The organism is Ruegeria sp. AM5 (assembly GCF_056540645.1).
In genome coordinates, this window is record NZ_JBQFXC010000011.1 from 1 (window position 1) to 87,800 (window position 87,800).

Genomic DNA, 87,800 nt, shown 5'->3' on the forward strand with positions numbered 1-87,800 from the left:
CCCAATCAAAAACCTCAGATGCCCCCAGTCTCTCCCGAGCGTCTCCGCAGCTTCCACCGCGTCCCAGCACCTCAGCAGCGCCGGTGAAGGGCGTTCTAAGTATATCGCCCAAAAGCCGCAAGTGGAAAAATCAAAAAAACGCAAAAAAACGCAAAAACAGTATTTTATCATACAAAAACAAATTGTTACGTAGAATATCCAGCCATTCAACCCGGATGTCGCGGACACAGACCATCGCAAATCAGCGCCATGGATATGTTATTCACACTGTTACCCACAGACTCGCCTACGAGTCAGGCTGAGTCGGCTTGCCTAAACCGGATCAGGAATGATGTGACCGGCAGGCGCATGACCAGAAGGCCCAGAATAATCGCCAGGTAGACCAATGGCTCGATCTGAAACCCCTTCGCCAGCATCACATAATGAAGCGCGCCCAGAATTGCTGCCGGGTAGACCAGACGATGCAATTTGCGCCAACGAGGCCCCAAACGGCGAACCGCCCAGTTGTTAGACGTGATTGCAAGCGGCAGTAACAATACAAAAGCAGCCATGCCCACCGTGATATAGGGCCGCTTGATAATGTCCGCCCAGATTTGGCTGGGAATCTGAACATCCAGAACCAGCCAGATCAACAGGTGCAATGCGACATAGGAAAATGTCAGTACACCTATCGCGCGGCGGAACTTCATCAGATTTAGGCCAGCGAAGCGACGCAAGGGTGAAATCGCGAGACCCAAAATCAGAAGCTGCAGCGCCAGTTCGCCAAACTCGTGCTCGAGCGCCTCGATCGGCTCGATCCCGAGACCACCGGTCATGCCCTGATAAAACAACCAGGGCGCAGGCAGCGCGCCCAGCAGATAAACAGCCCAATTGGGAAGCCGTCGCAAGAGGTCGTTGAGCCGCCGCATCATCTCAGTAGTTCTTCGCCAGATCCATGCCTTCGTAAAGGCTGGCGACCTCATCTTCATATCCGTTGAACATCAGCGTCGGGATTCGCTTGGCAAACAGACCTCCGCCGATTTGACGTTCCGAAGCCTGCGACCAGCGGGGGTGATCCACATTGGGGTTCACATTGCTGTAGAACCCATATTCCCTAGGACCTGCCATGTTCCAACTTGTCGGAGGCTGGGTATCCGTCAAGGTAATCCGCACGATCGATTTGATCGATTTGAAGCCGTATTTCCACGGTACCACCAATCGCAAAGGCGCGCCGTTCTGGTTCGGGATGTCCCTGCCGTAGATCCCAGTAGCCATAATGGTCAGCGGATGCATCGCCTCATCCAAACGCAGCCCTTCGCGATATGGCCAGTCTAGTACCGGATACGCCACACCCGGCATCTCATCGGGACGATAGGCGGTCTCAAACGCCACGTATTTCGCGCCGTCCTGAACGCCAGCCATGCCGAGTAGATCTGCCAGTTCAAACCCGTTCCAAGGTATCACCATCGACCAGGCCTCAACACAGCGGAACCGATAGATTCGCTCCTCAACAGTCATTTCAGACATGATGTCTTTGAAATCATATTCACCAGGGCGGTCGACCAGACCGTCGATGGTTACACTCCAGGGCTCGGTTACCAGTGTGTGTGCATATTTCGCCGGATCATCCTTGCGTGTCCCGAACTCATAATAATTGTTGTAGGAAGTAATCTCTTCCCAGGTATTCGGTTCAAGCGCCTCGGCCGCCGCTGGCCGCGCCAGGCTCGCCAGCCCGACACCCGCCAAACCGGCCATGACCTGTCGCCGGTTCAGAAACGCCGCCCTTGGGGTGACGTCCGCATGCGTCAGTTTGTTGGTCCAGCGATGCGCCATTTGGTTCTCCGTTATCCATTAACCTCGTAACTGAGGTAAGGTCTGATAGCACAGAGCCAAGGAAACAGGCGTCACGATTGAGCGAACAGATTGTAACGAAAATTAGGTACGCTTGGGCGCGAGGATAACGGTCACCCGATGTTCAAGCCGACAACACGGTTTATTTCGCACCCAAGATTGACCGCCTGATAGGTCGGAAAAGGCAGCCGGGCCGAAATTTCGATATCGCGCCGAACCCAGTCCTGCGCCTCTAACTGCTTGAGCGAGGACGACAATGCGCGATCAGTGATCACCCGAAGATCCGACCTGAGCCCTGAAAAGCGCCGCGGTTGGCGGGTCAACGCCAGAATAGGGACCGTCCAGCTACGACGCAGTAGCTTCAATTCGGTATCATGCGGCACCAAGGCCACGATTTCTGCCGCTACAGCCGCCGCCTGAACCCCGGCTTTGGTCAAACGGAATTCAGGGCGCAAAGGGTGGCCGTGGCCCGGGTTCCGTTCAAGCAAGCCAAGGCTGACCAGATGCTCAAGACTTGCCGCAAATGACGTCCGGCTTGCCCCGGTCGCGGCGAGCAATGGGGCCTGCCTGCCCGGAACCCCCTGGTGCAGCTGCGCAAGGATGTTCAGCGACCAGGCCCGGGAGGTAAGCTTGACAAGTAATTTTATGTCCATAAAATATATTTACTTTATTTTAGGACAAAAGGAAAGTTCCATGGCCCTCGTTTCCTTAGAAAACACCATCACTCTTGCCATTTCGGTCAAAGATCGCCACGCCAGCGCGCGCTGGTATAATGACAAGCTCGGGTTTGAGTTGATCCATCATATTGATGAGGCGGGTTGGAGCGAGATGCTCACCAAAACCGAAGGCGTCACCCTTGGTTTGGGCGAGCAGGCAGAACCAGCGCCCGGAAACACCGTTCCGGTCTTTGGTGTTGCTGATATCGCAAGCGCACGCGATGCTTTGGAAGGGGCCGGAGTTCGGTTTGACGGCGAAACCGAGACGATCGAGGGGATGGTCAGCACTGCCACATTTTACGACCCGGACGGCAACGCAATGATGCTGGCGCAGGATCTGACCGGGCAGGCCTGAACGCTCTTAGTCGCAATACAAGCCACCAATAAAAGACCCGCCTGGATGGCGGGTCTCTTCATTACCTGAGATTTAATGCACGACTGCATCATCCGGGCGCGGACGCTCGGACGTTCCCAGCCGGTCGCCGATGATCAAACCATCGGTTCCGGCGGTCACCGGAACGGTCTCACCATCCTTTATCTCACCGGCCAGCAGTGCTTCGGCCAACGGGTTCTGCAGGGCGCGTTGGATCACGCGTTTCAATGGGCGGGCACCGAAGACCGGATCATAGCCTTCGTTTGCCAGCCATTCCTTCGCGCCATCATCCAGTGCCAGCTCGATCTTGCGGGCGGCCAGACGTTTCTGCAGACGTGCCATCTGGATATCGACGATGCCATCCATACCGGCCCGCTTGAGCCGGTCAAAGATGATGGTCTCATCCAAACGGTTCAGGAATTCAGGCCGGAAATGAGCCCGGACCGCGTCCATGACATCCCGCCGCGCTTGCGCACTGTCAGCCCCTTCGGGCAACTGGCTGAGTGCCTGAGACCCAAGGTTCGACGTCAGGATGATCAGCGTCTGCTTGAAGTCGACGGTACGACCCTGACCATCGGTCAGGACGCCATCGTCCAGGACCTGCAGCAGCACGTTGAACACATCCGGGTGTGCCTTTTCGACCTCGTCAAACAGCACGACCTGATAGGGTCTGCGCCGCACGGCTTCGGTCAGCACACCACCTTCGTCATAGCCGACATAGCCCGGAGGGGCACCGATCAGACGGGCGACCGCATGTTTCTCCATGAACTCGGACATGTCGATGCGCACCATCGCGTTGTCGTCGTCGAACAGGAAGTTCGCCACGGCCTTGGTCAGCTCGGTCTTGCCCACGCCGGTCGGGCCGAGGAACAGGAACGAGCCCAATGGGCGGTTCTCGTCATTCAGACCGGCACGCGCACGGCGCACGGCGTTGGCAACGGCAGTGACCGCCGCATCCTGACCGATCACGCGGGAATGCAGATCGTCTTCCATCCGCAGCAGTTTCTCGCGCTCGCCTTCCAGCATTTTCGAGGTCGGGATACCGGTCCAGCGTTCGACCACCGACGCAATCTGTTCTGGGCGCACCGTTTCCTCGGCCATCATGGCGTTGCTTTCGGCGTTTTCGGCCTCGGTCAGCTTTTTCTCAAGCTCGGGGATGACGCCATAGGACAGCTCACCCGCTTTGGCGAGGTTGCCTTCGCGCTTGGCGATCTCCAGATCAGCGCGCGCCTTGTCGAGCTGTTCTTTCAGATCGCGCGCTCCGGCAAGCTTGTCACGTTCGGCCTGCCACTGGGCGGTCATCTCGGCGGATTTCTCCTGCAGATCGGCAAGGTCCTTTTGCAAGGTTTCTAGACGATCTTTTGATGCCGCATCATCCTCAAGCTTCAGCGCCTCTTCCTCGATCTGCATTTGCAGGATCTGACGATCCAGCTGATCGAGTTCCTCGGGCTTGGAATCCACCTCCATCCGCAAACGCGACGCCGCTTCATCTACAAGGTCGATGGCTTTGTCAGGCAGGAAGCGGTCAGTGATGTAGCGATGCGACAAGGTCGCCGCCGACACGAGCGCCGAGTCCGAGATGCGCACACCGTGGTGCAGCTCGTACTTTTCCTTGATACCGCGAAGGATGCTGATCGTGTCCTCAACTGTCGGCTCAGTGACCATCACCGGCTGGAACCGGCGGGCGAGGGCCGCGTCTTTCTCGACGTATTTGCGGTACTCATCCAGCGTCGTCGCGCCGATACAATGCAGCTCACCCCGGGCAAGCGCAGGCTTGATCAGGTTGGCGGCATCCATCGCACCGTCGGATTTACCTGCACCTACCAGCGTGTGCATCTCGTCGATGAACAGTATGATCTCACCGGCGGCTTCGGTCACTTCGGTCAGAACAGCCTTCAGTCGTTCTTCGAACTCACCGCGATATTTAGCACCGGCGATCAGCGCACCCATGTCGAGCGCGAGAAGCTTCTTGTCCTTCAATGATTCCGGCACATCACCATTGACGATGCGCAGGGCCATGCCCTCGGCAATCGCGGTCTTACCGACGCCGGGTTCACCAATCAGTACCGGATTGTTCTTGGTGCGGCGCGACAGAACCTGCATCGAACGGCGGATTTCCTCATCCCGCCCGATGATCGGGTCGATCTTGCCTTCGGCTGCAGCCTCGGTCAGGTCGCGCGCATATTTTTTAAGCGCGTCGTAGCCTTCTTCCGCCGATGCGGTGTCAGCAGTGCGGCCCTTGCGGATATCGTTGATCGCTTCGTTCAGTTTCTGGGCCGATACAGCACCGGCCTCCAAAGCCTCTTTGGCTTTGGATTTCACCATACACAGCGCCATCAGAACGCGTTCGACCGGCACAAAGCTGTCGCCCGCCTTGGTGGCGAGCTTCTCTGCCTCGTCCAAAACCTTGGCGGTCTGGCCGTCCATATAGATCTGGCTCGCGTCGCCGCTGACCTTCGGGATTTTGCCCATGGCCGCGTCCAACGCCTCAACCACGCGGTTCGGTGCGCCGCCAGCGCGTGTGATCAGGTTGCTGGCCAGCCCCTGATCATCGTCCATCAATGCTTTGAGTATGTGTGTGGGCTCCAGCCTTTGGTGCCCTTCGCGCAGCGCAATAGTCTGCGCCGCCTGCACGAATCCCCGTGCCCGCTCGGTGAACTTGTTCAAGTCCATAGTATTCTCCTTTTCTTAAGCACCCGTTTTAATGCGCCCGCTTGGCGGCACGCCTCGGTCTGGGCCTCACATTCAATTTGGGTAATATCGGCGTGTATTCAAGACTGTTTCGCATAATAACACAGCCCAAACTCTGCCATTGAAATATCATGTGAATTTGCCACAAACCAATGGTACTCAAACGGTTTTCAGGAACACCTAACGATGAGCCTGCTTCAAGACCTCTACCGCTGCACTACTGACCGGTGGTCTCCCATTATCGGCGACCCAAGTCCCATGGGATGGTTCACCGTTGCCGCCTATGGGATAACCGCCATTCTATGTTTCAGAGCCGCGCGAATACCTGGCAACCGCACAGTGCGGCTTTTCTGGCTGATACTGTCGTTCCTGTTGATCGCATTGATGATCAACAAGCAGCTCGACCTGCAATCGGCACTCACTGCTTCGGCCAGATGTCTGTCACAGATACAGGGCTGGTACGAAGATCGTCGATCCGTACAGATTGGGTTCATATTGGTTGTCATGTCCAGCGGCTTCTGGATCGCGCTTGTGAGCCTTTGGCTCCTGCGTAAGCATCTAGGACACATCGGCCTAGCTTTGATCGGGTTTATCGCCCTGATCTGTTTCGTGCTGATCCGCGCCGCCGGATTTCACAATTTCGACGCGCTGATTAATACGGAGTTCCTGTTCATTCGTATCAACTGGCTGCTGGAGCTATCAGGCATCAGTCTGATCGCCCTCAATGCTTATTGGGTGGCAAGACGCCGTCATCCGCGCGGAATCGAGTAGACGGAATAACCGCCAGTTTCTCCCATCAATTCAGCGTTATACATTTCGACCAAAGACTGCTCGGCACTGCTGCCTGTGGGGCATGAAACCAGATCAGCCGTATGATCGAGGAAGTTGCCGGTATAGGCTGTTTCCCCGGTCAATTGACACCAGTCGTCTTCCGATCGGTACCCACGCACTAACAGAAGATTGTCATTGGTTGGAGCCGGCGCGACACCGGTTTCGGGCGGATCGCTTTGAGGCGCGTCTTCGCATGCGGCCAACATCAGTGCCACGCCAAGTACTATTACCTTTTTCATCATTTCTATCCCTGTTCTGAACGTCGGCACTTTAGCACATTGCGCAAAATAGTGAGTGAACTGCGTCACCTCGGGCTTCACACATGGACAGATCGCCCTGAACCCGTTAGGACGCAAACGTTTGCCAAAAAGGAGCGCCCCATGTCCGATGACCGCCTTATCGTAGCCCTCGACGTCCCAAACGCCCTGCAGGGTCTAGCCATGGCCGAGCGGCTGGGCGACTCGGTTTCGTTCTATAAGATCGGGCTGGGTATGTTGACTGGCGGCGGTCTGGCATTGGCCAACGAGTTGAAACAGGATCACGGAAAGCGCATTTTCTTGGACATGAAGCTGTTCGATATCGGCAACACTGTAGAAAATGCAGTGCGTGGGTTGGCTCAGTTCGATCTGGACTTCTTGACGGTGCATGGTGATCCGCATGTCGTACGCGCCGCAAAGGAGGGCGCTGCAGGCAAGGACATGAAAATTCTGGCGGTAACCGTCCTGACATCACTGAACAGGGACGATCTGGATGCAAGCCTTCTGAAAGCGGGTGACGTGCAGGACCTCGTTGTAGAACGCGCGGCCAAGGCTTTCGAGGCCGGAGCTGATGGCGTCATCGCCAGCCCTCAGGAAGCCGCGCTAATCCGCGCCCTGCCCCAATCCGAAGGTCGTTTGATTGTAACCCCTGGGGTACGCCCTGCTGGCGCAGCTTTGGGCGACCAAAAGCGGGTCGCAACCCCGGCCAGTGCAATCGGCGATGGGGCCGATCATATCGTCGTGGGTCGCCCGATTTATCAGGCGGATGATCCCAAAGCCGCCGCACAAGCAGTTTTGAGCGAGTTAAATTCATTGACTCACCATTAGGCGAAAAGCCAAAAATTGCGGAAGGAACGGTGCTCAAGCAATTGACGTTAGGTCAATTTTTCGCGCCACCGCGCCAAATCGTCCCTGTGCCCGAAAACACACATGAAAAACGTGAGTTTTATGGCGTTCGGCTTGTGGCTATCGAAAAACGCCATTTTCGGCGATTCTACACGCAAGACACTCCCCAACGGGCCATCTCTTCTTCCTGAGGCTCGTTACCTCCCCCCGCAGGCGCGGGGGGTTTTCTTTCGAAGTCCCGTTCAAAGCTGCGCCGTTTCCGACAAATAATCCCGAAGGCGATCTGCAAAATTTGGAATGGCCAACGGATTCGACAGATAATCCTGCGGACAAATCAGCCTCCACCCCTGCCCTTCGTCCCCAAAACGGATCAGACCAACATCTTCCGGCGGGCGCAGGGCGACGTAGAACCAGCTTTGACCATATTGCCGTGACCAGACAAGATCGGTTGCGCACAGGCGCAGCCCAACCTCTTCATCTGTTTCACGCAACGCGCATTCGATCGGTGTTTCGCCTGACTTTTTCCCGCCGCCTGGAAAATCGAGATGACCTGGAAACGGAATATCTGATCGATCATCTCTTAGAATGACCAGCAGCTTGCGCCCCAGAAACAACGCTATTTTTGCGCCGGCGAAGTCCATCGGTACTCTTTTTATCCTTATCCATTCGCGATACTTATTAACCTATCGAATGTCTTGATCAATCCGCCGCTGGCCGGAAAGAAACTACATCATGCCCGCCATCTGTCGCGACTGCCTGAAGGAAATTAAGCAAGGGCCGCGCTGCCCAACTTGCAGTAGCCCGAGGGTCAAATCGCACCTAGAGCTGTTTGACCTGACGATCGCGCATATGGATTGCGATGCTTTTTATGCTTCGGTCGAAAAGCGCGACAATCCCGAACTTGCCGACAAGCCTGTGATCATTGGCGGCGGCAAGCGCGGGGTGGTATCAACTGCATGTTACGTGGCCCGCGTTCGCGGGGTACGTTCAGCAATGCCAATGTTCAAGGCGCTTCAACTATGCCCCGAAGCGGTGGTGATCAAACCGCGCATGTCGGTCTATGCCAGCGTCTCGCGCGAGATACGCACCATGATGGACGAGTTGACACCTGATGTTGAACCACTGTCGCTGGATGAGGCGTTCATGGACCTATCCGGCACCGAGCGGCTGCATGGTGCACCGCCAGCGGTCATGCTTGCGCGTCTGGTCAAGAGGATGAAAGATGAGCTGGGCCTGACGGGATCGATTGGCTTGAGCCATAACAAGTTTCTGGCCAAGGTGGCCTCGGATCTCGACAAGCCTCGGGGTTTTTCAGTGATCGGCAAGGCCGAGACGGCTGATTTCCTGCATGACCGGCCGGTGCGATTAATCTGGGGAATTGGTCCGGCGGCGCAGGAATCTCTGGATCGCGCAGGGATTCGCACATTTGCTGATCTTCTGCGCTGGGATCAGGAGGCGCTGACCGCGCGGTTCGGATCAATGGGCTACCGTCTGTGGCATCTGGCGCGAGGGCAGGACAAACGGCGCGTATCGGCCCATGAGCCGATGAAGTCGATCAGTAATGAGACCACTTTTTTCGAGGATACCGCCAGTCTTGAAATTCTGGACGGGCATCTGTGGCGTATGTCTGAAAAGGTAGCCGACCGGGCCAAAGCCAAGGGATTGGCTGGGCGAGTGGTGACGCTGAAGCTGAAACAGGCCAACCACAAGATCATCACCCGGCGGATATCACTACGCGATGCGACTCAGATAGCGGATCGGATTTATCGCACCGCTCGTGGGCTATTTGATCAGGTTGGCGATCAGGGTCCCTATCGCCTTTTGGGATGCGGCCTGTCTGACCTGTGTTCAGAGGATCAGGCCGATATCTCGGGCGACCTTCTGGATCCCGGTGCAGAACGCCGATCACAGGCCGAACGTGCGACGGACGAAATCCGGCGCCGTTTCGGCAGTGATGCAATCGTAAAAGGTCGTGCGCTGCGCTAGGTCTATTCGGCGGCAAGTGACATTGGATCGGACCCGATACTGGTGATCTGCGCGGTGACCTGCCGCAACACATCACGCAACGCCTCAAAGTTGCCGTTCGGCTGGATCGTTTCCTCGTTCATATAAAGTGACCGATCGATCTCGATTTGAACCGCATGCTGATGGCGGGCAGGTCGACCATAGGTCTGGGTGACGTAGGCCCCAGCAAAAGGCGTGTTGCGCGCCACATTCAGACCCGCGTCGGCAAAAGCGGCCTCGATCTGATCAACGATCACACCTGAAGCGGCCGCACCGAACCGATCGCCCAAAACGATTTCCGGTCGGGCCCGGCGCGAGCCGCCGGCCAGCGCCACCGCCTCGTGCGGCATCGAGTGGCAATCGATCAGAATGGCCTGCCCAAACATCTGATGCGATTCCGCCAGCAGAGATTTCAGACGAGTATGGTATGGACGCCAATAGGTATCGATCCGCAGGCGCGCCTCATCCATAGTCAGCTTGCCGCTGTAGATCGCCCTGCCGTTGGCGACCACGCGGGGAATCACCCCGAGGCCCGAGGTAACCCGCGGATTATGTCCGTGATGACGCGCACCCTGTATCAAAGCGGGGTCCAATTCATCCGAATTGCGATTCAGGTCCAGATAGGCGCGCGGCATGGCCGCGGCGAGCAGCGGTGCACCGAATTCAGCGACTGAGGAAAAAAGCTGATCGACATACGCATCCTCGGAGGACCGAATCATATTGCGGTTCAAAACAGACCGCTTCAACAAAGACTCGGGATAGGTCCGACCGCTATGGGGCGAGGCAAATACCACGCAGGACGTACGCGTTGCGGGCATATCCAGAATATAGGCTGCATTGGTGGCGGCGTCGGGCATGGGCTCTCCGTTGTTCGCACTCAACATAGACCGTAAAATAGTTCTGCCAAACCCCTTGATCCCCCCAACGACTCCTTTTATAGACCCCGCTACCGGCGCGGGGTTCCGCGCCCCATTTCGTTATGGGGCAGGTCACGCAACGGTTTCATGGGCGGTTAGCTCAGCGGTAGAGCACTTCGTTGACATCGAAGGGGTCACAAGTTCGATCCTTGTACCGCCCACCATGAATTCATTGCTCTGGTCTTTCCGGGGCACCCGATTAACCCAGGCGCTGGCCACGTCTTTGATGAAGGCGCCGCAGATTGGAGACAGACCCATGAAGGTCAAGAACTCGCTCCGCTCGCTCAAGAACCGGCACCGTGATTGCCGGGTTGTGCGTCGCAAAGGCCGCGTCTACGTGATCAACAAGACGCAGCGCAAGTTCAAAGCTCGCCAGGGCTAAGGGCTACACGAACTTAATTCAAAAACCGCGCTTTCGAGCGCGGTTTTTTTATGCCCTGCTTCTAGCGCCCTTTCGTGTCGGCGGAAGTGCCGGAAATCGCTCCGAAAGTCCGGTTCTGAGATTTAGTATTGTTATGAGACGGTCTCGTGCTACGCTTCCCCTGTTTTTTATGACGGGAGGTCGGGTTGGCCAACGATGATCTGGATACGCTATTAGGAACAACCCTGACCGAGATGGTGGCCGATATAGGCCGAAGCGTGGCCCAAGCCGCCGAACAGCTTAGCCTGGATCAGTTGAACGCGCTGAAGAACTATCCTCAGGAACTGCGCGAGATGGGCATTCCGCCAGTCTTTTACCACATGCAGGATGTCGATGTAGAATTGAAGGTCGTCATGGAGATGACCAGCACCACAGAAGAAGGCAAACGCGGGATCATTGGCGCGTTTCTGTGTGGGCCAAAACTGACGCAAACAGATACGCTCGATGCGAGCAGCGCGTCGACCATGCGGATGCGGTTCGCGCCGGGACCGGTGGATGAAGGTGGTTCCGGTGGAGGGGTCGATGGCGACTAAAAAGGACAAGACCCCCAAAAAACATCCTATAGATGTGCGCATCACCGAACTGCCCGAGGCGTTCACCACACTGCTTCAGTCATTGGAAAACCGCCTGACCGCGCTGGAGGCGCGCGAGGTCGTGTTGCTGGAGACTATCCAAGACCTGCAAGACCAGATCGACGATCTGGAAGAAGGAGGCAGTGGCATGCTGATGGGCTCGGGTTCTCCGGTGGTGAACCCAATGGCCGGAGGCCAGAGCGGAATAGAGGTTGAAGACAAAGATACGCAGATCGTGGATGCGCAGGTTTTTTCGCAGGCCCTGGGCGAACAGATCCTTGCAGGATCCGACGGCAGCGACGATTTCACCATCGACAATGTCCAGGTCGAAGCCTTTGTTGGGCTTGGTCGGGATGGCGACAAAGCCCAGTTCGCTACAAACGCGAAGAAACAGGCGGTCAGCCAGAACGCAGCGAAGGTCTCGTTCTCGGTCAAAAGACGGTCCGCAACGAAGATTATTGATAGAGACTGAATTCACAAAGGAGATTGGAAATGAGTATCGGGCAGGAACTGCTAAACGTCCCTTTCGCGGAAATGGTTCAGAAACTGGCGATTTCCGTGGCAGAGTCGCAAACTGAATTGGATAGACATTCGACTGATATCGCCAAATACATGGCGGATCAGAAGATCCAGCTTCCCGACCTATCCAACCCCGATGGTCCCCCAAAGGAATTCAGCCTCGTGTCGATGGGTTTCCTGCCCGCGTTCTATGCGGTGCAAGAGGCCGAGATCGAGGTAAAGATGGCGATCTCGATGACCAAACAGACCGAGAAATCAGGCAGCGCATCGGTCAAAGGTGGCTGGGGACCCGTGGCGGCGCAGGTCAACGCAAGTTATTCCTCGCGCTATGCCTATAATCAGGAAGGCGCAAGCAGGCTATCAATCAAACTGGCCCCAGCCGATCCGCCGGTCATGCTGCAGAAATACATGGAAGCAGTAACACAGGCGATGCTGACCAAAGAACCGGTGCTCAGCGACGATCCGGACCCCGAGCCGGCACCGTCACCCGTCCCACCGCAACCCGAAAGAAAACAAAGTAGGCGGCGTCAATCCTGAAGGGGCCGTCCGGCAAGGTAAGTTCAGCGACGTTTTGACCAACTAATTTTGTCGGATTTCCTTGCATCCCACCGAGAATCGTTTAATTGACCAAATCAGTCGGGTTAATTCCCGTCACGATTTTCAATGTTGGGACAAATGATGCTGAAATCCTCTACCTGCTTTGCCGCCACCCTGACGGCCCTGATCGCCACCTCTGCCGCAGCCGAGGGCGAGCTGAACCTGTATTCCTCGCGCCACTACGACACCGACGAACGCCTGTATTCCGACTTCGAAGAGGCCACCGGCATCACCATCAACCGCATCGAAGGCAAGGCCGACGAACTGATCGCGCGGATGGAAGCCGAAGGCGCAAACTCGCCCGCTGATATCTTGCTGACGGTCGACACTTCGCGTCTGGCGCGCGCCAAAAACGCAGGCATCCTGCAACCAGTCGAAAGTACGGTATTGGAGGAGCGTATCCCTTCGAACCTACAGGACGAAGACAATCAGTGGTACGGCTTTTCGCAGCGCGCACGGATCATCTTCTTTGACAAGGCTGATGTCGCCAACCCGCCTGCAACTTATCTGGATCTGGCAAAGCCTGAGTATCAGGGGCTGGTTTGCATTCGCTCGTCCAGCAATACCTATAATCAGACGCTTTTGGCATCGATCATCACCAATCACGGTGTGGAAGAAGCCAGGAAATGGGCCGAAGGTATCGTTGCCAATATGGCACGCAAACCTCAGGGCGGTGACACCGACCAACTGCGCGGCATCGTATCGGGTGAGTGCGAGATTGCAGTTTCGAACTCATACTATTTCGCCCGCGCCATACGCAAAGACGTCAAAGACCTGAGCGCGGATATCGAGATGATCGGCGTGCAGTTCCCGGCACAGGACGCCGAAGGCGCGCATATGAACCTTTCGGGTGCGGGCGTCGCAGCTAACGCGCCGAACAAAGAGAACGCGATTAAGTTCCTAGAGTATCTCGCAAGCGATCAGGCACAGGTCTACTTCTCGAACGGAAACGATGAATTCCCCGCTGTCGAAGGCGTTGCGCTGGCTGAGAACGTGGCCGCTTTGGGGGAATTCAAAGCGGATAAGGTGAACCTATCAGAAGTCGCCAAAAACATCCCCGAGGCACAGAAGATCTTTAACGAAGTTGGCTGGAAGTAATCCAGTCCGATACCCGAGCAGCAAAAGGGCGCAGATTTCTGCGCCCTTTTTCTATTGTGTTTGAAGTAAAGCAAGGCAATAGTCCCATATTCGTAACTGATTCCCATATGTGAGCCATGCTCGACACACTATCAAACCGCCTCGCTAAGCGTCTGAACGAGCTGCGCCAGGGTCATGGCTGGTCGCTTGAGCAGCTGGCAGACCAAAGTGGGATCAGCCGGGCGACACTGTCGCGAATGGAAAACGGTGATGTCAGCCCTACCGCTGAAACGCTTGGCCGTTTATGCGCAGCATACGGCCTGCCCATGTCACGCCTGCTGATGATGGTCGAAGACAGTTTCGATCCCAAAGTACCTTTCGAGAAGCAGCCTGAATGGCATGACCCCGAAAGCGGGTTTACCCGCCGTTCGGTTTCACCACCGGCGACTGGCCTCAGTGGGGAAGTAATGGAAGGTCATTTGCCCCCAGGTACTGTCATCACCTACGATACTCCGCCCAAGCCGGGACAGGAGCACCACCTGATCCTACTTGATGGAGGGCTAACGTTGACAGTGGACGGGATTGCCCATGCGCTCAGCGGCGGCGACTGCCTTCGCTATCACCTGTCGGGGCCAACGCAGTTCGAAACCGGACCCAAACGCGGTGCGCGCTATCTGTTGGTGCTGATATGATTACGCGATTGCCACAGGAATATTTCGACGAAGCGCTTGAGGATCTGACCGATATCCTGCACCGCTGTGTCCATACCGGTGCCAGTATCGGGTTCATCCTTCCTTTTTCGCGGGACGATGCCCGCGCCTATTGGCGGGACAGGGTGCAGCCCGAACTCCGCGCGGAGACACTCGATCTGTTTGTCGCATATGGTGACGGACGCATTCTGGGCACGGTGCAACTGATTCCCGCCGCAATGCCAAACCAGCCACATCGCGCGGATGTGGCAAAGCTGCTGGTTCATCCGCAGGCTCGCCGTCGCGGTTTGGGTCGGTCGCTGATGGAGGCACTGCATGAGCGAGCTCGGGAATTGAAACGCACGATGCTGGTGCTGGACACCCGTAGCAGCGATCCTTCACGCTTGCTGTATCAGTCGATGGGTTTTCAGATTGCCGGAGAGATCCCGAACTATTGCCGAAACCCGTTTGAGGATCGGCTGGAGCCGACCACTTACATGTTCAAGGACGTCACCTAGCTGCCCGTCGCGCGCGCATTCGCGACAGAGCATTCGGCGATCCCCGAAGGTCCCGACATAGGTCGGCACCAAAGGCCTACAGCCGCGCTCCATCGACAGCAAAGGGCGCTCGTTGACCAAAGAATTTGATACCTCAAGCGCATCGGGATCCATCTAGAATCGAAGGAACTCCAGAGCTTCTCCGGCTGGCAGCTTCTCAGTTTCTGCCGGAATAATTACCAGACCATCGGCCTTTGCAAGAAGGGCAACGCGCCCGCTGTAAGACTCGGCCATCAGGCGCAATCGCGGTGCGCCATTCGGTGTACATCCGTCGATGCTTACCGGGCGGTACTCACGCCGCCCCGCGCGGCGTTGAAGAGGTTCTGCCAAAACCGCCTGCTCGGGTGTGCGTTTGTTCCGATGCAGACCGGCACGGCGTTCCATCATCCGCGCACCAATGATCTGCCACGTCACAAAGGCCGAAACCGGATTTCCCGGCAGGCCCACATAAAGCGCATCACCCCGACAACCGAACATGATCGGCTTGCCGGGTTTCATCGCCACTTTCATCACCTCGGTTTTGCCACCGATTTCACTGAACAGGCGCGGCATGTGGTCTTCGTCCCCGACCGAAACACCGCCCGTGGTGATGATCAGGTCCGAGCTATTACAGGCATCCCTCAAGACCTGCTTCAGCAGCACCGGATCATCTTCGACCGGGCCTCGGTCGGCTAGTTCGATCCAGGGTTTATCCAGCAAAGCCAACAGCATGTAGCGGTTCGAGTTGTAGATCTGTCCGGGGCCAAGCGCTTCACCCGGCTGGCGAAGCTCGCTACCGGTCGAGAAGATCGTGACCTTGAGCTTGCGAAAAACCTTCACCTCGCCATAACCAGCCGAGGCCAACGCGGCAGCCTCACGCGCGGAAATTTCACACCCGCGCCGCAGGATCGGGGCACCAGCTTTCAAATCCTCGCCCGCGCGACGGATATGCTGACCGGATTTTGGACGGCGGTTGAACCGGATGCGATCGGACTGAAACTCACAGTCTTCCTGCATTAATACCGCATCGAACTCGGACGGCACCGGCGCTCCTGTGAATATACGCAAGGCACTGCCATCGGGCGCATCGTGTGCGCCGCTATCGCCGGCGGCTATGCGCCCGCCAACTAGCAGTTCGAACACAGGCCCCTCGCCCAGATCGGCGCTGCGAACGGCATAGCCGTCCATGGCCGAGTTATCGAAGGCGGGCATGTCTACCTTGCTGTCGCAATTCTCGGCCAGTATCCGGCCAATAGCCTGCGCCAGCGGTAGTGTTTCGGTATCCGTAATGGGGTTGGCCACGGACAAACCGCGCCTTAGGGCGTCATCTACGGTCAGGTACATATGAGCATGGTGGTCGCAGGCACATCCATCAGCCATTTTGGGCCTCAATATACGCAAAGAGCTCTTCGAAACCGACCCGCTCGGCCTCTCCAAGTTTAGGTAGATAGGCCTTGGCTTCTTCGAGATTCGAGCTTGGATCACCAACTACCAGCAGCATGACCATTCCGTGACGCCCATGAACGCGGCAACGGATGCCGTAGACTCCCTCTTTCTCGAAAGTCAGATCCAGTTCGGGTTTGCCCCGAATCTCGAAGACGCGCGCGCCCACGGGTATCATTCGAGGAATGGCAGTGACCGTGTGCCGCCCGGTCGAGCCTTTGAAACGCACAGTCGCCCCAGCGGGAACCTGCAGGAATTTGGGTTCGAACCGAAATGCATGCGCCGGAGTGTCGGCGTTCAGGTCGATGACCTGATGAACTACGGCAACCTCAGGGATCTCCTCGGCCAGTGCGACACTACCAAAAGCCATTGCCCCCGTTAGAATCGCCGCGCCTAGTTTCAGCGAAATCGCCATCTATCCCTCCGGTTTCAGACCGCCCGGTAGGGGTCTCCCAACAGGTCGGCCAAAGCGCTGATCAACACCGGCCACTGGGCGCGGCGGTTCTCGTCGCGCAATCCGGCCAACAATTCGCGCCCAATGGACACCAAGGCAGGGGTGCTGTCATTGACATAGGTCACGATCCGTTGCTCAGGATTGGCCAGAAGGAAGGGTACGATGGCCGCACCTGCCTGATCCGGGGCCGTTTCAGACAAAAGCCGCATCGCCGCCTGCCGTACCGGGGCCGAGACATCGTCCAGCAAGCTGCGCGCCACATCGGCCGTCCCGTCCCAGCGGGTCAGAATCTGCATGGCGTCGATACGAAAGGCAGTATCTCCGGTTTTCAGCATTGCCCGCAATTTGCCCCGCAGCGCATCCTGCGGTGGCAGGTCAGCCTGTTGCAGCAGGTTCAGCGCCTGCAGGGACAGATTGGCATCGGTATGCGAAAGCCCCTGTGTGATCAGCTCAATCAAATGCGACTGCTTCAGTTCGGACCCGTTGCGCGCGACCGACAAGCCCAGTGCCGCCAGCGCCTGCGCAGCGATCTCGGTCTCGGGGTCCTGCGCGATCTGCGCCAGCATGATCTGCATACCTGTGACGTCGCCCAGCAGGCGGATGGCCGAAATGCGGGTCTCACGCTCCAAGGCTTCGGCATTGTCATCCAACGCCACGCGGCGGCGTTTGGGATGGCGGGCGGCCTTGACCAACAATGCCTGCTCGCGTGGCGTCAGGGGGTGCAGGTCATCATCCTCGGCCTCTTTCTTCATCTCTGCCGCGATAGCGTCATGGCCAAGGATCGCGCCGAGGCTGGAGGTAAGGCCGTTTTCATCACCTTCAGACACATCCAAACCCGCCTCTTCCAGCGCAGCGATGTCGGTTTGCGGGGTATCCTCCACGATCTCGGGTGCAGCGGGCATCGGGGCCAGCGCAAAGGATAACAGCAGCTCGCGCCCCTGCTGCTGGTTCACATGCGGGCGGTCTGCATCGGTGATAATCATAGCCAGCGACGCAACAGCCTTTAGCCGCACCGACCGGAAGGGCGAACGACAGGCGCGCTGCAGCCACTCTACCGCCTCGCGCAATGGCGAGGTCGCCAGCGCATCAACGATAGCCCATTGCAGACGCTCGGCCTTGAGGTCATCGGCATCAACCGAAAACAGCGCGTTCAGCCGATCCGCCACCAGTTGCGGGGCCAACGCCGCCAGCAGGCCCAGCGCCTGTGCCGCGACCTCGGGCTGTTGACCGGTGGCGAGAAAATCCAGCACCTGCCAGCGCAGATCCTCTTGGTCAGTTATCGGTGTTTCGCGGTCCAGCCGGTCGATCAGCGCCAATTGCACCTTGGCGCCGGGGTCGCGCATCATGCGGTCCAGCAGTTCGGGCTCCGAAAAGCCCGAAAGGTTCAGCGCCGCGATGCGGATGTCTTCGACCGCATCGGTCAGCGCCTGTTCGACCAGCAGCGGATCACCCGGCATCAGCGCCTCATAAGCGATCAGACGCACGGCCCCGTCCTTGTCGGCGGTGGTTTTGCGCAAGATGGCTTCGGCCTCGGGTCCTCCGATGGTGGCCAGCGTGCGCAGAGCGCGGTGACGCAGACGGCGGTTCGAGGATTGAGCGAACACACCCAAGGTCGGCACGGACGGCGTACCGATCTGGCCCAGCGCTTCGCAGGCCACATCCCCCAGTTCCTGCCCGTCTTCGTCCATCAGGGCCATGACAATGGGTTCAATCGCAGCCGCATCGCCCATGCGACCCAACGCTTTGATCGCCGCGATCTGGGTATCCAGCCAGTCGTCCCATTCATCCTGATGCAGCTCGTCCTCGTCCCACGTGATATCCTCGCCGCGTCCAGTGACGAGGGTGCGCAGGTACGGCGTGGCGTCCTTGGCGTTCAGCTGTGCCAAGGCGGTGACGCAGGCCAGTTTCACCTCACCGCAGGGATCGTGGATCAGGTTTTCCAGCAGTTGCGGCGCGGCCTCCGTTACGCCCAGCGCGCCCAGCGCTTGGGCTGCGTCTTGACGGACGTCTTCGTCATCATCCAGCAACGCCTCGACCAAGGCCGGGCTGTTGCTGGCTCCAATGGCGGTCAGGGCCTGAATGGCGCGCAGGCGGATCACGTCATAATCAGATTTTGCGTAGTCGGAGAACAGGCTGGTGGCCTCGTCACGCAGGGCGGTATCGGAATGCATGTTCATATCAGGTCTGCCATGTTTTGCGTTGGGACGGGTAGGGTGAAAGTGGAAGACAGGTTTCCCAACCGAAGACTGCCTTCCAGGTGGTCCCTTCTGCAGCGGAACCGGACCCGAGGGGCGGCATGGCGTCCGCCCCCCGGAAAAGCGTCAGGCGATATCGCGCGGCGCGAAGGACATCGTGCGAAACGAGGTCTTGTAGGGGCTCGGCCCCAGCTTGCGGACCTTGGCAACGCCCATCTTGTAGTTGTAGTTGCCGCTGATCCAGTCGACGATCCGGCCTTCTAGCGCGTTGGCGGGCTGCTGCATGTGCAGGAAGTCCATGTAAACGACGCTTTTCTTTATGGCGGGCGTGACCATTGCCACGGCTGTGATCGCCGCTTTGGTCAGTTCGATGTGCCCGTTCTCCATCAGTTTCGAGAACTGGAAGTCATCGCCTTCCACACCAAGCAGCGTGGTCTTGTTGCCCGGAACGCGTTCCGAATAGACCATCACATAGTCGCCGCTTTCGATGCCACGCTCGGCCGCATCGTCGGGGTGAATCTCGACCCAGTTCTCCGGCCAGCGTTGCACGATATACGGGCGGCGGCGGTCGTCGAAACCGGACTGCCAGCGTTCATTGATCCGACCGGATGTGGCCCACAACTCGCCTTCGTCCTTGTTGGGTTTCAGCCATTCCCAATAATCCGAGAACAGGCCCCACGGCGATTTCTGGATGTTGCACTTGCCGGTCTGGCTGTTGAAGTGCGTCAGCTTCTTGTTGAATACATCCGCACCAGCCGCACCGGTATCAGGCAGCGTGCGGGTTGTGTCATGCAGACGCTTGGTTTCAATCAGCGTGACACCGTCGGCATCCAGCATGACCGGGCATTGCACACCATCGGTGCCGAATTCTCGGACCTTCTGGTGCAGACCCTTGCCCTCTTTCTTTGCCAGACGGTGGACCGCGTGGAAGTCCTTGCGCGACCCGCGCGTAAAGCGCACGGCCTCTTCGGCAACCTCGTTCGAGTTCTGCCAGTCGAACCCGTCAAAGCCCATCCGCTGTGCCAGTTGCGCAATGATCCACCAGTCGGGCTTGGCCGCACCGGGCGCATCATAGAACTTCTGATACAGGCGCAGGCGGCGTTCGCCGTTGGCGCGCAGAAAGTCCTCTTCGCCCCAGGTCGCTGCAGGGAACACGATGTCGGCATAGCGGTTGCCGATCGGATCCTGCAGATAGATGTCCTGGTTGATGACCACCATACCGCCGCTGTCGGCGCGGGCCTTCAGCGTGTCGATCATTTCTTGCTTGTCGAAAGACGCAATCTGATGCGGGTTGCGTACGGTCAGTTCCTCGAACTTGTCAGCTAACTGTTGCGAACCACACATCGCCTGAATCCATGTGGTGCCGATCACATGGGCCATACGGGTATGACCTGCAATCAGATACCGGTCCGTATCCATGGCGCGGCGACGGCGACCCGGCAGTTTCTCGGGCGACTTGTTGCGCGGGTATTTCCCGCCCTTCACGCCGCCCCGCTGGTGACCACCGGCCCGGCCAATCACCTGACCCGGACGACCACCACAGCCGCAGATGATGCCCAGAGCCGAGATCGCCTGCGTGTTGCCGGTGTTGTTCGACCAGTAGAACCCTTTCTCGATCATGACCGAGGTCTTGGGCCGGGTGCCATCCGCCTTGGGCTTGGCAAGCCATTCGGCGGCAGTATAGATTTTCTGCACGTCGATCTCGGCCATGGCTGCAGCGGTTTCAGGCGCGAATTCGTCCTGCGACAGCAGCCATTCTTTCCAATCCTCAAAGCCTTTGGTCTGGAACTTGCCCCAGGTCGTGCGCCACTGCCATGGCGTGTTGCGCGTACCCTGACCGAAGCCCGACGAGCTTTCCCATTTGTTGTTGACCCATTTCTTGATCCAGTCGCTGTCTTCCCAGCCATTTTCCACGATGACGCGGGCGATGGCGTTGACGACCAGAAGGTCGGTGCCGGGCAGAACGTCGATATGCAGGCCACCCATCTTTTCAGCATGGGCCACACCGGCAGACCGGCGCGGAATCAGATAGATCTCTTTCTGACCGTTCTGCATCCCCTTCATCATCCACTGGGTATATAGGATAGTCTTGGTCTCATACGGGTCGGTGCCACAGACCAGAAGGGTTTCCGCATCCCGCCAGTCCTCGTACGAGGGACCAAAGTTGTCGAAACCTGCGTCCCGGAAACCGGGGGTCGAGGTCACGTCGGACGGCGTGTCGTGGAAGGTGAAATTTGCGGTGTTGATATGGCGCAGCGCGTATTTCGAGATCGCATAGGTGTTCTCGATATATTGATAGCTGAAAGTCTTCACACCATAGGCATTGGTGCCGTGTTTGGCGATCACGTGGTTGCCCACCTCAGCCGCAACATCCAGCGCCAGATCCCACGGAACCGGCATCAAGGTGCCATAGATCCGCATCAGCGGCGTCTTAAGGCGGTCGCGTGTTGGCGTCTGAGGGTTATAGCATTTCTGCGCGATACATCCGCCCCGCAAGGAACTGTCGCCGTCGGTGTTGACGTATTGCGTGTCCTTGTCAGGGATGATCACCACGTGGTGCGGCTGACCTTTGTGCAGTACGATATTGTGCTGGTTCGGCGCGACCCAGGCACCCAACGGTGCAACGGGGAAATCCTCGCCAAAGGCGTTCTCGTCCGCAGTTGGGCCCCCGGGTTTGGCCGTCACGGGCCAGCGGTAGACTTTGTAACCACAAGCCACGATGCAGTAGTCGCAGGCGGTCGAGATGACCTCGGCTCCTTTGGGCGGCAGCGGGACGTTGGTTTCGGGTACGTAATACGGGGTTGCCATGATTCCGCTTCCCTTATGCAATGAGGTTGTCGTAACGGCCGTAGATCAGGCCGAACATGCCAACGGCGTAGATATCGTCACCATCCAGTTCCAAAAGGACCTGTGGCAACGATTGGTAGGCCTGCCCCGAGACGAGGATGCCGTGCCGTGTCACGTCATAGGTAGACAGGTGCAACGGGCACGGGCCCAGCACCTTATGTTCAGGCTTGTAGCTGTCATACATCGACCCGCCCTGATGGGTGCAGGTGAGGTTGAAGGCCACAACATCCTTTTGCGGACCAATGCCGCCGCCGCTTTCCACGCCGGTTTTCACAAGGATCGAGTCCGAATAGTCGCCCTCGTCCGGGTAGTAGAACTCGACCGGCACATCCTGTTCCAGTTCGGACAGTTTGCCGATCAGCTTGCGCGGATAGGTCGATACCAAAGCGGGCACCTGTTCCGCCTGGCCATGGCGGGTGGGCATGGTCACCATCACGGCAAAGGTGGTGGCACCCGAGGCGAACAGGAACTGGCGGCGGTTCACGGTGCAGGCCTTTTTGGCCTCGCCCGAACAGCTGCATCCGGTTGCGTTATGATCTTTCATGACGCTTACTCCTTTGCTGCCGCGGGAAGCGGCTGGTAATCCGGCAGATCAGGTTCTTCGACCAGAATCTCGTCACCGGACAGGGATTTCAGGAAGGCCACCAGATCCGCTTTTTCCTGATCATTCAGGCCAAGGGGTTGGATCAGCGGAGATTTATTGGCCGAGAACTCATTCTCGCCGCCGCCCTGGTTGTAGAACTCGACCACATCCACAAGCGTCTCCAACATGCCGTTATGCATGTAGGGTTCGGTATAAAGGGTGTAGCGCAGGCTTGGCGTGCGGAACTTCCCCTTGTCGGCCTTTTCCTTGGTACGGAAATAGAAGCCGGGGTCGTCCTTGGTGTGGCGGTACATTTCTTCGGTCGAGCCTTTGGCGTAAAGCTCATACCGGAAGGTCACTTGCGCCAGACCATCGTCCTGCCAACCGTCATAGGCGGGCACACCGGTGTTGTAGTATTTTTCATCCGACAGCAACGCACCGTTATGGCATTCGGAACATTGCGCCTTGCCGGTAAACAGTTCCAGCCCGCGTTTCTGTTCGTCGGTTAGCGCCGCATCATCCCCGCGCAGATAGTTGTCGAAGGGCGTGTCGGTCTGAACGATGGTCCGTTCAAACGCTGCGATGGCGCGCCATGCGTTGCTGATGCGCGGCCATTGATCGCCGAAGACATCGTTAAAGCGTTCGACATAATCGGGGACAAAGGCCAGACGGGCCTCCATCATGTCGGCCTCGCCGTTGCCGGCGACCGCACCGCCTGCGGCGGATTTGGCCTGGCTCTCAAGGCTTTTCGAGGAACCTGCCCAGAACAGCTTGCCGTAATAGGCCGAGTTCACGATGGTCTGGCTGTTGCGCCAGTGGGTCGTGCCCGGATAGCCGAACGAGATCGGTGCCTCGACGTCCCAGCCGACATCTGGCATGTGACAGGCCGAACAGGGCGTCGACGGATTCCCGCCAAGACGGGCATCAAAGAACAGCATCTTGCCCAGTTCGATCTTGGCGTCGGTTTGCGGGTTGTCCAGCGGGATCGGCGGCTCGCCCAGCGCCACCAGCGGCGAGTCTACATCGGGGTCTGCGCCGCCGATACCGGCCTCAATCTCCATACTGGTTTCCGCAATGGCCTGCGAACCAAGAACGGCAAACAGGGCAGCGGTGGCGATTGTGCCTGACAGGTAAGACTTAAGGTCTTTCATGGGTCCACTCCTCAGTTTGTCGCGTCTTGCCAGTTTTCGATCGGCGCATAGTCCGTATCGATATCCTCGGCGACGAAGTCGGGGCCGGTCAGCGGGTCGCCGGACAATGTCTTCAGGAAGGCCACCAGCTGCGCTTGCTCGGTCTCGTTCAGGTTCAGCGGCTTGATGCGCGGATCCTTGTTTTTATCGTCGCCGCCACCGGCGTTGTAGAAGGCCACCACGTCTTCGAGCGTCGCAATCGAGCCGTTATGCATATATGGCGCGGTATAGGTCAGCTCACGCAGCGTGGGGGTCATGAACGTGCCGAAGGTATCGGCGGTGTGAGTGCGGATATACGCACCGGGGTCGGCGCGCAGGTTCATGTAATTCTCGACGCCGAGGAACTTCATCATGGTCACAAAGGTGATGTGACGTTCCGGGGTCGCCCAGATAACGGGGTTGTCGCCCACGCCGATATTGTGCGGCAGATCATCCGTGAACCGCTCGCCCGAGTGGCAGGAATTGCAGCCGCTGGCATTGAACAGCTCATAACCCGCCTTGGCGTCTTCCGACATCTCGCCGGAATCGAACGGCGCGCCGCGCGAAATTAACGTTTTCAGATATTCCGGGATGGCGTTACGGACCCCGCCGTTCGACGGCTCGCCAAATCCGGCGGCTTCGAACATCTCGACATAAACCGGATCTTGCTTGATGCGTTCCTGCATCAAACGCATATCCATGTTCATCGAGTATGTCTCGGTGATGCTTTCGCGGGTCGCGTCGTTGAGGTTGGTGCCAATGCGCCCGTCATGGAACCACGCGGCGCGCTTGGCGCTGTTAATCAGCGTCGGCACGTTGCGGAAATGCAGGCTGCCGGCATAGGCATCCGATAGGGCCTGCCCGTCGGTAAAGCCGTTTTCCGGCTGGTGGCAGCTGGCGCAGGACAGTTCGGTGTCGCCAGACAGGCGCGGGTCAAAAAACAAACGTTTGCCAAGTGCCGCCTTGGCTTGGTCGAACTCAATGGCTTCTACCGGGCCCGGCTGTTCCGCCTGGGCATGGTGAACCGGGAACGCAACACCCACCGACAGCAATGAAACTGTCGACAGTGCCGAGAACCACGTTCTGGCTTTGGTCATCATTTAAAAAGCCCTCATTATCCGCAAATCTGATCGCTCCGGTTAACCGGAGATCGACGAGGCGAATATTAGAGGGTCATGTATCGCGATGCCTTGATCGAGATTAAATCCGCAGAGAATTGGCGACGTAATCGTCGCTTATCTGAACCAAGGCCGCGACTGTCAGACGTCGATATCCAGAGCAAGCGCATGGATACGGGGGACTATATCCCCCAATGCCGTATGTACTGCGCGATGGCGGGCAACGCGGGATTGCCCCTCGAAAGCCGCCGAACGAATAAGGACGTTGAAATGACTCTCACCGCCCTCCTGATATCCAGCGTGACCACGATGGCTCTCGCTGTCGTCAACCACCTCCAGCTCACGCGGGTTAAATGCTGCCTGCAATCGTTCACGGATTTCGTCGGTCACGCTCATTTTTATGCTCAACGGCAAATAAATTGCCGTCCCCCTCTTCTACTTTCGGCTGCTTAGATTAAACTGCTGCCTCCGAGTCGAAAAGATGCCTTCGTGAGGTTGTGCAGATGGTAAAGTCAGATCCCTTCGGATTCGATATGTCCGTGTCGAGCGCTAAGAAAAAGAAGCCGCGCGGCCGTCGGGGTATGTCAGGTGCGTCCGAAACTTCGGTGCGAATCTGTGATCATGAGGGCTGTGAAGAACCCGGTAAGTTTCGCGCGCCCAAAGCTCCGGACGTGCTGGATGATTTTTTCTGGTTCTGCCAGCAACATGTGCGCGAATATAACCAGAAGTGGAATTTCTTCGACGGCACCACCGAGGCCGAACTGAACGCGCAGCGTTCGAAGGACAAAGTGTGGGAGCGTGAGACCAAACCGATGGGCGATCCCGAGGCCCGTGCCTGGGCACGTCTGGGGATCGAGGACCCGCATCAGGTTCTAGGCGAAAACGCCACCAAAAATCCCGGCCGCGCCAATTCCGGCGGTCGACGCCTGCCGCCGACCGAGCGCCGCGCGATAGAGATCCTCGAAGCGCAAGATAGCTGGTCGAAGGCAGAGATTCGCAAAGCCTACAAGAAGCTGATCAAGGTGCTGCACCCGGATATGAACGGTGGTGACCGATCTCAGGAAGAGCAGTTGCAAGAGGTCGTCTGGGCCTGGGATCAGATCAAGGACAGCCGCAGCTTCAAGTAGTATCCAACGGATACGGGTCAGCAGCGTTCCGTCTCACGAATAGTGCTTGTTGCGGGACATCTTTCCGATTCCCGGGTTCATACTGTTCGTGGGATCGATCGACTTGTAGAAAGCTGCCAGATCGGGTTTGGCTGCATAGAGATGGCCAACATTATGTTCCGCCGGGTATTCAGCGCCGCGTTTGTCCAGCAACTTTAGCATTGCGGCCTTCAACGCGTTCGGGTCTGCGCCTTTCTTGACGATGTAATCCTGATGCAGAACATGACACATGAAGTGGCCATAGTAGAGCTTGCCGACCAGTTGATCCGCGATCTCAGCTGGCAAATCTTCGAACCAGTCGACATCATTGCGGCGCAGCGCGATATCAAGGGCGATGATATCTTCCACTTCGGCTGCATGAACCTTCATATAACGAATGGCTGCACCTGCGGCAGCAAAACGATGTAGCCCAGCGATCTTTGCCTCACGCAGGTCGCATTCAAAGAAATCCAGCTTGTCTTCGGCAGTCATGTCATTGAGTAGATCGCGCGCTTCATCGATACCGCCATCGCGCATTTTGAGTATGAGGTGATGCGGATACCGATCCCGATAGGCCCGCATCCGGCGCGGCAGGATATCGGGCCAAAGTCGCATCGCGAACTGCATGAATCGATCGGTAAAATTGCCGAGAACCGGTATGCCTTCCAAACGCGCGTCCACCGCGCCCTTCAGCGCAAAGAAAGTGGGCAAACGATCGGTGCCCAACTTGTCAATCATCACCATGGTGTCTTTGCCATAGCGGTCAGAGATATCGAATACCTCCTCATGCATGTATTCAGCGCTGACCGGCAGGGTTTTGAAGTCGGACAGGATGCGACGGCGCAATTCCGTGAATGCCTCGGTGTCACGCGCCCCGACGTAGAAAGTACGTTCTGCTTCGTTCTTGGCATATGTATCCAGCCGAACCGCAAAAACCGCCAGTTTACCCGCGCAGCCCGCTGCTTCGTATAGACGCGACTCATCAGCGTTAAAGCGTGCTGGCGTTTCAGCATCTACATTACGCACCCGACGGGCGTAATCGGTGTCAGAGGCTTTGCGATTGTCGGTCTCTATATCAGTTGCTGAGAAATCACCGTTCTGCAGTCGGGTCAGGATTTCTTCGGGTGTATCACCCAACTGCATGCCCAGATGATTGACCAACTCAAGCTCGCCGTCCTGAGTGATCCGCGCGTACAGTGACAGCTCGGTATAGGAGGGGCCGCGCTCGACCAGCGAACCGCCCGAGTTGTTGCACACCCCGCCAACGACTGAGGCACCGATGCACGAAGATCCGATCACCGAATGCGGCTGGCGGCCAATCGGGTCCAGCAGCTTTTCCAGCGCAAACAGTGTGCTGCCCGGAAAGCTGATGACCTGCTTGCCATCATTGATCAGATGCAGATCGTCCATCCGCCGCGTGTTGATCAACACTACATCACGATCGTAGCTACCCTTGGGCGTAGACCCTTCGGTCAGGCCGGTATTGGCGGCTTGCATGATGACAATTTTGTCAGCGGCAACACAGGCCTGCAGCACCTGCCATTGTTCCAGCAGCGTAGCGGGCTGAACCACCGCGAGCGCGTCCCCTTCACCCGATCTGAACCCCCGGCGAAAGCGGCGGGTGCTGCGCGACGAAGTCAAAACGCGCCGCCGCCCACAAATGGCCTGAAGACGCTTGATCAGATCGGCATCGTTCATCCCGCTACCCTCCGTTAATACGCGACCGAGGGCAACCACGTGGCCAGTTGCGGCCACAAGAAGACAAAGAACAGGCCGGTCAGCTGCAGGATCACGAATGGGATAATCCCTTTGTAGATGTCAGTCAGCTTGATCTCGGGCGGGCAGACCCCTTTCAGATAGAAAAGCGCAAATCCAACCGGAGGTGTCAGGAAAGAGGTCTGCAACGTCACCGCCACAAGGATTACGAACCACACCAGCGCAGGTTCATCGATGACACCGAAGCCGTCGATATCCAGGCCCAGCCCGTTCACGATGGGGCGCATCAAGGGCAGAACGATGAGCGTGATCTCGATCCAGTCCAGCACGAAGCCCAGCAGGAAGACGATGAACAGGATCATGAAGACAGTGCCATTTGGGCCGAGCCCGGTACCGTGGATCATATCCTCGATCAGCGCGTCGCCGCCCAGTTCGCGCAAGACATAGGAGAACACCGTCGCACCAAGGAAGATCGCGAAGATATAGGCGGTGGTGTTGAACGTTGCTTTCAGCACATTCACCAGCTTGGCCAGCGTCAGCTTGCGATATCCCAGCGCCAGCAGAGTGGCTCCCAACGCGCCCACGCCCGAGGCTTCGGTCGGTGTGGTCAAACCCGCGAAGATCGAGCCCAGCACGGCGAGGATCAGGGCCAGCGTCGGCAAGACTGCAATCAGCACGTCCTTGACTGCGTTCCAGTCAGGACGGGTTGCGCCTTCGGGTACTGGGGCCACGTCGCGTTTGATCAGGGCGATGACAAAAATATAGGACAGGTAGAGCCCGCCAATGATCACGCCGGGGAACACTGCAGCCATAAATAGGTCGCCGACCGATAGCGCCATCTGGTCCGCCATGATGACAAGCATGATCGACGGCGGGATGAGGATGCCCAGCGTGCCTGAAGCGCTGACCACACCGGCGGCCAATGAGGGGCTGTATTTCTGCTCCATCATCGACGGTAGCGAAAGCACGCCCAACAGAACCACAGACGCCCCGATGATACCTGTCGAAGCAGCCAGAATGATGCCGATCATCGTTACCGTGATCGCCAGCCCGCCGCGCACCGTGCCGAACAGGCGCTGCATCGAGGACATCAAACGCTCGGCCACACCGGATTCGTCCAACATCAGGCCCATGAAGATGAACATTGGCAGCGCCACCAGAACCGCATTTGACATGGTGGCATAGACCCGGTTCACCACCGCGCCCAGCGTCAGATAGTCCAGACCGGTCAGCGTTTCCTCAAGCCCGGTCCAGTTCATCATGCCATTGTCGAACAGATAGGCCAGACCGCAATAGGCAACGCCAACCCCGGCCAGCGTCCACGCCACCGGGAATCCGGTGAACAGCAACGCGATGAAGGTCAGGAACATGGCGATGACCAGTTTTTCCTCGGTTGTTTCAACCAGGAAGGTCAGCGCTGTTGCGACCACAGCAAAGCCCAGAAGGGCCCAGATGATCAGGCGCAGGCCCTTGCCCTGACGCTCTTCATCCAAATTCATGAATAGCGCGTGCACGTCGTGAATCAGCCGCGCCGCTGCAGCCAATGCTAGCAATACAAAACTGGCCGGGATCACACCTTTCAAGGCCCAACGCGCGGGCAGGCCGGTGGGGCTGTCCGAGGATTCGTTGACCCTCCAGCTTTCGTAGAAATAGTCATAGCCCTGATCGATCATCAGATAGATGAACGGCACGAGCAGGGTGAAAATTCCGATGATCTCGATAATCCGCCGCGCACGCTGGCTGAGTTGTATATGCAGCAAGTCCACTCGCACATGGCTGTCGGTGACCAGCGCATACGAGATGCCGACCATCGTCACCAACCCGTAGAAATGCCACTGGATCTCGTCTAGTTTGGGATAGTTCTGGTTCAGTAGATAGCGCATCGCCACCTGTGAAACGATGGCCCCAACCAGCAACAGGTTGGCCCACATGACCACATGACCTACCGCTTTGACGCCGTTGTCGATCGCTACTGCCAGCTTTTGACGGTCGGGCTCACCATGCTCAAGGATACTTTCATAGACTTCAATCGGGTCGTCCTGATGACGCTGTGTCTCGGCCATGGTCTCCTCCTCAAGAGTTTGGCAGTGGGGACGTGAATGCGTCCGGGTCGTTGGGGAAAATAAAGAAAATCAGAAGGGTCCGAGGGCGGCGGAAGGAAGCCGCCCCCGGATAATCGCAAGTGGCAAATTTACTTGCGGGGGAGGAATGCGTTCTCTTTCCAGACCGCATAACCGTCACGGAATTCGTTCATGTCGGCCAGAACCTTGGCAAAGAATTCGTCGTTGGCGGCCTGTTCTGCGGCAACCTCTTCCCAGGTCGCGCGGAAGGTCGACAGCATCTCGTCGTTCCACTGCTTGATCTGAACACCATTGTTTTCAACGTTGTCCAGCAGCGCAGCGTGTTGGATCGCCTCACCTTCGGCAAAGCTGTCAGCCATCGAAGCCTTACAGGCATTTTCGATGATCGCTTTGTGCTGATCGCTGGCTTCGTTCCAGACGTCCTTGTTGATCATCAGTTCAAACACTGTCGCTTGCTGGTGCCAGCCGGGGAAGTAGTTGTACTTGACCAACTTGTGGAAACCGAGGCGTGCGTCGATGGCAGGCATCGAGAATTCGGTCGCGTCGATCGCGCCTTTTTCCAGTGCCGGGAAGATTTCACCTCCGGGCAGGAGCGAGGTGGCCACACCCAGCTTCTGCATCACTTCGCCACCCAAACCGAAAAAGCGCATCTTCAGGCCGTTCAGGTCCTCGGGGCTGTTGATCTCATTCGCGAACCAGCCCGAGGTTTCGGGAGCGATAATGGCGCAGGGAATGACATGGACGTTGAAACCGGCCTGATCATACATCTCCTGATACAAGCTCATGCCGTTGCCATAGTAGAGCCACGCCATGTATTCGCCCGCCTCGGGGCCAAACGGAACGGCCGAGAACAACGGTGCAGCCGGGATCTTACCCGCCCAGTAGCCGGCGGTGGTATAGCCCGAATTGATCTTGCCTGAAGACACCGCATCCAGAATTTCAAACGGCGGGACCAGCTTGCCCGGTTCGTAAACCTTCATCTTCAGCGTGCCGCCGGACATCAGGTCCAGCTGTTCGGCCACGCGCGGGATCGGCGAGCCGAGGCCCGGTAGAGCGGTTGAAAACGCGATTGGGGTTTTTAGCAGCATCTTATCCGCCGCGTGGGCAACCGGGGCTGCCAGCAGCGAGGCCGCAACGGCAAGCGATGTCAGGGTGGTCTTCATGGGTTCTCCTCCAAGGTAAAGATCAGCCGGTGGTCTGGCTGTCACTTTCGCCGCGAGCACGGCTTAAGTGGTAAATATTGTTTACCTTGTCATTCAGTCAACAATTTATTTTACCAATTTGGCTACGCCGTGGTGATGTGGCTCATAACCAAGATTGACCTTTCATAACCCGGAATTTTCGAATAATTTTGCGACACTCAATAAAAACAAACGCTTATATGCGCGGCGAGCATCCGTATTTTTGGGTAGTTTTTCTTGCAATGCCAAAAGCTAGTGGTAAATATTATAAACAACCTCGACGATCTTTAATCTAACTACCGGACAGGAATTATGAGCACGAACAGCCTCTTTGATCCCGTTGGTCACGAATCAATTGCCGATGCGGTCGTCGCACAAATCGAGACAATGATTGTTGATGGAATCCTGAAAGAGGGCCGCAAAATCCCGTCTGAACGGGAGCTTGCGGAAGCCCTAGGCGTTTCACGCCCCAAGCTGCGCGAAGCACTCCAAATCCTCGAAAATCGCGGCTTGGTGACCGTGCGACATGGCGAGGGCACCTTTATCGCCCCACTGACCGGTCGTGCCATGTCGCCCGCCCTTCTGTCGCTCTATGCCCGGCACGGCAGTGCTTTCTACGATTATCTTGAATACCGGCGCGAGCAAGAGGCCTTTGCCAGCCGCCTCGCCGCACAGCGCGCTACACAATCCGACAAGGAACGGATTGCTGAAATCATCGATGAAATGCAGCGAGCCTGGGAGAATGATGATCAGGATGCCAGTGAAGAGGCTGATTTTCGACTGCACGCCGCCGTTGTCGATGCGAGCCAAAACACGACCCTTATCCACATGATGGCATCCATCTATGACCTCACGCGCCAAGGCGTGTTCTACAACCGCCGCTTCCTGCGCTCGATGGACGGCACGGGTGAAGCACTGCTTGAGCAGCACAAGGCAATCGCGCAGGCCATCATCGACGGCGACCCGGACCGCGCAGAAACCGCTGCCCGCACGCATATGGATTTCGTCGAGGATTCATTTCGCGTTGGTCAAGAACAACAAGCTCGCGAGATCCGCGCAGCAAAACGGCGGCAGTTTTCGGATTGAGGTCAAAAACAGAGGCGTATCTTTTGTACCACGGAAAAGTCTCCCGCACGACGTACTAAGTCTTGGCTTTGCCTTTCTCGACCGGTTCTCGCCTCAGGCACTTTTCCAAGTCTACTTCCAATGCACTGAGGTTTATGTCTCCAGCTCGAAGAGCGTCCACCTCATTGGCTCCTTGCCTCGTCAAACCAAGGTTTTTGAGCAACGTGTTCCAGTCCGGTACGTCCCGCTTCAATCCCGCGCGCAGCAAAACCTCAATTTTTCGAATGTACCAAAGGGCCAGAGAAGACACACGAATGTCAGGTGGAGTGTCCACGGGCACATGGGCGGCAATCGCAGCGCTTGCGCACGCCATTGACTCGGATGCCACGTAGAAAGCCTGCGCCGCGCTGTTAGGGTTTACGTATTTAACGCCTTCATTGATCAAAGCTCCACCGGCCAAGACCAAGGCCAGGTCTTTCCCTGAGATCGAGGCCGCACTTCCAAGCGCGGCACCGCCTGCTACAGTGATCAGTGCCGCCGCTGTCAGGTCCCGATTGCGCGCTGCTTCGTCGCCCAGCCTTTTGTAGGCATCTGAAAGTTGCAGCGCATAATACGACGTACGAATAGGACCGCGTTCAAGCAACAGGCTTGTGGACTGAAATGTTTTTGGTGCCGTTTCAAACGCACCCCCGATCCCTACAGCGTGCTGGATAACGTCTCCCGATGTATTCGACAGCACGGTTTGCTCGGCATTAAAGGCCCTGTTCTCGTAGGCACAACCGGTGATCAAAGTCAGCGGCACCAAGGCCGGAATCAGGCGATTGAAAACGGACTTCATCAAATTTCCCCATGAAAACGCGCAATTGAATAAGTGAAACTATACAATCACAGGGTGTTTCAGGCAAATTCGGCCGCACATGTCATCGCCAAAACACAATGCCACAACCCGTTTCAAACACCCGGCGCGACGCGCATGGATGGCTTATAAATCCCGAATCCAGAATTGAAGCGGCTTTTGGGTTTCGCAATCGTCGCCTCGATCCTTCCACGAGAATAGCGCCACGACGCCAGGAAGCGGCGCATATCCCCGCGCGCGCCAGAAGGCATCCAACGGGCGGTAATGATCTGGTCGCATGGGGTGGTCGTCAGGGCGTACTACACTGCAGAAGGCGCTTTTGGTGAATCCCATCGCATGGGCGTGGGCTTCGCGCAGATCAAAGAACGTATGGCCTGCGCCCTGCCCGCGATACTCAGGCAGCAGAACCGATTCTGCGCAATAGAAGATATCGCCCAGCGACAGGCCCGAGCCTTCGAACGCGGCCGCGAAATCGTCGGCGTGATCCGTCAAGGGCGCACCCGTCGAAGCACCCACCAAAGTATCACCGTCGAACGCTCCGACAACGATGGCCCTGGCGCTATCGACGTAAGACTGCAGGTATTTTCGCTCATACTTCAGATCGCCATCATAGAGATATGGCCAAGCGTGAAATACGTCGATCCGCAGGCGCGCGACTTCACCCAACGCGTCGACCAATGTCGATCCGGTCATTGCGCGGACCTGCGAAATCTCAGCCATTCGAGACCTGTTTGGTCCAGTCCGCAAGGTTGTAGAACGTGGTCACGCGGGTGATCTTCCCGTCGTTAAGGTCAAAAAACGAACCCGCAGGCAAGCGGTAGGTCTGCCCATACGCTTCTGGCAGACCTTCATCAGTTTCCAGATAGGTTCCGTTGACGATGAACTCAGCCGCGGCACGGGTACCGCCTTCGGCCTCGAAGATCACGATATCCGTCAGGTTCTCGCGGTAGCAGCGGTTCATATGCGCGCAGAAGGCGGCAAATTTCTCTTTGCCGACGCGAATCTGACCTTCGTTGACATGATGGGCCACGTCATCCGACAGGCAGGCCACCATGCCATCCACGTCACCGGCATTGAAGGCATCAAAGTAAGTTTTCACGGTCGGGTTCATGGTCACTCCGTCGGTTCACCCCAGCGGTCTTTCAGATGCGCGATGATCTGATCTCGGGTTTGTCGATAATGACGTAGCTTGTCCTCGCGGGTTTCACCTAGTCCGGTAGGGTCCATAATTGGCCAATAATCGACATCGAGGTGAAAAAAACGCGTCAGTTCCAGCGCTTTTCGCTGGCTGGCGGGTGACAGGGCCACGATCAGATCAAATGAACTGAGGTCATCGCCCCATTGCTCCATTTCGTCAAAAGAACGCGAGCGGTGACGGGACAGCTCAACGCCAATCTCCTGACAGGCTGCGATGCAGAACCCATCGATCTCAAGATCGTTATGCACGCCAGCAGATTGCACATAGGTGCCGGTGCCGTAAAACTTCTTCATGATGCCTTCGGCCATGGGTGACCGAACCGAATTGTGGTCGCAACAGAACAGAATGGACTGCGGCAGAGGCGTCACCCGTTAGCCTCCAAAATGAAGGACGCAGATGAGCGTAAAGAGGCGGCGGGCAGTATCAGTGTCAACCTCAGCTTTGCCTTCCAGCCTTTCCTGTAACACGCGGCTGCCTTCGTTGTGGATGCCGCGCCGAGCCATATCGATCGTTTCGATCTGGCTGGGCGGCAGTGTTTTCACCGCATCGAAATAGCTCTCGCAGATCTGAAAATAGTCTTTTACGACCTGCCGGAATGGACCAAGCGACAGATGAAACTCAGCCGCCTTCTCGCTGGCTTCGGTGGCGATATCGAAAACCAGTCGCTTGTCACGGATTGATAGCTGCACATGGTAGGGCCCGTCGGGGATCATCCGATCGTCGCGCGCTGGCAGCGTGAACGAGTTATCTTCAAGCAAATCATATATGGCGACCTTCCGCTCCTGCTCGATCTCCGGTGTCGGCGGGGGCAGATTTCGGTCGTCCAGTTCGATATGCGAAATACGGGTCATCTTAACGGTCACAATCCTTGCGTCTGCACAGACCTATAACAACGATTTTCATTGAGCAACGTACAGAAGCGCCATGCGTGCCAAGTCATTGCGTCACTTCAGCCATTCAGCCGGTTAAGGCGCGCCGAAACGGACAGGCCATGCGCTTCGAGGCTTTCGGATTGCGCAAGCGTTTCAGCCGCCGGGCCGATGGCGCGCAAAGCTTCGGGTGTCATCTGGCTGAGCGTTGTGCGTTTGAGAAAATCCATCACGCTAAGGCCAGACGAAAAGCGCGCCGAACGCGCTGTGGGCAGCACGTGATTGGGGCCGCCGACATAATCGCCAATGGCTTCGGGCGTGTACTGGCCAAGGAAAATGGCACCGGCATGGATCGTTTGCTGGCTTAACGCCACCGGGTCGGCCACGCAGAGTTCCAGATGTTCGGGCGCGATGCGGTTGGACAACGCGGCAGCCTCGTCCAGATCGCGCGCAGTGATTACGGCACCAAAGTCGCGCCAGCTGGCCCGGGCGATGGCGCGGCGTTGCAGGGTCTCAAGACGTTTTTCCACCGCTTGCGTCACGGCTTGACCAAATTCTGCGTCATCCGTGATCAAAATGGATTGGGCGCTTTCGTCATGCTCGGCCTGGCTGAGCAGGTCCAGCGCGATCCAGTCGGGGTCGTTGTCCTTGTCTGCAATGACCAGAATTTCCGAGGGGCCCGCGATCATATCGATGCCGACTTTGCCAAAAACCCGACGTTTGGCAGCGGCGACAAAAGCATTGCCCGGCCCGGTGATCTTGTCCACCGGCGCAATCGTATCGGTGCCATAGGCCAAAGCGGCAATCGCCTGCGCACCGCCGATGCGGTAAATCTCATCCACACCAGATAATTGCGCTGCCAACAGGACCAACGGGTTTGCCTGACCCTCAGGTGTGGGGACGACAATGGCCAACCGGTCTACGCCCGCCACCTTCGCAGGTATTGCGTTCATAAGAACCGACGACGGGTATGAAGCCAATCCGCCCGGCACATAAAGCCCCGCGGCCGACACCGCCGACCAGCGCCAGCCGAGTGTTGCGCCTGCCTCATCGGTCCACTGATGATCCTTGGGCATCTGCTTTTCGTGATATGCACGAATGCGTTCTGCAGCCAGTTCCAACGCGGCCCGGTCCTGGCGCGCGACCTGCGCAACGGCCTCGGCGATCTCATTGGATGAAAAGGCCATGGTCTCGGGCGCCAGCTCCAGCCGGTCGAATTTCGCGGTAAGTTCGATCACCGAAGCATCACCACGGGTCCGCACATCATCGATGATCTGCGCCACGACCGCATCCACATCGGGGCTGTCCTCGCGCTTGGCGGACAACAGCGCCTGAAATGCAGGTTCGAAATCGGCGGAGGTCGTATCGAGGAAAGCGGGCATGTGAGAGACTCCGGAAGCGTTTCAACGGGTCTTATCGCCCGGGCCGGGTGGCCTCAACCCTTAGGCCGCTGGGTGCAGCGATTTGCGCATCGGGAATTGGGGGATGCCGTGCCATTCCGTCGGGTCGCCGACATCATGCCAGCCGTGCGCCAGATAGAACGAATGTGCCGTTTTGGTCGCGTGCAGATGCGCCTCAGAGACGCCACGTGTCTGCAGTTCCTCTTCCAACCGATGCAGCAGCGCTGTTCCGAGCCCGCGCCCTGCGTGATCGGGATCGACATAGAGCAGAGATATCTCACCCTCGCCACTTAAACCGCCCACTGCAGTAACCACTCCCACTTGCGTAGCGACCCAAAGGATTGCTCCACTATCGATCCAGTTTCGGACCGAAGCCGGATCCTTATTGGCAGACCAGCGGGAAAGGTTTTCGGGATTATCCAGATGATCCGCCCGACAGAGGTCACGGATCGATCGGATCAGAACACGGCTGATGTCGAATACATCAAACACGGTTGCCCGCCGCACCGCGATGCCGCGTGGCGGATTCGGGAAGGCCTGAGCGATGCCACGTTTATTCTTCACTCGGGGTGATGGGGCGCTTGTCCAGAAGGCGCCTTGTAGGGACGCGTCACATCCTTGAGCGTTGCATCGATGGCCTCAACCGACAGGCGGATCGCGCCGTCGCCTGCCAAGGTCAACAGGATTTGCCCCGCACCATCCTCGCTTGGCTCGAATTCGACCGAGAGCAGTGACAGGATCATGTCCTTGTCGCTGCGGTCGATGCCCTGACTGGCTACCGACAGAACCGAGCCGAACATCAAAACGGCCTGCACCCGCTCGTAGGCGCGACCGCGCCGGGCAGCGGCATCCTTGTCTTCCCAGCGAAAGCGATTGAGCAACAGCGCAAAGCGGCGCTGGCCGGGTTGCCATGTCATCTCGGTCACCGGGAAAACCGCATCCTGCGTCAGGGTCGCAATCACCCGCAGGTCATCGGCATCCTCGGCTCCAAGGTTCAGCGGTGCCTCGCGGCCATCTTTGAAACTTGCGTCTGTCATTGACCCTTAATCCGTTCGATCTTTGCGCCCACGCCTTCCAGCTTGCGCACCACATGTTCATATCCGCGGTCCAGATGATAGACCCGGCTGACAACCGTCTCACCTTCCGCCGCCATTCCGGCAAGGATCAGCGAGACTGAGGCCCTCAGGTCTGTCGCCATCACCGGAGCACCTTTCAATCGTTCGACCCCGGTTACGGTGGCCGTGCCGCCATGTACCTCGATATTCGCGCCCATGCGCACCAGTTCGGGCGCATGCATAAAGCGATTCTCGAAAATACGCTCTTCAAGCACGGACACACCCTCGGCAGTGCACATCAGCGCCATCATCTGCGCCTGCAGATCGGTCGGGAAGCCGGGGAAGGGTTCGGTGACCACATCGACCGAGGTCACACGCCCGTTCTTACGAGAAACTTTCAGCCCCTTGTCGGTTTCAGAAACACTGATCCCCGCCGCATCCAGCTTGGCGGCGAAGGATTCGACCAGCGACATGCGCCCGCCCAGCAGCTCAACCTCGCCCCCGCAGATCGCCGGGGCCAGCATATAAGTGCCCAGCTCAATCCGGTCGGTCACCACCTGATGGGTCGCGCCGTGCAGACGATCGACACCCTGAATTTCGATGGTCGAGGTGCCCTCACCCGAAATCTGAGCGCCCATCTTGCGCAAGCATTCGACCAGATCGACAATCTCGGGCTCGCGCGCGGCGTTTTTCAGCACCGTGGTGCCCTTGGCCAGCGTGGCGGCCATGACGATGTTCTCGGTCGCGCCCACGGATGCAAAACGCATCTCATGCACAGCACCTTTCAGCCCGCCCGACGCCTTCGCGTGCAGATAGCCATCTCTAAGCTCGATCTCGGCGCCCAGCGCCTCAAGCCCTTCGACATGCAAATCCATCGGGCGCGCGCCAATGGCACATCCACCAGGTAGCGACACCACGGCCTGTCCCAGCCGCGCCAGCATCGGCCCCAACACCAGGTTCGAAGCGCGCATTTTTCGCACGATGTCATAATCCGCCGTGTGGCTGTTCAGGTCATGGCTGGACATCGCAATGACCTGACCATCCTGCAGCGAAGACACCTCGGCCCCCAGCGACCGCAGCAGCGCCGTCATGGTCTTGATGTCACTCAAACGCGGCGCATTGGTCAACGTCAGCGGTTCTTCGCTGAGCAAGGTCGCGGGCATCAGCGTCAGACACGCATTCTTGGCCCCCGCAATGGGAATCTGCCCGTTCAGCGGGCCATTGCCCGTAACCAGAATCGAATCCATTTGCTCTTATCCCTCGTCCTTGCCGGCTTTGTCCCCGGAGGTGGCTCGCGCCTTGGCCTGAGCCTTGCGCCGCGCCATATTCGCTTTTAGCGCCGCCTTTAGACGGTCTTCGCGCGTTTCCCCGGACTTGCCGTGTTTTTTAGGTGAATTTTTGTCTGCCATTGCCTTTCTCTACAGGAGTAGAAAAAAACCGTCCAGACACCCTTGCGCCGCGTTTCGTTTGAGTCTAATCACCCGCCCACAGCGCTGCTGTAGCTCAGAGGTAGAGCACTCCCTTGGTAAGGGAGAGGTCGAGAGTTCAATTCTCTCCAGCAGCACCATAAAATCAGCGCTTTTCGAGGTTTTTGACTTGGCCCCACAAGGGGTTGGCGACCACATGGCGACCACCTCACTTGTTTTAGCAAACCGTTGCCGACTTAGTCGCTAGAGGCGGCAATTCAGGTACGGGCTGCATCTATCTGGTGACCCCACCCCCTGGCACCCTCTCAGCCGGTCACGTGGATAACTGCGAGGCACCAATATTGTCTGCAGCAAGTTTTTTTCGCAAGGGCCACCCTCTCTAAGGGAGGGCCCAGAGCAGGCTGCAATTTGAAGATCGACAAACACGGGGCTTTCGCGGGGTGTGATCTTGTCTAAGTGGGGTGTGATCTTGTCTAAACCGGATAGTGATCCAGGTGGGGGCCGACATGTTTATTGAAGGAGTGGAATACTCGCGCGCTAAAGACATTCACGACGTCTTCGGTGGGCAGCGACAGGGCGGCATCTCGACGCCAAAGGACAGCCAATTTGTATTCATCTTCACCGGCAAGAGTGGCGAACAGCACGGCTATGAAGATGGTTGGCAGCACGAGGGCGTCTTCCTCTATACTGGTGAGGGTCAAAAGGGTGATATGCAGTTCAAGGCTGGGAACGCCCACATCCGAGACCATGACATCAACGGAAGGGAGCTACTACTATTCGAGGCCCTAGGGAAAGGGCTTCCTGTTCGTTTCATTGGGCGATTTGCGTGCCAATCGTGGGACACATTCAAAGGTCTAGACACTGACGGAAACAACCGTGAATGCATCCGCTTTCATCTCGTCAGAGCTTCGGCGGACGTGCAGACCGTTCGCGATGAGCCTGATGAAGCCGAGGCAGAATTACCGATTGAAAGGCTTCGTAGTGCGGCACAGAAAGCAGCTAAGCCTCAGCGGGCTAAGAACTGGCGGGAGGCGCGAGTCGCTTATCGAAAGAGGTCAGCCACGGTTCGTGACTACGTCTTGGCACGAGCCAACGGGAGATGTGAACTAACCGGAGAACCAGCGCCATTCCAAACGCGATCGGGACGACCTTATCTTGAGGTGCATCATACCCGGCGGCTATCGGATGATGGGCCTGACGATCCCCGTTACGTGGCAGCAATCTGCCCGACAGTTCATCGAGAAATTCATTTCGGGGCGCATGGGGATGAGTTGAACCGTAAGCTGATTGAGAAGTTGGCCGAGATTGAGCCGGCTTAGCACGTATCGACGCATTCCCTGAACTGATCGCGGTAGGGAGGTCTCCAACGCCAAGCGGCCATTGACGGGTGCCCAACTGTGGTTTCGATCTCGAAGCACCGCTTCCGGCGGAAACTGACGCTTGTCAAACCGGTCCCTATGTACGAGATGCGGGACAAAGTTGCCGATAAATCAGTTTGTTGGAATGTGTAATTACGACCACGAGCAGTCCTATATTGCAAGTGCAGCGAACGACGGCTTGACCGACTTACTTGCCGCCCTGAAGCTTTCTGATGACCCTTTCAGCCGCTTTTGACCTCTTCGAATACCAGTTCAGGCACCACGACTTCCCAATTGGCGCGTTTCATCAGGTGATGAAAACGCTCATCGGCATCTTCCTTACGCCAGTGTATGATGGCCGCGATCTCGCCGGTGACAAATTTCGTGCCAATCGGGGGCGTAAATGCTTTTGCCATCCGCCCGAGGACCCGCCCTTGAATATCCTCGATCTGCCAGCGATCTCCAACACTGGCGAGCTTGATTGGCGCGCCGACCTGCGCTTCAGCGATCGCGTCATGAACAATGTGCCGATCACCTTGGCGCCCTGCGAATGACAAGTCGACCATCTTCATTTCTGGCGATTGAAAGAACCGGCGCGGGCCAGGGACTGTCGCCAAGTCGGGCACCACGTGCCGCTTGACGACGGAAGGCGACTCGGTGGGAAGGTATTCGTGATTGTCGTTACTCATGACGATCAAATTGCGCCGCGTACGTGTCATTGCGACATAGAACAAACGCCTCGGCGCGTCCTGATCTTCGTTTCGCGAGGGCCGTTCCCAACCACCATCCAGGATCACGACATCGTCGAATTCGAGGCCTTTCGCGCGATGCGCCGTCAACAACTTGAGGCCACGCTGCTCGCCCCATGAGTCTTTCGACCATTCAGCAAACCATTCCATCACGTCAGGGCTCGGGAGCGCTTTACCATCAACTTCACGCGCAAGTTGGCCAAGTCCCTCGCCGATACGGTCAGTCCAACGGCTTGAGGGTATCGTGTTCAGGGTTTCGGTAAGGTCGCTCAAGCTGACCAAGGCTGCGTGCCTCTCGCGTAGGCCGTCGATGAACCTCCGCATCTCACGGGTGCGCCAAACACTTGGTAAGTTTTCGTTCGCCATTTCGACTGGAATTCCATGCGCCTCGGCAAAATCACGGACCGACAGAAGCTTGCGCCAATCACGAGAAATGATTGCCGCGCCCTTCCAGCTCCAATCCGGGATCAGTTTTGACAGGCGAATCATCTCGTTGACAGCCGCAAGGGCCTGAGCGTCATTTCCGGCCGGGCAGCCAAGGATTTGGACCCGTCCCTGCGCAACCGGATCGAGGCTTTCCATGATACTCCCTGCGGGGTCCTTTTGCCGCGATTTGTCGACGGTAATCCCATGCCCTGTTTTCATACGTTCCCGAGATCCTTCGATCACGGCGTTCGATGCGCTGATGACGTTTTTCGACGAGCGGTAATTGTCAGTCAGAAAGACCGGCTTGGCTGAATAATCCTGTTCGAATTGCCGGATGTGGCGCACCGATGCGCCGGCAAACGCGTAGATATTTTGGTCGTCGTCGCCGACCGCGAACAGGCTAATCCGTTGATCGGGGTCGTCGATACTGCGACCGGCCACCGCCGCGATCAAGGCGTATTCCTCTGGTCCCACGTCCTGATATTCGTCTACGAGAATCCAGCGGAACCCCTGGATCAAAGTCTCTCGCAAGGCTTCGGCCTCGATTTTGTCCAACCCGTCGCCACGCAAGAGACGTGCCGCATCAATCAGAAGCGTCTCGAAATCAGGTTCGTCGGCCGCTACCCGTCCGGCGAAACTCGCGCCAACCAACCGCATGGCTAAGGCATGGATGGTTAAGACTGTGACGAAGCGAGCATCTTCGCCAATCAGCGTACGCAAGCGTTCCCGAATCTCGGCGGCCGCGTGACGATTGTAGGCGAGCACCAGTATACCGTTTGGATCTTCGCGCTTGATCCTAACCAGATAGGCGATGCGATGGACCAACACGCGTGTCTTGCCCGATCCCGGCCCTGCGAGCACAAGGACATTGGTCTGTTCGCGGTCGTCACGCACGATCTGCTCTTGTGTCGCATTCCCCAGATTGTCGACGATCTCGGCGTAAGACTGAGGCGTTGCCTGCCGTCGGAACTCTGAAATCTTCCCCGGCATCCAAGCTTTCATGAAGTCGGACTGCTCCATTTCGAAATAGTCATGCGCGAGCTGCTGGGCCTGATCGATATCGTCGATGCCCTTGCTCGCGTAAGCCGCCATCACGTGGGTCTGGACGGTCTGTTCGGTGTAATGGTCTTCGAGCGGCGCGAAATGTTGGGTGGTAAAAGCGCCGCCTTTCGGATTGATGTGCAACGTCATGGCGGATCGGAACACGGACAATCCCTTGCCCAGAGTCACCACCTGCTGTTCGTGCAGCCAAAGAAGCGCCCGGTCCATAAGTTTTGCTGGATCATTGACAGATTCTCGCAACAGCGCATCGCTGTTGATCGCTGCAAGAAGGTCGCCAAGCGTGGCCTCGACAGGAACGTCTTTCCGACGCAGACCTGCCTGAACCTTGTTTATCAAGTGTGAAACCAAACGCTCTGCGGCCTGCCTGCGAAGTTGAGCGGTCTGTTCGATTACCCCCCATGATCTTTGGATTCGCACCATGACACTGCCTTTGGACACCTTGCGCACGCCAATGTTGCCTTTTCCGCCGTCCATGTCGCGGCCATCCTGCGCCATCCCACGGAGCAAACCCTCGACAATATCGGGCCGTACGGAGGCGTGTCCCCGCTCCCGCAAGGCCTGCGCCACTGAGGCCAGATGGCAGGGCACAGCCTCATTGATGTCCGCGTCTGGCGCTTGCTCCTTAAGGACTGCAATCAGGTCAGCTTCCAACCGGGATGCCGCTTCGAAACGCTTCGACGAGGCATTCTCGACGCCTACATGCACGAAGATGGTGATGTTTGTGTCGTCCTTTGCGATCCCCAGGGCCTCGAGATCCGCCAAGGCTTTACGCAGGCTCGACATCGTAAGCCCGCTGACGCCGCAGAGCTCGTCCGTGGTGATGCCCTCTTCCTGCGGCGCGTTGATGATATGCTGCACGATTACGGCCAGATCCTTGCGCCGCCGCTCGGTAATCTCGGCGGATGCCAGGATTTCACGGACCTCCCGCATGCTCCTTATTCGGAGCGAGGCGGGAAACACCTGCACCCGGTTTTCTTCGCGGTTCAGAAGGTGTGCTTCTTCCAACCAGGCGACGGCCGTCTTCACCCGCGTATCGTCGGTGTTGCTGTCCCGCTGGAAGTCTCGCTCTTTCTCCTCATGAACGATCTCACCGGGTGTGGCGACAATTTCGCCGCCTTTTCCAGTCCGAGCATCAAGGCGTCGAAGCGCCTTCAGGATCGCGCCGATTTCGTGCCGCGCGAGTCGAGAACGCGCGCTGAGGCTGAACTGACGATCAACGTCTTCGGTATTGAACAACAGGATGCAGTTTGCAGGCTCGCGGTCCCGCCCGGCGCGACCCGCCTCTTGCAGGTAGTTTTCCAACGACCCAGGCACGTCCCCGTGAACCACCAGACGGATGTCCGGCTTGTCGACCCCCATCCCAAAGGCGTTGGTGGCTGCGATCACGCGGAGATTGCCGACGCGGAAGTCCTCCTGAATCTCACGTTTGTCATCGGGGCTGAGGCCTGCGTGATACCGTTCAGCGGCGACGCCCTGTTGTTTTAAGAACTCCGCCACGCGCTCGGTAGCGTTTTGGGTCGCACAATAGACGACCGCTCCCGACACGCCCTCACGCGGAAGCTTGGCCTCGATCGTGTCGAGGATATCGGCCATCTTGGTTGCCCGCTGCGTTGGCAGCACCTGGAAACTCAGGTTCGACCGTGATGCGCCTCCGTCGATCAACACCAGCTCGGACCCTAACCGCTCTTTGAAATGACTGCGGATGTCCTGCACGACGTCCGGCTTCGCTGTCGCGGTCAAGCAAAGCACCGGAGCCGGTTCGTCGCCTGAGCTTTCCTTGATAAACCGCGAAACGTAGCGATAGTCGGGTCGGAAATCGTGTCCCCATTTAGACACGCAGTGCGCTTCGTCCAGTACCCAAAGTCCCACCTCGCGCTGTGCCAGAACAGACCGAACTGTTGTGCTGCGCAGTTGTTCGGGCGAAATCAAAAGGATCGCAGCATCCCCAAGCCGCACCTTGTCGAGCGCATCCTGACGCTCGGGCAAAGACAATAACCCGTTAATCGTAACCGCTGAGGAAATTCCGGCCCGTACCAAGCCCTGAACCTGGTCTGCCATCAGTGCTACAAGCGGCGATATTACGACGGTCAAGGCCCCGGTCTTGTCGAACCGAGACAGCGCGGGGATCTGGTAACAGATGGATTTACCAGTGCCCGTCGGCAGGATACCCAACAAATTGTCGCCTTCCATGGCCGTCGCCACAATCTTTTCTTGAAGCGGGCGTCCGTTCTCGTCGACTGGTTCCGGGCGGAAACTTGGAAAGCCGAACCAACGTTCGAGTGCACGGGTGGGCTCATTGTGCTCTGCGCAATAGGCACAGTTCGGATCACGACAATTTGTATCTCTCAGGTCTTTGACAAGCCGCGCTGCATCACGGAACTGCGCCCGCACCCAAGGCGGCATGACAGAATCCCCACCAGCGACCGAAATCCAAGCGAGCGCATATGCCATCGGCCAACCCAGTCCAGTGTCCGAGAGCCGCTCGAGCAGAGCGTCCACTTGCCTGCCACAGGCCACGTCTTTTAGCAACGCCTGAATGGCCTCGTGCGCCTCCGCTTCCGTCGGGATGGGCGCCCCGCGCACGTCGCTGAACAACCGATCAAATCCGACGCTACTGGGACCTCGGCAGCACAGCCAGTGATAGGCGATCATCGTTTCTGGCGACAACGTGTTCAGCGAGACGAAGGCGTCGATCTGGTTGTGAAGAACCTCGAACACAAGACGCGCGTCGAGCTCGGGATCGTTGACGTGACCACTTTGAAGCCGCCCATCGCGGTAGTGCTTGACCAAATGATGGTAGGGATTGCGCGGGAACGCCAAGGGGTTGAGCCACAGCGTGTCAATCGGTCCGTCCGCGAGCTTTGCGAAGCGCGGCGAGACCGCCATGAGATGCGGCAGGTCATGGCGCAGAATGTTGTGACCAATGACATGTGCGAAACCGGCGCAAAACAAGTCGAGCTTTTTAAGCGCGGCCTTCGGATCACCTTTCCGATGAATAATCCCCTCTCCATCGCCTTCCGGCACGGCTGCAAAGGCAAACAACTTGGCTTCCTTGGGATCAACTTCCAAATCAATCGACAGACAGCGCGACAAGATTTCGGATTGTTCCCGTGGCATTTGAGTACTCTTAATTTCCTCCGGAATAGCCTCTGAGTTTTCGAGTGGCTGTGGTCTGCCACGGCCAAGGGCCTTCGATATGCCGCGGGAAATTAAGTTTTTCATATTCGCAAGTTAATAATTATTCCCAAGGAGCGGAACCTTCGGCGGCCACTTTGAAAAAAATGTTGTCCCGATGCCATGCCAGGTTTGCGAGGTGCGGCCAGTGTCTTTTCCTTCGGGTTTGCAGATCTTCCCGTCCGGAACCAAAAGCCGGTTGACAGCATCACTCGGCACTTTTTTTGCCAGACCGCAGCTGGCAGGTTCCAGACAGGCCTATTGATAAAAGTTCGTGTATTTTCCGGCCCGTCGATCTTTTGCGAATACAGCAAACTTCCTGTTCCGCCCAAACGACAAATACTACGCTCATCACCTATGTCGCCTATGGGCTCAATGCCGACGTTCGCCTGAATATTTCGAGCGACCGCTATGCGGACGAAGCGGCCAATCGTATTGGATGCGGTAAAGAACCCTAAGCAGACCTTGACGGTGCGTTGTCGATGTTGAGGTCCAGCCGGCTGCTGGGGGCGCCATTGCATCGCACATCTTCGCAATTCGACACGCCCAATCCATGCTGTTCTGACACTTGCCAAAAAAATAGTGCCCAGCACTGATCTGGAGCCAACTCGCCTGCGTAGTACCTAGAGATTTGCGTAGTACCTAGAGATTGAAGCGATGCAGGAGTTTCTAATGTTCGAAGCAGATAAGTTCCGGCTGGACGGCCAAGTGGCCCTTGTGACCGGTGCCGGCGCGGGAATTGGCCGGGGCGTGGCCCGACTATTTGCCGGGGCTGGGGCCTCGGTGGTGGTGAGCGACCTGAAGGCGGAGACCGCGCAGGCGGTGGCCGACGAGATCACGAACGCGGGCGGCAAGGCCGTTGCACTGGCCTGCAACGTGACGGTCGAAGATGATCTGAAAGCGTCGGTGGACTTGGCCGTATCGGAGTTCGGCGGATTATCGATCCTTGTCAATAATGCGGGCGGGGGCGGGCCAAAGCCGTTTGACATGCCGATGGACGATTTCCGCTGGGCCTATGAATTGAACGTCTTCTCGCTGTTTCGCCTCACTCAACTGGCGGCGCCTCACATGGAAGCGGCAGGCGGCGGCGCGGTTCTAAACATATCTTCCATGGCGGGCGAGAACAAAAATCAGCGCATGGCATCTTACGGGTCATCCAAGGCTGCTGTGAATCACCTGACACGCAATGTCGCCTTCGACCTAGGTGCGATGGGTGTGCGGGTGAACGCCATTGCGCCAGGCGCCATCAAGACCGACGCGCTGGCATCGGTGCTGAACGACGACATCGAAAAGGCAATGCTGAAGCACACGCCGCTCGGACGGCTGGGCGAGCCAGACGACATTGCCTATGCCGCGCTGTTCCTCTGCGCGCCAGCGTCCGCGTGGATAAGCGGTCAGGTGCTCACTGTGTCCGGCGGCGGTGTGCAGGAACTCGATTGATATCCCAATACTTCAGACAGGAACAAACTGATGAGCTTTGACGCTTTTGCAGAATTTCGCATGGACGGTCACAACGTTCTGATCACCGGCGGCGCACAGAATATCGGCGCGGGAATTGCCAAGACGCTCTCGGGGGCGGGAGCAAAGGTGATGATTGCCGACCTGAACAGTGACATGGCTGCCGAAACCGCTGCCGCGATCGCCCGGGAAACCGGAAATGACTGTCGTGGCATGGCCTGCGACGTGACCGATCTGGATCAGATCAATGCGGTTGTATCCGCGACTGCCGACGCGTTTGGTGGCATCTCGACCTTGGTGAACAATGTCGGTTGGGGCGGTCGCCAGCCGGACCCTTCGGCAATTCCTGAAGAGGAGTTCATCAATTCTTACAAACTCAACACAATCAGTGCCTACCGTATGAGCATGGCCTGCTTGCCGTATCTGGAGAAGGCGGAGAACGGCTCGATCACCAACTCGGGCTCGTTTTCATCAGCCGTTCCGGCTTACGACATCCTGCCCTATGGCACGGCGAAGGCAGCCCTGAACCAGATGATGGTGTCGCTGGCTCACATGCTGAACAAACGGGTGCGGGTAAACTCCATCCTGATCGGAACGGTCATGACCGCCGGTTACGGCGACGCGGGCATTTCGCCCGAGATGCAGGAAAAACTCGCCCATCCCGACAATCTGACCGGGCGGCCCGGCCGCCCCGAAGATATCGCCAACGCGATGCTGTACCTGTGCTCGCCGGCAGCCGGTTGGGTCAGCGGCCAGACCATCAATGTTCATGGCGGCGGTGGCGTCGTGCGCTTGTTCGGAAGCTGAGGATCGGGCCGTGAAGCTACCCTTCTTGCGCGCCGTGCGCGCGTCAGCAATAGCGACATCGCTTGTGCTAGCTTCCTCCTGGGTTTCGGCGCAGGAGGCGGCACAGCTGGACACAGGCGCCCCTGTAACCAACGATCAGATTTTCATGATGATGTTCGCGGACCAAGGCCGTTCGGTCGGGTTTCAGAGCATGATAATGGCTATCCAACTGGAAACGCTTAAGGCGCAGGTGGACCGGGATGCAGCCATCTTGGCCCGAAATCTGGAACTGTTTGACCGCAGCGCCATTTCCGAGCTTGAGTTGGAGATTTCGCAGCTTAAGGATGCTTGGAATCGGCTGCAGATGGTCGTGGCCGAGAAGAACCTGACCACGGTAGCGGCGCAGGTGGCGGCGTTGCAGTTGATTGGGGACCATTTCGCGGGCAAGTCGGTGCCGCTCGACGACCTCTATGCCGCCTATCTCAAAGGCTGGAACGCAGGCTGTGACAAGGGACCGGCAGAGGTGCGCGCGAACGAGGCCTGGATGGCGTATGCGGAAAAGGCGCTAATGCGGGCGCGCGAATTAAACAGCCGCGGAAACCTGTCTGATGCCACAGTGCTCCAGCGCGAGGCTGACCTGCGCATTGCCCGTTCCAACTATGAAAACCGGGCCAGCCGCCTCGATCGCTGTCGCGAGATATTTTTCCCAAGCATTGAAGAGGTTGCGCGGCAGGGCCAGTGAGTCTGCCGGGTTTCGAACCTGCACAAACAAAGGAGCGGCGCAAGATGACCATGTCCAGCGAGATGCCGATGACGTCGGATCAAATTATGCGCGGGGCACTCCTGTCCGGGGTGATCAATGCGATAATCAACGGCTTTATTCAGTACTTTTTGCTGCGTGGGACGGCACCAATTCCACTCACGCTGGATTCGATCAGTGGCGGCAGTCATTCGGTTCTGGGCGGCGCGGTGTTGCTGGCAGTATCGATGGCGATGATCCTGACGGCCGTCACTCATTTCACGGTGAAAGGACCGAAGAAGCCATTTGTCCCGACCACCCTGAAGCTGGTGATAAAACATGGGCTTGTAACTTTCGGCACTGTGGTCGCAGTCGCAGTTTTGTGGCAATGGGTCTTCGGGACAGTGGAGGTCGGGCTGGCGTTTGCCGTGATCCTGCTAGGGTTTATCGCGGGTGTGGTCGCAGCGTCTGTGAACTACCTGACGATTGCCGAGATCACGGACAGCGGCTGTTCATGACGTAGTTTTCTAGAGCCCTTGCGGATGGACTGTAGTGCAAGTCGGGTGCCTTGCCGATTGTTCAAATCACGTACTTGACGGAGTTTTCAGGTAGTACCGAGAGCACGTTCAAGACGTGGTTTGGTATCGGCATCTAGCCGTCGCAGCGAAGGTTCGGTTTTCGCCCATCGCTCCAAATGATGCGGCATCAACCAAAGTCGAGCATGGGCTCGGTGCGGTCATTCGCCGAAATGTCGCGAGCGACCGCTGTGCGGACAAAGCTGCCGTTTGCCGCTGCGCGGCGCTGGGACGTAGCCTGAATATCTGGTTCGCGGACTACGTGGTCGTTGGTTGTATAAACAAAACGGCCATTCCTGGGTTTAGAGAACGCGGGTTTCGAAAAGCGGGCAGGATTACGTGTCTTCTCTTCCGTAAGCATAACATCTCAATTGGCACCCTTATTGGATGCTGAGGAGGCCGCTACCAATCGAATTTCATCATATCTTTAGGTCCAGGCGCGGCTTCCAAAAAGGGCGGAAGAGTTCAATCTTGGGGCATCGGTTCATCACGACTTTAAGGCCCGCCGCTTCGGCGAGTTGCGCTGCTTTGTCGTCGTACACGCCGATCTGACCCCAAAGAACTTTTGCCCCGATTGCAATGGCCTTCTCGGCAAAGCCATAAAACTCTTCTTTTGGGCGGAAGACGTCTACCATATCAACATGTCTGTCGATCTCTTCCAGCGAGTGGTATACTTTGAGTCCTCTAATTGCAGAAACATTCGGGTTAGGATTCACCGGTAGAATATCATAGCCGATTTCGCTGAGCTGTCGCAGAACGCCATAGCTGAATTTTGTTTTGTCCGCGCTGGCCCCCACCATTGCAATGGTTTTGACCGATTGCAGGATGTCGGCTAGGTACTTGGGGTCGTAATCGTAGATGCGATCGATGTCTGCTTCGGGCATCGGTTAACCTTCCTTCGGCGTCGCAATGTCAGCCTTGAGTTCGTGGGGTTTGAGTGGGTCGAGAAACGGATTGCGGTACAACTTGTCATGGCTTTCGACCCCTATCTCAAGCGTGATGTCGGATGTCGGACGTGCCACGCAAAGGATTACATAGCCGTTAGCAATTTGCCGATTATTCAGCGCAACCTGTCGGCGTTGATCGATCGCGCCAGTCTTTAGTTTTGCCGCGCAGGTAATGCAGCCGCCATACTTGCACCCAAAAGGCAAGTCGACGCCCTGTTCTCTCAGCGTTTCCAGAAGTGAACGCCGCGCATCCACACAGTATTGCGCTCCATCTCTGTTCGCGATGGTCACGGTATACATAGTCATAGCCAGATGTCGCTTGTGCAATCACCGCCCGGATACCGGCTCTCGTGACAGCGCGATGGACCATTTGGTTCTTTGCCAAAGTCCACAATGAAATCCTCGTTGATCTTCATACCACCGTTTTCAGGGTCGCAATCGATCATCACCATCACCCCGCCCTTTTCGCGGATCTCAGGATAGAACTGGTTATCCCAAGTCGAGAACAGCGAGGTCGTGACATAAAGCCTTCGTCCGTCGAGAGAGAGCTGGAACATTTGCGGACCACCTGCGACCTCAACCCCATTTACGCTTGGAGCTTTACCCAAAAGCCCCCCCATAAACACTTGGCCAGTCAGCTTGGGATTATGAGGATCGGTGATGTCATACTGGCGCATATCTCCATGCAGCCAATTGTTTAGATACAAGTATTTGTCGTCCATCGAGATCAGGATCGCCGACATAACCCCCGGTAACGGGATCGGCCATTCCGGATGCATCTCGTTTTCTACGTCGATTATCTTTTCCCACTGCCACTTATTAGCATCGTCTTGCCACCAATGAATGACATTGGTCGAAAGAGCTGCGCCACAGAACCCATGCGTGCTGTCGGGGTCATGGTGGAACTTGACTTCCAGTGGCAACAGCCCGTCTTCACCCAAATAGAAACTTTCGACCGGTTCGCGCTTTTCGAAATCCCAAAAATGCAGCTCCCGCCCATATTTCAGATGGCCCACTTCTTCCAGATCGAAACCCGGCATGAAGGTATTGGGCGCAGCCCATTCGGAACTGACCATCACGTTGTGGCGCGGTTGGTACCAGAAATCGTAGCCAAACTTGATATCGCCCATCGAGGTTTCCCAACGACCGACGATGTTGAACTCTTTGTCGAGATGTAAATAGCCTCCAGGAGCCTCACCCCTAGCATTTCCAAGGAAGGAAATGATGATTTCCGAGCCCAAACAATGCACCGTATGCGGGCCCGATAAATCTGCCTTGGCCTTGATCTCGGCCCCGTCGATGATCTTATGCAACCGCGGCGCACGCGGGTCAGTGGCTGTATCAACGATGTGAAGGTTGTTGGAGCGTACGCCCGGCAAGATCAGGTATTTGCGGGACATCGAGCCGTCGTCGTGACAGGACGAACAGGCGTTCCACCCCATGTGGTGAAGCTCGTCCCCGATCCCCGGCATTTCCAGCCTATGGATTACCTGAGAATAGGTCGGGCTGTCAGGGTCGACATCCACTGTGGCAAGGTAATCAGGTTTCTGGATCCCTGTCCCGGTGTAGATGGCGATCGTGTAGAGTAGCTTTTCTCGTGGGGCTTTGATGGCTTCTTGCGGACTCCTGAAGCCCGGTCCACAGCATTGTCCATCCATCGAGTGCTCCTCCCTTGATTCCCTAAATTGTATCGTATATCGAAAATTTAGTTATCATAAAGTGAGAAAAATGCATCTCGAACGATTAGCGCTGATTTTGGAAATCGTAGGTCAAAAAGGACGTGCGTCCGTAGCGGATATCTGTGCCCAGTCCGATATACCTAAACCGACGGCCTACAGGCTGGTTCAAGACCTTGTTTCGTCCGGCCTCCTTGAATCACCAACCCGCGGAGAGTTTGCGATTGGGAATAGGCTAAAGCGTATCACGTTGAGCGATCACTCTGATCCCGCTCTTTTGCAAGTGATTGCGCCTGTCCTATCTGGCGCCGCGAATGACTATGGCGCTGCATTTTTCTTGTCTCGGCTACGGGGCCATTGGGTCGAGATTATTCATGTGGAGACACCGCAGACGGGCGTGTCTTTTCTTCATCCAGGTATGGGCAAACGACCAATGCACGCGTGCTCTTGCGCCAAGGCAATCGCCGCCGTTTCGCCTGAACTGCTGTCTCAAGACCGATTGGATGGGCAGCTTAAGCAGTACACAGATCACACGATTACAGACCCCAAGGATCTGGCCGCGGAACTCGATGTCATTCGAACCAAAGGGTATGCCGAATGTGTTGAAGAGCTCGAGCGCGGAATCAGTTCTGTCGCTACAACGCTGACCAAGACAGGTGTTGGTGCGACGCTTTCAATCGGCGCTACGGCGTCTCTTCGGGTGTTTACACCTTCCGAGCGAGAAAAGATTGGCCATACACTTACCACAATGTCACACGAACTTGCTCGCGCGCTAGGATGGGGTGAAGCAGATAAAGAGAGGATACCCGCTTAGGTTAGTGGGTATCGCAGTGCTGTAGGTTAACACCATCCAGCAGGACAGGTGTGTTTTGCGACCTTCGCCGCATTTAGGTCAATGAAGGAGACAAATATGGACGATGCAATGTTTGGTGGGTTCTTCGCGATCAACGTAAAACCTGAGTATCGGCAGCCCTTTTTGGACGCCAGCATCTTCCAAGCGCAAAATGTTGTCAGTGAAGAGCTCGAAGTTTTCCAGTTTCATATTATGGTGGATGAAACAAACCCAAATCGTTTCTATTTCTACGAAGTGTTCAGTAACGAGGCCGCGGTCCAGGATCATTGGGAATCTGAAACCTTCAATAACTGGTTAAACACTGTCCGAAAGATGCTGGATGGTGAGATCGAACTTGTTGCCAGGATGCGCTCGCTTTTTCCAACGCCAAAGGGTTTCGAGGCGCAAAAAGCAAGCCTGCTACTATGGTAAAAATGACCGACGTTTGAAGCTATCGCCGGTGCCAGAAAATTATGGATTTTGGTGTTGGTCCGCGTTGGGCTCGTAGAAGAGGTTCGCTGCGATTAAGTTGGACGACTGCTATGCGGACTAAGCAGACATTTAAAGCGCAGGCCAATGCCAATTCAACCAACGTCCCTTCGGTTCCAGGGATCTTGCAAGGTGGAAGGACAGAGATGCACTATTTACGCATGTCAATCTTGCGGCTGATCACAATTCCAGCAATCACTATGATGCTCGTTAGTACGGCGGCGGTATCTTTGGAGATTTCCTGCACTCACCCCGAAAGGCCTAATCACTCTTATCGCGTTACCGGTGATCAGGGTGTCTTTACCTGGGACGACCACGACATCGAACGCACTTGGCTGCTCAAGTGCAATGACCAGCGAAAAGGCGTATCTGCGTGCCACAGGTCAGAGAGCTTCGGCGAGCGCGGCGCCAGTGTGATGACTTTCGTGATGCTTCCAGACGGTATCTTAGTTGAAAGCGGTTATTGGGCTCTGCTCGATACAAGTCACGTCAGTATAACGTCGGGCTTTGTTTGTGAGTCCGAAAGCGAGTGACAGCATTGTGATTGGGTGGACCTTCTGATTTGTCCAACAAGTAACCGCTTGTGGCAGCAGATACACCACTAACTTTGGTCAGTACATTGTCTGGCGATACTCTCGCTCCAGATTTTCGTCCAACCTAAGTTGTTCCTCGGGATCGGCCGGTGCGCCAGATGTTTGATCCAGTATGATCTTCATTAGAGACGGTACGTCGTCACGGTTCTGATGCCGATCGGCATCCCAAAGCTTTGATCGGCGAAGAGCTTTCGCGCAATGAATGAAGACTTCATCGACATGCACCGCGATAGCAATTTTGGGAACTCGTTCATTTACGGCCATCATGGAAAGCAAATCAGGATCACGCGTGAGTTCCGCGTGACCATTTACCCTCATAGTGTCATCGAATCCGGGCACTAAGAATAGCAGTCCGACTTTGGAATTGGTCAGAATATTTGACAGTGTATCCAAACGGTTGTTGCCCGGTCTGTCGGGGATCAAGAGGGTCGTGTCATCCAATATCTTTACAAACCCGCACGGATCACCTCTAGGACTTACGTCCGCAGACCCATCCGGTGATTGGGTTCCGATACAAACAAATGGAGATCTTTCAATAAACTTCCGCGCGTGCTCATCGATATGTTTCAAGCATTTTTTTATAGCGATTTCATGCGTTTCAGAGAACTGCGTCCTCAGATCAGTTTCATCACGGACTAGGAACGCAGTATTGAGTTTGCTGTTCTTGGGCATCTTACCTCCAAATACTGCTCAGATCAGAATGACGGGACGATTTGTTTCGGTGCAAAGCTTACGATGCGAACGGACACGGGGGCAACTTGCAGGATCGGTCAATTTGGGATCGCTGCGGACGTTCAATGAATTCTAACACGGTGGCATGTTATGGCATGAAATAATGACAGAGCTCCCAAAAGACTATGTCACAAAGCATTCGCTAACCGCAGTCCTTCGTTGCTCTCTGCTTAATGCCTTTCCGCGAATACAGCCGCCATTAGATCTGCACCACTTTCGATTGTCCCTTCAGGTGTCCGATATCACGTCCGAAGCTTTGCGCTGGTGAGGAAAATCACCGGCGGCGATGTAGACTTCCTCCGCGGCGGTAGACGTTCGACCGAGTACCTTGTTCCGGTGCGGATGGCGCCCGAACCGCTCTATCACCCTGCGGACAGTTCTATTTTGCCCATTCGCACCGTCGGCCAAAGGCGCCAAGGCCTCCGGCCACAGCGATGTCATTCCATCGACCAAACGGATACACAAGTCGATCCGGTCAAGGTGGTCAGGCCCTTCACAATGGCCAATTGCGATGACATAGAACATCTGCTCCCATGGCGTCGACAGCGCGGCATAGTGCCCGTTGGTTATGCCCTCCAAACATAGCCGGCACGCCATGATGTCTTGGCCAAAAGCGGCGGGTGTATCCCGCCAGAGTGAGCGGGGGAACTGATCCAGCAACAAGATGAGCGCCATCCTGCCTCTGGCAGTCTCGGACCATCCATCCAACTCGCCGCGAGCCGCGGCCTCGGTCAATTCGGCAAACTCGCTGCAGATTATTTCGTCCATGCCACCCTGCATGCGTTCGTCCCAGAACTGCATGTGTGTTTGGGGGCTGTTCCAGTGCTTCGTATCGGGAAACCATAGGTCAAGAACTTGGGTCGCGCGAGAGTCTAGATCGTCCATCTTGCCATCCTGTAAACTACAATCCGATTATGTCCGAAATTCTGATTTTGAAAAACAAACCCAGTTCTTTGGTGCAGCGGAACTCACTGCTAACGCTTTCCTTCTGCGACTAACTCATTTCCGCGTATTCTGAATCATGAAAAAATTTTGGAATTCGTCGGCACTGAGTAATACTAGGTTTGTGTCACCTGCGGAATGCTCCATGGTCCCTTTTGCTAAGCCAATTACTAAGTTTACACGCGCTGGCGATGTTGCGATTGCCTACCAAGTAATTGGAGACGGACCCATTGATCTTATCTACATCTCTGGTTGGCTCCATAATATCGAGATCGTTTGGGAACACCCCGGATACCGAAAGTTTCTTGAGGGATTAGCCGAGAAATGCCGAGTCATCATCTTTGATAAACGCGGTACCGGTATGTCGGATCGCAACGTTGGAGCGCCAACGCTGGAAGAACGCGCGGAAGACATTCGAGCAGTCATGTCTGCTGTTGGCAGCACCAAGGCCGCAATTTTCGGAATAAGCGAAGGGGGTGCCATGACTGCCGTCTTCGCAGCTTGTTATCCGGAAATGGTCAGCTCGATAGTTATGATTGGCAGCCGTCCCTGCGACGCATGGAAACCTGATTGGCCACGAGGCCGACGCCGTGCGGAATTCGAGGATGACCTCAAACAACTCGAAGCCAGTTGGGGCGATCTCGGTCACGAGCTAGAGTGGGCGGCCCCTTCCGTTAAGGACGACCCAGAAGAACAGGCGTTTTTCAACAAGCTACTTACACAGTCGGCAAGCCCGAGTTCAGCCATTGCCATCACGCGTCTGAACTACGAAATCGATTACAGGTCGGTCCTCCCAGCAATCGAAGCTCCTGCGCTGATCCTTCATCCTGAAAAGGATATCGCAGTTTCTGTAGAAGACGGAAAATACCTCGCCGAGAATATTAAAGATGCTCGCTTTGAATTCGTTGATAACTCAGATCACCTTCCATGGATCGGGGATACCAGCGGTATTGTTCGACAAATCACTGATTTCGTCTGTAATGCCACCTCTGAGACAAGGGAAACCCGTGTCCTGTCTACAATCCTTATGACCGATATCGAAGGGTCAACTGCTATCGCATCGCGCATTGGCGACGAAAACTGGAAAAACACTATTGAGGAGCACGAAGCGGCAGCTGCTCGGGCGATTGCTCGGTACGACGGCACTCTGATTAAAACTATGGGTGACGGGGTACTCGCAACTTTCACGGGCCCTAGCCGCGCGATTGCGTGTGCCAACGACATTAAAACAAAGGCATCGGATCTTGGTCTGGTCGTACGTGCCGGTATCCATACCGGTGAGTGCCTAAGACGGGACAACGATGTTTCTGGTTTGGCAATTACCATTGCCGCCCGAATTCTTGAGTTCGTACCGGGAGGTGAAACATGGGTTTCTGGTGTGGTTAGAAGCCTAGTCGTGGGTTCGGGCTTGCAGTTTGAACCAATCGGAGAAAGGCAACTAAAGGGTGTCCCCGACAAATGGCCTTTGTTCAAGGTCGAAAACTAGTTTTCCTATTTCTCTAAATTCAACGTCTGATTAGGGCTCAATGCGGCCATAAGACGCCCTTATTCCAATGTCCGCTATGTGGCGGACCGCTGCCCTAAAAGATCGCCGCATCGAAAGAACTGTCACCAAATTCCGCCTTCTAAAGCTCCCACTCCTCGGCCTCCAATCGGAACCCTTCCGCGAGAGTAGGATCAATTTCTGGAAGGAATTTCAGAGACTAGCGCGCCCGGGTACGCTCTATTTTGCATGCTGCAACTCAAAACGCCTTCACTGGTGACTCTTGGTTCGTTGACGACACCATTTGCTTCCTCTATGCAAGAGGCATAGCTTGTAAGAGGCCAATCGGCACCCTCGCCTACCCTGAAACCATAGGGGGTGTAGTGTGCTGTGATTGTCTGCTCCCCCAAGAGGAGAAGACAATGCAAATAATCCCAGATCGCCTTTACACCGACCACGATGTTGCTGCGTTTTGCGGAGTGTCGGTCCATTCCGTACGGCGCTGGCGCGCAAACCGCACGGGCCCTCAGTACGTCCGCATCGGTGAACGCAAAATCCGGTACCGTGGCGCGGATGTCCTGCGCTGGGCGGACGGGCTTCCAACCGGAGACGTAATCGAAAATAGCTTAGTCTGAAATGTCCGAAGACAAAGTCGGGAAGCTCGCGGAGCAAGTTAACCAATCAAGCGTGAAACGCTTGCCTGAGGGTCCCGCATGGGACATCGCAAAAGCCGAAAAGAACTGGTGTGTGGCGGCCGAAACGACCACGACGAAGGTGCCGGTGAACGCCGCGACAGGCTTCCCCTGTGACCGCGAACGGGCCGCTTTCCTAGATCGGGCCAAGGCCGCGCAGAAGGCCAATGACCTGAATAAATGGATTGACGAGATCAATGCCAAGATCGACCGCGCCAATGAAGACCGCGCCGTTCCCTTCGACCATGTTGTCAGGTTTGGCGTCGGATACCTGCCCCGCGCCGGATCGGCCATGGTCGTCGCCGACTTTGACAAGGTCCGCGATCCCGACACAGGCGACATCACCGCCGAGTGGCTGAAACCCGTCATGGAGCAGCCGGAGAGCTACACCGAAGTGTCAGCCTCGGGCACGGGGCTGCATGTCCTCATGCCCCGCGAGGAAGCTGACGCTGGCACACGGGAGCGCAATGGCGCCGGGCTGTATGCAAGCAATGCACGGTTTATCCTGCTCACTTTTGATCAGGTCGCCGGAGCGCCTATCAGCCTCAACAGTGCACCGGAGACGCGCAGGGTGATCAGGGATCGCATGGGCGTGCAGCATACACAGCGCGTCAATTTCTCGCTGGCACTGCCAGAAGATCACCACAGCATCGAAAGCATCCCAGAAATCTTGGCACAACTACCCAACCCGGCGCTGGGCAGAGAATACTGGGTGAGCATGGCACACGCCTGCTGGGCCGCCGCGCAGGAGGCTGACCGCGCCACGGCCCTCAGAATCGAGCAGGCCTTCTACGAGTGGTCGGCACGGGGGGACACGCACGGAATTGGTCGTAAGGACGGATCAAGCCCCGAGCGTCTCTGGCGTAGCATCAGAAATGTGCGCGAAATCGGTGTCGGGTCATTCTTCTACAAGGCCCGTGAACTGGGATGGTCGCCAAGGCACAGCAAAATGCACCCCAAGGACATTCCTCACCCGCGAATTGAAATGGTCGGCCTGATGGACAGGGCCTTTGACGGAGATCGGGAAGCCTTGCAGCGCATTGCACGCTTCATGCTGAACGGAAACCGCGACGATACCGCCTTTGTGATGCTGACCGCCATGGGGCACTTCAGCGGAACGGATGTCAGGGGAATTTTCCAATACGAAAGCCGCCGAGCAACACGGATCGCAGCGGACATCATGAGGGAGGTCATGAGAAATGGGGGTTAAAAATCGAAACAGCAAAGATCAAGCTGGCTTCGAACGTCGGGCAAAACAGCTTGTCGAAAAGTACAAAGGGAACATGGCCGTCCTTGAGAAAGAGACGAAGGAATTCGGCCACACAGTCGCGCGCTTAAACGGGTGTTATGTCTTCAGCGACGAGGAATTTGACGATGTTTCTGTCGCGGCGGACGCGCAAAAAGGCGGCGAACCGTTCAATGTCGACCTGAGCCTGTTCAAACCCGTCACCGGCGACATGGTACCCGAGCGAGCCATCTCGCGGGTGATGTCGCACAGGATCGCCAAGGAGTTCATGACCCTCGTCGCCGGTGGCGGCGGCGTCGGCAAATCGACGTATATGATCACTGCCGCCCTCGATATAGCTCAAGGCGGCGGCAATGGTCTGGGTGAACCCATACACTGCACGGCAAACCTCGACGGCTATAAGGTGCTCTACGTCAATCTGGAGGACGGGCAAATCATGGTTGACCGGATGGTCAGGGCTTCCATGGATGAGCATGGCCACAGCCGGACCGACAACCTGGTCGCCATGGGACGCGACACATTCAGGCAGGCGCTGGGCGGCAGGGACCTCAATATCCTAACGCAAGACTCCGACACGCGCATCGTGGCAGTGAACCCGCACGCCGAACAGGCTCTGAAAGACATCATCACAGGCCTCGGCATCGAGGTGCTGATCCTCGACCCCATGAAGAACCTCTATCATGGCATGCCCATGACAAATGAGGCCAGCAACGTGCTGTATGATATGTTCTCACGGATTTGCGTCGATTGCTTCATTGCCGTCGTCTGCGGCGTTCACACCCGCAAACCGTCGGGAAGCAATCGCGGCGATCAGGATCAGCACGACATCAAGCACGGGACGGAGATCGTAGACACGGCACGCTGTGCAATCAGCATGAACAAAATCTCACGTACCAAGCTGCAGGAGTGGGGCGTCGACCCCCACCGGAACATCGTCAAGGCGGCCACGACCAAAAGCAATATCGGCCCGTCAAATGTCACCCACTACGAGATCACCCTGCGGGAGGTACTGTGCGCGGACGGGAATACCGAGATCGTGGGCACTGCCAAGGAATACAAGCCGCCGCAGACAGCCGGAATTGCCGATATCATCTGGGAGGATGTCAGGCATCGCCTGATCACCGAGTGGGTGGCAGATTTCTCAGGCTCTAAGAAACCAACGCTGAAAAGCATTGTCGAAGATGCACTGAAGAAGCACGGGATGCCAGTGGGCGGAGCAAACAAAATCAGCAATCAGATGAAGAGCGAGGGGTGGATTACCACCGTAAATGAAAAGCGGCCCAATTCCGAAAATCGGACGGGGATTAACCGTTCCGTCCTCGGCCCGAATGACCCGCATGAAGACGACGAGGAATAGCCGAAATGCATGAGAGTTAGAAGTCTGCCTATATATAGAGAGGTTCTAACTCTTCTCACACTCTCACAAGTGGAGGTGAAAAGTGATGAAATCAGCCTTCAATCGTGTGCCCCCTACTATGAGCGGCCCGCCCGCCTGTGGCGGGGCGGGACAGGCGCGCCACTCACAACGGGTGGCAATTAGTGAGAGGTGTCAGAGGAGTGTGATAACAGTCCTCTGACACCTCTCACAAGTCGGCGCGTGGCGAGCACCAAATGACCTGCAAAGACATGCAAACTTCAGTTCTCGCCAAAACCAAAAAGTGGTATCATGATACCGCAAATTGATAACTAAAACTGCCCAGTCTGGAGAAACAAGAGATGCCCAGCACTCCGAGAGCAAAGGTTTCGAAACATATATGCGCCAAGATGGAGCTGACCAAAGAAGACATCCTGATCGATCTGGCCGAAAGCTGGCGGAATGCCACTGGCGACCGCAAGATCAAATTGGGCCTCGCCCTGCTGCCGTACTTCATGCCGAAGCTGAAAGCCGTAGATATGACTACGACACAGGACGTGAAAGTGACGGTCAGGATCGGTGGGCAAGAAACGCTGCCCATCGCAGCAGAGTAAGAGAGCGCGTCATGGATGCAGGGAGCCGCGCTGCGGGCAGAGAGCGCCGACTAGCGGCACTGAGGCGGTACAACGAAAGTGGTCGCGGATCGGTCGCCCCCTTCGGCTCAGGCAACCACAAGCGCTGCAATGCGACGCGAATGGACGGCCAGCCCTGTCGCGGTTGGGCAGCCTTCAGAACCCCGAAATGCATCAAGCACGGGGCGCGAGGGCTCGCGGGCAAGCCCAGTCCCAATCGCGAGGTGCGCGCTGCGCGCAACTGGCTCATGGAGAACCGGCCATCACGCGAACTGGTAAACACACCGGAATGGCGGGCGACGGATACGCTGGGAACGAGGAATGGCATCCTGCGAAAGGCGGCCTTAGTGGCGGCATGGGAGGCGGCCCAGCAAGGCGACTGGCGGCTTTGGCGGATGCTGCAGCAGAACCCACTGCCCCAGAAAATCTGGGCTCAACACGACGATAATGGATAAGAGCGGAAGAGTTCGTCTTTAAGCTGTTGATTGATTGTAACCCGACGACTGCGTGAGACGCACATTTGCGGCTTTGGTCAAAATTGACCTTTGTTGTGCAGCTTCTCAACTATTCGATCCCGATAGAGCGGCAATGTAATCTTCCCAAATTCTCTGCGCCTCAAGCCTGCGTTCGAGGATTGTGGATTTGTCGTATGTGCCCGCTAGACCGGGGCGTTTGTGTCCGATCATCCGTTCGGCAGTGTCGAAATCGACCCCGAGTTCGGTAAGGCCGGTGCGGTAGGTGCGGCGCAGACCGTGGATGGACAGGCGGTCGTCTCCGTATGCCTTACGGACCGGGATAATCCGCTTGGACCAGCCAGAGATTGCGGTGTTGGGCGCGCGTGCGCTAGGGAAGATGAGCGCGTCGGTCTTGCCGGGTTTCGCACCTGTCAGTTTCGTGAGGTCCTTGAGCAAGGCGCGCGACAATGGACCGAGAGGGACCGTGTGGGTGGTGGCAGTCTTGGTTCGGTCGGCGGGGATAGTCCAGAGGCTGGTTTTTCTATCGAGTTCTGCCCAGCGCATGTGCGCGATTTCGTTGCGGCGCTGGCCGGTCAGAAGCGTTAGGCGCATCAAGGCTTGGTAGATCGGATCAGGTGAGGTGTTCAGGGCTTTGAGGAACCGCTTAACCTGCTCGGGGGAAGTCATGGTCCATTGTTCGTCCGAGAGGCGCTGTGCGCGCGTCTGGCGCGGCCTGCGGTAGCCTGCGAGAGGCGAGACAGGGATGTGTCCCTTGTCTGCAGCGAAGTTCAGGAAACCAGTGGCGTTCTTGCGGAAGTAGTCGGCAGCACCGGGACGACCGGATTTTTCGATGCCGTTGATGATCGCGGTCAGGTCGAGGCGGGACAGGTCGCCAATGGGACGAGTGCGGTGCGGGTACAGGTTCGTGCGCAGCGATTGCATCATGTCGGTGGTGCGGACGATCTGGCGCGCAATCAGGTCCTGTTCGTAAAGATCCAGAAGCCGGGCTGTAAGGATCGCACCGGTTTGCGGGACGCGCGGGTCGATTCCATTGCGCAAATCGAGGATGTGAGAACGAGCAAGGTCGCGCGCTTGTTTAAGCGTGATCGCCCGGGTGTCACCGATCTTGATCTGGACGCGCTTGGCTTGGCGACCGGTCCCGAGGCGTGAGCGCAGAATGTAGACCTTTGCGTCGGTCCCAATACGCAGTGCGAGGCCGGGAACATCCTTGTCATTGATTTCGTATCGTTGGGCATGTGGCTTTGCGTTACGAACCTTGGCTTCAGTCAGGGACTGGCGCTGGGCGCTTTGTTTCGGGCCAATCTGGACGATCTTAAGAGCCGTTTGGGACATGAACTGATTTCCTTGTTGGTAACCACCGCTGGCGACCACATGGCGACCACCGATACGCGTACTCATCACAACAAGACATAACTCACCGCAACATAATGTAAAAGGTTTCAAAGGGTTCTGGTTGCCTTGTGCCTCTAGCGTCACACAGAGCACTCCCTTGGTAAGGGAGAGGTCGAGAGTTCAATTCTCTCCAGCAGCACCATCTTCACGTCCGACATAATGCTTCGAGTGGTGCACGATCACGTGGCGTCTCAGCCACTGGCATTTTCATTGAATTGAGTTGAAGTTGACGCGCGCAAGCGCCTGATGACAGCGGGCGGTTGCATCACAACCGCCCGTGCCTAGGTTTATTCCGCAGGTGCCGTGGTCTGCTTTTGCCTCAGACCATCGCGATAAAGCGCCTTGGCGAGCGCTATGCACATCAGGCCCATGACCATCGTAAAGGGTAGCGCACCGATGATCATCGCATTTCGCAAGGCGTCCATCGGATTGTTTTCACCCGCAGCGAGGATCAGAGCGCCAATCACCGCTGTCAGGATAAGGCCCCAGACGATCTTGTGCTTGTTGCCGATGTTCTGATCTCCGCCAGACATGATGGTGTTCATCACCAGAATGCCCGAGTCCGCCGAGGTGACCAGGAAGGTCATGATCAGGACGACGCACATCACGGTGATGCCAGACAACAGCCCACCGGTGATCATCTCTTGCAAGGTGACAAACAGCTTGGCGGTGTTTGACGCGCCGATGATGGCGCCTTCGGCGGTGCCATTCAGTTCTAGATCGATCGCGGTGCCACCCAGAATGGTCATCCACGCAAAGCAGACCAGCGCAGGGGCAAAGACACAACCGATGATGAACTCACGCACAGAGCGTCCCTTGGAAATGCGTGCCAGGAACAGGCCGACGAAAGGCGAAAACGCGATCCACCAGGCCCAGTAGAACGTGGTCCAACCCGCTTGCCAGCCAAACTGCCGACCCGGATCACCTGCGGCGTAGACCGAAGCCAGAACAGATTCCGGCAGCGCGGCGGCGTCGCCTTCCAGGCCAGATTTGAACCCGTCAAACGATCCCCAAGGATTGGTCGCACCGGCATAAAGCGCATCGGCAAACGGCGCTGCTTCACTCGGCAGGGCAGCATCAAACGCCGCCGCCGATTGCGGATTGAAAGCACCAAAGCTGAGCGAAATGAAGTGCAGGATGTAATCGACAAATGCAGTTGCGTAAGTCGTCATCGCGAACAGGAACGACCCAAAGACAACAAAGACCAGCAACAGGATCAGCGACAACACCAGGTTCAGGTTAGACAGGTACTTGACGCCACGACCAACACCAGAGACAGCCGAGATGATCGAGAGGCCCATGATCACAATGAGGCCAGCCAGCAGACCAACAGTGCTGGGGGCTGGTGCGTCACCGGTCAGATCCATCATCCATTCCATACCCGAAATGGCGTATAGGCCGTCGATGAACTGCGAAACCCCGTACCCGATGGTAACTGAAACACCCAAAATGGTTGCTACCACGCCCAGCACATCCACGACGTGGCCCAGGAAGCCGTTCATCAGCTTGCCGAACAGAGGTGTCAGCGCGGTGCGAATAGTCAGGGGCATGTTGCGCGTGTAGGCGTAATAGGCCAGCGACAGGCCGGTCACCACATAGATCGCCCAGGCGTGAAACCCGTAATGCAGGAAAGTGTAGCGATATCCCGACTGCAATGCGTCTTCGCTATTTCCGACGACATCGCCCGCGATGACAACCGGGTTCGATCCCCACAGCCCTAAAGGCTCAGCGGTAGCGAACACCATGAGACCGACGCCCAAGCCCGCGCCAAACATCATCGAAAACCATGAGAAATCCGAGAATTCTGGTTTTTCGCCCTCTGGGCCCATAAGCCGCTTACCGGTTTGCGGCAACGCCGCCACGACAAACAGGAAAAAGACAAAAAAGCCGACAATAACGATATAGAAGGCGTTAAAATCTTCCAGCAGACGCGAGTTCAGACTTCCAAGAACTCCGTTTGCATTTGCGGGCCAGACAAGTGCCCAGATAACCAGCGCGACCATGATTGACTTGCTCAGCAAGGCAATCTCAACACTGTGCCCTTCATAAAACCCACCCGAAGATCGCTTGATCTCCAGATCGGTAAAAGGTTCCTTCATAGACATGTGTTTCCTCCCTATTCGCACGTGTCCTGATTTCCAGAAAGATCTTCATGAGCGTCCCGGAGCTTCGCCATCGAGCCCTACGTCAGCAGAGCTTCTATTTTGTCGAGGGTCGCTACACTGACAGCCACACCATCGTTCTTGGCCACCAAACGCTTTGCCTGGCGGCCGTCACCGGGCAAATGTGCGCCGTTCTGAGATCGGATCGCTTCGACAAGATCGACAATTCTGGAAGAAAATGCGTCATCCGCAGTCGCAGAAGCGTCAATTGCAATAAAGAACTGGCCTGTTTTCGGAGGCCCACCGGCGGTTCCCGAAAAAGGTGAGGCGTGTATCCCAAGCGTGGCACCGGTCAGCGCTGCAGCCAAAACCTCGGTCATCAGGGCAACGCCAACCCCTTTGTACCCACCCGATGGGGCCATGGAACCCTTAAGCCCAACATTCGGGTCGGTCGTAGGGTTGCCATCTGCGTCCAACGCCCAGCCAACCGGGATTGGTTTGCCTTCGCGCGCGTGTTTCATGACCTCGCTTTTGGCGATGGTGCTGGCGCTTTGATCGATCAGTAATGCGGGTTGGCCGTCGTTTCCAGGGACCGCGATTGAAAATGGGTTGGTTCCGACCACCGGTTTGGCACCACCGGACGGCGCGATGGAGGCGGGCGCGTTGGTGAACCCAAGTCCCACAAAACCAGCCTGCGCCAGCCGGTAGGTGTGATAACCCAGAACGCCGCAGTTATAGCTGTTGCGGATCGCCAGCACCGCAACGCCCTGCGTGCGCGCCGCAGCGATCAATGCCTCGAACCCCGCGTCGATCGCCGTGTGGGCGAACCCGGTCGCGGCGTCGACCGTCACTACGCCGGGGCGCGGCTGGGACAGCTGAGGGGTGGCCTGCCCATCTACCTTGCCGCACTGAACATGTTCGCAATAGATCGGGATATAGGCCAGACCATGGCTCGCCACCCCGTCCGCCTCGGTTGCGGCGGTTGCAATTGCCAATGGGCGCGCGTTTTCTTCGCTGGTGCCCGCGGACACCAACGCACGGAAAGAAAGATCCTCGATTTCAGCTAGGCTAAGGGTACGGGTTTCGATCATGTCGCTCTCTCATTCAGTCATTGTCGGACAGGCCAGCGCCGGCACCCAACAGTCGGGATTCTTCGGTAGCAGGCGCGTAGGTGCGATGGGCAAATCGGTTGAGGGTGTCCCAGCAAACCGGGTCCGGGGATGCGCGGGTCACGTGCGGTCGAGGGGTGGTAAGTTGGCCGCCCAGCGTGATCTGGGTGTGATCAGAAAACGATGGCCAATCCTGCCCCGCCTCCAGACGACCGCCATCCGTTGCGGCCCTGAACAGATCGCACGTATGCGTGATCACGTTATTCTGGGCGCGCGCTGCCGAGGCTACGAAGGGCAGCAAAAAGACAGGTACTGCGAGCTTCTGGATACGTATGGGACCTGCGTGCAGCAGGTCAGACCGATCAGAAAGCAACGCGCCCGTGATGATCGGGCAAAGCACGCCTTGCCCCGCCCAAGCCGACTGCATCTCAACCGGGCGGTGATTCTTGAGCGAGGCCGCCAGACCTTGCTCCAACAATTGCGCAAGGGAATTCGTGCCATCAATCCCGTGCGCGCATAGCCAACGTGTGGCTTTGCCGACCTCTTCCGCCAGTCCCCAGGGGTATCCGGCTCCGCGCGCGGCGCGTTTGGCCGTGGCTTCGACCTCATTCAGCGATACGTTCACGGTCCAAGCTCCGGATAGACCCACAGATCGGCAGTCTTGCTGCTTAACTCTTCGGGATAAGGCGCGCCAGCATACATGCAGATACGTACCCAGCGGTCTGAACGAGGATCGAAATGCGTGGCACCAAAGAACGAGAGTTTGGCACGCAGCATGTTGATCGGCAGAACATCCGCGCTGATCGTGTTGTCGCGAATTTCGCCGTAAGGCGCGACGCGGCTCATTTGCGCGCGACGGATCGTGTGGCGGTGTTCAGGGTGTTCAAGTAGGAACTCGGCGATGGGTGCACCATCCGCCCATTCCGAAAGCGCGCTTTCGGCCAGAGCCGCGTCGCGCGCCGGGGCAAGCGGCTGTTCGTAGTCTGCAATCGGTTCGTCAAACCGCTCACCCAGCCGGGGCTCGAGCTTTTCCTCGGACACATACCAAGCGCGCGCGCAGTGTTCGGGCGCGTTCCAGTCCAGACCCATTGCCCAGCCAAAGCTGGCGCGGATCAGGTCGCGCACCGCGCCAACGGTCATCGTGCCATCAATCACATGCGCCGCACTGTTGCTGTCTGCCATACAGCTGGTCAGCCCATCGACCAGTTCTCCGTAGGGTTCAAGGATCAGCGAGGCCAGCAACTCCTGCCCTTCTTCGCTGAGCGCAGCCTGAGACCACAATATCAAGCGGTCCCACGGCTGATTGCCCGTCAGATCGGTCTTGTCGAGATAGTCCGATATTGCGCACAAGTCAGCATTCAGCGCCGCAAGCTTTTCGATCTGGATTGGATGTTCGGACTTCCACCACGAGATCGACAATTTGCTACTGGCGAAGATGTTGCGAAAATTGGCCGCTTCTGCCTCTGTTGCGGTCTCAATGGACCGAACCCGCGAGATCGCCTCTTCCCGGACCATGATCCAGTTGTTGAACAGGATCGGGTGATTGACGATGAAAGGTGCCATACCTAGCCCGGTCGAATTGCCTATACCCAGCCAACGCGCGATTTCCGGGTTCAACTCTGCGGTCTGGTCGCCACCCTTGGCGCGGGCCATATGTTGCACCAGATCGCGCACGAAGGTCCGCGTCAGGTAGACCGAAAGCATCTCGGCCTGAAATGGCGCGCTGACTTCGCCTCGGTCTGCAATCCTCTCACGATCTGCCGCGCCGAACTTGCCCGAGCCATACACGGCGGTTGTCCGCATCAGGTAACCGACCTTGTAAATCTGTTCGAGGTCGGGCTGCTGACCGGTGGCAAGACGATCCACGACATGTGCCCACAGACGCACCGAGCGGTTGGCCCGTGACAAGGACAGCTCGCTTTCGCTTACACGCCCGGCCTCTTGCAGAGGTACGTTTTGCGAAAGCCGCTCAATGTCTTCCGGGTCAGGAATTCCGTCAAACAACGCAAAGGTCGCGTCCCATGCCTCGGCGATCACACGATCCGAGCGTTGCTCGGGTGGCAGATCATGGGCAAACGCCACCAACGAATAAGCGCGTTCCGGACCTTGTGCAGTGTAGACCGCGTGACCGACGCCCTTTTCATCAATCTGGAAGACTGGGCGGGTGAACGTCCAGTTTTCGGCAGCCATCCGACGGGTCAATTGCCGCATGAAACTTAGACGGCATTGATGCAACGATCCTAGACGGGACAGGCGCATCACAGTGGCCGGGTCGCGGCGTGCGATATGCGGGTTTTGGTCCATCATGTGCCTTGTGGCTCAAAATTATCGGCAAAGAAGCGGTACCAGTTGCCGCCCATGATCCCCGCGACCTCGTCGGAGTTCATGCCAGTGGCGCGCAAGCCGGACTCGATGTTGCCGAAGTCGCGATTGTCCCGAAACCAGCCCGGCATTGGCGGGAAACCGGGGGCCGAGGCCGAACCCTCGCCATAGTCGATCTGTTTTGTCCAGCGCCCCACGCGCATCCATTCAACCACACTGTCGGGCTGATCTTGACACAGGTCGGTGCCAATCCCCAGATGCTGGACGCCATATGTATCTGCCGTGCGGGCGATCATCTCGCAGAAACTCTCCAACGTGCAGTCGGACTTGTCCTTCAGGTGATGAGGATAGACCGAAAAGCCCAGCATCCCACCATTTTCCGTCACCGCCCGGATCACCGCATCGCGCTTGTTGCGCAAAGCAGGTGACCATTCGTGCGGATTGGCATGGGTGATGGCAATGGGGCGCTCGGACAATTCCGCCGCTTCGATGGTCGACCGATCCGCCGAATGGCTCATGTCGACAACAAGGCCCACGCGGTTCATCTCTTTGATCACCTGCTTGCCCATGCGGGTGATGCCGGTGTCTTCGGCCTCGTAACAGCCGGTCGCCAGCAGCGACTGGTTGTTATAGGTCAGCTGCATGAAGCGAGCGCCCAGATCATGTAGAACCTCAACCAGACCGATATCGTCTTCGATCGGGGATGGGTTCTGAAACCCGAAGAACACAGCCGTCCGCCCCGTTTCGCGCGCGATGTCGATGTCGCTGGCCCAACGGCCTTTCATGATCAGGTCCGGGTATTGCTCGAACCAGCGATTCCATTTCTCAAAGTTCAGAACGGTTTCACGAAAATTCTCATGATAAGCGATGGTGACGTGGATCGCATCCACGCCGCCTTCGCGCAGTTGGCGGAAAATCTTCTCCGACCAGTTGGCATATTGCAGCCCGTCGATACGCATCAGACGGGGCCCGCGCTGATATAGGCGGTCTTGACGGTGGTATAGAACTCTGCCGCTGCTTTGCCTTGTTCGCGCGGCCCATAAGAGCTGTCGCCGCGACCGCCAAAGGGTACGTGATAATCGGTGCCTGCCGTAGGCAGGTTCACGGTCACCACGCCGGTGCGCGCGTTGCGGCGGAAATGGGTGGCGCGGGCCAGAGATTTGGTCACGATGCCCGAGGTCAAGCCGAAATTGGTGTCGTTCACCACGCTCAGCGCCTCGTCATAGCTGCCGACCTTGATGACGCTGGTCAGCGGCGCGAACATTTCCTCGCGGTTTATGCGCATGTCGTTGGTGGTGTTCAGGAACACGCCCGGCGACATGTAGAAGCCCTCATGCGGCATCTCTAGGCGCTGTCCACCGCAGGCCAGTTCGGCCCCTTCAGATTTACCTAGATCGACATAGGCGAGGTTCTCGCCTAGTTGCTGCTGGCTTACGACGGGGCCCATCTGAACACCTTCTTCCAGCGCGTGGCCAACTTTCATCGCCTGCGCGCCTGCGACGAGTTTCTCGACAAAAGCATCATGGATGCCTGCATGCACCACCAGCCGCGACGAGGCGGTGCATTTCTGACCGGTGCCGCCGAATGCGCCGCCCAATGCCAGCGAAACCGCAAGATCCAAATCCGCGTCGTCCATCACGGCCAGCGCGTTCTTGGACCCCATCTCCATCTGAACTTTGGTCAGGTTCTGGATCGCCGCCGCCGCGATGCCCTTGCCTACTGGAACCGAGCCGGTGAAAGAGATCGCGTTGACCTTAGGACTTTCGACCAAACGCTGCCCGATGCTGCGGCCTGAGCCCATAACGAGGCTGAACAGACCTTTGGGAATGTCCTGCCGTTCGATGATTTCGGTCAGTGCCACGGCCGAGGCCGGGGTGATGTTCGCCGGTTTCCACACTACAGCGTTGCCATAGCACAGCGCGGGCGCAATCTTCCACGAAGCGGTCGCGGTGGGAAAGTTCCACGGGCTGATAATGGCGACAACACCCACCGCTTCGCGGCGCACGTCAATCTCGATATCGGGTCGAACGGAGTCGGCGTTTTCCCCAATCTGACGAAGACATTCAGCGGCGTAGTAGGTAAAGAACTGACCCGCTCGATAGACCTCACCCTTACCCTCGGCCAGCGGTTTGCCCTCTTCCCGGCTGAGCAACGTGCCCAGTTCCTCGGCGCGGGTCATCAGCTCGTTACCGATGGCGTTCAGAACTGCCTGCTTACGTTCCAGCCCATAGGCAGCCCATTCAGCTTGCGCGACACGTGCCTGATCCAGCGTCGCTTCAAGTTGGTCGCTGCTGGCTTGCGCGAACATACCAACCAGGTCAGTCAGATCAGAAGGGTTGCGGTTTTCGATTTCGCTTTCGCCTGCCAGCCATTCGCCAGCGATCAGGTTCAGTTTGGTCACAATGCGCCCCAGAGTCAGAATTCGTTTGTCACAGGATGGATTTTCCGATGCAAATCAGTCAAACTCAAATAACTTAAACAAACTTCAAGGAACCTGAAGTTGGCAATCAAGATTGAGATGCTGCGTTGCTTTTGCACGGTGGCCCAGACCGGGAACCTGTCCGAGGCCGCCGACCGCCTTGGTCGAACGCAATCAGCCGTCTCGATGACATTGAAGCAGCTCGAAGACCATCTGGGCAAAAAGCTGTTCGAAGGCGAGCGCAAGAACCAGCTTTCCCCGCTGGGTGAGCAGGTACTCGATCTGGGCTTGCGGCAAGTGCGCCAATTCGATCAGACCGTCCAGAATATCGAGGCCGCCGCGCTGGCTGAACAGGGATTGATCCGGATCGTATCCGTCCCGTCGGTTGGCGCGTTGATCTTTCCACCACTATTGCACCACATGAGCAGCGAATCCCCCGGGGTGAAGATCGAGCTGCGCGACACCGACACGCAGCAGGTGTTGGATGCCATCGCTCAGGATCAGGCAGATATCGGAATCGCATCCGGGTATCACGCCCTGAACGGCATCCAAACCATTCCACTATTTCAGGACTCCTTTGGATTGGTCGCGGCCTCGGATCATCCTCTGATCACACGCGCAGAACCGCTGAATATCCCCGACATCGCCACCGCACCCTTTGTCCGAAACACGTTGTGCGATCTGATTCAAACGCCGGCTTTCCATACGGCAATCAAAAACGCCGAGATCACAATTCACAACACGCATTCATTGATCACGCTGGTGCGATCGGGCGAGTGGATCACGGTGCTTCCTCAAACCGTTGCCGAATTCTTGCCGGAGGCGGTGTCTTACCGCCCGATCACGGACCTTCACGACAAAAGGCAAGTGTATCTCTATGTCCGCGAGCGTTCGCGCTTCCAAGATCTGACCGAGCAGTGTTGCGCGTTCATCCTGTCCCGTGATTTCGCGTGAGGGAGGGGGTCGATTAGACCTTTCGCCTTCAACCGCCCCTGAGGCGCTGCATCAGATAAACCTCGGCACCTTCCGGAATCGGCTCGGACAGTCCGGTCGCGATGATGCGCCCGTCCAACGCCACCGAGACCCCAGCATCGATCGGTGCCTGCAGCCGGGGATGTATACGCACCAGTTCCTGCAGCAATTCGCCCGTGGTGGCGGCCTCAACCTCGACCACCTCGCGACCCCCGGTCAAAGACCGGAGGCTAGACCAGAGGTGGACCTCAACCATTGTCCTTGAGCGCGGCAAGAATGCGCGGCGGGGACATTGGCAGTTGCTTAAGGCGTACCCCGGCCGCGTTGGAGACCGCGTTGGCGATGGCGGCCAAGGGCGGCACGATGCCGGTCTCTCCCACACCACGCACACCGAACGGGTGGCCGGGGTTGGGCACTTCGACAATCACCGTGTCGATCATCGGCAGATCGCTGGCGACCGGGATGCGGTAATCGAGGAAAATCGAGTTCTGCAAGCGGCCATCCTCACCATAGATATATTCCTCGTTCAGCGCCCAGCCGATGCCCTGCGCAGCTCCGCCCTGATACTGGCCTTCGACATAGGTCGGGTGGATCGCCTTGCCCGCGTCCTGAATGACCGTGTAGCGGGTGATGCTGGTCTTGCCGGTTTCCGGGTCGACCTCGGCATCCACGATATGGGTGCCAAAGGATACACCCGCGCCTTCCGGCGTAGCCTCGAAATGGCCCGAGATCGGGCCGCCGGTCGCGCCCATATGGGCGGTGATATCGGCCAGCGGGCGCGGATCGAAGTCACCGGCATTGGGGCCTGAGGGCACGGCACAACCGTTCTCCCATTTCACCGCATCAACCGGAATTCCCCAACTGGCCGCTGCGCGGGCACATAGCTGCTCGACCGCATGGCGCGCCGCCTTGATTGTCGCCAGACCCGAGGCATAGGTCACGCGGCTGCCGTGGCTCACATCATTGTAACCCAGCGTTGCCGTATCGGCGACGGTGACGCGAATGTTCTCGTAGGGAATGCCCAGAACCTCGGCCGCCATCAGAGCCATCGACGCACGTGATCCGCCGATGTCCGGTGTACCGACCATGACTTGGGCCGAGCCGTCCTCGGACAGCGCTAGAGATACCGAGGTCTCACCACCATGGTTGAACCAGAACCCACAGGAAATCCCGCGCCCTTGCCCCAGCTTCAACGGGGCCGAGTAATGCGGATGCGCCTTGGCGGCCTCAAGCGTTTCGACAAGACCTATACGCTCATAGGTCGGGCCATAGCTGGCTTTGGTGCCTTCATGCGCGGCGTTTCTTAGGCGCACATCCACCGGGTCGAGGCCGAGTTGATTGCATAGCTCATCCAACACAGATTCGACCGCAAACGCACCCATCGGAGCGCCCGGCGCGCGATAGGCGGCCTGTTTCGGGCGGTTGGCCATCACGTCATAGCCGACCTGACGTACATTGGTCAGGTTGTAGGGCGCAAAGGCACACATGGCAGTCATGTCGCCCGGCGCACCCGGGAAGGCACCGCCCTGCAGGCGGAAGATGCCCTGGGCTGCTGTGATGGTGCCGTCCTTCTTCATACCGATCTTGATATCCATCGACGCCGATGAGGTCGGGCCGGTCGCACGGAATACCTCGGACCGGGTCATCACGATCTTTACGGGGCGGTTGGCCTTGCGGCTGAGCGCCAACGCAACCGGTTCGATGAACACAGTGGTCTTACCACCAAAGCCGCCGCCGATCTCAGACGCGGTCACACGCAGTTGTGAGGTTTCGATGCCCAGCAACGCCGCGCAGGTTTTCTGTGCGATCCAATGACCTTGGGTGGTGCACCAAAGCTCACCTTTGCCGTCAGTACCCAGAGACCCCATGCAGGCATGAGGTTCAATGTAACCCTGATGGGTTGCCTCGGTAACGAAGCTGTCCTCAATTACCAGATCCGCCTCGGCAAATCCGGCTTCGACATCTCCGTGGCCGCTTTCGTGATAGCGCACTACGTTGGGGTGCATCCCCTCGGGCACCGAGTAGTCCGCTGCGCCTTCGCGGATGACAGGCGCGTCGGGGGCCATCGCCTTGTCCACATCTGTGACGTGGGGCAAAACTTCATATTCAACCTCGATCAGCTTCAGCGCATCGCGTGCCGCCAAGGCTGATGTCGCTGCAACTGCTGCTACCGCGTGGCCGTCATACAGAGCCTTTTCGCCCGCCATGACATTTTCCAGCACGTTCCAGAATTCGCCTTCCAGCCCCGGCTTGAACGGAACATCGGCGAAATCGGCGCGGGTCACGACGGCTTTGACGTCTTTGTGGGCCTCGGCCTTTGAAGCATCAATCTTGACGATCCGCGCATGGGCATGGGGTGAACGCAGGATGGCGCCATGCAACATGCCGGGGGCTGAGATATCCGCACCGAACTTGGCGCGGCCCGTCACCTTGTCCAGACCGTCAGGGCGATCGGGTCGGGTGCCGACAAAGGTGAAGTCAGATTTGCGATCGTCCAGTGCCATTACGAAGCCTCCCGCATCTCAGCCGCCGTATCCATCACGGCGCGAATAATCTTGTCATAGCCGGTGCAGCGGCAGAGATTGCCTGCCAGCCAGTACCGGGTTTCCTCTTCGGTGGGATTGGGGTTCTTTTCCAGCAGCGACTTGGCCGCCACCAGAATGCCCGGGGTACAGATGCCGCATTGCAGGGCGGCATACTCGATCATCTTCTTTTGCAGCGGATGCAGGACGTCGCCGTCCGCGATCCCTTCAACCGTTTCGATCTGCTTACCTTCAGCCTCGACGCCCAGCATCAGACACGAACACACCAAACGGCCATCGACGCTGACCGAACAAGCACCGCAATCGCCGGTGCCGCAGCCCTCTTTCGCGCCGGTCAGGTTCAGCTTGTCGCGCAGACAGTCCAGCAGGGTTTCGCGCGGGTCGCAGAGGTATTCGACCGCGTCCCCATTCACGGTGGTGGATACGTGGAACTTACTCATACGTCTTCTCCCTTTGCGCGGGCATAGGCGATTTTTGCGGCGCGCTTGGCCAGAACGCCAGCAACTTCGGTGCGGAATGCAATAGTGCCGCGTTTGTCATCGATGGGATTGCAGGCAGCCGATGCCGCTGCAGCCAGCGCGTCCAGCGCCGCGTCATCCAACGCGCTGCCAATCAGCGCTTTGGCGCAGTCTTCAACCAGCAAGACGGTTGGTGCGACAGCCCCCAGTGAGACGCGCGCCTCGGTGATGGTATCGCCATCCAGTCGTAAGTTTACGCCCACACCAACCACCGCGATATCCATCTCGGTGCGCGGGATAAAGCGCAGATAGGCGTCACCGGCGTTGTCGCCACGCGCTGGAATGTTGACCGCCGAGATCAGTTCGCCTTTGGCCAGTGAGGTCTTGCCGGGTCCCGTCGGGATGTCTTCGACCGCCACCTCTCGTGTGCCGTCCGGGCCCGTCACGGTGACTGTAACGCCTGCCGCAACCATCGCTGGCACCGAGTCCGCCGCCGGAGAGCCATTGCACAGATTCCCGGTCAGCGTCGCACGCCCCTGTACCTGAGTCGATCCAATCAGGTCCATCGCCTCGACCACACCCGGCCAATCGCGGCCCAACGCGGCGTGCTCGCTCATCTCGGCGCCGGTCGCGGCGACGCCCAGCGTCCAGCTGCCATCGGCATTGCGGGTAATTTCGCTAACGCCGTCGATCTTCTTGATGTCGATCAGCGTATCGGGCGTCACCAATTCCGAGCGCAACTGCACCAGCACATCGGTGCCGCCTGCCAGAAACCGAGTGATGCCCGTTGCATTTGCGGCCAGAGCCGACGCCTCGGCAAAGCTGGCGGGGCTGTGATAATCCATGAAAGTACCTCGCACCTGTTGATCAGGATAGACTGGGGTTCGCCGGGGACGTTAGTGCAGCAAGTCGGCGGCGTCCATGGCTGGAACGACCAATTTTTGGGATTCAAAATGTCGTTTTATCGAGAGCAATCACAGATCGATCTCGATCACCCCGTCTGCCCGGGCCGCCCGGCTTTGGCACAGTATGATCGCACCTTCGCGTTGTTTGTTGGACAAAACGAAATCGCGGTGTTCGATCTCACCTGAAATCACGTCACATTTGCAGACCCCGCAGATCCCATCAGCGCATTTCACATCCACGTGAAAGCCCGCCTCATTAAGTACCTGCGCCGCATCTTTGTCAGCGGGAACAGTCAACTCCCGACCCGATTTCGCCAATTTCAGAATGAACGGATGGTTCTCATATTCGGGCTGTTCCGGGACCGAAAAATACTCCAGATGCCGTGCACCTTCCGGAAACCCCTGCCGTTCGGCTGCGTGAATGACGCCGTCCATATAGCGGTCGGGGCCGCAGGTATAAACGTGCCATCCGTCCTGATATCCGCCCAGAACAGCCTCCAGATCGGCCCGCGTGCCTTCGTCCGAGAAATGATAGTGCACGTGATCGGCCCATGGCATAGCCGCCAGATCGTCCAGATATCCGGCACCTGCTCGTGTGCTGGCGGAATAGTGTAACTCGAACGGTTTGCCCATCGCATGTAGTCGGTGGGCAAAAGCAATCATCGGCGTGATGCCAATACCACCGCCCATCAGGAAGGTTTTGGTTGCAGTCTCGTCCAGCTCAAAATGGTTTATCGGCTTTGAGATGAAGACCTTGCGCCCTTCGTTGAAGATGCGATGCAGCAAGGCCGAGCCGCCGCGCCCCTCATCCTCGCGCAGCACGCCGATCTGATAAGTGTTGCGGTCGGAGGGATCGCCCGACATCGAGTACTGCCGCAGGAATTCGGGCGAAACCAGCACGTCCAGATGCGCGCCCGCAGTCCATTTCGGCAAGGGCGCACCGTCGAGGGTTGAGAACTCGTACTTGGTGACATCCGAGGTCATCTTGTCGACCTTGGTTAATTCCACCCGCATCACCGGGGCGTCCCCGGCGACCTTATATCGGTGGATCACAGACATATCGCCTGCCGCTTTGCGCGCTTTGTAGTCTTCAGCTGTGACCATCGCCTCATAGGCGGCAATTCCGGCTTCCCGGTCCATGTTGAAGGGATAGGGCCATGGGTGCGGAGCGAGCGGAGCGGGGTAGACAGCAAGCGTCTGATCCTCGTACTTCAAATCGAGGTCTTTTTGTAGGTCCCGCCGGTTCAATGGGTGCTGCGACGGGCGATAGGCTCCGTCGGCTTCCAGTTCGATATCCCACCACCATTTCTTGGTGTCATTCAGACCACCATTACCGACGGCGTCATCCAGTTTGGCCAATGCAGGCGCGGCCTGCGGAATATTCATCGCGGCCCATCGGAACGGGCGTTCCTTGAATATACCTTCGAGATTCCATGGGCAGGTCTTCATGCATCGTCCGCACATCGCCCCCCCGGGCGTGGTGATACGGTAAGTGGCGCATTTCTGGCTGTCGGATTTCCAGATTTCATAGCCGTTGAACATCAGCTTTGGCCCGGCAGTGATCGCGCCCGAAGGGCATTCCCGAGCGCATTTGTTGCAGCTTTCGCAAAACGTCTGAAGGCCGAAATCGATGGGCTTGTCATGCGTCATCGGCATGTCGGTTGTCACGACACCGGATTTCAGGCGCGGGCCAAGATAGGGGTTCAGGATCACCTCACCGATCCGACTGACCTCGCCCAACCCCGACAACAGCAGCAGCGGCGGTTGCAGCACCTCGCCATCCATCACCGTATGCGCCTTGGCCTTGTAGCCGAGATTTCGGATTTGCTGCGCGATCACGCCCCCCAGCAGTGAAAACCGCAGGTAGGCGCGCATAGATTGGGCCACACTGATCCAGTCATCCCCGCTGGCGCCTTCCATCGTCTCATAGCCCTGGTCGATGATCATGCTGATCGCCTGATCATGGGGCGGAACGATTTCGTCTCCGGTGGCGTCATGGGAATACCAGCTCCACTCGGGGCACCGGCTGAGCCCGACGGCGTCGACCCCAAGGAAATAGGTTGCAGCCTTGATATTCGCGGCATTTCTTTCGGTATCTGTGGGCTGTACAGCCTCGGCGCTGTCACCGTCCTGCAGCAAAACAAATGCGCCCAGCGCGCGGCGTTGGGCGAAGCTGGGGGCGGATTTGCGCACGTAATGCCCGCCCTTTGTCGCATCCTGCAGCGATTTTCCCATGTCGCCGAACTGAGCCCGCGCAAACATGTCTGCGCGTTTGGGCACCCGGGCTACGTTTTGCTCGTCGATATAGGTGGTCGGTGTGTCGACTCGTTTGAGGTTTTCAAAAGGATGTGCCCCGTCCACATAGCGCCGCTTGGCATAGGCATCCCGGTTCACAGCGTTCTTGGCGAAGCCTGCACCCAGCCACCATGCAGGTCCTTGCGTGCGGAACCACGGTTGTTCGGCCAGCGGTCGCAAGGGTCGGTCATGCGCGATCTCCATTTCGGTGGTCACAGCGGCCAATCCGAACCGCTTACCCAACCAAGGCACCACAACCGCACCATCCTCAACCGAGGCCAGACCCGCAGCAACTGCCAGCTTGCCCAGATCAACCTCAGAGGACATCGCCGTATGCGCCCGCGCATCGAAACCCAGGAGGCGGATGTAGTTGGCAATGACCACAGCATTCTCGGTGGCAAGCAAACAGGCGCGGTGATCCTGCGCATCCATGATCCAATCGGACCCGGGCTCCGAGGGGTCCGGATCGCGGTTGAACTCATAGAGAAACACGAGCGTATGGCGATGACGGTCCATCGGGCGTGGCGCGGCCTCCATGCTTTCTTTTAGATCCGCCATGATCACATCGATGCCTGAGGCCAGCGTTTTGGTTTGCCGTGTCCTTAGCGCATGTGCCAGCCGGTCGATATCCGGATTACGCCGAGGCTCAGCCAGCATCGCCTCCGCGGGTAGCGACCCGCAGCCCATCATCGACGCATCGTTGAAATAGCCAAACGCTTTCAGATGATTGGCACGATCTGCTGGGTTGGCAGGAATTTCCGATGCTACGGGGTTCACAAATCCATCCCGAATTGCGTCCATCATCGCCTGAAACTCGCCCATCGCATTCACGATGCTTTCGGGCTGCTCGGGCCTGCGAAAGCTAAGCGCACACATCGGTTCGACCTGCGCCAGATCAGGCATCCGACCCTGCCGCGCCAGCCGTTCCAGCGGGAACGGACCCATGTGAACAGGTCTGTTCTTGTCCGAGAAAAAGCGGATCCCCATCGCGCGCCTCCAGTTAGCTGCCCTTTCCCCTACCCCGGCATGGACACCAAATCCATTCATGAATAATCATAAATGATATGAGCAGAATTGATTTCACAGATCTGGACGGCAAGGTCCTACGGGTGTTCCTGACGATACTCGAAGAAAGCTCGGTGTCGAAAGCTGCCGACCGGTTAGGGGTGACGCAATCGGCCATCAGCCATACGCTGGGCAAGTTGCGGCAAGTGCTGGGCGATCCACTATTTGTCCGATCCGGACAGGGGCTGACCCCGACCGAACGCGCTTTGTCGTTGAAAGAGCCGGTGCAACAGGTGCTGGATAACATGCGCGCCCTGACCGAAGGTCGCCCGTTTGATCCGCTGTCCGAACAGATGGACATTCAGATCGCCACCAACGACATGCCGCGTGAGTTGATCTTTCCCGAACTTCTGCGGGCGACACGCGCCGAAGGCGTCAGGTTGCGGCTGGAGTTCATCCCGTCGGGTGTTCCCGACCCGGACTTGCTGCGCAGCGACCGGTGTCAATTGATGCTCACTCCGCTGCCACCGGACGGGCCGGATATCTTTCAGAAGCGGCTGATCACCAGCCCGTTGTTGGTATTCTATGATGCCGCTCACCGTGATCCGCCTGAGGATTGGCAATCCTATTGCAATAGCGATCATGTTGAGGTGCGATTTGCCGACGGGCGCAACGCCCGTGCCGTGATGCGTGGCGTGGATCAAAGCCAGATCAAACCGCCCGTCGTAACCCTGCCGCATTTCAACGCGATCCCGCCATTCGTGAAAGGCAGCGACCTGATCTCGACCGATACGGAGTTGATGAAATGCGGGCCGCTTGCCACGCTGGACAGTGCGCCACTGCCGTTCAAATGCGAAGCAGTGTCAATCTATATGGTCTGGCACCAACGCTCGGCCAACGACCCGGCACATCGTTGGTTACGCGACCGGATCGACGCGATTGCGGCCTCGCTTCAGACCTGAGATAGCAACCAGTCGCGCATCTGTTTCACCAGCTCCGGTTGGCGCGGTTTCTGCGGGGTGACGATGAAAAAGCTCAAATCGTCAACCAGCACCTCAGAGAGCGGCTGCACCAACCGACCCGAAGCCAGTTCCGCAGACACAAGTGGCGCATTGGCCAGCGCAAAGCCTTGCCCCGAGACAGCGGCGTCTATCGCCAGACTTGTCTGGCTGAAACTCATCATCCGCGGCTTCCCCTCGACCCCGGCGCGTTCAAGAAACAACGGCCACAGCCCATGGGAATCGCTGAGCAAAACGTGTTGCATCAGGTCGTCTGGACCTGAAATTTGCGATGCGAGGTCCGGACTGCCCACGACAACGAATTCGGTCGAGAACAAAGGTGTTGCTTGCAGATCTCGAGCAACCGGTGAACGGCTCTGGCGTACTGCAATATCGATTCCATCAGACTGGAAATCCGCCAACCGCTCGCGCGCGTCAACCTGCACCGAGATATCGGGATGGCGGGTCACAAAATCATTCAGACGCGGCACCAGCCATTTTGAGGCAAAGCTGGGCGTGACCGAGATCGTGATCTGCCGCTGATCAGCCAGCTCATCGACAGCCTCTTCAATCAGCCGAAACGCCCGACGCAGCGGCGCGTGGAACCGACGCCCCGCTTCGGTCAAGCGCAACCCACGTGGTAGTCGTTCAAAGAGTGCAGTGCCCAGCCGCGCCTCCAACCCCCGCACCTGCTGCGCAACGGCCCCTTGGGTTACGCCGATTTCTTCCGCAGCCAAGCGAAAGTTCAAGTGGCGTGCCGAGGCCTCAAAGGCGCGCATCGCATTGAGAGGTGGAAGAGCGGGCATAACTAGACTGTAGATTTTCTACAGCCTATGCGCAATAGAACTGATTGGTCAAAGTGAACGCTGCCAGCCATCTTTATACCAAACATCGCAAAGGAGCGTGAAGATGGAAAAAGTAGCTTTGATCACGGCAGGCGGCAGCGGTATGGGCGCGGATTCCGCGCGCAGATTGGCGGCGGATGGTTTCAAAGTCGGCATCCTGTCCTCGTCAGGCAAGGGTGAGGCGCTGGCGCATGAGTTGGGTGGCGTGGGCATCACGGGCTCGAACCAGTCGAATGATGACCTGCAGAAACTGGTCGATGCTGCAATGTCCCATTGGGGGCGGATCGATGTGCTGGTGAACTCAGCCGGGCACGGACCCCGCGCAGCGGTGCTGGAGCTGACCGATGAGGACTGGCACACCGGCATGGATGTCTATTTCATGAATGCCGTCCGACCGACCCGACTGGTGACCCCGATCATGCAAACGCAGGGCGGTGGATCGATCATCAACATCTCAACCTTTGCTGCGTTTGAACCGGACCCGGTTTTTCCAACTTCGGGCGTATTCCGCGCTGGGTTGGCTGCTTTCACCAAGCTGTTCTCGGACAAATACGCCGCCGAGAATATCCGCATGAACAATGTCTTGCCCGGTTTCATCGACAGCCTCCCGGAAAAGGAAGAGTTCCGCGCACGCATCCCGATGGGTCGCTACGGGCGCAGCTATGATGAGATCGCCTCGGTCGTGGCTATGCTCGCCTCCGAAGGCGGAGGCTACATAACCGGGCAGAACATCCGCGTCGATGGCGGCATCACCCGGTCTGTCTGAATTCAGAACCGCGCCTTAACAAGATGTGTCAGCGCCGCGCCGGTTTCGAAGAAAGCGCGGCGCAGACCAGTCCAGTTTTCGCTATACTCAGCCACTGACGGAACCGGCAGCAGGGACGGATCGTCCTTGAGCAGGCTTTTGGCCATCAAACGCCCGAACACGGTGCCCGGCCCGATCCCACGCCCTGAAAACCCATGCGCTGCTAACGCATTTGGACCGATCAGAATGATTTTGGGAATATGATCCGAAGTCATGGCAATCCGCCCATGCCAGCCCTCAATCAACGGCTGATCCGCCAATTGCGGATAAAGTGCAGCCAGTTTGCGCTTGATCCAGGATTTGTGTGCAAATCCTCCGGCGCTGCATAGGTCGCCCATACCGCCAATGATAAACCGTCCTGCCCGATCCAAACGGAAGGATGTCATGATCAGGCCGGTATCCCAGCATCCCTCTGCTTTGGGCAATATGCTGGCCCGCAGGTTATGGGACAGCGGCGCGGTGGCGTATTGGAAGTAGTAGACCGGCACATAGTCTGGTGCCGTATCGGCGATGCCCAGATGATACGCGTTGGTCGCCTGAATAACCGATCTTGCGCGTACGGTTCCACCATCCCCCTGCAGCACCCAAACCCCGGCTTCCTGCCGCAAAGATCGAACCGGGCTTTGCGTATATATCTGCGCCCCCGCATTCTGTGCGGCGCGGGCCAGTCCCACCGCATAGCTCAGCGGCTGAATTGTACCCGCGCGGGGGTCAAACAATGCGCCGTGGACAGCCGGACTGCCCGTCCGCTGGCGCGACGCGTCAGGATCGAGCAATTCGACCGGCGCACCAGAAGCGCTCAGCTGTGCGTGGCGTGTACGTAGATCACCAAAGCCCGAGGCCGAATGAGCACAATGCAACGTGCCTTGCCGCTCAGGCTCGCAGTCAATCCCGTGCGCTTCAATCAACTCGAACACGTCTGACGGCGCGTTAGCCAGCAGATCGATCAACCGATCCCCCGCCATTTGCCCCAGATGCGACCGAATTTGATCGGGTGGCAGCCAAAGCCCTGCGTTGACGAGACCGACATTCCGCCCCGATCCACCATGGCCGATCTGATGCGCTTCGAGCAGGCACACCGAAGCCCCCGCTTTTGCTGCGGTCAAGGCCGCAGAACACCCGGTGTAACCACCGCCGATCACGGCAAGATCAACGCTTACGTCATCAGACAGCTTTTGCGTGTCGATGCGCTCGCGACAGGTCTGCCGCCATAACGATTGATCATAGTCGCGCATGCCCGGGCCTCGCCAAAGTTTCGCCGATCATCAGGCTAGTCTCAGTTGGTTGCAAGGGCGCGCTGGTCAGCCCGCCCCATGGCGATGAGGAATGGATCCGCCTCCTGATGCGACTGGAATGACGCCTTGTCGGTCATGCCCCGCCAGCGCCCCAGTGTTAGTGACTGCGCCACCGCGCCGCTCAGCGTTGCACCGGGGCCGGTGACGATGAACAGATCGGGCGCGAACTCGCGTGCGGCCGTCTGGATCGCATGGGTGAAGTCATAGGTCTCGGTCACCTGATGGCCCAGCGTGTAGTCCCACAACTCACTCGTGTCAGTTGCGCCGGGCCACCAGATTTTGCCGCGCCCGTCAATCATCGGGAACTTGGGCTGAGCAAAAAGATCAGAACTCAATTGCGCCCGACCTTCCGCCGCCACCGGGGCCTGCAGCGCCGTATGAAAGGCGGCGTGATTGGCCAGCCGCAATGGGAACCGATCCTGCACGGTGGGGTGTGCCGCCTCAAACGCCGTCAGACCCGCCTCATTGCCTGCCAATACCAGCATCCCGCCCAGATCGATCGAAAGCGCCAGAGAATGATCGCGCAACGCATCGATCCTCGCCACCTCATCCAGCAATGCGGCTTTGCGGGCAGGATCATTCGCCCATGTCTCATCGACGAATGGGTAAACCAGTTGACCGCCGATCAGGTGCTTCTGCATCAGCGTGCCCATCGTATTGACCACGCGAAACCCGTTCCCAGGGGTCAATGCCCCTGCGGCGGCCAGCGCGATATACCATCCCATCGAGTTACCAGTGACGGCGACGACTTCAATATCGTTGGCCAATGCCTGCGCATCGGCCAACGCGGCAGCATAGATCAGGGGTGAGGCCACATCGCCGCGCGAGTACTTCCCGACGCTAAAGCGATCAGCCCCATCCAAGGCAGTAATCGCATCCTGTCCGGTTCCGGCGCGAATGGCGTCGAAGCTGCGGAACAAGTCCATACGATCCGAATGATGTTGGTGCAGATAGCCCAGCTCAGGCTTGTTATAAGTGCCCCGGCCCGGGCAGATCACAACGGCGGTGCGGGTCATGAGGCTGCTCCTGTCAAAGCCAGCGCTGCGGCAACGATACCGTCTTTCGAAGGAAGAGGCGCGGCATAGGCCGGGCCGGTTGCGATAAAGCAATCCTCGGCCACAACGCGGGCAGTTCGGGTAGAAGAACTTTGTTCGGCGAAGAAAGTCATCAGCGCCTCGGACTGGCTGCCGGTCTTGCGGCATTCGTCGACGATCAAAACATGCGCGCATGTTTTGGTGGCTTCGCGCAAAGCCTCAACCGGCAGAGGAGCTAGCCAACGCATATCGATAATCCGGGTTTTCAGACCTGCCGCCTCAATTTCGGGCAGGGCCTGTTGCGACAGGTAATGCCCGTTGCCATAGGTCACGATGGCGAGATCGGTGCCGTCCCCGTGTACTCCCACATCGCCCAGCGCAATTTTCTGATCCCGCGCAGGATAGGTGGTCATCCACCCGCCATCCTGCGCCGCATGCAGATCGCGCATCGGGTAGAGTGCGATCGGTTCAAGAAACACCACGACCCGCTGCTCTTCGCGCGCCAACCGCACGCATTCGCGCAGCATCAGTGCTGCATCGGCCCCGGTCGACGGGCAGGCGATGATGACACCAGGGATATCCCGCAAAACGGCCAGAGAGTTGTCGTTATGGAAATGTCCGCCAAAGCCCTTCTGATATCCTAGCCCCGCAATTCGCAGCACCATTGGGTTGGTAAACTGCCCGTTCGAGAAGAACGGCAAAGTTGCGGCTTCGCCCCGAATCTGGTCCTCGGCATTGTGCAGATAGGCCAGAAACTGGATCTCGGGGATCGGGATGAAACCGTTATGGCCCATACCGATCGCGAGACCCAGAATGGATTGTTCATCCAGCAGCGTATCAATCACGCGGTCCGGACCAAAGCGTTGCTGCAGCTTTTGTGTGACGCCATAAACGCCACCTTTGCGGCCCACATCTTCGCCCATGCAAACAATCTCGGCATGTTCCAACATCAGATCGGTCAGCGCCCAGTTGATCAGGCGGCTGAGCGGCTGCGGCTCATCCATCGCGCGCATATCTGCGCCAAAGGTCTTCGCACGCGCCTCAGCGCTCGGGCCGTTGGTCGGTATGCAAGAGCGCTTAGGCGGGATCAGGCTTGCCATCACTTCGGTCGCATTGGCAAGATGGGGACGGCTGGCAGCCTCTGTAGCCACACGATCCGTTCGGGTGCAGGTATCGCTGTAGATTTTTAACGCCTGATCCGGCGACAATGCACCCGCCTGATCCAGCAGTCGTACGGTGTGCAAAAGCGGATCATTGGCCTCATCCGCCTCAACCTCAGTTTTCGGCAGATAGGTCGTGGGCACATCCGCCCCGGCATGGCCATAAAGCCGCACGGTTCTGAGATGCAGGAAGGCCGGTTTCCTGCGCTTGCGGACATAATCTGCAGCCTCTTTCGCGACCGCATGGGTTTCATAAATGTCCAACCCATTGGCCTGAAAATACTTGATCCCCGGACGATGCTCCATCGACGCCTGAATCCAGCCCTTGGGCGTTTTGACCGAAATCCCGATCCCGTTGTCTTCACACACGAACAGCAGCGGCAGCGGTGTCGATTGCACACTGGTCCAGCCTGACGTGTTGATCGCCCCCTGCGCGGTGGAGTGATTGGCCGAGGCATCCCCAAATGAACACATCGCAATCCCGTCTTCCGGCAACACGCGATGTTCGGGCGCATGTCGCCGGGCTGCCCCCAGCGCATAAGCCGCACCAACGGCTTTGGGCAAATGGCTGGCGATGGTCGAGGTCTGCGGCGGGATCATCAGCGCCCTTGATCCCAACACCTTGTGCCGCCCGCCCGAGGTCGGGTCCTCTTTCGAGCACGCAAAGCTGAGCAGCATATCCCACGCGATCTGCTGGCCCGGCACCTGTTCGGCGCGCGCGATCTGAAACGCAGCATCCCGGTAATGCAGAAAGGCAATATCGCTTGGGCGCAATGCGTGCGCGACGGCGGCCATCCCTTCGTGGCCAGATGAGCCGATGGTGTAGAACCCCTGCCCTGCCTTCTGCATCGCCCGGCTGGTCCAATCCAACGCGCGGCTGAGAACTTGCGACCGGAATAGCGAAACGGCTTCAGAATCGCCCAGACCGACGCGCGGCGGGGCTCCGTCGGGAAAATCACGATTTGCGACACGGGTCAGGAAATTCTCATGTACGATCTGGGCGCGGTCCATGTCTCTCGCTTTTGTCTTGTTGGTGTCATCGGCCTTGGGGAACCTCTGCGCGGGCGCGACCCGCTTGCTGATTTGTCCCGCGCTCCGACGTGAATTTCAAGATCGCGGATGGTACGGCACCCGCTCGACCACAAAAGTGATGTGGCGCACCACTCATCGCTCTGGCGGTAGGAAAAAACCAGTGCTATTGCGTTCAATAGGTATGAGGAATTGTCATATGATTGCACCCCGCCGTTTCTTGCCTTCAATCTCGTCCTTGCTTGCGCTTGAAGCCGTAGATCGGCTGGGCAGCGCATCTGCTGCTGCGGCTGAGCTGTCCTTGACACAAAGCGCGATCAGCCGGCAATTGAAGACGATGGAGGATCAGCTGGGCGTGCAATTGATTGAGCGCAGCCAGATGCGATTGCACTTGACGCCAGCAGCCAAAGACTATGTGCAAACCGCAAGGTCTGCTGTTCAGGATCTGGCGCAGGCCGCACTGAAACTCAAAGCCAACCCGGCGGGTGGGTCACTTGATCTATCGATCCTTCCCGCGTTCGGCATGCATTGGCTGGCACCCCGCCTTCAGGATTTTGCGCGACGGCACCCTGAGGTCACCGTCAATCTGGGGACCCGCCTCAAACCGTTTGATTTCATGTCTGAACCATTTGATGCCGCGATCCATTTCGGTCAGCAAGACTGGGCGGGCGTTCAGTATTTACCGATCATGCGGGAAGAAGTCCTGCCCGTCTGCGCCCCTGCCCTTACCGCTGTCAATTTCAATAGCTTGGGTGCTCTCCGCGCCGCGCCACTGCTGCATCTGGAGTCGCGTCCGGATGCCTGGGAGCGCTGGTTTGAGATACAGGGCCAGCCCGTCACCGGCCTACGGGGAATGCTGTTCGATCAGTTTTCGACCATGATTCAGGCCACGATTCATGGGTTGGGCGTGGCTCTGTTACCGTCATATCTGGTGCAGGATGATTTGCGCACCGGGCGGCTTGTCCAGGCATGGGACGGGCCGCGCGTGAGCCTTGGCAGCTATTATCTGGTCTGGCCGAATGACCGCTCGATGCCCGAGCCGTTACGGTCTTTCCAAGCCTGGATCAGTGAACAGATTTGGGCAGACGCCCACGCCTAACGCAACCTCAGAACTTACCGTTGTCATTTTTCCATTCGCTGCGTGGTGCAATGGACTCAACCGTATCCCAGTGTTCAACGATCATTCCATCTGCAACGCGGAACAGATCATAGAATGCGCTGTGTTTGCCCTGATACGCTCCTTCGCATACGGTCAGTACAAAATCCCCTTCCGCCAATACCCGATGCAGATGCTGATAGTTTAGGGCGTTCCTATCGGCCAATGCGGTCCTCAAGGCAGTCAAATCATCAGAGAACTGCGGACTGTGTTCTACGTAAGCGGAAGTGTTGATACAGGCCTCTATCTGGTCGAGGTTCCCGGCAATCAACGCGGTTTCGACGAAGGCGCGAACAAAGGCCCGGTTCTCCTCGGTTTTCTCGACATCCCGAACTTCGGTCGGACCATCCACCATACTGTGATCCGAGCCGTTTGGCCCCATCCGTTTCTGGATATTGTCCCAGTGCTCTACCGCTTGCCCGTCTTCGAACCGGAACACTTCGAAGCCGATATTCCGCCGTGAGAAATCATATTCCGTATGCGCGAAGACAAAATCGCCGTCTTCAAAGGCGCGTACGATATTCACGTGCGGTGAGGTCTGGGACAGCCGTTTGAATAGGGATGCAAGCCCTTCGCTGCCTTCATGGGTTTGCGGATTGTGCTGGATGTATCGTGCTTCATTTACCACTGAAACCGGACCCGGATCGCCCGTTTCGATGCTTTTGAGCAGGGCAGATATGCGATCTTTGTTGGACTTCTCCATACCGGGTTCCCTTCAGGTCTGACTACTCCGTGATCACAATGGCAGGCGAAGTGTCAGGCATCAACGCCAGCAACAGCCAAACCCTGCGCGGCCTTCGGCCTTGCGTCCTGCGGACGGCAGGGGGCCAGGCAAGCGCGGGCTGCGCCCGCGCTTG

At 57.6% G+C, this 87,800-nt stretch carries 84 protein-coding genes, 2 tRNA genes and 1 pseudogene; 35 read left to right on the plus strand and 52 right to left on the minus strand.

Translation table 11 applies throughout. From position 1 onward, the window contains the following. The coding region (locus ACR0AH_RS18170) for a hypothetical protein (protein ID WP_480593110.1) at positions 1 to 193 on the plus strand (193 nt) is incomplete at its 5' end. 100 nt (positions 194 to 293) lie between these two features. Here ACR0AH_RS18170 and msrQ read toward each other — a convergent pair. The 3 genes from msrQ to ACR0AH_RS18185 all read right to left on the minus strand — a co-directional run bounded on the left by msrQ (position 294) and on the right by ACR0AH_RS18185 (position 2,483). Then, positions 294 to 908 carry a protein-methionine-sulfoxide reductase heme-binding subunit MsrQ gene (gene msrQ, locus ACR0AH_RS18175; RefSeq protein WP_480593113.1) on the minus strand — a complete coding sequence of 205 codons (615 nt, stop codon included), beginning with the start codon at positions 906 to 908 and terminating at the stop codon, positions 294 to 296. 4 nt (positions 909 to 912) lie between these two features. Further along, positions 913 to 1,812 (minus strand): protein-methionine-sulfoxide reductase catalytic subunit MsrP, encoded by a 900-nt coding sequence (msrP, locus tag ACR0AH_RS18180; protein ID WP_170664176.1) that lies wholly within the window; start codon positions 1,810 to 1,812, stop codon positions 913 to 915. Between the two features lie 131 nt (positions 1,813 to 1,943). After that, the gene (locus ACR0AH_RS18185; RefSeq protein ID WP_480593115.1) at positions 1,944 to 2,483 is read right to left on the minus strand and encodes a winged helix-turn-helix transcriptional regulator; all 540 of its coding nucleotides are present in this window, start codon (positions 2,481 to 2,483) and stop codon (positions 1,944 to 1,946) included. A gap of 40 nt (positions 2,484 to 2,523) precedes the next feature. Here ACR0AH_RS18185 and ACR0AH_RS18190 point away from each other — a divergent pair, with 40 nt between their 5' ends. Continuing rightward, positions 2,524 to 2,901: a VOC family protein gene (locus tag ACR0AH_RS18190; protein ID WP_480593117.1), complete on the plus strand. Its 378-nt coding sequence runs from the start codon at positions 2,524 to 2,526 to the stop codon at positions 2,899 to 2,901. Between the two features lie 72 nt (positions 2,902 to 2,973). Here the strand turns inward: ACR0AH_RS18190 and clpB are convergent, their stop codons facing one another. Next, positions 2,974 to 5,592, minus strand: coding sequence for an ATP-dependent chaperone ClpB (clpB, locus tag ACR0AH_RS18195; protein ID WP_480593120.1), 2,619 nt, complete (start codon positions 5,590 to 5,592; stop codon positions 2,974 to 2,976). Between the two features lie 204 nt (positions 5,593 to 5,796). Between clpB and ACR0AH_RS18200 the strand changes: the two genes are divergently transcribed. After that, complete coding sequence (locus ACR0AH_RS18200; RefSeq protein ID WP_480593123.1) at positions 5,797 to 6,381, plus strand: isopropylmalate isomerase; 585 nt, start codon at positions 5,797 to 5,799, stop codon at positions 6,379 to 6,381. On the opposite strand, the gene ACR0AH_RS18205 is transcribed toward ACR0AH_RS18200, so the two are convergent. Then, positions 6,360 to 6,680: a hypothetical protein gene (locus tag ACR0AH_RS18205; RefSeq protein ID WP_170636920.1), complete on the minus strand. Its 321-nt coding sequence runs from the start codon at positions 6,678 to 6,680 to the stop codon at positions 6,360 to 6,362. The genes ACR0AH_RS18200 and ACR0AH_RS18205 overlap by 22 nt on opposite strands. 141 nt (positions 6,681 to 6,821) lie before the next feature. Between ACR0AH_RS18205 and pyrF the strand changes: the two genes are divergently transcribed. Next, positions 6,822 to 7,526 carry an orotidine-5'-phosphate decarboxylase gene (pyrF, locus tag ACR0AH_RS18210; protein WP_170514647.1) on the plus strand — a complete coding sequence of 235 codons (705 nt, stop codon included), beginning with the start codon at positions 6,822 to 6,824 and terminating at the stop codon, positions 7,524 to 7,526. A 260-nt stretch (positions 7,527 to 7,786) separates the two neighbouring features. Here pyrF and ACR0AH_RS18215 read toward each other — a convergent pair whose 3' ends face one another. Then, positions 7,787 to 8,185 (minus strand): NUDIX hydrolase, encoded by a 399-nt coding sequence (locus ACR0AH_RS18215; RefSeq protein ID WP_170408240.1) that lies wholly within the window; start codon positions 8,183 to 8,185, stop codon positions 7,787 to 7,789. Between the two features lie 91 nt (positions 8,186 to 8,276). On the opposite strand from ACR0AH_RS18215, the gene ACR0AH_RS18220 reads away from it, so the two are divergent. Continuing rightward, the gene (locus ACR0AH_RS18220; RefSeq protein WP_170566796.1) at positions 8,277 to 9,530 is read left to right on the plus strand and encodes a DNA polymerase IV; all 1,254 of its coding nucleotides are present in this window, start codon (positions 8,277 to 8,279) and stop codon (positions 9,528 to 9,530) included. Between the two features lie 2 nt (positions 9,531 to 9,532). Here ACR0AH_RS18220 and ACR0AH_RS18225 read toward each other — a convergent pair whose 3' ends face one another. Then, positions 9,533 to 10,405, minus strand: coding sequence for an N-formylglutamate amidohydrolase (locus ACR0AH_RS18225; protein ID WP_480593126.1), 873 nt, complete (start codon positions 10,403 to 10,405; stop codon positions 9,533 to 9,535). Positions 10,406 to 10,554: 149 nt separating this feature from the next. On the opposite strand from ACR0AH_RS18225, the gene ACR0AH_RS18230 reads away from it, so the two are divergent. The 8 genes from ACR0AH_RS18230 to ACR0AH_RS18265 all read left to right on the plus strand — a co-directional run bounded on the left by ACR0AH_RS18230 (position 10,555) and on the right by ACR0AH_RS18265 (position 14,858). After that, positions 10,555 to 10,629 (plus strand) — tRNA-Val (locus ACR0AH_RS18230). A gap of 92 nt (positions 10,630 to 10,721) precedes the next feature. Beyond that, a complete protein-coding gene (ykgO, locus tag ACR0AH_RS18235) occupies positions 10,722 to 10,847 on the plus strand; it encodes a type B 50S ribosomal protein L36 (RefSeq protein WP_005648635.1) in 126 nt (41 codons plus the stop codon). Positions 10,848 to 11,032: 185 nt separating this feature from the next. Next, positions 11,033 to 11,419 (plus strand): hypothetical protein, encoded by a 387-nt coding sequence (locus ACR0AH_RS18240; protein ID WP_170398504.1) that lies wholly within the window; start codon positions 11,033 to 11,035, stop codon positions 11,417 to 11,419. Continuing rightward, the gene (locus ACR0AH_RS18245) at positions 11,409 to 11,930 is read left to right on the plus strand and encodes a hypothetical protein (protein WP_170425712.1); all 522 of its coding nucleotides are present in this window, start codon (positions 11,409 to 11,411) and stop codon (positions 11,928 to 11,930) included. Before ACR0AH_RS18240 ends, ACR0AH_RS18245 begins: the two co-directional genes overlap by 11 nt. 20 nt (positions 11,931 to 11,950) lie before the next feature. After that, a complete protein-coding gene (locus ACR0AH_RS18250) occupies positions 11,951 to 12,514 on the plus strand; it encodes a hypothetical protein (RefSeq protein ID WP_170398500.1) in 564 nt (187 codons plus the stop codon). A gap of 141 nt (positions 12,515 to 12,655) precedes the next feature. Beyond that, on the plus strand, positions 12,656 to 13,672 hold the full coding sequence (locus tag ACR0AH_RS18255; RefSeq protein ID WP_170566792.1) for a Fe(3+) ABC transporter substrate-binding protein: 1,017 nt from the start codon (positions 12,656 to 12,658) through the stop codon (positions 13,670 to 13,672). A 116-nt stretch (positions 13,673 to 13,788) separates the two neighbouring features. Beyond that, positions 13,789 to 14,343 (plus strand): helix-turn-helix domain-containing protein, encoded by a 555-nt coding sequence (locus ACR0AH_RS18260; protein ID WP_170513838.1) that lies wholly within the window; start codon positions 13,789 to 13,791, stop codon positions 14,341 to 14,343. Continuing rightward, positions 14,340 to 14,858, plus strand: a complete 519-nt coding sequence (locus ACR0AH_RS18265) for a GNAT family N-acetyltransferase (RefSeq protein WP_170425708.1) — start codon at positions 14,340 to 14,342, stop codon at positions 14,856 to 14,858. The genes ACR0AH_RS18260 and ACR0AH_RS18265 overlap by 4 nt, the downstream gene beginning before the upstream one ends. Before the next feature lie 153 nt (positions 14,859 to 15,011). Here the strand turns inward: ACR0AH_RS18265 and ACR0AH_RS18270 are convergent, their stop codons facing one another. From ACR0AH_RS18270 to ACR0AH_RS18305, 8 genes are all read right to left on the minus strand, one after another. Beyond that, positions 15,012 to 16,256 carry a molybdopterin molybdotransferase MoeA gene (locus ACR0AH_RS18270; RefSeq protein ID WP_480593130.1) on the minus strand — a complete coding sequence of 415 codons (1,245 nt, stop codon included), beginning with the start codon at positions 16,254 to 16,256 and terminating at the stop codon, positions 15,012 to 15,014. Beyond that, entirely contained in the window at positions 16,249 to 16,734 is a 486-nt protein-coding gene (locus ACR0AH_RS18275; RefSeq protein ID WP_480593133.1) for a plastocyanin/azurin family copper-binding protein, read from the minus strand. The genes ACR0AH_RS18270 and ACR0AH_RS18275 overlap by 8 nt, the downstream gene beginning before the upstream one ends. Positions 16,735 to 16,748: 14 nt before the next feature. Continuing rightward, positions 16,749 to 18,950, minus strand: coding sequence for a HEAT repeat domain-containing protein (locus tag ACR0AH_RS18280; protein ID WP_480593136.1), 2,202 nt, complete (start codon positions 18,948 to 18,950; stop codon positions 16,749 to 16,751). 144 nt (positions 18,951 to 19,094) lie between these two features. Then, entirely contained in the window at positions 19,095 to 21,776 is a 2,682-nt protein-coding gene (locus tag ACR0AH_RS18285; protein ID WP_170733869.1) for an arsenate reductase (azurin) large subunit, read from the minus strand. Positions 21,777 to 21,789: 13 nt separating this feature from the next. Beyond that, positions 21,790 to 22,359 (minus strand): arsenate reductase (azurin) small subunit, encoded by a 570-nt coding sequence (locus ACR0AH_RS18290; protein ID WP_170425700.1) that lies wholly within the window; start codon positions 22,357 to 22,359, stop codon positions 21,790 to 21,792. A gap of 5 nt (positions 22,360 to 22,364) precedes the next feature. After that, entirely contained in the window at positions 22,365 to 23,549 is a 1,185-nt protein-coding gene (locus tag ACR0AH_RS18295) for a cytochrome-c peroxidase (RefSeq protein ID WP_480593139.1), read from the minus strand. 11 nt (positions 23,550 to 23,560) lie between these two features. Then, positions 23,561 to 24,664 carry a cytochrome-c peroxidase gene (locus ACR0AH_RS18300; RefSeq protein WP_480593141.1) on the minus strand — a complete coding sequence of 368 codons (1,104 nt, stop codon included), beginning with the start codon at positions 24,662 to 24,664 and terminating at the stop codon, positions 23,561 to 23,563. Positions 24,665 to 24,826: 162 nt separating this feature from the next. Then, the gene (locus ACR0AH_RS18305; RefSeq protein WP_170398480.1) at positions 24,827 to 25,081 is read right to left on the minus strand and encodes a BolA family protein; all 255 of its coding nucleotides are present in this window, start codon (positions 25,079 to 25,081) and stop codon (positions 24,827 to 24,829) included. Positions 25,082 to 25,188: 107 nt separating this feature from the next. Between ACR0AH_RS18305 and ACR0AH_RS18310 the strand changes: the two genes are divergently transcribed. Further along, positions 25,189 to 25,812, plus strand: coding sequence for a DnaJ domain-containing protein (locus tag ACR0AH_RS18310; RefSeq protein ID WP_170398478.1), 624 nt, complete (start codon positions 25,189 to 25,191; stop codon positions 25,810 to 25,812). 33 nt (positions 25,813 to 25,845) lie between these two features. Here the strand turns inward: ACR0AH_RS18310 and dld are convergent, their stop codons facing one another. From dld to ACR0AH_RS18325, 3 genes are all read right to left on the minus strand, one after another. After that, the gene (gene dld / locus ACR0AH_RS18315; protein WP_480593144.1) at positions 25,846 to 27,528 is read right to left on the minus strand and encodes a D-lactate dehydrogenase; all 1,683 of its coding nucleotides are present in this window, start codon (positions 27,526 to 27,528) and stop codon (positions 25,846 to 25,848) included. 14 nt (positions 27,529 to 27,542) lie between these two features. Continuing rightward, the gene (locus ACR0AH_RS18320; protein ID WP_480593147.1) at positions 27,543 to 29,609 is read right to left on the minus strand and encodes a TRAP transporter large permease subunit; all 2,067 of its coding nucleotides are present in this window, start codon (positions 29,607 to 29,609) and stop codon (positions 27,543 to 27,545) included. A 128-nt stretch (positions 29,610 to 29,737) separates the two neighbouring features. After that, positions 29,738 to 30,790, minus strand: coding sequence for a TRAP transporter substrate-binding protein (locus tag ACR0AH_RS18325; RefSeq protein ID WP_170398473.1), 1,053 nt, complete (start codon positions 30,788 to 30,790; stop codon positions 29,738 to 29,740). 330 nt (positions 30,791 to 31,120) lie between these two features. Here ACR0AH_RS18325 and ACR0AH_RS18330 point away from each other — a divergent pair, with 330 nt between their 5' ends. Then, entirely contained in the window at positions 31,121 to 31,894 is a 774-nt protein-coding gene (locus tag ACR0AH_RS18330; protein ID WP_223117410.1) for a FadR/GntR family transcriptional regulator, read from the plus strand. 55 nt (positions 31,895 to 31,949) lie between these two features. On the opposite strand, the gene ACR0AH_RS18335 is transcribed toward ACR0AH_RS18330, so the two are convergent. The 10 genes from ACR0AH_RS18335 to ACR0AH_RS18380 form a co-directional block, all read right to left on the minus strand. Continuing rightward, entirely contained in the window at positions 31,950 to 32,711 is a 762-nt protein-coding gene (locus ACR0AH_RS18335) for a hypothetical protein (RefSeq protein WP_170514606.1), read from the minus strand. A 144-nt stretch (positions 32,712 to 32,855) separates the two neighbouring features. Further along, positions 32,856 to 33,449, minus strand: coding sequence for a GNAT family N-acetyltransferase (locus ACR0AH_RS18340; protein WP_480593151.1), 594 nt, complete (start codon positions 33,447 to 33,449; stop codon positions 32,856 to 32,858). Next, complete coding sequence (locus ACR0AH_RS18345; protein WP_480593153.1) at positions 33,442 to 33,840, minus strand: ketosteroid isomerase-related protein; 399 nt, start codon at positions 33,838 to 33,840, stop codon at positions 33,442 to 33,444. The genes ACR0AH_RS18340 and ACR0AH_RS18345 overlap by 8 nt, the downstream gene beginning before the upstream one ends. 2 nt (positions 33,841 to 33,842) lie before the next feature. Further along, on the minus strand, positions 33,843 to 34,295 hold the full coding sequence (locus tag ACR0AH_RS18350) for an arsenate-mycothiol transferase ArsC (protein ID WP_170398460.1): 453 nt from the start codon (positions 34,293 to 34,295) through the stop codon (positions 33,843 to 33,845). A gap of 3 nt (positions 34,296 to 34,298) precedes the next feature. Beyond that, positions 34,299 to 34,778, minus strand: a complete 480-nt coding sequence (locus tag ACR0AH_RS18355; protein ID WP_170398457.1) for a UPF0262 family protein — start codon at positions 34,776 to 34,778, stop codon at positions 34,299 to 34,301. 98 nt (positions 34,779 to 34,876) lie between these two features. After that, positions 34,877 to 36,178 (minus strand): histidinol dehydrogenase, encoded by a 1,302-nt coding sequence (gene hisD / locus ACR0AH_RS18360; RefSeq protein ID WP_480593156.1) that lies wholly within the window; start codon positions 36,176 to 36,178, stop codon positions 34,877 to 34,879. 60 nt (positions 36,179 to 36,238) lie between these two features. Beyond that, a complete protein-coding gene (locus ACR0AH_RS18365) occupies positions 36,239 to 36,760 on the minus strand; it encodes a GNAT family N-acetyltransferase (protein WP_480593158.1) in 522 nt (173 codons plus the stop codon). After that, positions 36,757 to 37,233, minus strand: coding sequence for a DUF2948 family protein (locus ACR0AH_RS18370; RefSeq protein WP_170398450.1), 477 nt, complete (start codon positions 37,231 to 37,233; stop codon positions 36,757 to 36,759). The genes ACR0AH_RS18365 and ACR0AH_RS18370 overlap by 4 nt, the downstream gene beginning before the upstream one ends. Beyond that, positions 37,230 to 38,498 carry a UDP-N-acetylglucosamine 1-carboxyvinyltransferase gene (gene murA / locus ACR0AH_RS18375; protein ID WP_480588246.1) on the minus strand — a complete coding sequence of 423 codons (1,269 nt, stop codon included), beginning with the start codon at positions 38,496 to 38,498 and terminating at the stop codon, positions 37,230 to 37,232. Before murA ends, ACR0AH_RS18370 begins: the two co-directional genes overlap by 4 nt. 6 nt (positions 38,499 to 38,504) lie before the next feature. After that, positions 38,505 to 38,660 carry a hypothetical protein gene (locus ACR0AH_RS18380; RefSeq protein ID WP_170425679.1) on the minus strand — a complete coding sequence of 52 codons (156 nt, stop codon included), beginning with the start codon at positions 38,658 to 38,660 and terminating at the stop codon, positions 38,505 to 38,507. A gap of 83 nt (positions 38,661 to 38,743) precedes the next feature. On the opposite strand from ACR0AH_RS18380, the gene ACR0AH_RS18385 reads away from it, so the two are divergent. Together ACR0AH_RS18385 and ACR0AH_RS18390 are read left to right on the plus strand one after the other, a co-directional pair. Then, positions 38,744 to 38,818: transfer RNA gene (locus ACR0AH_RS18385), tRNA-Thr, on the plus strand. Between the two features lie 366 nt (positions 38,819 to 39,184). Next, positions 39,185 to 39,997 (plus strand): SRA domain-containing endonuclease, encoded by an 813-nt coding sequence (locus tag ACR0AH_RS18390; RefSeq protein ID WP_480593161.1) that lies wholly within the window; start codon positions 39,185 to 39,187, stop codon positions 39,995 to 39,997. Between the two features lie 281 nt (positions 39,998 to 40,278). On the opposite strand, the gene ACR0AH_RS18395 is transcribed toward ACR0AH_RS18390, so the two are convergent. Continuing rightward, complete coding sequence (locus tag ACR0AH_RS18395) at positions 40,279 to 45,390, minus strand: RecQ family ATP-dependent DNA helicase (protein ID WP_480593164.1); 5,112 nt, start codon at positions 45,388 to 45,390, stop codon at positions 40,279 to 40,281. 729 nt (positions 45,391 to 46,119) lie between these two features. Between ACR0AH_RS18395 and hdhA the strand changes: the two genes are divergently transcribed. The 4 genes from hdhA to ACR0AH_RS18415 are packed head-to-tail and all read left to right on the plus strand — an operon-like array spanning position 46,120 to position 48,948. After that, a complete protein-coding gene (gene hdhA / locus ACR0AH_RS18400) occupies positions 46,120 to 46,887 on the plus strand; it encodes a 7-alpha-hydroxysteroid dehydrogenase (RefSeq protein ID WP_170437657.1) in 768 nt (255 codons plus the stop codon). 30 nt (positions 46,888 to 46,917) lie between these two features. Beyond that, the gene (locus tag ACR0AH_RS18405; protein ID WP_170437659.1) at positions 46,918 to 47,712 is read left to right on the plus strand and encodes an SDR family oxidoreductase; all 795 of its coding nucleotides are present in this window, start codon (positions 46,918 to 46,920) and stop codon (positions 47,710 to 47,712) included. A gap of 10 nt (positions 47,713 to 47,722) precedes the next feature. Continuing rightward, positions 47,723 to 48,433 (plus strand): hypothetical protein, encoded by a 711-nt coding sequence (locus tag ACR0AH_RS18410; protein WP_170565003.1) that lies wholly within the window; start codon positions 47,723 to 47,725, stop codon positions 48,431 to 48,433. 44 nt (positions 48,434 to 48,477) lie between these two features. Next, a complete protein-coding gene (locus tag ACR0AH_RS18415; RefSeq protein ID WP_216600299.1) occupies positions 48,478 to 48,948 on the plus strand; it encodes a hypothetical protein in 471 nt (156 codons plus the stop codon). Positions 48,949 to 49,135: 187 nt separating this feature from the next. On the opposite strand, the gene ACR0AH_RS18420 is transcribed toward ACR0AH_RS18415, so the two are convergent. Genes ACR0AH_RS18420 through ACR0AH_RS18435 form a run of 4 tightly spaced genes read right to left on the minus strand, consistent with a single transcriptional unit; the run spans position 49,136 to position 51,610 of the window. Further along, entirely contained in the window at positions 49,136 to 49,366 is a 231-nt protein-coding gene (locus ACR0AH_RS18420) for a hypothetical protein (protein ID WP_480593168.1), read from the minus strand. 58 nt (positions 49,367 to 49,424) lie between these two features. Beyond that, the gene (locus tag ACR0AH_RS18425) at positions 49,425 to 49,889 is read right to left on the minus strand and encodes a CoA-binding protein (protein WP_171133894.1); all 465 of its coding nucleotides are present in this window, start codon (positions 49,887 to 49,889) and stop codon (positions 49,425 to 49,427) included. Between the two features lie 3 nt (positions 49,890 to 49,892). Then, complete coding sequence (locus tag ACR0AH_RS18430; RefSeq protein WP_480499791.1) at positions 49,893 to 50,252, minus strand: 2Fe-2S iron-sulfur cluster-binding protein; 360 nt, start codon at positions 50,250 to 50,252, stop codon at positions 49,893 to 49,895. Between the two features lie 2 nt (positions 50,253 to 50,254). Next, positions 50,255 to 51,610 (minus strand): selenium-binding family protein, encoded by a 1,356-nt coding sequence (locus tag ACR0AH_RS18435; protein WP_480593171.1) that lies wholly within the window; start codon positions 51,608 to 51,610, stop codon positions 50,255 to 50,257. 70 nt (positions 51,611 to 51,680) lie between these two features. On the opposite strand from ACR0AH_RS18435, the pseudogene ACR0AH_RS18440 reads away from it, so the two are divergent. From ACR0AH_RS18440 to ACR0AH_RS18455, 4 genes and pseudogenes are all read left to right on the plus strand, one after another. Beyond that, positions 51,681 to 51,815 (plus strand): annotated as a pseudogene (locus tag ACR0AH_RS18440) (helix-turn-helix domain-containing protein); the annotation flags it as partial. Positions 51,816 to 51,878: 63 nt separating this feature from the next. Further along, positions 51,879 to 52,442: an IclR family transcriptional regulator domain-containing protein gene (locus ACR0AH_RS18445; protein ID WP_480593206.1), complete on the plus strand. Its 564-nt coding sequence runs from the start codon at positions 51,879 to 51,881 to the stop codon at positions 52,440 to 52,442. A 96-nt stretch (positions 52,443 to 52,538) separates the two neighbouring features. Continuing rightward, complete coding sequence (locus ACR0AH_RS18450) at positions 52,539 to 52,892, plus strand: antibiotic biosynthesis monooxygenase (RefSeq protein WP_170717191.1); 354 nt, start codon at positions 52,539 to 52,541, stop codon at positions 52,890 to 52,892. A gap of 110 nt (positions 52,893 to 53,002) precedes the next feature. Then, a complete protein-coding gene (locus tag ACR0AH_RS18455; RefSeq protein WP_171133889.1) occupies positions 53,003 to 53,482 on the plus strand; it encodes a hypothetical protein in 480 nt (159 codons plus the stop codon). Positions 53,483 to 53,560: 78 nt separating this feature from the next. Here the strand turns inward: ACR0AH_RS18455 and ACR0AH_RS18460 are convergent, their stop codons facing one another. Then, complete coding sequence (locus ACR0AH_RS18460) at positions 53,561 to 54,214, minus strand: pyridoxamine 5'-phosphate oxidase family protein (protein WP_171133888.1); 654 nt, start codon at positions 54,212 to 54,214, stop codon at positions 53,561 to 53,563. Positions 54,215 to 54,502: 288 nt separating this feature from the next. Beyond that, a complete protein-coding gene (locus ACR0AH_RS18465; protein WP_171133887.1) occupies positions 54,503 to 55,159 on the minus strand; it encodes a DUF924 family protein in 657 nt (218 codons plus the stop codon). Positions 55,160 to 55,295: 136 nt separating this feature from the next. Here ACR0AH_RS18465 and ACR0AH_RS18470 point away from each other — a divergent pair, with 136 nt between their 5' ends. The 6 genes from ACR0AH_RS18470 (at position 55,296) to ACR0AH_RS18495 (ending at position 61,078) form a co-directional block, all read left to right on the plus strand. Then, a complete protein-coding gene (locus ACR0AH_RS18470) occupies positions 55,296 to 56,702 on the plus strand; it encodes an adenylate/guanylate cyclase domain-containing protein (RefSeq protein ID WP_171230896.1) in 1,407 nt (468 codons plus the stop codon). A 419-nt stretch (positions 56,703 to 57,121) separates the two neighbouring features. Next, entirely contained in the window at positions 57,122 to 57,334 is a 213-nt protein-coding gene (locus ACR0AH_RS18475) for a helix-turn-helix transcriptional regulator (RefSeq protein WP_480593173.1), read from the plus strand. 1 nt (position 57,335) lies between these two features. Further along, a complete protein-coding gene (locus ACR0AH_RS18480) occupies positions 57,336 to 58,601 on the plus strand; it encodes a PriCT-2 domain-containing protein (protein WP_480593176.1) in 1,266 nt (421 codons plus the stop codon). Then, a complete protein-coding gene (locus tag ACR0AH_RS18485) occupies positions 58,591 to 59,994 on the plus strand; it encodes an AAA family ATPase (RefSeq protein WP_480593178.1) in 1,404 nt (467 codons plus the stop codon). Before ACR0AH_RS18480 ends, ACR0AH_RS18485 begins: the two co-directional genes overlap by 11 nt. A 407-nt stretch (positions 59,995 to 60,401) precedes the next feature. After that, positions 60,402 to 60,605, plus strand: coding sequence for a hypothetical protein (locus tag ACR0AH_RS18490; RefSeq protein WP_480593181.1), 204 nt, complete (start codon positions 60,402 to 60,404; stop codon positions 60,603 to 60,605). A gap of 11 nt (positions 60,606 to 60,616) precedes the next feature. Next, on the plus strand, positions 60,617 to 61,078 hold the full coding sequence (locus tag ACR0AH_RS18495) for a hypothetical protein (RefSeq protein ID WP_480593184.1): 462 nt from the start codon (positions 60,617 to 60,619) through the stop codon (positions 61,076 to 61,078). Positions 61,079 to 61,183: 105 nt separating this feature from the next. Here ACR0AH_RS18495 and ACR0AH_RS18500 read toward each other — a convergent pair whose 3' ends face one another. From ACR0AH_RS18500 to ACR0AH_RS18530, 7 genes are all read right to left on the minus strand, one after another. Then, the gene (locus ACR0AH_RS18500; protein ID WP_480593186.1) at positions 61,184 to 62,497 is read right to left on the minus strand and encodes a tyrosine-type recombinase/integrase; all 1,314 of its coding nucleotides are present in this window, start codon (positions 62,495 to 62,497) and stop codon (positions 61,184 to 61,186) included. Positions 62,498 to 62,778: 281 nt separating this feature from the next. Continuing rightward, complete coding sequence (locus ACR0AH_RS18505; RefSeq protein WP_480593188.1) at positions 62,779 to 64,596, minus strand: BCCT family transporter; 1,818 nt, start codon at positions 64,594 to 64,596, stop codon at positions 62,779 to 62,781. 77 nt (positions 64,597 to 64,673) lie between these two features. Next, entirely contained in the window at positions 64,674 to 65,684 is a 1,011-nt protein-coding gene (locus tag ACR0AH_RS18510; RefSeq protein ID WP_170566737.1) for an Ldh family oxidoreductase, read from the minus strand. Between the two features lie 13 nt (positions 65,685 to 65,697). Then, positions 65,698 to 66,327: a DUF3726 domain-containing protein gene (locus ACR0AH_RS18515; RefSeq protein ID WP_170398426.1), complete on the minus strand. Its 630-nt coding sequence runs from the start codon at positions 66,325 to 66,327 to the stop codon at positions 65,698 to 65,700. Beyond that, a complete protein-coding gene (locus tag ACR0AH_RS18520; RefSeq protein ID WP_480593208.1) occupies positions 66,324 to 68,006 on the minus strand; it encodes a hypothetical protein in 1,683 nt (560 codons plus the stop codon). The genes ACR0AH_RS18515 and ACR0AH_RS18520 overlap by 4 nt, the downstream gene beginning before the upstream one ends. Next, a complete protein-coding gene (locus ACR0AH_RS18525) occupies positions 68,006 to 68,983 on the minus strand; it encodes a membrane dipeptidase (RefSeq protein ID WP_480593191.1) in 978 nt (325 codons plus the stop codon). The genes ACR0AH_RS18520 and ACR0AH_RS18525 overlap by 1 nt, the downstream gene beginning before the upstream one ends. Further along, positions 68,983 to 70,425, minus strand: coding sequence for an aldehyde dehydrogenase family protein (locus ACR0AH_RS18530; RefSeq protein ID WP_170398417.1), 1,443 nt, complete (start codon positions 70,423 to 70,425; stop codon positions 68,983 to 68,985). Before ACR0AH_RS18530 ends, ACR0AH_RS18525 begins: the two co-directional genes overlap by 1 nt. Positions 70,426 to 70,524: 99 nt before the next feature. Here ACR0AH_RS18530 and ACR0AH_RS18535 point away from each other — a divergent pair, with 99 nt between their 5' ends. After that, complete coding sequence (locus ACR0AH_RS18535) at positions 70,525 to 71,397, plus strand: LysR family transcriptional regulator (RefSeq protein ID WP_170733851.1); 873 nt, start codon at positions 70,525 to 70,527, stop codon at positions 71,395 to 71,397. A gap of 28 nt (positions 71,398 to 71,425) precedes the next feature. On the opposite strand, the gene ACR0AH_RS18540 is transcribed toward ACR0AH_RS18535, so the two are convergent. From ACR0AH_RS18540 to ACR0AH_RS18560, 5 genes are all read right to left on the minus strand, one after another. Then, positions 71,426 to 71,671 carry a MoaD/ThiS family protein gene (locus ACR0AH_RS18540; RefSeq protein WP_170408213.1) on the minus strand — a complete coding sequence of 82 codons (246 nt, stop codon included), beginning with the start codon at positions 71,669 to 71,671 and terminating at the stop codon, positions 71,426 to 71,428. Beyond that, positions 71,664 to 73,919 (minus strand): xanthine dehydrogenase family protein molybdopterin-binding subunit, encoded by a 2,256-nt coding sequence (locus ACR0AH_RS18545; RefSeq protein WP_480593195.1) that lies wholly within the window; start codon positions 73,917 to 73,919, stop codon positions 71,664 to 71,666. Before ACR0AH_RS18545 ends, ACR0AH_RS18540 begins: the two co-directional genes overlap by 8 nt. Next, positions 73,919 to 74,398, minus strand: coding sequence for a (2Fe-2S)-binding protein (locus tag ACR0AH_RS18550; RefSeq protein WP_170408211.1), 480 nt, complete (start codon positions 74,396 to 74,398; stop codon positions 73,919 to 73,921). The genes ACR0AH_RS18545 and ACR0AH_RS18550 overlap by 1 nt, the downstream gene beginning before the upstream one ends. Then, complete coding sequence (locus tag ACR0AH_RS18555; protein ID WP_170398402.1) at positions 74,395 to 75,261, minus strand: FAD binding domain-containing protein; 867 nt, start codon at positions 75,259 to 75,261, stop codon at positions 74,395 to 74,397. The genes ACR0AH_RS18550 and ACR0AH_RS18555 overlap by 4 nt, the downstream gene beginning before the upstream one ends. Before the next feature lie 129 nt (positions 75,262 to 75,390). Then, positions 75,391 to 78,603, minus strand: coding sequence for a reductive dehalogenase (locus ACR0AH_RS18560; protein WP_480593198.1), 3,213 nt, complete (start codon positions 78,601 to 78,603; stop codon positions 75,391 to 75,393). 77 nt (positions 78,604 to 78,680) lie between these two features. Between ACR0AH_RS18560 and ACR0AH_RS18565 the strand changes: the two genes are divergently transcribed. Then, positions 78,681 to 79,583 (plus strand): LysR family transcriptional regulator, encoded by a 903-nt coding sequence (locus ACR0AH_RS18565; protein ID WP_480593200.1) that lies wholly within the window; start codon positions 78,681 to 78,683, stop codon positions 79,581 to 79,583. On the opposite strand, the gene ACR0AH_RS18570 is transcribed toward ACR0AH_RS18565, so the two are convergent. After that, positions 79,574 to 80,425, minus strand: coding sequence for a LysR substrate-binding domain-containing protein (locus ACR0AH_RS18570; RefSeq protein ID WP_170398394.1), 852 nt, complete (start codon positions 80,423 to 80,425; stop codon positions 79,574 to 79,576). The genes ACR0AH_RS18565 and ACR0AH_RS18570 overlap by 10 nt on opposite strands. A 103-nt stretch (positions 80,426 to 80,528) precedes the next feature. Here ACR0AH_RS18570 and ACR0AH_RS18575 point away from each other — a divergent pair, with 103 nt between their 5' ends. Then, entirely contained in the window at positions 80,529 to 81,230 is a 702-nt protein-coding gene (locus ACR0AH_RS18575; RefSeq protein WP_223117393.1) for an SDR family oxidoreductase, read from the plus strand. A gap of 2 nt (positions 81,231 to 81,232) precedes the next feature. Here ACR0AH_RS18575 and ACR0AH_RS18580 read toward each other — a convergent pair whose 3' ends face one another. The 3 genes from ACR0AH_RS18580 to ACR0AH_RS18590 are packed head-to-tail and all read right to left on the minus strand — an operon-like array spanning position 81,233 to position 85,769. Then, a complete protein-coding gene (locus ACR0AH_RS18580) occupies positions 81,233 to 82,504 on the minus strand; it encodes an NAD(P)/FAD-dependent oxidoreductase (RefSeq protein WP_480593202.1) in 1,272 nt (423 codons plus the stop codon). A 41-nt stretch (positions 82,505 to 82,545) separates the two neighbouring features. Next, positions 82,546 to 83,580 carry an ACP S-malonyltransferase gene (locus tag ACR0AH_RS18585; RefSeq protein ID WP_170425655.1) on the minus strand — a complete coding sequence of 345 codons (1,035 nt, stop codon included), beginning with the start codon at positions 83,578 to 83,580 and terminating at the stop codon, positions 82,546 to 82,548. Continuing rightward, positions 83,577 to 85,769: a dehydrogenase E1 component subunit alpha/beta gene (locus ACR0AH_RS18590; RefSeq protein WP_480593205.1), complete on the minus strand. Its 2,193-nt coding sequence runs from the start codon at positions 85,767 to 85,769 to the stop codon at positions 83,577 to 83,579. Before ACR0AH_RS18590 ends, ACR0AH_RS18585 begins: the two co-directional genes overlap by 4 nt. Positions 85,770 to 85,986: 217 nt before the next feature. Here ACR0AH_RS18590 and ACR0AH_RS18595 point away from each other — a divergent pair, with 217 nt between their 5' ends. Continuing rightward, positions 85,987 to 86,886: a LysR substrate-binding domain-containing protein gene (locus ACR0AH_RS18595; protein ID WP_170398380.1), complete on the plus strand. Its 900-nt coding sequence runs from the start codon at positions 85,987 to 85,989 to the stop codon at positions 86,884 to 86,886. A gap of 7 nt (positions 86,887 to 86,893) precedes the next feature. On the opposite strand, the gene ACR0AH_RS18600 is transcribed toward ACR0AH_RS18595, so the two are convergent. Continuing rightward, positions 86,894 to 87,646 carry a nuclear transport factor 2 family protein gene (locus ACR0AH_RS18600; RefSeq protein ID WP_170398377.1) on the minus strand — a complete coding sequence of 251 codons (753 nt, stop codon included), beginning with the start codon at positions 87,644 to 87,646 and terminating at the stop codon, positions 86,894 to 86,896. Positions 87,647 to 87,800 lie beyond the last annotated feature (154 nt).

What these genes read in the sequence shown, in the direction of transcription:
- ACR0AH_RS18190 (WP_480593117.1), top strand. Translation starts at nt 2,524, where the DNA reads ATGGCCCTCGTTTCCTTAGAAAACACCATCACTCTTGCCATTTCGGTC.
- ACR0AH_RS18505 (WP_480593188.1), bottom strand. Translation starts at nt 64,596, where the DNA reads ATGTCTATGAAGGAACCTTTTACCGATCTGGAGATCAAGCGATCTTCG.
- ACR0AH_RS18550 (WP_170408211.1), bottom strand. Translation starts at nt 74,398, where the DNA reads ATGAGTAAGTTCCACGTATCCACCACCGTGAATGGGGACGCGGTCGAA.
- ACR0AH_RS18335 (WP_170514606.1), bottom strand. Translation starts at nt 32,711, where the DNA reads ATGAAGTCCGTTTTCAATCGCCTGATTCCGGCCTTGGTGCCGCTGACT.
- clpB (WP_480593120.1), bottom strand. Translation starts at nt 5,592, where the DNA reads ATGGACTTGAACAAGTTCACCGAGCGGGCACGGGGATTCGTGCAGGCG.
- ACR0AH_RS18420 (WP_480593168.1), bottom strand. Translation starts at nt 49,366, where the DNA reads ATGCTTACGGAAGAGAAGACACGTAATCCTGCCCGCTTTTCGAAACCC.
- ACR0AH_RS18500 (WP_480593186.1), bottom strand. Translation starts at nt 62,497, where the DNA reads ATGAGTACGCGTATCGGTGGTCGCCATGTGGTCGCCAGCGGTGGTTAC.
- ACR0AH_RS18250 (WP_170398500.1), top strand. Translation starts at nt 11,951, where the DNA reads ATGAGTATCGGGCAGGAACTGCTAAACGTCCCTTTCGCGGAAATGGTT.
- ACR0AH_RS18345 (WP_480593153.1), bottom strand. Translation starts at nt 33,840, where the DNA reads ATGAACCCGACCGTGAAAACTTACTTTGATGCCTTCAATGCCGGTGAC.
- ACR0AH_RS18355 (WP_170398457.1), bottom strand. Translation starts at nt 34,778, where the DNA reads ATGACCCGTATTTCGCATATCGAACTGGACGACCGAAATCTGCCCCCG.
- ACR0AH_RS18395 (WP_480593164.1), bottom strand. Translation starts at nt 45,390, where the DNA reads ATGCCACGGGAACAATCCGAAATCTTGTCGCGCTGTCTGTCGATTGAT.
- ACR0AH_RS18450 (WP_170717191.1), top strand. Translation starts at nt 52,539, where the DNA reads ATGGACGATGCAATGTTTGGTGGGTTCTTCGCGATCAACGTAAAACCT.
- pyrF (WP_170514647.1), top strand. Translation starts at nt 6,822, where the DNA reads ATGTCCGATGACCGCCTTATCGTAGCCCTCGACGTCCCAAACGCCCTG.
- ACR0AH_RS18255 (WP_170566792.1), top strand. Translation starts at nt 12,656, where the DNA reads ATGCTGAAATCCTCTACCTGCTTTGCCGCCACCCTGACGGCCCTGATC.
- ACR0AH_RS18260 (WP_170513838.1), top strand. Translation starts at nt 13,789, where the DNA reads ATGCTCGACACACTATCAAACCGCCTCGCTAAGCGTCTGAACGAGCTG.
- ACR0AH_RS18205 (WP_170636920.1), bottom strand. Translation starts at nt 6,680, where the DNA reads ATGAAAAAGGTAATAGTACTTGGCGTGGCACTGATGTTGGCCGCATGC.
- hisD (WP_480593156.1), bottom strand. Translation starts at nt 36,178, where the DNA reads ATGCCCGCTTTCCTCGATACGACCTCCGCCGATTTCGAACCTGCATTT.
- msrP (WP_170664176.1), bottom strand. Translation starts at nt 1,812, where the DNA reads ATGGCGCATCGCTGGACCAACAAACTGACGCATGCGGACGTCACCCCA.
- ACR0AH_RS18555 (WP_170398402.1), bottom strand. Translation starts at nt 75,261, where the DNA reads ATGGATTATCACAGCCCCGCCAGCTTTGCCGAGGCGTCGGCTCTGGCC.
- ACR0AH_RS18495 (WP_480593184.1), top strand. Translation starts at nt 60,617, where the DNA reads ATGGATGCAGGGAGCCGCGCTGCGGGCAGAGAGCGCCGACTAGCGGCA.
- ACR0AH_RS18435 (WP_480593171.1), bottom strand. Translation starts at nt 51,610, where the DNA reads ATGGATGGACAATGCTGTGGACCGGGCTTCAGGAGTCCGCAAGAAGCC.
- ACR0AH_RS18300 (WP_480593141.1), bottom strand. Translation starts at nt 24,664, where the DNA reads ATGACCAAAGCCAGAACGTGGTTCTCGGCACTGTCGACAGTTTCATTG.
- ACR0AH_RS18580 (WP_480593202.1), bottom strand. Translation starts at nt 82,504, where the DNA reads ATGCGCGACTATGATCAATCGTTATGGCGGCAGACCTGTCGCGAGCGC.
- hdhA (WP_170437657.1), top strand. Translation starts at nt 46,120, where the DNA reads ATGTTCGAAGCAGATAAGTTCCGGCTGGACGGCCAAGTGGCCCTTGTG.
- ACR0AH_RS18280 (WP_480593136.1), bottom strand. Translation starts at nt 18,950, where the DNA reads ATGAACATGCATTCCGATACCGCCCTGCGTGACGAGGCCACCAGCCTG.
- dld (WP_480593144.1), bottom strand. Translation starts at nt 27,528, where the DNA reads ATGAACGATGCCGATCTGATCAAGCGTCTTCAGGCCATTTGTGGGCGG.
- ACR0AH_RS18225 (WP_480593126.1), bottom strand. Translation starts at nt 10,405, where the DNA reads ATGCCCGACGCCGCCACCAATGCAGCCTATATTCTGGATATGCCCGCA.
- ACR0AH_RS18540 (WP_170408213.1), bottom strand. Translation starts at nt 71,671, where the DNA reads ATGGTTGAGGTCCACCTCTGGTCTAGCCTCCGGTCTTTGACCGGGGGT.
- ACR0AH_RS18185 (WP_480593115.1), bottom strand. Translation starts at nt 2,483, where the DNA reads ATGGACATAAAATTACTTGTCAAGCTTACCTCCCGGGCCTGGTCGCTG.
- ACR0AH_RS18545 (WP_480593195.1), bottom strand. Translation starts at nt 73,919, where the DNA reads ATGGCACTGGACGATCGCAAATCTGACTTCACCTTTGTCGGCACCCGA.
- ACR0AH_RS18370 (WP_170398450.1), bottom strand. Translation starts at nt 37,233, where the DNA reads ATGACAGACGCAAGTTTCAAAGATGGCCGCGAGGCACCGCTGAACCTT.
- ACR0AH_RS18595 (WP_170398380.1), top strand. Translation starts at nt 85,987, where the DNA reads ATGATTGCACCCCGCCGTTTCTTGCCTTCAATCTCGTCCTTGCTTGCG.
- ykgO (WP_005648635.1), top strand. Translation starts at nt 10,722, where the DNA reads ATGAAGGTCAAGAACTCGCTCCGCTCGCTCAAGAACCGGCACCGTGAT.
- ACR0AH_RS18600 (WP_170398377.1), bottom strand. Translation starts at nt 87,646, where the DNA reads ATGGAGAAGTCCAACAAAGATCGCATATCTGCCCTGCTCAAAAGCATC.
- ACR0AH_RS18275 (WP_480593133.1), bottom strand. Translation starts at nt 16,734, where the DNA reads ATGGCGATTTCGCTGAAACTAGGCGCGGCGATTCTAACGGGGGCAATG.
- ACR0AH_RS18305 (WP_170398480.1), bottom strand. Translation starts at nt 25,081, where the DNA reads ATGAGCGTGACCGACGAAATCCGTGAACGATTGCAGGCAGCATTTAAC.
- ACR0AH_RS18390 (WP_480593161.1), top strand. Translation starts at nt 39,185, where the DNA reads ATGTTTATTGAAGGAGTGGAATACTCGCGCGCTAAAGACATTCACGAC.
- ACR0AH_RS18285 (WP_170733869.1), bottom strand. Translation starts at nt 21,776, where the DNA reads ATGGCAACCCCGTATTACGTACCCGAAACCAACGTCCCGCTGCCGCCC.
- ACR0AH_RS18585 (WP_170425655.1), bottom strand. Translation starts at nt 83,580, where the DNA reads ATGACCCGCACCGCCGTTGTGATCTGCCCGGGCCGGGGCACTTATAAC.
- ACR0AH_RS18270 (WP_480593130.1), bottom strand. Translation starts at nt 16,256, where the DNA reads ATGGCTGATGGATGTGCCTGCGACCACCATGCTCATATGTACCTGACC.
- ACR0AH_RS18415 (WP_216600299.1), top strand. Translation starts at nt 48,478, where the DNA reads ATGACCATGTCCAGCGAGATGCCGATGACGTCGGATCAAATTATGCGC.
- ACR0AH_RS18490 (WP_480593181.1), top strand. Translation starts at nt 60,402, where the DNA reads ATGGAGCTGACCAAAGAAGACATCCTGATCGATCTGGCCGAAAGCTGG.
- ACR0AH_RS18340 (WP_480593151.1), bottom strand. Translation starts at nt 33,449, where the DNA reads ATGGCTGAGATTTCGCAGGTCCGCGCAATGACCGGATCGACATTGGTC.
- ACR0AH_RS18565 (WP_480593200.1), top strand. Translation starts at nt 78,681, where the DNA reads ATGAGCAGAATTGATTTCACAGATCTGGACGGCAAGGTCCTACGGGTG.
- ACR0AH_RS18310 (WP_170398478.1), top strand. Translation starts at nt 25,189, where the DNA reads ATGGTAAAGTCAGATCCCTTCGGATTCGATATGTCCGTGTCGAGCGCT.
- ACR0AH_RS18560 (WP_480593198.1), bottom strand. Translation starts at nt 78,603, where the DNA reads ATGGGGATCCGCTTTTTCTCGGACAAGAACAGACCTGTTCACATGGGT.
- ACR0AH_RS18405 (WP_170437659.1), top strand. Translation starts at nt 46,918, where the DNA reads ATGAGCTTTGACGCTTTTGCAGAATTTCGCATGGACGGTCACAACGTT.
- murA (WP_480588246.1), bottom strand. Translation starts at nt 38,498, where the DNA reads ATGGATTCGATTCTGGTTACGGGCAATGGCCCGCTGAACGGGCAGATT.
- ACR0AH_RS18570 (WP_170398394.1), bottom strand. Translation starts at nt 80,425, where the DNA reads ATGCCCGCTCTTCCACCTCTCAATGCGATGCGCGCCTTTGAGGCCTCG.
- ACR0AH_RS18425 (WP_171133894.1), bottom strand. Translation starts at nt 49,889, where the DNA reads ATGCCCGAAGCAGACATCGATCGCATCTACGATTACGACCCCAAGTAC.
- ACR0AH_RS18200 (WP_480593123.1), top strand. Translation starts at nt 5,797, where the DNA reads ATGAGCCTGCTTCAAGACCTCTACCGCTGCACTACTGACCGGTGGTCT.
- ACR0AH_RS18290 (WP_170425700.1), bottom strand. Translation starts at nt 22,359, where the DNA reads ATGAAAGATCATAACGCAACCGGATGCAGCTGTTCGGGCGAGGCCAAA.
- ACR0AH_RS18470 (WP_171230896.1), top strand. Translation starts at nt 55,296, where the DNA reads ATGAAAAAATTTTGGAATTCGTCGGCACTGAGTAATACTAGGTTTGTG.
- ACR0AH_RS18265 (WP_170425708.1), top strand. Translation starts at nt 14,340, where the DNA reads ATGATTACGCGATTGCCACAGGAATATTTCGACGAAGCGCTTGAGGAT.
- ACR0AH_RS18245 (WP_170425712.1), top strand. Translation starts at nt 11,409, where the DNA reads ATGGCGACTAAAAAGGACAAGACCCCCAAAAAACATCCTATAGATGTG.
- ACR0AH_RS18460 (WP_171133888.1), bottom strand. Translation starts at nt 54,214, where the DNA reads ATGCCCAAGAACAGCAAACTCAATACTGCGTTCCTAGTCCGTGATGAA.
- ACR0AH_RS18465 (WP_171133887.1), bottom strand. Translation starts at nt 55,159, where the DNA reads ATGGACGATCTAGACTCTCGCGCGACCCAAGTTCTTGACCTATGGTTT.
- ACR0AH_RS18525 (WP_480593191.1), bottom strand. Translation starts at nt 68,983, where the DNA reads ATGCGTATCGACGGGCTGCAATATGCCAACTGGTCGGAGAAGATTTTC.
- ACR0AH_RS18330 (WP_223117410.1), top strand. Translation starts at nt 31,121, where the DNA reads ATGAGCACGAACAGCCTCTTTGATCCCGTTGGTCACGAATCAATTGCC.
- ACR0AH_RS18520 (WP_480593208.1), bottom strand. Translation starts at nt 68,006, where the DNA reads ATGGACCAAAACCCGCATATCGCACGCCGCGACCCGGCCACTGTGATG.
- ACR0AH_RS18430 (WP_480499791.1), bottom strand. Translation starts at nt 50,252, where the DNA reads ATGTATACCGTGACCATCGCGAACAGAGATGGAGCGCAATACTGTGTG.
- ACR0AH_RS18575 (WP_223117393.1), top strand. Translation starts at nt 80,529, where the DNA reads ATGGAAAAAGTAGCTTTGATCACGGCAGGCGGCAGCGGTATGGGCGCG.
- ACR0AH_RS18590 (WP_480593205.1), bottom strand. Translation starts at nt 85,769, where the DNA reads ATGGACCGCGCCCAGATCGTACATGAGAATTTCCTGACCCGTGTCGCA.
- ACR0AH_RS18320 (WP_480593147.1), bottom strand. Translation starts at nt 29,609, where the DNA reads ATGGCCGAGACACAGCGTCATCAGGACGACCCGATTGAAGTCTATGAA.
- ACR0AH_RS18380 (WP_170425679.1), bottom strand. Translation starts at nt 38,660, where the DNA reads ATGGCAGACAAAAATTCACCTAAAAAACACGGCAAGTCCGGGGAAACG.
- ACR0AH_RS18480 (WP_480593176.1), top strand. Translation starts at nt 57,336, where the DNA reads ATGTCCGAAGACAAAGTCGGGAAGCTCGCGGAGCAAGTTAACCAATCA.
- ACR0AH_RS18220 (WP_170566796.1), top strand. Translation starts at nt 8,277, where the DNA reads ATGCCCGCCATCTGTCGCGACTGCCTGAAGGAAATTAAGCAAGGGCCG.
- ACR0AH_RS18455 (WP_171133889.1), top strand. Translation starts at nt 53,003, where the DNA reads ATGCGGACTAAGCAGACATTTAAAGCGCAGGCCAATGCCAATTCAACC.
- msrQ (WP_480593113.1), bottom strand. Translation starts at nt 908, where the DNA reads ATGCGGCGGCTCAACGACCTCTTGCGACGGCTTCCCAATTGGGCTGTT.
- ACR0AH_RS18475 (WP_480593173.1), top strand. Translation starts at nt 57,122, where the DNA reads ATGCAAATAATCCCAGATCGCCTTTACACCGACCACGATGTTGCTGCG.
- ACR0AH_RS18325 (WP_170398473.1), bottom strand. Translation starts at nt 30,790, where the DNA reads ATGAAGACCACCCTGACATCGCTTGCCGTTGCGGCCTCGCTGCTGGCA.
- ACR0AH_RS18510 (WP_170566737.1), bottom strand. Translation starts at nt 65,684, where the DNA reads ATGATCGAAACCCGTACCCTTAGCCTAGCTGAAATCGAGGATCTTTCT.
- ACR0AH_RS18215 (WP_170408240.1), bottom strand. Translation starts at nt 8,185, where the DNA reads ATGGACTTCGCCGGCGCAAAAATAGCGTTGTTTCTGGGGCGCAAGCTG.
- ACR0AH_RS18295 (WP_480593139.1), bottom strand. Translation starts at nt 23,549, where the DNA reads ATGAAAGACCTTAAGTCTTACCTGTCAGGCACAATCGCCACCGCTGCC.
- ACR0AH_RS18485 (WP_480593178.1), top strand. Translation starts at nt 58,591, where the DNA reads ATGGGGGTTAAAAATCGAAACAGCAAAGATCAAGCTGGCTTCGAACGT.